General features: G+C 62.6%; 86 protein-coding genes, 1 other RNA gene and 1 pseudogene. 36 read left to right on the top strand and 52 right to left on the bottom strand.

The window, feature by feature from the left end:
- Positions 1–84: 84 nt before the first annotated feature.
- The 6 genes from JQ624_RS38810 to JQ624_RS28795 all read right to left on the bottom strand — a co-directional run bounded on the left by JQ624_RS38810 (position 85) and on the right by JQ624_RS28795 (position 5,448).
- Complete coding sequence (locus JQ624_RS38810; protein ID WP_312014512.1) at positions 85–924, bottom strand: tetratricopeptide repeat protein; 840 nt, start codon at positions 922–924, stop codon at positions 85–87.
- On the bottom strand, positions 896–1,870 hold the full coding sequence (locus JQ624_RS38805) for an adenylate/guanylate cyclase domain-containing protein (RefSeq protein WP_249130147.1): 975 nt from the start codon (positions 1,868–1,870) through the stop codon (positions 896–898). Before JQ624_RS38805 ends, JQ624_RS38810 begins: the two co-directional genes overlap by 29 nt.
- Before the next feature lie 258 nt (positions 1,871–2,128).
- Positions 2,129–2,797: a GDSL-type esterase/lipase family protein gene (locus JQ624_RS28810; protein WP_212422286.1), complete on the bottom strand. Its 669-nt coding sequence runs from the start codon at positions 2,795–2,797 to the stop codon at positions 2,129–2,131.
- Positions 2,798–3,798: 1,001 nt separating this feature from the next.
- Entirely contained in the window at positions 3,799–4,089 is a 291-nt protein-coding gene (locus JQ624_RS28805) for an MOSC N-terminal beta barrel domain-containing protein (protein WP_212422285.1), read from the bottom strand.
- A gap of 368 nt (positions 4,090–4,457) precedes the next feature.
- On the bottom strand, positions 4,458–4,670 hold the full coding sequence (locus JQ624_RS28800) for a hypothetical protein (protein ID WP_212422284.1): 213 nt from the start codon (positions 4,668–4,670) through the stop codon (positions 4,458–4,460).
- A 586-nt stretch (positions 4,671–5,256) separates the two neighbouring features.
- Entirely contained in the window at positions 5,257–5,448 is a 192-nt protein-coding gene (locus JQ624_RS28795; protein ID WP_212422283.1) for a hypothetical protein, read from the bottom strand.
- A 446-nt stretch (positions 5,449–5,894) separates the two neighbouring features.
- On the opposite strand from JQ624_RS28795, the gene JQ624_RS28790 reads away from it, so the two are divergent.
- The gene (locus JQ624_RS28790) at positions 5,895–7,229 is read left to right on the top strand and encodes a DUF3631 domain-containing protein (protein WP_249130150.1); all 1,335 of its coding nucleotides are present in this window, start codon (positions 5,895–5,897) and stop codon (positions 7,227–7,229) included.
- A gap of 23 nt (positions 7,230–7,252) precedes the next feature.
- On the opposite strand, the gene JQ624_RS28785 is transcribed toward JQ624_RS28790, so the two are convergent.
- The 3 genes from JQ624_RS28785 to JQ624_RS28775 are packed head-to-tail and all read right to left on the bottom strand — an operon-like array spanning position 7,253 to position 8,846.
- Positions 7,253–7,897: a hypothetical protein gene (locus JQ624_RS28785; RefSeq protein WP_212422281.1), complete on the bottom strand. Its 645-nt coding sequence runs from the start codon at positions 7,895–7,897 to the stop codon at positions 7,253–7,255.
- 20 nt (positions 7,898–7,917) lie between these two features.
- Positions 7,918–8,265 carry a helix-turn-helix domain-containing protein gene (locus JQ624_RS28780; RefSeq protein WP_212422280.1) on the bottom strand — a complete coding sequence of 116 codons (348 nt, stop codon included), beginning with the start codon at positions 8,263–8,265 and terminating at the stop codon, positions 7,918–7,920.
- A 44-nt stretch (positions 8,266–8,309) separates the two neighbouring features.
- Positions 8,310–8,846 carry a hypothetical protein gene (locus JQ624_RS28775; protein WP_212422279.1) on the bottom strand — a complete coding sequence of 179 codons (537 nt, stop codon included), beginning with the start codon at positions 8,844–8,846 and terminating at the stop codon, positions 8,310–8,312.
- Between the two features lie 504 nt (positions 8,847–9,350).
- Between JQ624_RS28775 and JQ624_RS28770 the strand changes: the two genes are divergently transcribed.
- Entirely contained in the window at positions 9,351–9,704 is a 354-nt protein-coding gene (locus JQ624_RS28770; protein ID WP_212422290.1) for a hypothetical protein, read from the top strand.
- Between the two features lie 224 nt (positions 9,705–9,928).
- Here the strand turns inward: JQ624_RS28770 and JQ624_RS28765 are convergent, their stop codons facing one another.
- From JQ624_RS28765 to JQ624_RS28745, 6 genes are all read right to left on the bottom strand, one after another.
- Entirely contained in the window at positions 9,929–10,108 is a 180-nt protein-coding gene (locus tag JQ624_RS28765; RefSeq protein WP_212422291.1) for a hypothetical protein, read from the bottom strand.
- A gap of 513 nt (positions 10,109–10,621) precedes the next feature.
- Positions 10,622–10,753, bottom strand: coding sequence for a hypothetical protein (locus tag JQ624_RS39390; protein ID WP_283816972.1), 132 nt, complete (start codon positions 10,751–10,753; stop codon positions 10,622–10,624).
- A gap of 541 nt (positions 10,754–11,294) precedes the next feature.
- Entirely contained in the window at positions 11,295–12,593 is a 1,299-nt protein-coding gene (locus JQ624_RS28760; RefSeq protein WP_212422278.1) for a site-specific integrase, read from the bottom strand.
- Between the two features lie 147 nt (positions 12,594–12,740).
- Positions 12,741–13,352 (bottom strand): RadC family protein, encoded by a 612-nt coding sequence (locus JQ624_RS28755; protein ID WP_212422277.1) that lies wholly within the window; start codon positions 13,350–13,352, stop codon positions 12,741–12,743.
- Positions 13,353–13,477: 125 nt separating this feature from the next.
- The gene (gene map / locus JQ624_RS28750; protein ID WP_212422276.1) at positions 13,478–14,302 is read right to left on the bottom strand and encodes a type I methionyl aminopeptidase; all 825 of its coding nucleotides are present in this window, start codon (positions 14,300–14,302) and stop codon (positions 13,478–13,480) included.
- Positions 14,303–14,419: 117 nt separating this feature from the next.
- Positions 14,420–15,736 carry a mechanosensitive ion channel family protein gene (locus tag JQ624_RS28745; protein ID WP_212422275.1) on the bottom strand — a complete coding sequence of 439 codons (1,317 nt, stop codon included), beginning with the start codon at positions 15,734–15,736 and terminating at the stop codon, positions 14,420–14,422.
- Positions 15,737–15,969: 233 nt separating this feature from the next.
- Between JQ624_RS28745 and JQ624_RS28740 the strand changes: the two genes are divergently transcribed.
- Positions 15,970–17,763 (top strand): potassium/proton antiporter, encoded by a 1,794-nt coding sequence (locus tag JQ624_RS28740; protein ID WP_212422274.1) that lies wholly within the window; start codon positions 15,970–15,972, stop codon positions 17,761–17,763.
- Between the two features lie 169 nt (positions 17,764–17,932).
- Here JQ624_RS28740 and JQ624_RS28735 read toward each other — a convergent pair whose 3' ends face one another.
- Entirely contained in the window at positions 17,933–19,486 is a 1,554-nt protein-coding gene (locus JQ624_RS28735; RefSeq protein WP_212422273.1) for a winged helix-turn-helix domain-containing tetratricopeptide repeat protein, read from the bottom strand.
- A 145-nt stretch (positions 19,487–19,631) separates the two neighbouring features.
- Between JQ624_RS28735 and JQ624_RS39385 the strand changes: the two genes are divergently transcribed.
- Positions 19,632–19,871 (top strand): DUF1127 domain-containing protein, encoded by a 240-nt coding sequence (locus JQ624_RS39385; RefSeq protein WP_212422272.1) that lies wholly within the window; start codon positions 19,632–19,634, stop codon positions 19,869–19,871.
- Positions 19,872–20,501: 630 nt separating this feature from the next.
- Here JQ624_RS39385 and JQ624_RS28725 read toward each other — a convergent pair.
- On the bottom strand, positions 20,502–20,756 hold the full coding sequence (locus tag JQ624_RS28725; protein ID WP_212422271.1) for a hypothetical protein: 255 nt from the start codon (positions 20,754–20,756) through the stop codon (positions 20,502–20,504).
- A 1,019-nt stretch (positions 20,757–21,775) separates the two neighbouring features.
- Between JQ624_RS28725 and JQ624_RS28720 the strand changes: the two genes are divergently transcribed.
- From JQ624_RS28720 to ilvD, 3 genes are all read left to right on the top strand, one after another.
- The gene (locus tag JQ624_RS28720; RefSeq protein WP_212422270.1) at positions 21,776–22,705 is read left to right on the top strand and encodes a glycine reductase; all 930 of its coding nucleotides are present in this window, start codon (positions 21,776–21,778) and stop codon (positions 22,703–22,705) included.
- 64 nt (positions 22,706–22,769) lie between these two features.
- Complete coding sequence (locus JQ624_RS28715) at positions 22,770–23,963, top strand: CaiB/BaiF CoA-transferase family protein (protein WP_212422269.1); 1,194 nt, start codon at positions 22,770–22,772, stop codon at positions 23,961–23,963.
- 136 nt (positions 23,964–24,099) lie between these two features.
- Positions 24,100–25,944: a dihydroxy-acid dehydratase gene (gene ilvD, locus JQ624_RS28710; RefSeq protein WP_212422268.1), complete on the top strand. Its 1,845-nt coding sequence runs from the start codon at positions 24,100–24,102 to the stop codon at positions 25,942–25,944.
- A 912-nt stretch (positions 25,945–26,856) separates the two neighbouring features.
- Here the strand turns inward: ilvD and JQ624_RS38800 are convergent.
- Positions 26,857–27,180, bottom strand: a pseudogene (locus JQ624_RS38800) (transcriptional regulator); the annotation flags it as partial.
- A 159-nt stretch (positions 27,181–27,339) separates the two neighbouring features.
- Here JQ624_RS38800 and JQ624_RS28700 point away from each other — a divergent pair.
- Positions 27,340–27,579, top strand: coding sequence for a DUF1127 domain-containing protein (locus JQ624_RS28700; RefSeq protein WP_212422266.1), 240 nt, complete (start codon positions 27,340–27,342; stop codon positions 27,577–27,579).
- A gap of 76 nt (positions 27,580–27,655) precedes the next feature.
- On the opposite strand, the gene modC is transcribed toward JQ624_RS28700, so the two are convergent.
- The 6 genes from modC to JQ624_RS28670 all read right to left on the bottom strand — a co-directional run bounded on the left by modC (position 27,656) and on the right by JQ624_RS28670 (position 32,641).
- Positions 27,656–28,315: a molybdenum ABC transporter ATP-binding protein gene (gene modC / locus JQ624_RS28695; RefSeq protein ID WP_212422265.1), complete on the bottom strand. Its 660-nt coding sequence runs from the start codon at positions 28,313–28,315 to the stop codon at positions 27,656–27,658.
- Positions 28,316–28,317: 2 nt separating this feature from the next.
- On the bottom strand, positions 28,318–29,013 hold the full coding sequence (gene modB / locus JQ624_RS28690; protein WP_212422264.1) for a molybdate ABC transporter permease subunit: 696 nt from the start codon (positions 29,011–29,013) through the stop codon (positions 28,318–28,320).
- Positions 29,013–29,798 (bottom strand): molybdate ABC transporter substrate-binding protein, encoded by a 786-nt coding sequence (gene modA, locus JQ624_RS28685; RefSeq protein WP_212422263.1) that lies wholly within the window; start codon positions 29,796–29,798, stop codon positions 29,013–29,015. The genes modB and modA overlap by 1 nt, the downstream gene beginning before the upstream one ends.
- A 198-nt stretch (positions 29,799–29,996) precedes the next feature.
- Complete coding sequence (locus tag JQ624_RS28680) at positions 29,997–30,440, bottom strand: Spy/CpxP family protein refolding chaperone (RefSeq protein WP_249130146.1); 444 nt, start codon at positions 30,438–30,440, stop codon at positions 29,997–29,999.
- A 109-nt stretch (positions 30,441–30,549) separates the two neighbouring features.
- Entirely contained in the window at positions 30,550–31,497 is a 948-nt protein-coding gene (gene mepA, locus JQ624_RS28675) for a penicillin-insensitive murein endopeptidase (protein WP_212422262.1), read from the bottom strand.
- Between the two features lie 142 nt (positions 31,498–31,639).
- The gene (locus tag JQ624_RS28670; protein WP_212422261.1) at positions 31,640–32,641 is read right to left on the bottom strand and encodes a tripartite tricarboxylate transporter substrate binding protein; all 1,002 of its coding nucleotides are present in this window, start codon (positions 32,639–32,641) and stop codon (positions 31,640–31,642) included.
- 118 nt (positions 32,642–32,759) lie between these two features.
- On the opposite strand from JQ624_RS28670, the gene JQ624_RS28665 reads away from it, so the two are divergent.
- Together JQ624_RS28665 and JQ624_RS28660 are read left to right on the top strand one after the other, a co-directional pair.
- Entirely contained in the window at positions 32,760–33,944 is a 1,185-nt protein-coding gene (locus tag JQ624_RS28665) for an FAD-dependent monooxygenase (RefSeq protein ID WP_212422260.1), read from the top strand.
- A 316-nt stretch (positions 33,945–34,260) separates the two neighbouring features.
- Positions 34,261–36,471, top strand: a complete 2,211-nt coding sequence (locus JQ624_RS28660; RefSeq protein WP_212422259.1) for a bifunctional diguanylate cyclase/phosphodiesterase — start codon at positions 34,261–34,263, stop codon at positions 36,469–36,471.
- A 133-nt stretch (positions 36,472–36,604) separates the two neighbouring features.
- On the opposite strand, the gene JQ624_RS28655 is transcribed toward JQ624_RS28660, so the two are convergent.
- Positions 36,605–37,213 carry a DUF1801 domain-containing protein gene (locus JQ624_RS28655; protein WP_312014511.1) on the bottom strand — a complete coding sequence of 203 codons (609 nt, stop codon included), beginning with the start codon at positions 37,211–37,213 and terminating at the stop codon, positions 36,605–36,607.
- A 29-nt stretch (positions 37,214–37,242) separates the two neighbouring features.
- Here JQ624_RS28655 and JQ624_RS28650 point away from each other — a divergent pair, with 29 nt between their 5' ends.
- Entirely contained in the window at positions 37,243–37,893 is a 651-nt protein-coding gene (locus JQ624_RS28650; protein WP_249130145.1) for an RDD family protein, read from the top strand.
- Between the two features lie 135 nt (positions 37,894–38,028).
- On the opposite strand, the gene JQ624_RS28645 is transcribed toward JQ624_RS28650, so the two are convergent.
- From JQ624_RS28645 to JQ624_RS28635, 3 genes are all read right to left on the bottom strand, one after another.
- Complete coding sequence (locus JQ624_RS28645) at positions 38,029–38,379, bottom strand: plasmid stabilization protein (RefSeq protein ID WP_212422257.1); 351 nt, start codon at positions 38,377–38,379, stop codon at positions 38,029–38,031.
- Positions 38,380–38,480: 101 nt separating this feature from the next.
- Positions 38,481–39,653, bottom strand: a complete 1,173-nt coding sequence (locus JQ624_RS28640; RefSeq protein ID WP_212422256.1) for an acyl-CoA dehydrogenase family protein — start codon at positions 39,651–39,653, stop codon at positions 38,481–38,483.
- Between the two features lie 92 nt (positions 39,654–39,745).
- Complete coding sequence (locus JQ624_RS28635) at positions 39,746–40,981, bottom strand: MFS transporter (protein WP_212422255.1); 1,236 nt, start codon at positions 40,979–40,981, stop codon at positions 39,746–39,748.
- A gap of 168 nt (positions 40,982–41,149) precedes the next feature.
- On the opposite strand from JQ624_RS28635, the gene JQ624_RS28630 reads away from it, so the two are divergent.
- Positions 41,150–42,259 carry a DUF2652 domain-containing protein gene (locus tag JQ624_RS28630; RefSeq protein WP_212422254.1) on the top strand — a complete coding sequence of 370 codons (1,110 nt, stop codon included), beginning with the start codon at positions 41,150–41,152 and terminating at the stop codon, positions 42,257–42,259.
- Between the two features lie 63 nt (positions 42,260–42,322).
- Here JQ624_RS28630 and lepA read toward each other — a convergent pair whose 3' ends face one another.
- A complete protein-coding gene (lepA, locus tag JQ624_RS28625) occupies positions 42,323–44,134 on the bottom strand; it encodes a translation elongation factor 4 (protein ID WP_212422253.1) in 1,812 nt (603 codons plus the stop codon).
- A gap of 116 nt (positions 44,135–44,250) precedes the next feature.
- On the opposite strand from lepA, the gene JQ624_RS28620 reads away from it, so the two are divergent.
- Positions 44,251–45,849 (top strand): glycosyltransferase family 39 protein, encoded by a 1,599-nt coding sequence (locus JQ624_RS28620; protein WP_212422252.1) that lies wholly within the window; start codon positions 44,251–44,253, stop codon positions 45,847–45,849.
- A 34-nt stretch (positions 45,850–45,883) separates the two neighbouring features.
- Positions 45,884–46,681: an SDR family NAD(P)-dependent oxidoreductase gene (locus JQ624_RS28615; RefSeq protein ID WP_212422251.1), complete on the top strand. Its 798-nt coding sequence runs from the start codon at positions 45,884–45,886 to the stop codon at positions 46,679–46,681.
- 235 nt (positions 46,682–46,916) lie between these two features.
- Here the strand turns inward: JQ624_RS28615 and JQ624_RS28610 are convergent, their stop codons facing one another.
- The 5 genes from JQ624_RS28610 to JQ624_RS28590 form a co-directional block, all read right to left on the bottom strand.
- Positions 46,917–47,243, bottom strand: coding sequence for an HPr family phosphocarrier protein (locus JQ624_RS28610; RefSeq protein ID WP_212422250.1), 327 nt, complete (start codon positions 47,241–47,243; stop codon positions 46,917–46,919).
- Complete coding sequence (locus tag JQ624_RS28605; protein ID WP_024339151.1) at positions 47,240–47,641, bottom strand: PTS sugar transporter subunit IIA; 402 nt, start codon at positions 47,639–47,641, stop codon at positions 47,240–47,242. Before JQ624_RS28605 ends, JQ624_RS28610 begins: the two co-directional genes overlap by 4 nt.
- A 132-nt stretch (positions 47,642–47,773) precedes the next feature.
- The gene (locus tag JQ624_RS28600) at positions 47,774–48,298 is read right to left on the bottom strand and encodes an HPr kinase/phosphorylase (RefSeq protein WP_212422249.1); all 525 of its coding nucleotides are present in this window, start codon (positions 48,296–48,298) and stop codon (positions 47,774–47,776) included.
- On the bottom strand, positions 48,295–50,112 hold the full coding sequence (locus JQ624_RS28595; protein ID WP_212422248.1) for a sensor histidine kinase: 1,818 nt from the start codon (positions 50,110–50,112) through the stop codon (positions 48,295–48,297). Before JQ624_RS28595 ends, JQ624_RS28600 begins: the two co-directional genes overlap by 4 nt.
- A gap of 100 nt (positions 50,113–50,212) precedes the next feature.
- A complete protein-coding gene (locus tag JQ624_RS28590; RefSeq protein ID WP_027541437.1) occupies positions 50,213–50,914 on the bottom strand; it encodes a response regulator transcription factor in 702 nt (233 codons plus the stop codon).
- Positions 50,915–51,130: 216 nt separating this feature from the next.
- Between JQ624_RS28590 and JQ624_RS28585 the strand changes: the two genes are divergently transcribed.
- From JQ624_RS28585 to JQ624_RS28575, 3 genes are all read left to right on the top strand, one after another.
- On the top strand, positions 51,131–51,865 hold the full coding sequence (locus JQ624_RS28585) for a HugZ family protein (protein ID WP_212422247.1): 735 nt from the start codon (positions 51,131–51,133) through the stop codon (positions 51,863–51,865).
- 100 nt (positions 51,866–51,965) lie between these two features.
- Positions 51,966–54,563 carry a CHAT domain-containing tetratricopeptide repeat protein gene (locus JQ624_RS28580; protein ID WP_212422246.1) on the top strand — a complete coding sequence of 866 codons (2,598 nt, stop codon included), beginning with the start codon at positions 51,966–51,968 and terminating at the stop codon, positions 54,561–54,563.
- A gap of 289 nt (positions 54,564–54,852) precedes the next feature.
- On the top strand, positions 54,853–56,469 hold the full coding sequence (locus tag JQ624_RS28575) for a phosphoenolpyruvate carboxykinase (protein WP_212422245.1): 1,617 nt from the start codon (positions 54,853–54,855) through the stop codon (positions 56,467–56,469).
- Between the two features lie 66 nt (positions 56,470–56,535).
- Here the strand turns inward: JQ624_RS28575 and JQ624_RS28570 are convergent, their stop codons facing one another.
- Entirely contained in the window at positions 56,536–57,147 is a 612-nt protein-coding gene (locus JQ624_RS28570) for an RNA polymerase sigma factor (protein ID WP_212422244.1), read from the bottom strand.
- Between the two features lie 250 nt (positions 57,148–57,397).
- Here JQ624_RS28570 and JQ624_RS28565 point away from each other — a divergent pair, with 250 nt between their 5' ends.
- The gene (locus JQ624_RS28565) at positions 57,398–57,946 is read left to right on the top strand and encodes a sigma-70 family RNA polymerase sigma factor (RefSeq protein WP_212422243.1); all 549 of its coding nucleotides are present in this window, start codon (positions 57,398–57,400) and stop codon (positions 57,944–57,946) included.
- Positions 57,931–58,485, top strand: coding sequence for a cupin domain-containing protein (locus JQ624_RS28560; protein ID WP_212422242.1), 555 nt, complete (start codon positions 57,931–57,933; stop codon positions 58,483–58,485). The genes JQ624_RS28565 and JQ624_RS28560 overlap by 16 nt, the downstream gene beginning before the upstream one ends.
- Before the next feature lie 128 nt (positions 58,486–58,613).
- Here the strand turns inward: JQ624_RS28560 and JQ624_RS28555 are convergent, their stop codons facing one another.
- Genes JQ624_RS28555 through JQ624_RS28545 form a run of 3 tightly spaced genes read right to left on the bottom strand, consistent with a single transcriptional unit; the run spans position 58,614 to position 60,610 of the window.
- Entirely contained in the window at positions 58,614–58,817 is a 204-nt protein-coding gene (locus tag JQ624_RS28555; RefSeq protein WP_212422241.1) for a DUF2892 domain-containing protein, read from the bottom strand.
- Between the two features lie 47 nt (positions 58,818–58,864).
- A complete protein-coding gene (gene trxC / locus JQ624_RS28550) occupies positions 58,865–59,311 on the bottom strand; it encodes a thioredoxin TrxC (RefSeq protein ID WP_212422240.1) in 447 nt (148 codons plus the stop codon).
- Positions 59,312–59,332: 21 nt separating this feature from the next.
- Positions 59,333–60,610, bottom strand: a complete 1,278-nt coding sequence (locus JQ624_RS28545; RefSeq protein ID WP_212422239.1) for an NAD(P)/FAD-dependent oxidoreductase — start codon at positions 60,608–60,610, stop codon at positions 59,333–59,335.
- Between the two features lie 120 nt (positions 60,611–60,730).
- Here JQ624_RS28545 and JQ624_RS28540 point away from each other — a divergent pair, with 120 nt between their 5' ends.
- The 4 genes from JQ624_RS28540 (at position 60,731) to JQ624_RS28525 (ending at position 66,294) form a co-directional block, all read left to right on the top strand.
- Positions 60,731–61,084 (top strand): helix-turn-helix transcriptional regulator, encoded by a 354-nt coding sequence (locus tag JQ624_RS28540; protein ID WP_212422238.1) that lies wholly within the window; start codon positions 60,731–60,733, stop codon positions 61,082–61,084.
- A gap of 63 nt (positions 61,085–61,147) precedes the next feature.
- The gene (locus tag JQ624_RS28535; RefSeq protein ID WP_212422237.1) at positions 61,148–62,170 is read left to right on the top strand and encodes an efflux RND transporter periplasmic adaptor subunit; all 1,023 of its coding nucleotides are present in this window, start codon (positions 61,148–61,150) and stop codon (positions 62,168–62,170) included.
- Positions 62,167–65,382 (top strand): efflux RND transporter permease subunit, encoded by a 3,216-nt coding sequence (locus JQ624_RS28530; protein ID WP_212422236.1) that lies wholly within the window; start codon positions 62,167–62,169, stop codon positions 65,380–65,382. The genes JQ624_RS28535 and JQ624_RS28530 overlap by 4 nt, the downstream gene beginning before the upstream one ends.
- 9 nt (positions 65,383–65,391) lie before the next feature.
- Entirely contained in the window at positions 65,392–66,294 is a 903-nt protein-coding gene (locus tag JQ624_RS28525; protein WP_212422235.1) for an MBL fold metallo-hydrolase, read from the top strand.
- Between the two features lie 43 nt (positions 66,295–66,337).
- Here the strand turns inward: JQ624_RS28525 and rocF are convergent, their stop codons facing one another.
- From rocF to JQ624_RS28505, 4 genes are all read right to left on the bottom strand, one after another.
- Positions 66,338–67,306, bottom strand: a complete 969-nt coding sequence (gene rocF, locus JQ624_RS28520; RefSeq protein WP_212422234.1) for an arginase — start codon at positions 67,304–67,306, stop codon at positions 66,338–66,340.
- Positions 67,307–67,425: 119 nt separating this feature from the next.
- Positions 67,426–68,244: an acyl-CoA thioesterase II gene (locus JQ624_RS28515; RefSeq protein ID WP_212422233.1), complete on the bottom strand. Its 819-nt coding sequence runs from the start codon at positions 68,242–68,244 to the stop codon at positions 67,426–67,428.
- Positions 68,245–68,253: 9 nt separating this feature from the next.
- Positions 68,254–68,601: a hypothetical protein gene (locus JQ624_RS28510; protein WP_249130148.1), complete on the bottom strand. Its 348-nt coding sequence runs from the start codon at positions 68,599–68,601 to the stop codon at positions 68,254–68,256.
- 89 nt (positions 68,602–68,690) lie between these two features.
- Complete coding sequence (locus JQ624_RS28505; protein ID WP_409334380.1) at positions 68,691–71,231, bottom strand: glycogen/starch/alpha-glucan phosphorylase; 2,541 nt, start codon at positions 71,229–71,231, stop codon at positions 68,691–68,693.
- Positions 71,232–71,468: 237 nt separating this feature from the next.
- Between JQ624_RS28505 and JQ624_RS28500 the strand changes: the two genes are divergently transcribed.
- On the top strand, positions 71,469–71,699 hold the full coding sequence (locus tag JQ624_RS28500) for a hypothetical protein (RefSeq protein WP_212422231.1): 231 nt from the start codon (positions 71,469–71,471) through the stop codon (positions 71,697–71,699).
- A gap of 19 nt (positions 71,700–71,718) precedes the next feature.
- Here the strand turns inward: JQ624_RS28500 and JQ624_RS28495 are convergent, their stop codons facing one another.
- Positions 71,719–71,949: a hypothetical protein gene (locus tag JQ624_RS28495; RefSeq protein WP_212422230.1), complete on the bottom strand. Its 231-nt coding sequence runs from the start codon at positions 71,947–71,949 to the stop codon at positions 71,719–71,721.
- 169 nt (positions 71,950–72,118) lie between these two features.
- On the opposite strand from JQ624_RS28495, the gene JQ624_RS28490 reads away from it, so the two are divergent.
- On the top strand, positions 72,119–72,550 hold the full coding sequence (locus JQ624_RS28490) for a hypothetical protein (protein ID WP_057852547.1): 432 nt from the start codon (positions 72,119–72,121) through the stop codon (positions 72,548–72,550).
- Between the two features lie 158 nt (positions 72,551–72,708).
- Here JQ624_RS28490 and JQ624_RS28485 read toward each other — a convergent pair whose 3' ends face one another.
- Positions 72,709–73,518, bottom strand: coding sequence for a DUF2865 domain-containing protein (locus JQ624_RS28485; protein WP_249130144.1), 810 nt, complete (start codon positions 73,516–73,518; stop codon positions 72,709–72,711).
- A gap of 189 nt (positions 73,519–73,707) precedes the next feature.
- Positions 73,708–74,271, bottom strand: coding sequence for an orotate phosphoribosyltransferase (gene pyrE / locus JQ624_RS28480; RefSeq protein ID WP_212422228.1), 564 nt, complete (start codon positions 74,269–74,271; stop codon positions 73,708–73,710).
- 216 nt (positions 74,272–74,487) lie between these two features.
- Here pyrE and JQ624_RS28475 point away from each other — a divergent pair, with 216 nt between their 5' ends.
- Positions 74,488–75,114 carry a glutathione S-transferase family protein gene (locus JQ624_RS28475; RefSeq protein WP_212422227.1) on the top strand — a complete coding sequence of 209 codons (627 nt, stop codon included), beginning with the start codon at positions 74,488–74,490 and terminating at the stop codon, positions 75,112–75,114.
- A 52-nt stretch (positions 75,115–75,166) separates the two neighbouring features.
- Here JQ624_RS28475 and polA read toward each other — a convergent pair whose 3' ends face one another.
- Complete coding sequence (gene polA, locus JQ624_RS28470; protein ID WP_212422226.1) at positions 75,167–78,238, bottom strand: DNA polymerase I; 3,072 nt, start codon at positions 78,236–78,238, stop codon at positions 75,167–75,169.
- A gap of 149 nt (positions 78,239–78,387) precedes the next feature.
- Here polA and JQ624_RS28465 point away from each other — a divergent pair, with 149 nt between their 5' ends.
- Entirely contained in the window at positions 78,388–78,981 is a 594-nt protein-coding gene (locus tag JQ624_RS28465) for a hypothetical protein (protein ID WP_212422225.1), read from the top strand.
- Positions 78,982–78,988: 7 nt separating this feature from the next.
- Here the strand turns inward: JQ624_RS28465 and JQ624_RS28460 are convergent, their stop codons facing one another.
- Positions 78,989–80,041, bottom strand: coding sequence for an acyltransferase family protein (locus JQ624_RS28460; RefSeq protein WP_212422224.1), 1,053 nt, complete (start codon positions 80,039–80,041; stop codon positions 78,989–78,991).
- Positions 80,042–80,221: 180 nt separating this feature from the next.
- On the opposite strand from JQ624_RS28460, the gene JQ624_RS28455 reads away from it, so the two are divergent.
- The 4 genes from JQ624_RS28455 to JQ624_RS28440 all read left to right on the top strand — a co-directional run bounded on the left by JQ624_RS28455 (position 80,222) and on the right by JQ624_RS28440 (position 86,441).
- Complete coding sequence (locus JQ624_RS28455; RefSeq protein WP_212422223.1) at positions 80,222–81,541, top strand: UDP-glucose/GDP-mannose dehydrogenase family protein; 1,320 nt, start codon at positions 80,222–80,224, stop codon at positions 81,539–81,541.
- A gap of 116 nt (positions 81,542–81,657) precedes the next feature.
- Complete coding sequence (gene hrpB / locus JQ624_RS28450; protein WP_212422222.1) at positions 81,658–84,135, top strand: ATP-dependent helicase HrpB; 2,478 nt, start codon at positions 81,658–81,660, stop codon at positions 84,133–84,135.
- Positions 84,136–84,317: 182 nt separating this feature from the next.
- Positions 84,318–84,821: a TIGR02281 family clan AA aspartic protease gene (locus JQ624_RS28445; RefSeq protein WP_212422287.1), complete on the top strand. Its 504-nt coding sequence runs from the start codon at positions 84,318–84,320 to the stop codon at positions 84,819–84,821.
- 120 nt (positions 84,822–84,941) lie between these two features.
- A complete protein-coding gene (locus JQ624_RS28440; RefSeq protein WP_212422221.1) occupies positions 84,942–86,441 on the top strand; it encodes a phosphomannomutase/phosphoglucomutase in 1,500 nt (499 codons plus the stop codon).
- 119 nt (positions 86,442–86,560) lie between these two features.
- Here JQ624_RS28440 and JQ624_RS28435 read toward each other — a convergent pair whose 3' ends face one another.
- From JQ624_RS28435 to JQ624_RS28420, 4 genes are all read right to left on the bottom strand, one after another.
- Positions 86,561–87,061 carry an Lrp/AsnC family transcriptional regulator gene (locus JQ624_RS28435; RefSeq protein ID WP_108512319.1) on the bottom strand — a complete coding sequence of 167 codons (501 nt, stop codon included), beginning with the start codon at positions 87,059–87,061 and terminating at the stop codon, positions 86,561–86,563.
- 68 nt (positions 87,062–87,129) lie between these two features.
- Positions 87,130–88,092 carry a sugar kinase gene (locus JQ624_RS28430; protein ID WP_212422220.1) on the bottom strand — a complete coding sequence of 321 codons (963 nt, stop codon included), beginning with the start codon at positions 88,090–88,092 and terminating at the stop codon, positions 87,130–87,132.
- A gap of 80 nt (positions 88,093–88,172) precedes the next feature.
- Positions 88,173–89,123 carry an NAD(+) diphosphatase gene (nudC, locus tag JQ624_RS28425; RefSeq protein WP_212422219.1) on the bottom strand — a complete coding sequence of 317 codons (951 nt, stop codon included), beginning with the start codon at positions 89,121–89,123 and terminating at the stop codon, positions 88,173–88,175.
- A gap of 4 nt (positions 89,124–89,127) precedes the next feature.
- On the bottom strand, positions 89,128–89,553 hold the full coding sequence (locus tag JQ624_RS28420) for an HIT domain-containing protein (RefSeq protein WP_212422218.1): 426 nt from the start codon (positions 89,551–89,553) through the stop codon (positions 89,128–89,130).
- A 256-nt stretch (positions 89,554–89,809) separates the two neighbouring features.
- Between JQ624_RS28420 and ffs the strand changes: the two genes are divergently transcribed.
- From ffs to JQ624_RS28395, 5 genes are all read left to right on the top strand, one after another.
- Positions 89,810–89,906: signal recognition particle sRNA small type (ffs, locus tag JQ624_RS28415), an RNA gene on the top strand.
- Positions 89,907–90,016: 110 nt separating this feature from the next.
- Positions 90,017–91,861 (top strand): DNA polymerase III subunit gamma/tau, encoded by a 1,845-nt coding sequence (locus tag JQ624_RS28410; RefSeq protein WP_212422217.1) that lies wholly within the window; start codon positions 90,017–90,019, stop codon positions 91,859–91,861.
- Between the two features lie 24 nt (positions 91,862–91,885).
- On the top strand, positions 91,886–92,209 hold the full coding sequence (locus JQ624_RS28405; protein WP_212422216.1) for a YbaB/EbfC family nucleoid-associated protein: 324 nt from the start codon (positions 91,886–91,888) through the stop codon (positions 92,207–92,209).
- Between the two features lies 1 nt (position 92,210).
- Positions 92,211–92,816: a recombination mediator RecR gene (gene recR / locus JQ624_RS28400; RefSeq protein WP_212422215.1), complete on the top strand. Its 606-nt coding sequence runs from the start codon at positions 92,211–92,213 to the stop codon at positions 92,814–92,816.
- 24 nt (positions 92,817–92,840) lie between these two features.
- Complete coding sequence (locus tag JQ624_RS28395; protein ID WP_212422214.1) at positions 92,841–93,269, top strand: hypothetical protein; 429 nt, start codon at positions 92,841–92,843, stop codon at positions 93,267–93,269.
- A gap of 157 nt (positions 93,270–93,426) precedes the next feature.
- On the opposite strand, the gene JQ624_RS28390 is transcribed toward JQ624_RS28395, so the two are convergent.
- Positions 93,427–94,797 (bottom strand): AmpG family muropeptide MFS transporter, encoded by a 1,371-nt coding sequence (locus tag JQ624_RS28390; RefSeq protein ID WP_212422213.1) that lies wholly within the window; start codon positions 94,795–94,797, stop codon positions 93,427–93,429.
- Positions 94,798–94,935: the final 138 nt, after the last annotated feature.

Here is a 94,935-nt window from a genome sequence, read left to right as displayed (position 1 = left end):
TCCATTGGAGGTTTGCGTACGCCGGCCCCGTGCGCGCGGCACCACCGTCATGGGGCCGGCATCCGCAAACCTTCACAATAACGGTCATTCCGGCATCCCCGCGATCCGGAAAGCCTGCTCCAATCTTTCGATATCTTGCGCCCTGCGAAATTCGGTCCTGTCCCTGATTAGAGAAATTCGAAGGGCCGGGTTCAGTTGCATTAAGCGCGCACATATCTCTCGTGCTGCCTCAACGCGTCCAGACATGGCATGACATGCCATAATGATACGTTGTGCGCCCAAATGATCGGGTTGTTGCCTGGCAGCGGCCGTCGCCCACGTTGAGGCCTGATCATAGCGGCCAGCGAAAAAATGAGCATAGGCCAGCCCGGCCTGGGCCATGACGATCCGTGGATCCAGCGGGCTCAGACGCAAGACGACCTGGAATTGCTCGGCCGCGGCATCTACGTCACCGACATAGAGGTGGGTCCAACCGCTCCAATATCGTGCGGTAACCAGATTTGGGTCTAGAGTTATCGCCCGCGAGACGAGGGCTGCGCCCTCCTCGACCTCACGCACTACGTAAGCGAGCGCAGCTCCGGCCAATGCAAGCACCGATGGGTCGTCTTTATCGAGTTCGATTGCCCGCCTCGCGAGCCGCCGGGCCTCAACTATTTCCTGGGCAGCAGTATCGATTCTCCAGCCGAAAGCCTTCCTTTGTATATAGCAACGAACGCCGAGCGCGTATGCTGCGGCGAATTCGGGATCTATCACGCTGGCAATTTGGGCCAGCTTGAGCGCTTCAATATTCTCTTCGCGGGTAAATCGATAAATGCTGGATAGCCCGCGGAGATAATAGTCGTAGGCCTGAAGGCTTTCGGTCGGCTTGCGCTTCGCGCGCTCGATTTCGGCACGTTCAAGCTGAGGGGCGATTGCGCCGATCACGCTGCTCGTCACCCGATCCTGCAGATCGAAAATCGAGCTGGCAATCGAAACGGTCTGCCCAGAGATGCGTTCCTGCTGCGGCCTCGATGAGCTGCCCACTAATGCGAACGCGATTGCCCGCCTTGCGCACACTGCCTTCGACAACGTAGCGAACGCCAAGTTCACGGCCGACTTGCTTGATATCGACGGCCTTGCCTTTGTAGGTAAAGGTGGAGTGTCGCGCGATGACGAAAAGCGATTTGGATCGCGACAATCCAGTAATGATGTCCTCGACCATGCCGTCGGCGAAATATTCCTGTTCCGGATCGCCGCTCATGTTCTGGAACGGCAGCACCGCGATGGAGGGCTTGTCGGGGAGAGGGAGCGGCTGCGCAGTCTTGCTCGACAGGTTTGTTACCATTGCCGGGGAAGAGATTGGGGCAATGCGCACGCGCCAGACCCGTATCGGTTCCGCGATATTCTTCAAGGACTGCGAACCCGTGTCCTCAAAGGTGATATCGACCTTGCAACGAATTTGTCGGCGAGCATCGTCGGAAATGCTAATGCCGCCCGGTTCTGCGATCTCTTCGAGACGCACCGCAATATTGACCCCGTCACCAAAGATATCGTTCTCTTCGACAATAATATCACCGACATGAATGCCGATGCGTAATTCGATCCGCTTGACTTGCGGCACGTCGATATTTTTTTCGGCCATGCCGCGCTGAATTTCAACGGCGCAGCGTAGGGCATCTACGACGCTCCCGAACTCAACGAGAGCGCCGTCCCCGGTATTCTTGACGATGCGCCCGCGATGATCGCTGATTTTGGGATCAAAAAGCGTCTTTCTCAGAGCTTTCAGTTGTGCCAGCGCGCCTTCTTCGTCGATCCCTATCAAGCGGCAAGAGCCCGCGACATCCGCCGCCAGAATTGCTGCCAGTCGCCGCTCTACGTGCTCTCTGCTCAAGATGCACCCCCGGGGCTCGGGGAAACTTAATGTTCATATAGCACAATTGTGGACCAATGTCTGGCTATGCTCATGTCCGAGTTGGGTCAATCGCGTCATTTTAGTCGGCGGCTGACTACTTCCGGTCTTCCTCTGGAAACGGACATTGTCAGGGTCGGTCGCCACGTCTCAAAGGTGCCAGAACCGGAAGTGGCCCGGCGCTATCCATCGCCTCGTCGGCGACAATGAGTGGCCGTTATCCGCCGCAACTGGAGGGGATCAACGGTCTCTGCGACGTGCGCGGTCGATCAGGGCCTCGACTTTTGGTAATATGCGCGTGACGACTGCTTCGATTCCGGCCGCGTTTGGGCGCAGGCCGTCCAGCGCCTTGAGCTGAGCATCGTCCACAAACGCGTCGTCGAAAGCCGGGTAGAACAGCACGTTGTATTCGCTGGCAAGACCAGAGAACATCGCGGCAAAAGCTTTCTCGTACTCGTCTCCAAAGTTGGTGTGAGGCCGCGCTCCGCAAAGGAGCGCGACAATTCGCCGGGTTTCTAGGTTGCGTAGAATCGCCGCGAGCGCCGTGCGAGTGACATTTGGATCGGTTCCCCTGCGCATGTCATTCGTACCGAGTTCCAAAATCACCGCATCGGTATCGTCGGTGATCACTCGGTCCAATCTAGCAAGGCCCCTTGCCGCCGAGTCTTGACGCACGCTGGCATTGACAACCGTGACCGATCGACCTTTGGCTCTCAATGCAAATTCAAGTTTGTCAGGAAAGGCATAGCCAGCGGGGAGATAGTACTCGGAAGTGAGAACATCTCCGAGCACGACGATCCTGACCGTCCTTTCATCGGCACGAACGTTATGGTTCGTTGGCCACGCCAGCACGATGCAAACCGTGGCCATGAACAGCGCTGTGACGGACGTTCCCAATTTTGGTTTCATCGCGCTCCCTCGTTGCGGTCAAAGTAAGCATTTCGCGTGCCCGTGCGCACGGCGAGTGCTCAGTGAGAGACCGGCACAAAAGGACTGTCGGTTTTATTGAGAGTGCGATGCGCGCCGACGGCAGTTCCCGCTGCTCATTCGCCTCGAACGGAGACGTCGGCACGTCCCGTCTCGAAGAGCAGCTCTAAAGAAGACTATACGATTTCACGCCCATCCGAAAGATCGCATATTGGCCGGGCGTCGCGGCTAAACGATACGGCCAAGACCAGTGACCCCCAATGTCCGAGTCGGGTCATTCGCGTCGGTTGGCCGGACCACGGCGACTTCCGGTCTAGCCCGGTGAACGGACATTCTCCGGATAGGCGGGCATATCTCAATGGTGCCAGAAATAGACATGGGCCTTTCAGGACCCTACTAAGCGGAGTGCAGTAGAACGCGGTCACCAATCCGTACTGTTCCGGAGGCAGCGACCACGGCGTACACCCAGGCGCAAGGGAGTTGGCCAAACTTGCCGACTTGCACTTTATTGTAGCCGACCACTGTCCGCAGAATATCCGTATCCTTGGGCAGACCGTCCTGCGCAATCGTTATCATCACACATCGAGGATCGGGCACCGCCACATTTAGCCGGGCCCCGTATCACCAAGTCCAAGCACCTTACCACACCAACCATTCTCAACGAACCCAGTTTGTTTGGTATCGACGATCAAGTTCATGCGGAACCTACGTTGGTCGAAGCGGCTTTGAGGCCGCAGTTCATCCAGCCGCGCGAACGTCGATGACGTCATCACCGAGATGGGGAATAAATCGAAGAAAGTACCAGCAACTACCGGCGATTCTATTCCAAGATCGGCAAAGAAAGCGGCTCCGAGCTTCTGAACGACAACCGTGTCTCTATCCGGGTGGTAGCTGTCGATGGTGAAGTCATCGGGCGCTGACCGCCGCAAAATGTGACGTTGCGTTTGAAGTACGCTGACAGCACTTGGTCAACGTCACTAGAATCACTCCGCACGTTTTTGCCGCCCGGCAAATTGAATTTGCACAGGCGGTAAATCGCCGCCCGTAAGTGGTTGCTCAACGTACGCCGCCTTGCAATCGAGCAAGTTGGGGAAGAGCTTCACGCTCTTCGCACTCGCAACTCTGCCCGTGTCCTTGTCGACGAGCCCGTAGGCTCGATCACCCACGACACCTCGCTCCGTGATCTCCACGTTATGGAGTTGTTCGCCTCCCATGGACTTCACAGGAAACCTCCACAGCGCAGCTATGGAGCCCAAGTCTTCACTAACCGCCATGCTCTCCTCCCCCAGCAATCGGACCTGTATAAATTGATACCGCGAGGCGTGGATGGTCAAGGCGCTAACCGTGGCGGGTCGAAGCTGCAACGCACTCGCCGCTTCCCCTTTGGGGTCATTTTCGGAAGTAGACGCCCGCATCGGCTAGGCAGTACCTATAGCGGCACGGGCGTCCTAAACGCGGTCCGCCCCGCTTCAGTGATGCGATAAAAATCGCTGACGCCGGGCCTCCGTTCAATCCAGCCCCCCCTGTACAAGGTTGCTAAGCAATTTTTCTCCAACGGGGATCATCTTAAGGATCGGCATCCAATCGCCTTGCATCAGAAGCTGCAGGACTTCTCGCTGACGGTATGTAGGATATGGCTTCATCATTTGCGACTCATCGTATGGTCGATCTCTCGGAGCGCCATTAACGATGCAAACTCGGAAATTGTGTAGTCTTGGATGCCGTCGCTAATAGAGACGTTGGTGAAGCATTCGACGAGATGCCACTCGACCGCTTTTGCGAAAGCTTCTTTGGCTGTTCCGCTGGTAAGCGTTAGAGGATTATTGTTGCAGAAGCCTCTTACCATAAAGGGCATGGGCGTCGTTTCCGTGCAGTGAAATTCAATAAGCGGCAATAAAAAGCTACGCAGAACGCAATGAGGATAGTTGTTAAGCGATGCGCGTCTTACCAATAATACGATGCGCCGTTTGAACACCTCTCTAAAAATCCAGACAACACTATTTCTTGAGAAGCAGACCAAGGGCGCGAGCCATTCGCTTCACCGACCCAGCATGCCTTCCAAGCTCGGCTGCAATCTTTGCTGTGCCCGCTCCTTGTTTGGCCAATTTGCGTAGCTTCTGCAGTTCCGAGCCTGTCCACTCCTTAGGTTTGAGCGATCCCATCATCAACAGCGTCCGCGATTCGGCTGACTACAATAACAAATGTTGGTTGTAAATCCCACCGCCACCTGCCGTTACGAGAAATAAGCCAGGGTTGCGCCGGTTTTGCTTGCGTCTGATGGGGTGGGCTATCCGCAGGGCTACGATCGGGTACGTGCGTGCGCTTAACGCCGATCAACAACGCGGGTTTGGACCACAAATGACATGTGAAAACGGATTGCTGTTCATGAGGTCTGAGGCGACGTGCCACGAGTGGCCTTGCCGCGCCAGGACGCAACTGCCCTATTGCTCTGATCCTGTACCTTGGCTCATAAATTTTAGATCAACGGGCGTCAGCGGGGTGCGAGCGGAGACTCTGTCGTCGTATCTCGACATCAAAGCGAGAAGCCGCCTTTTGATGAAGGGATCATTCGTCTTCTCCACCAATTCACGCAACAAATGGGCACGCTGCTTCTTAAATTCACTGTCCAACATGGCTGACCCCAACAACATTCTGAAAGCTGAATGCTATCCGGGAACAACCCGTCCGCAAGATAGACTTGCTTCGGGGATGTGGATAAGTCGGTGAGATCATCGCGCAGCGCCGCAGGCGGCTGACCCTGCACGCGCTCGTTTCATGTCAGACTAGTTCGCAACTTGGCGCGACGCGCGGCTTACAATTCCAATTCAGATACGTCCGTCGCTCCATCAATGATTTTAGATGCGCCGCATCAATTCGCGAGATCGCCTACGGACGTGGCGGTTTCGCGCTGTTCCGCGCGTGGTTCCGCATTGACTCAGTTTTAGAGTTGTCAAAATATCTGGCACGGTTGTTCGACACTGCGCCGGTTGACCGACGCAGTACGAAGCATCCCGGCTTCTCTGTAATCGCGAAATTGATCGCCGCTCTCGATTGAGAGCGGGAGCGATGTTGGGTGCAAATGGACATCCCAGAGAAAGACCGAGAGCGACTACGTAAGCTTCATGCCATGCTAGGATCGAATAGTCCCGGCGAGGCCGAGAACGCGCGCAAGATGATCGTGGACTTGCTTGCCCGGTTCAATGCGACATGGCCCGACCTGACGACGCTATTGCAAGAAGATGAGCCACAGCAAGCAGATGGCCCGACGGCATTCGATTTCAACCCGCTCGATCTCATTCACCACATGCTGGCAGAATACATCAGCCTCACTGCACATCAGTTGGTGGCCGTGACGCTGTGGATTGCTCACACCTACATCTACAGATACTTCATCCAGACACCGCGCCTGTTTTTAACAAGTCCCGTTCGTGGCTGCGGCAAGACTACGCTGTTGTCGCTCATTGAGAAGCTCACACCGAAAGCAGACAGGATTGATGGCATCAGTGATGCGGCACTCTTCCGGCTGCTCGATCGCGAACCGACGTTGTTGCTTGATGAATTCGATAACGCCGACTTGCCCAATAATCCGATCATGCGCCGCGTCTTGAATGCTGGACATCGCAAGGGCGGTGTCGAAACCCGCGTCATCGGAAAAGAAGTTGTGAAGTACTCGGTGTTTGCGCCCGTTGCGCTCGCCGCCATCAAGCGCCTGCATCGCCCACTGATGGATCGATCCATCGTGATCGCAATGCACCGCAGTAGAACGAAGTTTCCGGAGTTCGATGGAAATGATGCGGCGTTGATTCACATAGAGGAAGCCTTGCGCACGTTCTTTCGTGCGAACGGTGCATTCCTGAACACCAAGCCCGTGCTGCCGTTCAAGAACCGTATCGCGGATAGTTGGCGACCGTTGATCGCCGTCGCTGATCTCTGTGGGGCGTCGGAGGTGAACGACTGCCCCGCGCTAGCCCGTGAGGCTGCCTTGGAATTCAACAAGTCGGTTCGCGATGAAGACCCGGAAATCATTCTAATCGAGCATTGCATCAGCGCGTTCAAATCGGAAAATGTTGATCGTCTTCGAACAGAGCATTTGCTCGCCATTTTGCACACCTACAGCATGTGGTCAGAATGGGAGGGGCTCAAAGGAAGCGCGACCTCGCACCCGCTGACGGTGCACGAACTGGCGACGATGCTGAGGGACTTTGGCATCAGGCCGCGCGCTTTCAACACCCTGCATCGTAAGCCCGGCGACAAGACGGCGCGCGGATATTTTCTCGCACCGTTCGAAGCGGCTTGGCAGTTGTATGGTGGCAACGATCCGGCGGATTGGAAGAAGCCAGCCGCACCGAAAGAGATCGTATCGAAGGCAAAGAAGCAGGCGAGGCCAAAGCGTGATAGGAGGAGGAAACCGTAACAGCGTAACCGGGTGTTACGGTGTTACGCATTCTCCACCCTATGCAATCCGGCAAGTGGACCAGGAGCATTCCGGGTGGACGCGTCGCATTGCCACGAAATAGAAGCGACGACGATGATGGGAGGCGACCGATTGGCAAACGGGTGATGCTGCGCTTTCAGGCGAGCGGTACGATCACTATCGTGGTGGTCACAGTCCGAGCGCCTTCGCAATAGAGTGTTCACGTTGGCGGCGATGCTCTGCTTGTCATCAATTCGAGCTACGCTTACCACCCCAGCACGTAATCGAATGCCGTTGGGATGGATGACACCCGGCTGCTTATCCCAAGCCACCACAGGGTCTCCCGCATTGATCTCTGACAGGTTTCGGAGCTGTGGACCAACCGCCTTGATCTCAACGTTTTGGAGTTTGATCAAGAACCCGGCGTAACGCGCAACCGCGCGTCCATCAGTTTTAACGAAAATAGCATAATCTTCAATTCCGCTTTCAAACTTTACTCGCTCCAAAAACATTTGAAGAGCTGGCCTCTGTCGCCTCCCGAACATGTCTTCAAGGTCAAAGTGCTCCATCTGGTAGAAGCTATCACCGCTGCGCTTGGAATACCGCTGCTCGCCCAGCAGAGCCATATAGGGACCGCCATCAGTATCCGGTACGAATGTCGCGACCACGCCGCCACCGCTCTTTGGATTCACAATTGGTTTGTGTCGAAGGTCATCGATGATGGGAGATGTGGCATCACCACTTGGCGAGTTGAGCCGCGAAACGCGCAGGTCAGTTTTTTGGAATTCAACAATTGCAGCGGCACAGTCGATTCCATCGCATTCTTCCGCGCATCAAAACCCCAAACTATGATGCCTCCACTGGAGTTCGCGAAGCCCGAAATGCTTCGCGCAATATTTCGTCTGCCATCACTACTAGTCAGTTCTGCGTTCTTGAGCGTCTTAAAGTCCAAGTGCAGATGTTCCTGCTGCTGTAGCACCACATATGATTCAATTGTTGCCCAATCGAGTTGATTGAAGTTTTCAGCAAGCGTCATGTGCTCTGCCGCAGTGGAAGGTCCGATTGCCTTGGGGCAGGTGGTTACATTCCTAAGAAGCTAGCCGCACCCCATTTTGCAAAGTCGATGATCGACAGAACCGCGCGCCACTCATGGCGATTCCTGCTGCCGTACAAATAGAGATATGGCCGGAGGAAAACCCCCTCGTTGTCGGGGTTTGCCGCTGCGTTTGGGACTACTTCATCAAATCTGATTTGTTGTGCGTGAATGATCTTGTTGCAGGCTTCCCGCAGGGTGAGTTTTTCAACTTTGCTCTCGTCGGACGGCCAGTCAGGGTAAAGCTTGCCGCAATCAGACCGGTCGATCCATCCCTTTATCGCTGGACGCGCGTCGAACAAAATGCGGAGACCGGCAGCACACGAAATTAGTATCCGGCCAATCTCGGGCCTAAGATGTGTTTCCTGTAAGGATCTAATTGCGTCGGAAGTTAAAGTGCGGTTAGCGACCTGTCTATCCGCAAGAACCATGCAGACCAGTCGATAAAGGTCCAGAGTAAACGCGCCCGGCTCGATCGAGTGCCCTTGGTGCGGAAAGAAACCTGATAGCTTTTCTTCCGCCATGCCTCACCATGCCAAACTGATTTGCGTGAACATGCATCGAACGAAGCAGGATCGATACTGCGAAACGATACTGCGAAAACCGATGCTAAGTGATTTTAAAATCTCAAAAGTGGCGATGCAGTAGGATTCGAACCTGCAACCCACGGAGCAGAAAACGTTTACTCGAGATAGCGCCGCTTCATCAAAAGGATAGTGTGGCCGAGCACGGCAGTTCGGGAGTTTTTCCGGGAATCGGGAAAGACTTGCACACAACCGGGATGCGAGCGGCATCCCGGCCGAGCAGCGGAAAGCAACTTAGAGCTTTCGTATATGGATAACGTCGACCCGCAGGCGACCGAGCCAGTTCCGGAAACTGAACCGAACCTTGTTAGGCGACCGCTGCCGGTTGCCGGCGGCCCAACTTTTGCGGCGACTTCATTCAAAACTGTCGTTGACGGCGGTTCATTCGACGCGCATGTTTTCACTGTAGAATCCTTGGAAGATTTTCGTTGCCGAGATGGCCGCATGAATTTCTTCAGGATCGCCGTTGCGCTGCTGGTCCCGGCCGTCTTTCTCGCCGGACACGCCGTTGCCCGTGATGACGGTCGCTACGCTAACTCTCCGCTCAAGCCATGGTTCGACAGCCTCAAAAGCGGGAAGGGGCCATGCTGCTCCGACGCCGACGGCTCGGTCGTCGCCGATGTCGATTGGGAATCGAAGGACGGCCACTACCGCGTACGGCTCTGGGGCCAATGGATCGAGGTCCCCGACGATGCTGTGATCACTGAACCAAATCGCGCCGGCCGGACCATGGTATGGCCGATGTGGGGCACGGTCGGGATTTCGATCCGCTGCTTCCTGCCCGGCAGCATGACCTGAAAGGACGTTTGATTGCCGCGGCGAATGTTCTCCTTAGCGGGTGGGCGTTTCGATCCGGTCGGCCCCGTCGTTGGTAGCGGCGGGGCCTTCCTCTTTTTGGGGGCTTGCCTGTTGCTGCGAATCGAGGGCGGGGCACCCTTGGCGCGCAGGTGAGCGGGACTGGCGGCGGGGCTGGAGCTCCGCCCTAACCCAGCCCCAACTCTTTGAGTGTGAGCTTGGAAATCTCAGCCGGGTCTTCTTCCCAACCGGCCAATCGCAATGATTTTCTCGGCGACAAGCTGCGTGATGGGGTCATCGCGATCCTTTAGGCGCAGTGCCCGCAGCGTCTGTTCGTAAGCCGCCACCAGACGCTCAATGCCCTTCGGCTCGAAAACAGTGTTTCGCTTCAGCTTGTAGATAGCCATGCCTTATCAACGCGGCGCGACGGGAAGAAGCGCGAACAACTTTTTGGTGCCCGATGAAACATTTTTTTCTAATTTCGGGGAACACTTGCTGCTGAAGCACCTGGTTGAAGCTCTAGATCGGCGCTAGCCGGCATTGCCGCGGCCGCTGGTGGCGGCTGCTGCCTCTTCTCGCGGTTGATCGCGCGGATTCTCCGTAGTCTTAGGCGCAAAATTCGGTTTCTGGTAACAAAGCGAACCGACGGCGTCGATCTGATCTTAGATGTTAGCGTTTCATCACGTTCGGAATGTTTGCGCATCGCCCGGTCACAAGCCGGGCTTTTCTTTTCGGGAATTGATACGGCCCCAGCCGGGGGCCTTGGCTGGGGCACACAGGAGGTACGCGCTGGGGGCGGCCCCAGAGTACAATCCAGGGTAAGCTTTCTGTGGCGATGTTCGAATCACGATTTCTCACAGTTCGATATTTTTGCCGCCTGCCGCTCTACAGGCGCACGTCGATCGGACCTTCGCCCTGATCTATCTTGAGCCCGAGACACCGACCGTGCGGGCGTGCGGCATGAGATCGGCGGTTCTGGTCACGTACAGACCGGTCGCGCCGAGGAGCAGCAGCAGAGCTGAGACGATGATGGCAAGGTAGATCCGATCCATGGGCGTAACCGAGGATGGAGGTAGCGAGCGCTTCGCGCTGACAAGCAGCCAGCCGGGCGGCGGCCGATGACCCCCAAGCCACAGGAGGGGACTGGGGATCGTTCCGGTCCGCGCCGCACTTGATGCCCGCGGCGCCTGAATCAATGCCGGTTCGCCAGCAAACGTTCCTAACACAAACCTAGGAACGATTTTCTCCTACGGAGCCAAACGCACATGTGGTCACGATCGTTGCGACTACAAGCTTTGGTCCAGCGGGATGATCCCGTTCTAGGACGACGCGGCATATGCCGACTTAAGTGCCGTGACCACGATCTGGTCAATCGCCAGCTCTGTATCCGGGAAAAGGCAGAGCATGTGGACGCATCCCCGGCCCAAAGCCATCCGTGCGAACTCGATGCCGAATCCAGCGGTGACCTTCGCACCGGCACTATCGTTGGTATAGAGATTGTTCTGGGCGGTACGCGCGAATGCCCAGACAGCAGACGTCGGTACGCGGACCGCTCACTTCGCACGCGCCTCCTTGGAGGTTCGCGAGACACCATCAGGCAGCTTGCCGCGTGCTATCGTCAACGGCGGGTTGGACGTTGTGCGCGTGCACCTGTCCTCGCGACTTGCTTCGCTTCCTAGTTAGCATCGCCTTTACGAAGCTGTTCCACTTTTTCATCGCGGCCCGCTTCTCTGGCATGTAGTTCCACCGGTCGTAACTTTTCGAACTGACGTCCTGAAGCGTGTGATTCTGTATTCTGTCTCGGATTTCCTTCGATATCCCGGCTTGGCCGGCCAATGTCTTCCATGTTCTGCGCAGATCGCGGTTGGTGACGACCGGAATCACCTCGCGTTCGCGCTGGCGCCACATGAACGAGTAAAGCGTACCGTGGCTCACGGGCTTGGTTGCGTCAGTTGCGGATGGAAAGAACCAGCCGTGAGCATTTGGCTTGATCGACTCGATCAGTTCAGCGGCGACGTCAGGGACCGGGATGGCATGCGGTTTGCCATTTTTTGTCTTTGACCAATCTATGATTCGCTCCTTGGCGTCCCATTGGTCCACATGAAGACGCGCAATTTCCTCGACGCGCTGTCCCGTGAGCATGAGGATACGGACGGCGCGGGTATAGGGCGGATGGACCGGCGCGTCCGGGCACTCGAGCCAACGATAGAGGCGCACGAATTCCTCTTCGTCTAGCCAGCGTGTCCCAACTTTCTTGGGCTCTGTGGGTATCCCGGCCGCCGGATTGTATACGAGACGGAAACGCCGCTGAGACGCGCTTCGGTAATCGTGCTCCGATTTCATGCCCCAGCTATAGGCAGATCGAATGTAGCTGCGGACGTGATCCGCCATTGAACGCTTGCCGCGCTCGTAGATTGGCCGAATGACGTCCGTGATTTCTTCCGGCTCGATATCGCGAGCCAGCCGATTGCGGCCGAGCGTGTCGGCAACCTTGTTGAGGTTCTTCTCAGCGTCCTTCCACGACGACTTTGCAGCCGACTTCAAGTGGGCGACGTACGCTTCGAAGAGATAGGCCACGGTGCCGGGGCGGGTGTCTCCAGCGAGCTTGATGCTGCGACCCTTCTGAATCATGTCAGCGAAGTCGCGGGTGAATACTTCGCGTGCTTTGCTGAGGGACATTGATGGATAAGAGCCTAGTTTTTTCTTGAGGCGCTTCCCGTCTCGCCACTGCTGTGCCATCCAGACTGCCGTAATGCGAGTGGGCATGGGCTTAATCACTAGGACCAATCGCCCCGTTCCGTGCCCTTCTCCATCGGTGAGGCTGAGCTCTTTGCTGGTCCGTTCCACCTGCTTTAGTGCGCGGCGGACTTCTCCATCAGTAAGGCTTGGCACTCGGCTCTCCCGTCGGTTCTCAGGTGGGGTCGTTAGACGGCTAGCAGGGGTCGGCGATTGGGGTCACAAGAGTCGCTGATCCCCTTAAAACCGACCCCAATATGCCATAGCACGCCAAATTACGACAAGAGGAAAAGTTCAGTTAAATCAATAGTATCGGTTGTGATTAAACGTGATCAAAACGGGCCGAGTGGGATGGTTGTGCACCAGGATCAGCGCGGTCGCGGACAGTTCGAGCGCCCGCTTGATCACCTCGCGCGGATAGACCGGCGTGTGGTCGACGGTGCCGGTCTGCTGGATTTCGTCAGCGATCAGCTGGTTGCGCTTGTCGAGGAACAGCAGGCGAAACTGCTCCTTGTCGGCGAACGCCATCCCGGTCCGGCAATACTCGATCACGTCGTTCCAGGACGACAGCGCAATCTTGCGCTTGATCTCGCCCTTCGCCACCCGGCTCGCGGCAGCTGCGAGCAATTTGATCTGGTTGATCGAGGCCTCGCCGATGCCGTCCACCTCGCGCAGGCGCGCGACCGGCGCGTGAATGACCTCGGCGAACGAGCCGAATTGTTTCAACAGCGCTTTGGCGAGCGGCTTGGTGTCGCGCCGGGGCAGGGCCGGGAATAGCGCCATCTCCAGCAATTCATAGTCGCTCAGCGCCTCCGGCCCGGCGCCGTAAAATCGCTCGCGCAGCCGCTCGCGATGGCCGTGATAATGCGGCGTTTCGGCGGGTTGATCGGGGCTGTCGTTGGATTTGGCGGGCATCGCCGCTAACCATGCCGTGGCGGCCAGCTTTTGCAATCACGAATTGTGAAAAATCCAATGCCTGCCCGACCGCCTTTGACCTGCGCGGGAGGGGTAGGCTCCGGCCCAATTATGCCGGAGCCCAACTATGCCCCAACCAGCGGCTTCTCGCCGTTGCGCTGCGATAGCGTGAAGATCTCGACGCCGGTCGCGGTCACGCCGACCGAATGCTCGAACTGCGCCGACAGCGAGCGGTCGCGCGTCACCGCGGTCCAGCCGTCGGCCAGGATTTTTACATGCGGCTTGCCGAGATTGATCATCGGCTCGATGGTGAAGAACATGCCGGGCTTCAGCATCACGCCTTCGCCGGGCCGGCCGATATGGATGATGTTCGGCTCATCGTGGAACATGCGCCCAAGGCCATGGCCGCAGAAATCGCGCACCACGCTCATGCCCTGCGGCTCGACGAAACTCTGGATAGCGTGGCCGATGTCGCCGGTGGTGGCGCCGGGCTTCACCGCGGCGATGCCGCGCATCATCGCCTCATAGGTGACCTCGATCAGCCGCTCGGCCTTGCGGGCGATCGGACCGATCACATACATGCGGCTGGAATCGCCGTACCAGCCATCGACGATGAAGGTGACGTCGATATTGACGATGTCGCCCTCCTTCAGCGCGCGGTCGCCGGGCATGCCGTGGCAGACCACGTGATTGATCGAGGTGCAGGTCGAATAGCGGTAACCGCGATACATCAGCGTCGCCGGATAGGCGCCATGGCCGAAGGCGAAGTCGCGGACGAATTCGTCGATCCGGGAGGTCGGGACGCCCGCCTTGACGATGTCGGTGAGTTCGTCGAGGCATTTTGCGACCAGCGCGCCGGCCTTGCGCATGCCGGCGAACCCGCTCGCGCCATGTAGCTTGATCTGGCCGGTTTTTCGCAAGGAGGTATCTGATGCTTCAATATAGCTCATGGTCGGGTCATGCTTCGGAGGAACGGTAATGGGTTGATTTTGAGAGCCTAATTTAATGATCGGAACGGTCAGTGCAAGCCAAGGTTGGACCGCGGGGCGGCTTTAAAGTACTTGCATCTAGCCGGAAACCTCCACCACCTGCTCGACCGGCAGCGCGCCGCCGCGGACGCGGATTTCGCGCACCGGATAGGGAACACGGATCCCCTCGCGCTTGAAGGCGTCCCACAGCGCCAGCATCACGTCGCTCTTGACGTTGTCCAGGCCGTCCGGATCGGGCAACCAGAAGGTCAGGGAGAATTTCATCCCGGCCTCGGCGAATTCGGTCAGGATGCAGTTCGGGGGCTTGTTCTTGATCGCGCGCGGCACGGCGCCGGCAATGTCGATGGCCAGCTTGCACACCGCCCGCGGATCGGCGTCGTAATTGGTGCTGAACAGCACCTTCACCAGCGTGTTCTTGTCGGTATAGGTCCAGTTGACGACCTTTTGCGTCACCAGATCCTCGTTCGGGATCAGGAACTCGCGGCCGTCGCCGGCGGCAACCGAGATGTAGCGCGTCTTCATCGTGCTGATGCGCCCGGTGTTGTCGCCGATGGTGACGAGGTCGCCCGGTTTCACCGATTTGTCGACCAGCAGGATGATGCCGCTGATGAAGTTGGCGACGATCTTCTGCAGGCCGAGGCCGATACCGACGCCGGCCGCGCCGGTGAATACCGCGAGCGCCGCGAGGTTGATGCCGACCGCGCTCAGGGCGATCGCAATGGCAAATACCATCAGCGTCAGCCGGACGATCTTGACCAGGAGGACCTGGATCGACGGGGTCAGATCGCCGGATCGGGTAATTCGGCCTTCCACGAAATTGCTGGCGATGTTGGTCAGCCACAGCGCCACGATCAGAAGGGCGCCAAGCTTGATCAGCAGCAGCGGCGTCAGGCGCAGGTCGCCGAGCACGATCGAGACCGAGTCGAGCGCTTCGATCACCGGCTCGAGCTGGCCCAGAATGCTCAAGGCCACCACCAGCCATGCCGATATCGACACCAGCCGGACCACAAAGGTATTGCGGATGACCGAGGTAACGAGGTTGATGACCAGCCACGCGAAGGCGAGCTTGGCGGCGACCACGAGCAGATAGCTGCGGCTCGGCCAGGTCGACGCCAGCATGACCCCGCGCGCCAGCGTCATCAGGAGCGCGAACAGCGCGGTCGACGTGCTGCCGACCAGCACGCGGACGAACAGCCGGAGCGGCGCCGGCCATCCCATCGCAACCGACGACACGTCTATCCTGGAGCGGACCGCCGCGCCGCCGGCCCAGGCGAGCCCGGCTGCGGTCAGGATCAGTCCAAGCTGCAGATAGAACCAGGGCGAGGTGACCTCCGCGCCGACCGATCGCGCGGCGTTGTGCAGGACCTCGATGATCTCTTTCAAATCCATCGGCAAAATCTCGTTCGAGGCTACCCGGCCTCATCAGGCAAAGTTGATTCGCGAGCAGCCGGCAGATTCCCACAAGCGGAGTGCGGATGCCATCGATACGACTGCTGCAGGAGCAGGTTAAGCCCGTAAAATCGGGCACATTGCCGCTATCGCAGAAATGGGTTGGCGTTCAACTGTGGCGACGATAAGGATGCAATTGCAAGTATTTGCCAGGATTGTAGAGGTTATTGCGGAGGTTCATGGCTTCTCTCGACTCGGTCAGCATAGCCATCTTTCTGGGCGCCATCCTGGTGATGGCGGGCATCCTGTCGAGCCTGCTCGCGCTGCGCTTCGGGGCGCCGCTGCTCCTGGTGTTCCTCCTGATCGGCATGCTGGCGGGCGATGCCGGGCCGGGCCAGCTCAGCTTCGATGACGTCCGCACCACCTATCTGGTGGGGTCGGTGGCGCTGGCGCTGATCCTGTTCGACGGCGGCCTGCGGACCAGGTTTCAAAGCATCCGTACCGTGCTGGCGCCATCGATGGTGCTGGCGACCATCGGTGTGCTGCTCACCGCCGTGATTGCCGCGCCGGCCGCCAAATATGCGCTCGATCTGAACTGGACCGAGTCGCTGCTGGTCGGCGCCGTGGTGGCGTCGACCGATGCCGCGGCGGTGTTCCTGCTCGTTCACACCCAGGGCCTGCGCCTGCGCCCCCGTGTCGGCGCAACCCTGGAAGCCGAATCCGGTACCAACGACCCGTTCGCGATCTTTCTCACCCTGATGCTGGTCGAGTTCATTTCATCAGGTGAAAGCTCGCCGGCGCATGTCGTCATGGAGCTCGCGCGCGAAGGCGTGCTCGGCACCGTCGTCGGCGTGATCGGCGGCCGTCTGGTGGTGGTGGCGCTCAATCGCATGGCGCTGCCGCAAGGCCTGCATGCGCCCTTTGTCACCACCGCTGCGCTTGTGATCTTTGGCGTGGCGCAGATCTCGCACGCCTCCGGATTTCTCGCGGTCTATCTCGCCGGCATCATCATCGGCAACCGGCCGACGCGCGCGCATAATTCGGTGGTGACGTTTCTCGACGCCGCGACCTGGCTGGCGCAGATCGTGATGTTCGTTCTGCTGGGCCTGCTGGCGTCGCCGCAGCGCCTGCTGGGCAGCGTGGGCCCCTCCGTGATCGTGGCGCTGGTGCTGATGCTTGTGGCGCGGCCGCTCGCGGTGCTGCTGTGCCTCATGCCGTTCCGGTTCAACTGGCGGGAAAAGGTCTTCATCGCCTGGACCGGCCTGCGCGGGGCGGTTGCGATCTTCCTCGCGTCGATCCCGATGCTGGTCGGGCTGTCGAAAGCCTATCTCTATTTCGACGTCGCCTTTGTCGTGGTCGTCATCTCGCTGCTGCTGCAGGGCTGGACGCTGGCGCCGGCGGCGCGGTGGCTGCACGTGGCGCTGCCGCGCGTCGACCGCGGCCCGCGCCGCGTCGAGCTCGATCTGCCGGGGCAGCTCGAACAGCAACTGGTCGGCTATCCGGTGCGGCCGAAGAGTCTCTACTTCCGGCGCGGCCTGCTGCCATCCTGGTCGAAGCCGACGCTGGTGATCCGCGACGAGCGGATCCTCTCGCCCGTCGAGGCCGATCCGGTCGCGGCCGGCGACTACCTCTATCTGCTGGCGCCGCCGGAAAAGGCCGAGGCGCTGGATCGCTTCTTCGTCGACATGGCGCCGAGCTCGGCGCCCGACCCGCATCTGCTCGGCGATTTCATGGTCTCGGGCGAACACACGCTCGGCGAACTGGCTCAGATCTACGGCGTATCAGCCGAGGAAGAGCAGGCGAAGCTGACGCTGGCGGATTATTTCGACATTCATCTCGACCATGCGCCCAAGGAAGGCGCCGAGCTGGTGCTTGATCCGATCGTGCTGGTCGCGCGCAGCATCAGCGGCGGCCGGGTCAGCGTGGTCGGCCTGCGGCTGCCCGAGGATGAGGAACAGGCTGCGCCGCCAACGCGCCGGCAGAAGTTCAGGCGCAAGCTGGCGGAGATATGGTCGTCGGTGGCGGGGGTCTGAGCTCTGACGGGCGAAGTTCGGTCAGCTTCGCCCCCTGAAAGCGGACATTCCGCCGTTGCTTTCTAATGTCGGCTTTGTCGTTGCTTTCTAATGTCGGCTTTGTGCCAACTCCGGACTCATGCGCCGCAGAAGAGTGCCGCTATTCGATCACCTCGTGGACATTGGAGAGCTACTCGGGCAACCCCGCTTTGCGAAAACCCTCAATCATCAGCTTCGCATTTTTTGATACTTGGCTCCGACCGATCCACGCCGATATTGTGAAAGCGGGATCGATCTCAAGCATACGAGCCGCTGCCTCACGGGCCTCAGCGTCGCGTCCGAGATGGGCGAAAGCGGACGCGAAGCAGCGGTATGGTCCTGGATAGCAGGGGTTGTGACGCTGGGCTTTCTTCGCTGCAATGATGGCCTCGTCAAAGCGACGAAGCTCAATAAGGGCAAATCCCATCCCGGTAAGCGCTCCGAATGTTTGCGGGTCTACCGGGCTCATTCGCATGGCGCGTTCAAAGCTCCGGATCGCTTCCTTCGGCTGCCCCGCAATCTTATAGACCCAGCCTCTGCGGTTCCATATGTGAAATGAATTTGGGTTGAGCGCGACCGCCCGATCGGCCATCTCGATCTCAGTCTCACAATCGCCGATCAATAATGCGGAGATCGAAGCAGCACTTGCCAACGTGTCTGGATCACCATCGTCGAGGCTCAATGCCAGGCGCATAAGCCGAACGGCTTCCTTGCGTTCGAATTGTGGGTCGATCGCATAGCTCCTAAGCACGTTTTCCATATGACAGTCACCTGCCAAAGCTGCCGCAGCAGCAAACCCAGGGGCAAGCTCCAAGGCGCGATGGACCAGTCGGAGTGCCTCGGCCAAACTTTCGCGGGTCGATCGGACGGCTTGCTGTAAAGCCCGGAGAAAAAGATCATACGCGGTGAGGTCTTCCGGTCGCCGCCGCGTCGCCAGTGCAATTTCTGCTTGAAACAACTTTGGCTGAATAGCTGAGACAACGGCGAGCGTGACTTCGTCCTGCAACGCGAAAATGTCTGTCATGTCACGTTCGAACTTGTCCGCCCAAATGTGTGCGCCCGTAGCCGCTTCAATCAACTGGCCCGTGATGCGAACTTTCCCCGACGCCTTGCGCACCGCCCCCTGAAGGACATAGCGCACGCCAAGCCTGCGCCCGACTTCCTTGATGTCGACGGCTTTGCCCTTGAAGGTGAAACTCGAATTGCGAGCGATCACGAACAACGATCTGAATCGCGAAAGTGCGGTAGTGATCTCCTCAACCATCCCGTCCGCGAAGTACTCCTGCTCGGGATCGCCAGACATGTTCGCGAACGGCAGCACGGCGATGGAGGGCTCGTCGGGAAGTGCAGGAACGCTCCCGGGCGCATCGCCAGGGTTTGGGCCCGCAACTTCTCGCGCCTCCCGCACCTGTCCGACGAAACGGAAGCCCTTGCGCGGTAGTGTTTTGATGAAGCGTTGTTCCTCGCCGGAATCGCCGATTGCATCCCGGGCGGCATTCAGGCGGGTTGTCAGCGCCGCGTCAGATACGCTGCGCCCATTCCAAATGGCTTTGATGAGGTCGTCCTTGCTGACAACCCGCTCCCTGTTGCGGATCAGGTATTCGAGCAGGTCAAAAACCTGCGGTGTGATCGACACCGCATCGATCCCCCGATGCAGCTCGCGCCGGTCGGTGTCGAATGCGTATTCCTCGAAAAGATAGCGCAAGCTGCCATTCCTTCCCGGGGTCGCCTCTGTACTGGCGCATGAAGAGTAAGCCGCCGGTAAGAGAAATGTAAGCCACCAGTTAAGCGCAGCCGCGCATCTTGCGGCAACTTCTGCCTAGTGAACAGTCCAGACAGGACACACCCTAATGAGCACGATCCGCGGGACCACTGAGCTGGGACCGGTAACCGCAAGGCGGCAGGTCTACAGTCCTCTCGAAACATATTGGAATGCATTTCAGGAGTGGCGCAAACGCCGGAGATTAATGGCCAACTTGTGCGACCTAAGTGACAGGGAGCTAATAGATATCGGCATTACGCGCAGCGAGATCGACTACCTCGCTTCGCATCGAGGTTGCGATCCGCGAGGCGTCCTATCCGGCGAATGAATGTCGATATCTAGCCGCGATGGACGTTCGGAATGGTCACTACCAGAGGCGTCGTGGCGCAGATGCTGACTTCCGATGTGGGTCATTCGCGTCGATTTGGCCGCACCACGGCGACTTCCGGTCTACCCCGGTGAACGGACGTTCTCAGGATAGGCGGGCATGTCTCAAAGGTGCTGCCAAGAGCAGACTTCGACAGACCACCAATGGAAGCGAGCCCAATGCGTCGCCTGATCAGTCGCCCAGTTTGCCAGGAACCCACGTTCGGTTGAAGAACGGCTCGGCTCGGCCCGTACTGACGGAGATACGCGAACCGGGATTTGCCCGGAATCATGAGCACCAAATCGCGCGAGGTTGGCCGCAGCGTCGCGGCAAGCTACAGCTCAACGCTAACTGATCCGCAGGGCTTGAAGGTTTGGAGCGAGCGCCCGTGCAAGCACCCCTCATGTTTCTGGGCGTAGGCAAGCACGCCCATGATAATCAAAGCCACCACGACCAATCCGGCTACTAGGTTCTGCACCATGGCTGCCACTCCAGGGGAACGCATGAACAAGGCGACCGGCGCGAATCGTGGGGATCAATGCCGGGGCAGCGCTCCCTCTCGACCCGACCATGGGGCTGGGGCTGAAATGATCAGCGAGAGGTCGCGCAGCCAAAGAGAGCACAATTGTCGACCTGATGGCAGTGCAAACTTGTTGCCGCGCTGCGCAAATTCGGCGCGATCAGAAGCTGCGTCTTCGAAAATTCGCCTGTTTGGCCGCCATTGCCGCGATGCTGCTTTCGGGGCGAGCGGCCGAAAGGGACCTTGATGATCTGCTGCTCGTAGCTGCGGTGTGACAATGCACCCAACTTTTTTGTCGATGCGATCGTCCGCAATGCGCCCATCATGACGCAACGTGAAAGTTAAATGCACCGGGTAGTTTCCGTACTCGGGGCGACTCTACTGGCCGTATCTCCTCCACCTCCTGTGGTCACGCCGCAGCAGCACTCCCCGCTTCAAATCAGTGCTCTCACTGCAGCCAATTATTAAGTGCAGCCTAATTCCCTTCCACGAACTGAACGCCGATTACCCGACGGGGGCAAATCAGCGAGCGTTTCGGCCCACGGTCGCACGGTCTCGCTTCAAAAAACACCGCCAAACCCGCTGCGCGCAAAATCGAATTTCGTCAGCCGATTCAAAGTGATTTGGGCCGTCCAGATTGTGCGACGAAAATATTCCGCTTCTCATTCTCCCCAAATCAGTCTCTTTTGCGCTCATCCCGCCTCATCGAAGAGGGGCGTACGCGTCGTCACGATACGTGGAGTGCGGGTTGCGGTGGACGCGATGGCGTTGCGCGCGCGAGGCGTTGCAGGGCGGCTCCAAGCTTTGTCTTGGGCTGTGAGCGATTGATCCGCGCAGGACGAGCGGCGCAGTTTGCGTACGGCAAAACCGTGTGGTCCTGGCACCCGTGGCTGGTGTCAAGCTGGCGGAGGTTGATCGAACCCAACCGGGTTCGATGGGCCGTCAATCCGGCAGCGACGGAGGCAAAAGGAATTCGTCTCCGGGGAGAGCGCGCCATAAGCCGTCAAACCATTGCGCAGGGAAGGCCGGATGCTCTCCGCTGGACCTGTATGCTCGTGTGCGCACTTCTTTGTGCCATTGCACACGAGACCGCGGGTGCAGCGCGCACCCGGTCTTCCCTGCGCCCTCGTTATTTCGAGGGACGAGCCGTCGCATCAACTCGGGGCGCCCGTCGCCTGCGAGCGTGGAGGTGCGTCCGGGCTTGTTGGGGTTATTTGAGGTCGACCTTTGGTCGCTGGTCATGCGGGTTTGAGTTGCACTTTCGGCAGTTGAGGAACCGGCCGACTATCTCTAGTCTGGCTGAAAATAGATCTTACGCTCGCGGTGGAAACGCAGGAGAAACACAATGTCCGCCCCCCTCGACGACCAGCTTGGCTTCGCGCCCGACTATGATTCTCCGATCCCTTATATGCAGCGGACCCGCGAGTATTACACCGCGATCGGCTACACCACGCCCTATCGCTGGGCGCACTATGTCGATGCGCCGTTCCAGCCGTTGAAAAAGCCGCTCGCGAAGTCGCGCGTGACCATCGTCACCACGGCTGCCAAGTATGATCCCACCAAGGGCGATCAGGGGCCCGGAGCTGCCTACAACGGCAGCGCCAAGTTCTATCAGGTCTATGACGGCGACACGGCAAAGCAGCATGATTTGCGGATCTCGCATATCGGCTACGACCGCAAGCACACCACGGCCACCGACAGCGGCACCTGGTTTCCGCTGCCGCAGCTTCTGAAGGCGGCCAACGCGGGGCGGATCGGCGAAGTCGCGCCGCGTTTCTTCGGTGCGCCGACCAATCGCAGCCACCGCGTCACCATCGATGTCGACGCTCCGGATATTCTCGCCCGCTGCCAGGCCGACAAGGTCGATATCGCGGTCATCGTCCCGAATTGCCCGGTCTGCCACCAGACGTCTGCGCTGGTAGCGCGTCATCTCGAAGCCAATAGCATTGCCACCGTCGTCATGGGCTGTGCCAAGGACATCGTCGAACACGCCGCCGCGCCGCGCTTCCTGTTTTCGGATTTTCCGCTCGGCAACTCCGCCGGCAAGCCGCATGATGTGGAGTCGCAGGCGCTGACGCTCGAACTGGCGCTGCGTCTGCTGGAGTCCGCACCCGGCGCGCGCACCACGATGCAGTCGCCGCTGCGCTGGAGCGAGGATGCCTCCTGGAAGCTCGACTACAACAACATCGCGCAGATGAGCCCGGAGGAACTGGCGCGGCGCCGCGCCGAATTCGACAAGCAGAAAGAGATCGCGCGCGGCAACCGGGCGGCGTGACGCCCGCCGCGCGGGCCACGAACGAAGACAGAAGAAAAGAAGAGCGATTTCGGAGGAAGTCCCTTTGACCCGACCGTTCGAAGGCGTGAAGATTCTCGACTTCACGCAGGTGCTGGCCGGTCCCTATGCGAGCTACCAGCTCGCGCTGCTCGGCGCCGACGTCATCAAGGTGGAGCGGCGCGAAGGCGAGGACATGCGCCGCACGCCGCTGAGCCGCGAATGGGCCGAGCGCGGCCTCGCGCCGGGCTGGCAGGCCATCAACGGCAACAAGCGCAGCCTCACCCTCGACCTGCAGAAGCCGGAGGCGATCGCCATCGTCAAGCAACTCGCAGCGCAGGCCGACGTGGTGATGGAGAATTTCCGCCCGGGCGTGATGGACAAGCTCGGCATCGGTTATGCCGCGCTCTCCGCGATCAATCCGCGGCTGATCTATTGCGCCATTTCGGGTTTTGGCCAGACCGGGCCGGAACGGCTCGGCGCCGGCTATGACGGCAAGATCCAGGCGCTGTCCGGCATCATGTCGATCACCGGCCATGCCGAGACCGGCCCGACGCGCGCGGGCTTTGCGGTCTGCGACGTGCTGTCGGGCGCCACCGCCGCCTTCGGTGTGTCCAGCGCGCTGTTCCAGCGTACTCATACCGGCAAGGGTCAGTTGGTCGACGTCTCCATGCTGGAGGCGACGCTGGCGTTCCTGTCCGGGCAGGTCGCGGACTACTCGGTGGCCGGCCATCGCCAGCAGCTCTCCGGCAACCAGGCGGTGAGCCGCCGGCCAACTGCCAACCTGTTCAAGGCCGGTGACGGCTATCTGCTGCTCGCGGTGAACAGCGAGAAGCAATACATCGCGCTGATGACCGCGCTGGGGTGCGCCGATGCGCTGGAAGATCCGCGCTTCGCCGACTGGTTCGCCCGCCAGGAGAACGAGCCGGCGCTGCGGGCCATCATCGAGGAGGCGCTGTCGAAGAGGGACCCGCGCGAGTGGGAAAAGGTCCTGGAGGCCGCGGGCGCGCCCTGCGCCAGCATCTGGAAGGTCGAGGAAGTCATCGATCATCCGCAGATATCCGCGCGCGGCGCCATCCAGGAGATCGACACGCCCTATGGCCGCCTGCGCTTTGCCGGCAGCGGGTTCCAGCTCGCCCATGGCGGCGGCCGGCTCGACCGCATGGCGCCCGCGCTCAGTGCCCATACCGAGGAGGTGCTGGCTGAGCTCGGCTATGACGCCAAGGCGATCGCGGAACTGCGCGCGCGCGAGGTGGTCTAGCGGTAGCCGGAGCAGGTGGTCTGCACCCTGTCCCGTTCGGGGTGGGCCAGTGCATGGCGACCCTGCGCCAAGCCGCTTTAATCGATCCGGTTCACCGTCTAAAAGACGCCTTTCCCGCTTCCCAGAAGGACAGACCATGCCCGCCTACCGCTCCCGAACCACGACCCACGGCCGCAACATGGCGGGCGCCCGCGGCCTCTGGCGCGCCACCGGCATGAAGAACGAGGATTTTGGCAAGCCGATCATTGCCGTGGTCAATTCGTTTACCCAGTTCGTGCCCGGCCATGTGCACCTGAAGGATCTCGGCCAGCTCGTCGCGCGCGAAATCGAGAAGGCGGGCGGCGTCGCCAAGGAGTTCAACACCATCGCAGTCGATGACGGCATCGCCATGGGCCATGACGGCATGCTCTACAGCCTGCCGTCGCGCGAGATCATCGCCGACAGCGTCGAGTACATGGTCAATGCGCATTGCGCCGACGCCATGGTCTGCATCTCGAACTGCGACAAGATCACGCCCGGCATGCTGATGGCGGCGCTGCGGATCAACATCCCGACCGTGTTCGTCTCGGGCGGGCCGATGGAATCCGGCAAGGTCAACATCAAGGGCAAGCTCCGCGCGGTCGATCTGATCGACGCCATGGTCGCGGCCGCCGACAGCAACGTCAGCGATGCCGACGTGGAAGTGATCGAGCGCTCGGCCTGTCCGACCTGCGGCTCGTGTTCGGGCATGTTCACGGCCAATTCCATGAACTGTCTCACCGAGGCGCTGGGGCTGGCGCTGCCGGGCAACGGCTCGGTGCTGGCGACGCACGCCGACCGCAAGGGGTTGTTCGTCGAGGCCGGGCATCTGATCGTCGATCTGGCGCGGCGCTATTACGAGCAGGACGACGAAACGGCGTTGCCGCGGTCGATCGCTAACTTCAAGGCGTTCGAGAATGCCATGACGCTCGACATCGCCATGGGCGGCTCGACCAACACGGTGCTGCATCTCTTGGCTGCCGCCTATGAAGGGCAGGTGCCGTTCACGATGCAGGATATCGACCGCCTGTCGCGCCGGGTACCGGTGCTGTGCAAGGTGGCGCCGTCGGTGGCGGACGTGCATATGGAGGACGTTCACCGCGCCGGCGGCATCATGGCTATCCTCGGCGAACTCGACCGCGCGGGCCTGCTCAACCGCGGCTTGCCGATGGTTCACTCCAAGACGCTGGAGGATGCGCTCAGCCGCTGGGACATCAAGCAGACCAGGAGCGAAAGCGTCCGCAAATTCTTCATGGCCGCACCGGGCAATGTGCCGACGCAGGTCGCGTTCAGCCAGGAGCGCCGGTTCGAGGAACTCGATACCGATCGCGCGGCAGGCTGCGTCCGCGACGCCGAGCATGCCTATTCGAAAGACGGCGGCCTCGCGGTGCTGTCCGGCAATCTCGCGCTCGATGGCTGCATCGTGAAGACCGCCGGCGTCGATGAGAGCATTTTGAAGTTCGAGGGGCCGGCACGGGTGTTCGAAAGCCAGGACGCCGCGGTCGAAGGCATCCTGGGCAACAAGATCAAGGCCGGCGACGTCGTCGTGGTCCGCTATGAAGGCCCGCGCGGCGGTCCCGGCATGCAGGAGATGCTCTATCCGACCAGCTACCTCAAATCGAAGGGCCTCGGAAAAGTTTGCGCACTGGTCACCGATGGCCGCTTCTCCGGCGGCTCGTCAGGCCTGTCGATCGGACATCTTTCGCCGGAAGCCGCCGAAGGCGGGTTGATCGGGCTGGTGGAAGAGGGCGACCTTATCAAGATCGACATCCCGGCGCGTTCGATCAGCCTCGTGGTCGATGACGCCACGCTGGCGAAGCGCCGCGAAGCCATGCTGGCCCGCGGCGCGGACGCCTGGAAGCCCGCCAAGAAGCGCAGCCGCAAGGTGACGATGGCGCTGAAGGCCTATGCCGCGCTGACGACGAGCGCCGCCCGCGGCGCCGTCCGCGTCGTTCCGGAGTGAGCGCCGCGGCAGCTTCATAGTGGCTCCGAGCGACCGGTCGGCCCCCTCGCGCTTGGCGAGCCGGCAAGGGGGAGGGTTACGAACGGGCCGGTGACAGGCAGTGTGCCTTTTTCATTTGTCCGTCGACCCGTAAGCCGAGATCATACTGATGTAAGCTTCAACGGTCGTGCCGATCATATTCAACGCGCGGCTACACGGTTCGATGGCTTCTTCATGTTGACGGAGGTGCAGGTGTGCAACGCAGAGAAGCCGCGCTGTGATGTTGTCCTGCAAGACGGCCAGATTTGTACGGTCGCCGTCGAACCGATCTGACCAGATGTCGCGGGCGGTCTGAAGATCTGTAAGCCATACGTTGACGCGCACTTGGTCTCCGTTGCGTCTTACCGCGCCCTGTACGGCCCAGCGGATGCCGAGATCCGTCCCGAACTGCTTCAGATCGATCGACTTGTTCTTGTAGGTAAAGGCGACCTCGCGTCCAATGACGAAAGTGGCGGGCGCTCGCGAGAGATCGGCCGTCAAATTTGTCGTGATGGCGTCGGCAAAGTAGTCGTGCTCTGGATCGTTGTTGAGGTTGGCAAAGGGCAACACGACGAGAGAGAGGCGAGGCGCGATCTCGGGCCTGACAGTCGGTTGTCCCTGGATCTTTTGAGCTTCCCGAACTACATCGGTACGGACCGTCTTCCAGACATTCCAATAACCGGCAACGCCGCCGGCAATTACGCCGATGGCGGCAACCGAGGCCAACGCGCCGCCCACGAGCTTCAAACGGCCTCTGAGGTGACCCAGCCAGCCATCGGATCGCCGTTTGCCAACTACTTTTTCGGAGGGATCTGGGACCGAAACCGCGGCCTTCCCGGCAGCGCGGGCAAGCGTTGACAGTTCGGCGAGGGCGTCTGAGACCACCGCGGTTCCTGGGCGCCGACCCTCATCATCGTGTACAGCGCCCACGAAACGAAAACCCTTTCGTGGAAATGTCTTGATAAGACGTTGTTGCTCGCCGGAGTCGCCGATCGCGCGTCGGACGGCGTTCAGCCGGGTCGTCAGCGCCGCATCAGATACAATCCGACCATTCCAAATCGCGTTAACCAGATCGTCCTTGCTGACGACGCGATCCCTGCTGCGGACTAAATACTCGAGCAGATCGAGTACCTGTGGCGTCGTAGGCACAACATCGGGCCCGCGCCGCAACTCGCGCCGGTCGGTGTCCAACGCAAAGTCCTCGAAGAAATAGCGCATGGCACCATTTCCCAAGCTTGTCCTCTACCCCCGAGAGCGGGGCAGCAATTATCCGCCAAGAATAAGCCTTCGGTAAAGGAAATGTAAGCCTCCAGTTAAGCGCGCTGGTGCGTCTTGCGGCACCTTTGCATGGTGAAACAGTCCAGACAGGACACCGCCATGAGCACGATCCACGGGATTACCGAGCTGGGACCGGCAACGGCAAAGCGGCAGGTTTACAGTCCTTTCGAAAATTATTGGAATGCATTTCTGGAGTGGCGCAAAGGGGATAGGCTGCGTACTCAATTGTGTCACCTGACGGACAGCGAGCTTGCGGACATCGGTATCACGCGCGGTGATATCGATTACGTTGCGTCGCACCGAGATATAGACCCGCGAAGCATCCTGTCCGCCAGCTGAACATCCGTTGCCTGCCGGGGCGCGTACCCGCGACAGCAATCGGCTTGGCGAATTGACGGCGTCAATCGTGGACGCGCTACGTCAGCACCTTGACGCCGCCGAGCGCGGTTACGCGGCCGCGCTTGAGCATCACGATCTGCGTCGCCAGTTGACGCAGTTCGGCGGCGTCGTGGCTGACATAGACCATCGGAATGCCTTCGTCGCGCAGCCGCACCAGATAGGGCAGGATTTCCTCCTTGCGGCTCTCGTCGAGCGAGCCCAGCGGCTCGTCGAGCAGCAGCAGGCGCGGCTTTGACAGCAGCGCACGGCCAAGCGCGACGCGCTGGCGCTCGCCGCCGGAGAGTTTTCCGGGCCGGCGGTCGAGCAGATGGCCGATGTCGAGCAAGTCGGTGACGCGCGCGTGCTGCGCTGGATCCACGGCAAGGCGGTTCATGCGCCGGCCGTAGTCGAGATTTTGCCGCACGTCGAGATGCGGAAACAGCCGTGCGTCCTGGAACACATATCCGATGCGCCGCCGGTGCGGCGGCACATGAATGCCTTTCGACGTGTCATCCAGCGTTTCGCCATCGAGCGCGATGACGCCGCGGTCCGGCCGCAGCAGGCCGGCGATCATGTTGATCAGCGAGGTCTTGCCGGCGCCGGACGCGCCGAACAGGCCGGTGACGCGGCCCTGGCTTTCGAACGCGGCTTCGAGCGAGAATTCGCCGAGCTGTTTGGTGACGTCGACGCGCAGCATGGTCAGTTCCCGTGCAGGCGTCTGGTGGCGCGTCGCGCGAACCATTCGGACGCGATCAGGGCGCCCATCGCGATCACGATGGAGATCAGCACCAGCCGCCCGGCCGCGGCGTCGCCGTCGGGGGTCTGGATCAGCGAATAGATCGCCGTCGAGATGGTCTGGGTCTCGCCGGGGATATTGGAGACGAAGGTAATGGTGGCGCCGAACTCGCCGATCGCCTTGGCGAAGCCGAGCACCATGCCGGCCAGCACGCCCGGCAGTGCCAGCGGCAGGGTTACCGTCGCAAACACCTGCCACGGTGCGGCGCCGAGCGTGCTCGACGCCTGTTCCAGGCGGCGGTCGATCGCCTCGATCGACAGCCGGATCGGCCGCACCAGAAGTGGGAACGACATGATGCCGCAGGCCAGTGCCGCCCCGGTCCAGCGAAACGCGAACACGATGCCGAGGTTATCGGCGAGCCATGCGCCGACCAGGCCGCGGCGGCCGAAGGTCAGCAGCAGCAAATAGCCGGTGACCACGGGGGGCAGCACCAGCGGCAAATGAACTAATGCATCGAGCACCGACTTGCCCCAGAACTCACGCCGCGCCAGCAGCCACGCCAGCGCGATGCCGAACGGCGTCGCCACCAGCGTTGCGATGACGGCGACCCGCAGCGAGAGCAGGATGGCCGTCCATTCAGCGGGCGATATCTCGAACATCAGGTGGAAGGGCTGACGAGGAACTTGAAGCCGTATTTCTCGAGGATGGCTTTCGCCGCCGTCGAGCGCAGGAAGGCGAGATAGTCCGCCGTCTCCGGCTTCGCCGTCGCGGTCGCCGCGACGGGATAGACGATCGCAGGATGGGAATCGGCCGGGAAGGTGCCGACGATCTTGACGCCGGGCTCGATCTTGGCGTCGGTGGAATAGACAATGCCGAGAACGGCCTCGCCACGCGCGACCAGCGTCAGCGCGGCGCGCACGCTTTCGGCCATCGCGAATTTCGGCTCGGCGGCCTGCCACGAACCGAGTTTCTCCAGCGCCGCCTTGGCGTATTTGCCGGCCGGCACGGATTTCACGTCGCCGGTGGCGATCCGGCCGTCGCCGGCGAGCTTGGCGAGATCGAAGCCAGGGCCGATGTTCACATTGTCGACCTTGGAATCCTTCGGTGCGATCAGCACGATGTTGTTGCCGAGCAGATTGACCCGGCTCGATTCAATGATCGTCTTTTTTGACGTCGCGTAATCCATCCAGTCGGTGTCGGCGGAGATGAACACGTCGGCCGGCGCGCCCTGTTCGATCTGTTTTGCCAATGCCGAGCTTGCGGCATAGCTCACCGTGATCTTGATCCCGGTTTTCGCGGTGTAGGCGGCGTCGATCTCATCGAGCGCGTTCTTCATCGAGGCTGCGGCGAAGATCGTCAGGGACTTGTCCTGCGCGGCGGCCGGCGTGGGGACGGCTGCTAGCGAAATGGCGAAGGCCACGAAAAGGCCGGCAAGACGATTCATCGGGCGCTCCATGCATGATTGCGAGCCGCGGTTGCCGCGCGCAAGACAGGCGTTGGTTGGGTCAAGGCGACCGTCGGAAGCGCCGTTCCGGTATTCCCTGGAGGACTTGCGGTCGATCAGGATATCGCCAGCCCTGACAATAGTCAGGATGGAGCAGGAGGTAAAGGCGGCTGCACCGCCTAAGGTGCAGCCGGGGTGTCAATGGTGGTGTCGCTTGTGCCCGCCGGCGCCGTAACCGCGCAATTCCGCATACTTTGTCATCTGCGACGGGGTCAGGATGTTTCCGGTCGACAAGTGATATTTCAGATGGGTTTCGCGCAGCATTCCCTGCGTCGTGGCAACGCCCGCGGTGGACGCCTGCAGGCTTTCCGGCGTGACCGTGCGGGCTGCAAACTGCTTGTCCAGTTCGGCTTCCTGCTCGATCAGCTTCGCGCCAAGCGGCATCGCTTCGGCCTTCATGGAATCGAACAGGCTTTGCATCTTGGCGCGTTGCTCGGCGGAGAGGTCGAGCTTGTCGGCGAGTTCGAGAACGTGCGAGGGTCCCGGGTAGCCGTTTAGTTCGGCCGCGAGCGCCAGCCCCATGCCGCGGCCGGTGCCGAGGTCGGCAATGTGCTGCTCGGAAAGCGCCTTGATCGGGCGCATCTCATCCCGGCATAAGGGGTTTGTGCATGCACGCTCGTGACGAAAGCGACGGATGCAATCACGGGCCAAATCTTCATCGTCATTCTCCTGCGGATTTGAACCTGTGCAGTCAAGGCTTTGCGTCCGGCGCATGTAACACGGTCTTGCAGGCCGGCGGCAGTGCGGCCATGGTCATCGGCGGCTTCGGCTTCGGCGGCACTTTCGGTGGTTTCGGATGCAGTACCGCATCGCTGAACCAGTAGGCGAGATCGCCGGTGCTGCAGCCTTCGCCTTCGTTCGGATCGGGTTGGCTGTCGCATTCGCCGGCGCCGGGCGGGCATTTGATGCGGATGTGGAAGTGATAGTCGTGGCCGTACATCGGCCGCACCTTGTGGAGCCAGTGGCGGTCGCCTTTCGCCTCACGACAGAGCGCCTTCTTGATCGCGGCATTGACAAAGATGCGCTGCACGCTGGGCTCCTGCGCGGCAGCGCGGATCACCGCAAGGTGGCCCGGTGTGAATACCCGGGGATCGATATCGAGCCGGTCGTCGCGCACCATCATGACGGCCGACATTTCCTCGCGCTCGTTGCGCGATAGTTGCCGGTTCGGCATCGGCGTCAGCCAGATGTCGGCGTCGAGCCCCACCTGATGGCTGGCGTGTCCGGTGAACATCGGCCCGCCGCGCGGCTGCGACATGTCGCCGACCAGGATGCCCGGCCAGCCGGCATCCCTGCGTGCTTTGGAAGCAAGCCGCTTGACCAGCGCGACCAGGTCGGGATGTCCCCAGTATCGATTGCGCGACAGCCGCATCACCTGCCAATTGTCGCCGTTGATCGGCAGCCCTTCCGCGCCCGCGATGCAGCCATGGGCATAGAATCCGTGCACGCGCGTCGGCATCGCCGCCGGCAACACCTTGCGGCCGAACAACTCCTTGGCGCCGATCTTGGGATCGTTGGGGTTGGCGAGCGGCGGCAGCGGTTTTGGGTTGACCGTGCCCTTGTCCTGCGCCCATGCGCCCGCGGCGTTAACGGCGGCCATTACGGTGATGAGCGGGATCAGAATCAGGCGAGGGGTCATCGGATCACTCTATTCCAACAAGCATAGCATGAAACCGGGGAGACGGGGACAGGGCAAGCCCTCGCAATTGCTTGATCTCGCCGCAGCCGCTGCTCTGGCCTGCAACGGACCACGCCACACGCGGATCGACATCAATTGAGGCTTACTGCAACTCGATATTGGCCGACTTGATCACCGCAGCCCACCGGTCGACTTCGTCGCGCATGTAGGCGGATGTCCTGTCGGCCGGGCCGCCAAAAATCCCGGCGGATAGTTTCTTGAGCTGGTCCCGCACCTCGGGCTGACGCAATGCCTCGTTCACATCGGCATTGATCTTGTCGATGATGTTTTTCGGAGTTTTGGGCGGCGCCACGATGCCGTACCAGGCGACCGCTTCAAAACCCGGAAGCGTTTCGGCCATCGTCGGTACATTCGGCAGCGCCGGCAGACGATCGGATGAGGCGACCGCGAGCAGCTTCAGCTTGCCGGCCTGCACCAGGGCCAGCGATACGCCGAGATTGTCGAACATGACGTCGACGTCGCCGGCGACCAGACCCTGCAGCGCAGGCGCCGAGCCGCGATACGGAATGTGCCGCAGCTTCACCTTCGCCATCAGTTGAAACAGCTCCGAGGTCAGGTGCGAGGTGGTGCCGTTGCCTTGCGTGGCGCAGATGGTTCTGTCGGAATTGCCCTTTAGGTATTCGATCAGCTCGGGCACGCTCGATGCCTTGATGTTGGTCGGATTGACGATCAGCGCATTCGGCACATGGGCCATGACGATGACAGGCTCGAACTTCGTCGGATCGAAGCCGAGCCTGGGGTACAGATTGTGATTGATCACAAGCGGCGGCGGCGGTGACGAGAGCAGGGTGTAGCCGTCGGGCGCCGAATGGTAGACCTGTTCGGCGCCGATGTTTCCGGCGGCGCCGGTGCGGTTCTCGATGACAACGGGCTGGCTCCATTTGCGCGACAGCCAGTCGGCGACAATCCTTGGAATCGCGTCGGCCGTTCCTCCGGCCGGAAATGGAACGACGATTTTTACGGGACGGTCCGGGTAATCGCCGGCCAGCGCCTGCGTGTGACCAGGCACGAAGAAGGCCAGAAGTAGCGTCAGTATCGCCAATTTACGGCGGACGGGAAGCAGAGCTGCCGTAGAGCCGTGCATTCAAACTCCTCCCGCTGCCATTTTGCTCCGTCCAGTCTGAGCTGTCGGCGCTTGGTGTTCGCAGCAAGGAAGGATAGCTTGAACGGGCAAGCTTCCGAAGCATTTTTTGCGTGGGACGATGACAGAGCCGCAGCTCACTGTTGTGATCATTGGAGGCGGAATTGGCGGGCTCTTCGCCGCGAACGCGCTGATCGCCCGCGGCTTCGATGTTTCCGTCTACGAGCAGGCACCTGCGCTCGGCGAGGTCGGGGCAGGGGTATTCCTGACGCCGAACAGCGTGCGACAATTGCAGCGGGTAGGCCTTGGACATCAGGTGGAGCGATGGGGCGCCAGGGTCGGCCACGCATCTCAGTATTTTCGCCACGATGGCGCGCCGATCGCTCCGGTCCAGGTGACGGACTCCGCGGGCTGGAACGCCACCTTCGGCATGCATCGCGCGGACCTCGTCGAGATGCTGTCGCGCGCATTGCCATCAGGCGTGGTGCGGACGGGCCATCGCGGCACAGGCTTTGAGCAGACCGGCGAGGTCGCGCGTGTGTCGTTCGCCAACGGCGCGATGGCCGAAGGCGACGTCGTCATCGCGGCGGATGGCATCCACTCGGAGCTCCGGCCCTATGCGGCGCCGCCGTCGCGGCCGGTCTTCCACGGGTCCGTCGCCTATCGCGGCGTGCTGCCGCATCGGCGCATTCCGCACTGGCCGACCGATTGCTGGCAAATGTGGCTGGGCAAGGGAAAACACTTCCTCAGCTTTCCGGTGCGATCGGGCAAGCTCATCAACTATGTCGGCTTCGTGCCGGCCGATGCGGAAATGAAGGAATCATGGTCGGCGCCCGGAGATCCCGATGTGCTGCGCCGCGAGTTCGAGGGCTGGGACCCGCGCATCGGGACACTGTTGAGCCAGGTCGAAAAGACGTTCCGATGGGCGCTGTACGACCGCGAGCCGTTGCCGACCTGGACGCGCGGCCGCTTGACGCTGCTCGGAGATGCCGCGCACCCGATGCTGCCGCATCTCGGCCAGGGCGCCAACCAGTCGATCGAGGACGGCATGGCGCTGGCGACAATTCTGGCGCGTACCGAGCGCGCCAGCGTGCCGGCGGCACTGCTTGCGTATGAGCGGCTTCGACGCGAGCGGGTGGCGGCGGTTCAGCGCGGTGCGCGCGAGAATGGCATGCGCTACGACTCTTCCTATGCCGATCTCGGTGTTCGCGATGCCGAGATCGCAGCGCATGCGGCGTTCCGCAGACGGCTCTACGATCACGACGTCGTGCCGGAAGCACAAGCCGCGGCGGCTGCCTTGAGTTGAACGGGCGTGATGTCGCCTTTCTTAACCGCGCGATAACCCTGTTGGTCGTTGACCGATTATCGTGCGCACGCGCGGCGTTTCGCGCATTCCTTGTGCATCCAGGGACACGCGTTGCATGCGCGCCGTGCGAGCGCGACGATTTTGCCCTGTGAATTTGCGATTTACGTCAAAAAGCGACACACGCAGGGCGTGCGCCCGCCTTTCCGACAGGCAATGAATGTGGCGCGCGGGAGAGCTTTCAGCGGCAAGAGATACCATTTTTTCAGATACTTATCTGACAACATCGCCCGCACAAAGGTGCGGGGTAGGCGTAGCGATGTCGACGAAGAAGCGAAGAACAGCAGGGAAGCTCAAGCAGGCGGCGATTGTCCGCTTTCGCGGTCGGCCGGCAAAACCTGCGCCCAAACCTCCCGCCAAACGCGAGCGTCGCCCGCCCGCTGCGGCCAGCGAGATCGCGCGCAAGCACGCCGAGGTTGACGCCGCTCTGGCCGAGGCGCGCAAATCGCACGAGCGCTTGCGGGAGGCAATCGACATCCTGCCGCAGGGCGTCGTGTTTCTCGATGCCGAAGGCCGCTATATTCTCTGGAACAAGAAATATGCAGAGATGTACCGCCGCAGTTCGGACCTGTTCAAGCCGGGCGCACGGCTGGAAGATACGATCCGCGTCGGCGTCACGCGCGGCGATTATCCGGAGGCCATCGGGCGCGAGGAAGAATGGATCGCCGAGCGGCTCAAGAAGCTGTACCAGCCCGGCGAACGGCATGAACAGACGCTTGCCGACGGCCGCGTCATCCTGATCGACGAACGCCTCACCGAGGATGGCGGCATCATCGGCCTGCGCGTCGATATCACCGAGTTGAAGCAGCGGGAGGCTTCGTTCCGGCTGCTGTTCGACAGCAATCCGGTTCCGATGATCGTCTGCGCGTTGGGTGACGAGCATATTCTCGCCGTCAACGACGCCGCGATCCAGCACTATGGTTACAGCCGCCGCGAATTCGAGAAGCTGACGATCCGCAGCCTGCAGGCCTTCGACGCCGAACTGCCATGGATCGGCGACGAGCGCGCGGCACGCACCTGGAAGCACGTCCGGGCCGACGGTACGCTGATCGATCTGGCGATCTATTCACGCCAGCTGGTTTACGGCGATCGGCCTGCGATCTTGCTGGCGCTGATGGACACCACCGAGCGCAAACGCGCCGAGGCGCGGCTGACTTTCATGGCCCAGCATGACGGCCTGACCGGGCTGCCGAACCGCAATTTACTGCGTCAACAGATGGACGACACCCTGCTGCGCACGCGCCGCAACGCCGAGCAGGTGGCGGTGCTCGTGCTCGGCCTCGACCATTTCAAGGCGGTCAACGATACGCTCGGCCATGGCACCGGCGACAAGCTGCTGCGCGGCGTCGGCAAGCGATTGCGATCGATGCTGCGCGACGACGATGCGCTGGCCCGGCTCAATTCCGACGAATTCGCGATCGTCCAGAGCGGGGTGACGCGGCCTGAGGATGCGGCGTTCCTGGCGAGGCGCCTCTTGGACGCCATCGGCGATCCCTATCTTCTGGATGGGCATTCCGTCGTGATCGGCGCCAGCATCGGCATTGCGATGTCACCCGGCGACGGCGATGAATCCGAAAAGCTGTTGAAGAACGCCGACCTTGCATTGTCGCGCGCCAAGAACGATTCGCGCGGCACATTCTCGTTCTTCGAGGCCGGAATGGATGCGCGCGCGCAGACCCGCCGCAAGATCGAAACCGAGCTGCGCGAGGCCGTCCAGGGCGATGCGCTGCGGCCCTATTACCAGCCGCTGGTCGATCTTTCGAATGGGCGCATCACCGGCTTCGAAGCGCTGGTTCGTTGGCCGCATCCCGAGCGCGGCATGATCTCGCCGGCCGAATTCATCCCCGTTGCGGAGGAAACCGGACTGATCAACGCCGTCGGCGGTTTGATGCTGCGCCGCGCCTGCACCGATGCAGCGCAATGGCCCGACGACGTCCACGTCGCGGTCAATCTGTCACCGCTGCAGTTCCGCCTCGGCAATCTGCTGTCGCTGGTCACCGATACGCTGAAGCAGTCCGGCCTGCCGGCTAGGCGCCTGGAACTAGAGATCACCGAGACGCTGCTTCTGGAAAAGAGCAGCGAGGTGCTGGCGACCCTGCATGCGCTGCGCGCGCTCGGCGTGCGCATCTCGATGGACGATTTCGGCACCGGCTATTCCAGCCTGAGCTACCTGCGCAGCTTTCCGTTCGACAAGATCAAGATCGACCAGTCCTTCGTGCGCGACCTCGCCGCCAATCCCGACGCGCAGGCGATCGTGCGTTCGATCATCAGCCTCGGCAAGGGCCTGGGCGTCACCATCACGGCGGAAGGCGTCGAGACCGAAGCCGAAGTGAACTGTCTGCGCAACGAGGGATGCCACGAGGGGCAGGGTTTCCTGTTCAGCCGCGCGCGGCCCAATGCGGAGATCGTGAGCATGTTGAAGACGCAGGGCAACTGGAGCTCGCCGGCAGGTGCGGCGCTGGTGGCGTGAGCGGCCGTATCCTTCGCAGCCGTCATTGCCTGCGACAAACGCAAAGCGTTTGCGCAAGGGAGCGTAGCGACGAAGCAATCCATCTTTCCGCTTGCGTGGAGAGATGGATTGCTTCGCTCGCAATGACGGATGGCTATTTTACGCGCGTACGCTTCCTCGCATGATACGTCAGCGCCAGCGCCACGCAGTGGCGCAACGCTTTCTCGGGCAGCTTCTCGCCGGCGTCGAGCAGAATGCTGCGGTTGCCGCCATAGCGCAGCTCCGGATAGAGCTCGCGAAAAGTCTCGACCAGATCGGTCTGGCAGTGGAAATAGACCGCGTACCGGCCGGCTTCCGCCTTCACCTGGTCGATCCGGATCGTGCTGCCGCTCTTGCTTTCGGTCGTGAGATAGCTCGGCTGCCCCCATTTCAGCGTCTCTTCCAGGGGGCCGACGCCCTCGGTGGTGTCAGCGGTATCGAAGATCAGCCGGCGCAGCGCCAGCAGTCTGGTTTTGACCGGGCTGGGGTAGGCGTCGAAGATCGCGTCGACTGTGGGCTCAGAGACACCCGCGCGCTTTCTATGCGGAGAATTTGTCCTTGGTGTTTTCGTCATCGCAACCGGTCCGTGCAATTCGTCGGACACACTAGCCCATTTATTCGCGAAGGTGCATAATTGATGACCATGATCGAAGTCCGGTATCTCAAATGAGCCTTTATTCAGATCCGCCGGCCCCTCCTGCGCCGAAATATGCGCGGTTTTCACGGCGCTTTCGCGGAATTGTGCTCGACTGGATGATCGTCATGGCCATCCTTTTCGGCGCGCTGATGCTGGCGAGCACGGTACGAAACGACAATCTTACCCGCGTGCTCGGAGTCATGGTGATAGCAACGCTCTTTCTCTACGAGCCAGTTCTGGTGTCGTTCACTGGAAGCACGCTCGGGCACTATTTCACCAATCTACGCGTCGTTGATGAACGCACCGGTGGCAATGTGAGCTTCCTCAAAGCCTGCGCCCGCGTCGCAATCAAGGGTGTGCTCGGCCTGTACTCGTTCGTCATTCTGGCGGCGACCCGCCGCAACCAGGCGGTTCACGATATTCTGACGAAATCCACCGTGCAGATCCGCGATCCCGCGAAGGCATGGCCGGGCCAATACATTGAGGAACGGAACGATCCGTCGGATGCCAGCCTGCCGTCACGATGGCGACGCGTTGCGGTGATTTGCGTGTACCTCGTGTCGATGCTCGGTTTCTATCTGACTCTGATCGTGAGCCTCAACTCAGCCGGCATGATGTCCAGTGCCTGTATCGGCGACGTCGGCCGCTGCTCGGCGGGCGAGCGGGTCCTTGATACTGGAGCGGCCGTCCTGGTTCTGTTGATGGCGGCGCTAATCGTTGCGCGTGGCTGGAAGGGCAAGCTATTCGGCGCGCGCAGAGCGCGCTAGCCGATTCGATCGTGTTTGCTGCGGCCCGCGCGCCGCTCCCGGCTGTGTTCTTCATCGCACTGTCAGCACATCCTGCCTCGGGCTAATCGCGGGTCGCCTAAAGCAGGATGCTGGCGCGCGGAAGCGGAATTGGTCCTACTTCCTCCGCGCCGTTTTGCGCGCACTTGATCTGGCGGCTGCCTTGCGTTTGCGCGTGGCTGCAGCCTTCTTGGCAGAGCGCGATCGTGCTGCAGCCGGACGGCTGGCAGCGGCCTTGCCGCCGCGCGGTCCGCCGATTCGGCCGCCGCGCCGGGCGGAAACATTGGTGTCCTTCACGCCGCGGCCGGAGCCGCTCTTGTTGCCGCCACCGGTTTCCTTGTTGACGGTCGCCCATGCCCGCCGTTCGGCTTCCTTCTTGCCGACGCCGCGTTTCTCGTAACCCTCCTCGATATACTCGGCCTTGCGTTTCTGCTTGTCCGTATAGCTGGATTTGTCACCGCGGGGCATGCCGTATCTCCCTCGTTGTTGCGGTTGCTGGAAAAGCAACGCGCACCGTGCAACGGGGTTCCGATTTGAAGCGCTTTGCCGCGCGAGCCGGGACGGCCGCTTCATCGCATCGTCGGCGGCGTATCGAGATTGCCTGACAGGATCGCCTTGCCGGCATCCTCATAATGGGCGTCGCGGCCCTGGATCTGCTGCGCGATCGCATGCATGTCGCGAAATCGGCGCTCGAACCTGTTGGCGTTGAACACCGCCGTGGCGCCGGCCATGTGATAGGCGGTGTCGACCACGGCGGCCGATTGATGGATGGTCCAGGTGGTGGCGATGCGAAGCGCCACGCGATGCGCCTCCGTGGTGGCCTCGCCGCGCGAAAGGTCCCGCCAGACTTCGGCCGCGGTCGCGTAGAGATAGGCGCGCGCGGCACGCAGGCTCGCCTCGGTGCGGCCGATCAATCCCTGCACGGCATTGTTGTCGCGCATCGCTTTCAGCGCCTGCGGGGTCTTGGCGCGGGCAAGGTCGATCGCCGCATCGAGCGTCGCGCGGGCGACGCCGAGTGAGGTTGCCGCAAAGCCCATGCCGAACACCATGTTGGTGGAGAGCTTGTACAGCGGTCCGTTTTCGCGCCGCGCCTCCGGTTCGTCGCGAAGTGCGGCGAATTTCTCTGATATGAAGAGATCTTCGACCGAATAGGAATCGGTGCCGGTGCCCCGCAGGCCAATCACGTCCCAGACGTCGTATAGCGTGGCGCTGGTCACCGGAAACAGGATGGTGCGAATCTCCGGCGACCCATCCGGCTTGCGCCGCGGCGTGCCATCAGCCTCGACGACACGGACATGGGCGCCCAGCCAGCTCGCCTGCCGCGAACCGGAGGCAAAATCCCAGCGCGCGCTGGCTTTGTAGCCGCCCGGAACCGCCTGCACTTCATGGTTGATCGCGCCCCAGGCCAGAATGCCGGGCGCGACATTGAAGATTTCGTTGGCGGCGTCGGGATCGAGATAGGCCGCGGTCATCGCGCAGACGCTGCACTGGCCAAGGCACCACGCGGTCGAGGCATCGGCTTTTGCCACCTCCTCCTGCATCTGCATGAAGGTTTCGAGCGGCACCTCGGCGCCGCCAAAGCTTTGCGGCAGCAGCGCGCGGTAAAGCCCGTTCTCGATCAGCGCCTGTGTCACGGCAGGCGTCAGCCGCCGCGTCCGCTCGATCTCGTCGGCTTCGCGCATGATCAAGGGAGCCAGCGCTTTCGCGCGCTCCACCAGGTCGATGCCGGTATGCCTGTTCATGCGCTTCCTCGCATTCTCTTGTTTTTTGCGCGAGCGGGATGGTGGCCTATCCACGGCCGTCGATCAAGGCGGCGAGGGGGCGCCTTGCTGCTTCACGCCGTCGCCCGCCCCAGATCGAGCGACGGTTGCGACGGCCGCCTGGCCGATGGGAAGCTCAGCGCCACGGCGACGGCGGCCAAGCCGATGGCGAAGGAGCCGACATAGAGCCAGTTGTAGGCGTGGAAGGTGTCGAACACCCATCCGCCGGCGAGCGGGCCGAGCGCCATGCCGAGGCTGGCGAAGGCGGAGACGGCGCCGAACATGCTGCCCATGATGCGTACGCCGAAAAATTCGCGCACCAGCACGGCGTAGAGCGGCATCACGCCGCCATAGGCGAGGCCGAAGAGCACCGACAGCGCATAGAACTCGCCGAGCTGGCCGACCGCGAGAAAGGTCGCAATCGACAAGGCCTGAACGAACAGGCCGCCGACCAGAACGTGCTTGGCGCCGAGGCGATCGGCCAATACACCGAGCAGCAGCCGGCCGCCGAGCCCGGAGAATCCGGCGAGGCTGTAGACGGTGACGGCGGTCAAAGGCGCAATGCCGCAGATCATGGCATAGCTCACCATGTGAAAGATCGGCCCGGAATGCGCCGCGCAGCAGGCGAAATGCGCTCCTGCCAGGATGATGAATTGTGGTGTTCGCAACGCCTGCGCGACGGTCCACTCTCCGTCAGGTGCGCCGGTTCCATTTGCGGCAGCAGGTGTCGAAGGCTCTGGCGGCTGTCGCACGAGCAGAGAGGCCGGAATCAAAAGCGACAATGCGACAATGCCGATCGCCAGCATCGCCGTGCGCCAGTCATAGGTCGTGATCAGCCAGCTTGCGAATGGGGCAACCGTCAGTGGCGAAACGCCCATGCCGGCCGATACCAGCGCGACGGCGAGGCTGCGGCGGTGTTCGATCCAGGCGCTCGCCGCCGCCACCATCGGCGCATAGAAACTGCCGGCCGCGACGCCAATCAGGACGCCGAACGCCAGCTGGAACTGCCACAGGCTGGTGGCTTGGCTCGCCCCGATCAGCCCGGCGCCGAGCAGCAGTGTGCCCGACAGCACCACGATGCGGGTGCCGAACCGGTCGGACAGCGCGCCCCAGAAAAATGCCGCCAGTCCCATCGCAAGAAAGTCGATCGTGGCCGCCGCCGACACGCCGCTGCGGGACCAGCCCATGTCTTGCGAAATCGGCTGCAGGAACACCGCCAGCGACAGCATCGACCCGAACGCCACGCAGGTCATCAGCGCGCCCACGGCGACCACGACCCAGCCGTAGGAAGATCCGGAGGATTTGCTCATGCGTTTCCTGCTCTTTTTGTAGTTATGATCTGAGCAAGAGGATGGTGGCTTATCCACCTTCGCGGAGCAAGGTGGGGACGGGAATACCTCTCATTCTCCGGCGCGCGGACCGCAACTTTCTGCTAAACTGATTGCATTTCGCGTCGTAATCCTCCGCGAGTACACGCTATGGCGCAACAGGGCTTTCTGCTCGTCGCCGATATTACCGGTTACACCATGTTCCTCACGCGCTCGGAGCTCGAGCACGCGCAGGGAATTCTCGATGCGCTGTTCAAGAGCATTTTTGCCGAGATCAAGGCGCCAATCATCCTGTCCAACCTGCAGGGCGACGCGGCACTGACCTATCTGCCCGACGCGAATCTGCCGCAGCGCCAGTTTCCGCTCGATGCGATCGAGCGCATCTATTGCAGTTTTGCCAATACGCTCGGGGCCATGCGCCTGAATACGACGTGCACCTGCAACGCGTGCCGCAACATGAACCAGCTCGACCTGAAGTTCTTCCTGCATCACGGCACTTATGCCACGCAGGAGATGGCGGGACGCACCGAATTGCAGGGAGCGGAGGTGATCCGCCTGCACCGGCTGATGAAGAACTCTGTGACGGCGGCGACCGGCATCAAGGCCTACGCGCTGGTGACGGAGCAGGCGGCAGACGCAATCGGCCTGCCGGATTTCTTCGCTAGTACGATCCGTCACGTCGAGAACCTTGGCGAGTTCGGCGAGACGGTTTGTTACGTTTACGATCTGGCCCCGATCTTTGCGCAATGGCGCACGACGCGCCGCGTTGTGGTGCAGCACGACGAGCCCTTGGCTTTCGAATCGATGGAATGTGACCTGCCGGTGCCGCCGGCGATGGCCTGGGCCTATGTCACCGACATCGAGAAGAAGATCCGCTGGCAGCACGGCATCGACGGCATGACGATGACCGGACTTGCCCGGGGGCGGATCGGGCTGGGAGCGACGCAGCATTGCGCCCATGGTAAGGATTCGACGGTGCACGATATCGTCGACTGGCGGCCGTTCGACTACGTCACCTGGCATATCCGGCTCCCGATGGGCGCCATCGTGAGGCAGACGGCGGAACTCACGCCGCTCGAAAACGGTGGCACGCACCTGTCGTTGCGCTGCGCGAAGCCCGAAGGCCCCAACCCGGTGGCGACGGCGGTGGTGCGGGCGATCACCCGACTCGCCATGGCCAAGAAGCTTGTCAGCGATCAACGCGCCTCGAAGGTCGCGCTGGAGCGGTTGGTAGCTGAGGAGACCGCGGCGTTCACTTAGCGCCGTCATTCCGGGTCTGGTCCTGCGGACCATCACGGAATGAGGAGGGCGGTTCAATCCGCCTCAGCTATCCACCTTCAGCGCGGCAATGAACGCTTCCTGCGGGATGTCGACCTTGCCGAACTGCCGCATCTTCTTCTTGCCTTCCTTCTGCTTTTCCAGAAGCTTGCGTTTGCGCGTGATGTCGCCGCCGTAACACTTGGCGGTGACGTCCTTGCGCAGCGCGCGGACGGTTTCGCGGGCGATCACCTTGCCGCCGATCGCGGCCTGGATCGGGATCTGGAACATGTGCGGCGGGATCAGTTCCTTCATCTTCTCGACCATGGCGCGGCCGCGGCCTTCAGCCCGGGTCCGGTGCACCAGCATCGACAGCGCATCCACCGGCTCGTTGTTGACGAGGATCTGCATCTTGACCAGATCCGCCACCTTGTAATCGGTCAGGTGATAGTCGAACGAGGCGTAGCCCTTGGAGACCGATTTCAGCCGGTCGTAGAAATCGAACACGACTTCGTTGAGCGGCAAATCGTATTTCACCATTGCGCGGGAGCCGACATAGGTCAGCTCCTTCTGTGCGCCGCGGCGGTCCTGGCACAGCTTTAATACGCTGCCGAGATATTCGTCGGGCGTAAGGATCGTGGCCTCGATCCACGGCTCCTCGATGTCGGCGATCTTGACGACATCAGGCATGTCGACGGGATTGTGGATCTCGATCTCCTGGCCGTCGGTCAGGTGCATCTTGTAGATCACGCTCGGCGCCGTCGCGATCAGGTTGAGGTCGAACTCGCGCGACAGCCGTTCCTGGATGATTTCCAGATGCAACAGGCCGAGGAAGCCGCAGCGGAAGCCGAAGCCGAGGGCGGCGGAAGTTTCCATCTCGTAGGAGAAGCTGGCGTCGTTGAGACGCAATTTGCCCATCGCCGCGCGCAGCGTCTCGAAATCGTTGGCGTCGACCGGGAACAGGCCGCAGAACACCACCGGGATCGCCGGCTTGAAGCCCGGCAGCATCTCGGTGACCGGCTTCCTGTCGTCGGTGATGGTGTCGCCGACGCGGGTGTCGGCGACTTCCTTGATCGCCGCGGTGATGAATCCGATCTCGCCGGGGCCGAGTTCGTCGACCTGCTCCATCTTGGGCGTGAAGTAGCCGACGCGCTCGACATCATAGGCCGCGTTGGTGCCCATCATGCGGATGCGGCTACCCTTCTTCATCGTGCCATCGACCACGCGAATGAGCACGACGACGCCGAGATAGACGTCATACCAGCTATCGACCAATAGCGCCTTCAGCGTCGCATCCCGGTCGCCCTTCGGCGGCGGCAGGCGGGTGACGATGGCTTCCAGCACGTCGGGAACGCCCAGGCCCGTCTTGGCCGAAATCATCACCGCGTCGGAGGCATCGATGCCGATCACGTCCTCGATTTGCTGCCGTATCTTCTCGGGTTCAGCGGCGGGCAGGTCGACCTTGTTGAGGACCGGCACGATCTCGTGATTGTTGTCGAGCGCCTGATAGACGTTGGCGAGCGTCTGCGCTTCGACGCCCTGGCTGGCGTCGACCACCAGCAGCGACCCTTCGCAGGCGGCTAGCGATCGCGAGACCTCGTAGGCGAAGTCGACATGGCCGGGCGTGTCCATCAGGTTAAAGATGTAATCCTTGCCGTCCTTGGCGCGGTAGTTCAGCCGCACCGTCTGCGCCTTGATGGTGATGCCGCGCTCGCGCTCGATATCCATGGAATCGAGCACCTGTTCCTTGCCCGCCATTTCGCGGTCCGTCAGCCCGCCCGTCATCTGGATCAGGCGGTCGGCCAGCGTCGATTTGCCATGGTCGATATGGGCGACGATGGCGAAGTTGCGGATGTTGGAAATGGGGACGGTTGTCATGGGGCGCGGGATAGCATTCACACCCCCGGGCGGCAACCATCTTGCTGTATTTTAAGGGGGTTTCTTCACGGCAAGCTGATTCCACTTCGCCCGAAAACGCGCTACGCACTGAGACCATGTCGACTGCATCCATTTTGCCCACGGCCGTGCGCGGCAAGCGTTTTCCGTCGATCCGGCGGCTCGGCGCATGGCTGGCCTCGCGCGCCTGCGATCCCAAAGCCGGCCTGTGGCTGGTGATCGGCTTTGCGGCGGTTCACGCGGTCCTGTGGACGCTGATTCTGGTCAATCTGAAGACCGGGCAGGACGTCCATATGGACGTCGCGGAAGCCTACGCCTGGGGCCAGAAGTTCCTGCTCGGCTATGGCAAGCACCCGCCATTGTCGGGATGGGTCGCCGGCGTCTGGTTCATGCTCTTTCCGGTCACCGACTGGGCGACCTATGCGCTGGCGATGGCGACGCTGGCTTGCGGGCTGGTGATCTGCTGGCTGCTGGCGCTGCGCGTGGTCGATCGCCGCCGCGCGTTCTTCGTCGTGGTGATGCTGGCGCTCTATCCGATCTTCAACTTCAAGGGCTTCAAATACAATCCGGACCTGTTGCAGCTCGTCACGCTGCCGCTTGTCGTGCTGGCCTATCTCGACGCGTTCGAGAAGCGCAGCATCAAGTCGGGCCTGTGGCTCGGGCTTGCCGGTGCGCTGGCGCTGATGACGAAGTATTGGGTGCTGACCATGATCGGTGCCGTCGGCCTTGCCGCGCTGATCCATCCGCAGCGTTTGCAATTCCTGCGCTCGCCGGCGCCGTGGGTCGCGATTGCCACGCTTGCGGTCGCGATGCTGCCGCACTTCATGTGGCTGAAGCAGGTGGACTTCGTCCCGCTCACCTATGCCGGCGACACTTACTCCCTCACCGACCGCGCGCAGATCGACGATCTCGCGCTGGGCTATGTCGGGCATAATCTTGCGCTGCTGGCCTTGCCGGTGGTGCTTGGCGCGATCGCGCTTCTCTGGCGGCCGTTCCGCTTGATGCCGTTTCCAGCCCTAGCGCGCGGCGCCAATGCGAGCGTGAACCTGTCCCAGGCGCTCAATGTCTGGATCATCCAGGCGGTGGTGGCGATCGGGCCGCCGCTCGGCGCCTTGCTATTCCACGTCTACATCAAGACCGACTGGGGCATCCCGCTGTTCTTCCTGATCCCGCTCGCGATGATCGCGATCCCCGCGGTGCGGGTCCGGAAAATCGCGCTGTTGAACCTGACGGCGACCTGGCTGGTGATTTCGCTCGTCGTGCTGGCCGCCTCGCCAAAGATCGTCGCCTATGAACTGGGTGAAAAGCGCACGGCAGGCGCGACCTACCGGGCGCGTTCCGAACTCGCCCGCGAACTGACGGAAGCCTGGCACACGCGGTTTTATTCGCGCTGGCCGGTGGTCGCGGCCTATACCGATACCGGCCAGCCCGTCACCTTCTACAGCCCCGATCATCCGGCGCCGCTGACCCCTGACGAGCCGTGGTCGTCGGGCCTGACCTCGCTGGACGAAGCGAAGCGATCGGGCTTCATCGGCATCTGCGAGGTCGGCGACTGGAAGCTGGAAAAATGCGAGGCGTGGATGAAGGCCCATGCCGCCAATGGCGAGCGCATGGTGATGACCACGCGGCGCTTCTTCTTGGGCTATCCCGGCCCCGCGACGGCCTGGAACATCTTCATCGTGCCGCCGGCCAAATAGAAGCGGCCGCAAAAAAAATCGAAGGGGGTAACGCATGGATCTCGATCTGACGGACAAGACGGCGCTCGTCACCGGTTCGACGCGCGGCATCGGGCTCGCGACCGCCATCGGGCTTGCGCAAATGGGTGCGGAGGTGATCGTCAACGGGCGCAACAAGGCGGCGGTCGGCGAAGCCGTGGCGAAAGTTCAGCAGGCTGCGCCGTCGGCCAAGGTCCATGCTGCAGCGTTCGACCTCGGCAATGCGGCGGGCTGTGCCGCGCTGGTGAAGAAATTCCCTGACGTCGACATCCTCGTCAACAATCTCGGGATCTATGATGCGAAGGACTTCTTCGACATCGAGGATGCCGACTGGACCAAAATGTTCGAAGTCAACGTCATGAGCGGGGTCCGGCTGACGCGGCATTATTTGAAGCGGATGCTTGATAACAAGGACTGGGGCCGCGTCGTGTTCGTCTCCAGCGAGTCCGGCGTCTACATTCCGAAGGAGATGGTGCATTACGGCTTCTCGAAGTCGGCGCAGCTCGTCATCGCGCGCGGCGCGGCGGAAACGACCAAAGGCACCAACGTCACCGTCAATTCGGTGATGCCCGGCCCCACCTGGGTCGAGATGGCGCCGGTTCGCCTCGCCGCGCGCGCGAAATCGATGGGAACGACCATCGAGGACCTGGTCTCGCGCACCTTCAGTGAACGCCGCCCGGCGTCGCTGCTGCAGCGCTACGCCAGGCCGGAAGAGATCGCCAACCTGATCTGCTATGTCTGTTCAAAAGCCTCCAGCGCCACCAACGGGGCCGCGCTCCGTGTCGACGGCGGGATTGTGACCAATCCGTTTTAAGTCTCAGACCTCATCCTGAGGAGCGGCGCTTGCGCCGCGTCTCGAAGGATGAATGGCACCAGCGGGGCCACATGGTTCGAGACGGCGCCAAAGCGCCTCCTCACCATGAGGGTCTGAGACTGCAGAGTGGGCAAAGCGAAGCGTGCCCACCATTTGAGACGTGCGCGTGGATAGTTGGTGGGCACGGCGCAGGTGCGCCTTTGCCCACCCTTGTATAAACGCCGCTTGATATCGTTCACACGCCCTCTTCGTTGAACTTGTCGGCGACCAGGGCGGCGATGGCATCGATCGCGGCCTGGGCCTCGGGGCCGATCGCGGACACCACGACCGAGGTTCCCGGTCCCGCCGCCAGCATCATCAGACCCATGATCGAGGTACCGCCGACGGTCTCGCTGCCGCGCGTCACCCAGACCTCGGCGTTGAACTTTTCGACCATCTGGACGAACTTGGCAGAGGCCCGTGCGTGCAGGCCGCGCTTGTTGATGATTTGAAGTTCCCGCGAAATGGCGCCCGCAGGCACGCTCGGCCCGAGTTCCTTTTCGGGCGCGGCCTCGTCGCTCATTTGCCGGCGAGCACGCGGCTGGCGATGGTGACGTATTTGCGGCCGGCTTCCTGGGCCATGGCGATGGCGTCGGGAAGCGAGCGCTCTTCGCGCACCTTGGCAAGCTTGACCAGCATGGGAAGATTGATGCCTGCGAGCACTTCCACTTTGGGACGGCTCATGCAGGAAATCGCCAGGTTGGAGGGTGTGCCGCCGAACATGTCGGTGAGGATGGCGACACCATCGCCGCTGTCAACGCGATTCACCGCTTCGATGATATCGCTTCGACACAGATCGGAGTCGTCCTCGGCTCCAATCGTGATGGCTTCAATTTGTTTTTGCGGACCCATGACATGTTCGAGCGCCGCCTTGAACTCGTCGGCAAGGCGTCCATGGGTCACAAGCACTAGACCAATCATCGGAAACTCCTCGCGGGTGCTTTTTGGTGCACCGCACGAACGCGCCACTTTGACCATCCAGAAGCCCCGCGCAAGAGGGCATCTTGGCTATTGTTCCAGTACTTGGCGGTAAACAGTGAGGCCTGTGCCGGTTTATTCGGTGGCGATATTGGGGCTTATATGGTTACCAATCCCCTTCGAACAATCATCCAAAGGTTGGACGGAACCTGAACTTGCGGTTGTCGTCAGGGCAGCTGCAATCAACGGGAGGGGGTCATAGCCGATTCCAACAGGGATTCGCGGTAGCAGGACACCGTTTAGGCGGATCGAGAGCGCTTCTGGCGGCGGCAGCCGCTCCGCATCGCTGGCCGCAAGATCGGCGATCAGGCCGACCACCGCCCGGCTAGCGAAGTCGCAATGGCGAATGCCGAGGCCCCGGATCTCGATCAGGCCGGCCAGTTCCCGCGCCGGGCGGACCCACAATTGTCCGGCGACTGTGTCGAGATGGACACGGTCATCGCCGACCAGAACGGCCGGCGGAAGCTGTCCGGCGCGTCCGGCGAGGATCAGATCGAAGGCCAGCCGCGACTTGCCGGCGCCCGACGGCCCGCGGATCAGCACGGCGCGGTCACCCACCAGCACGGCGGAGGCGTGCACGCTCGCACCCTGCGTCATCATGGCGCTGGCAGCCGAACCACGAAGCGCGCGCCGACCACCGTCGGCCTGCCGTCGGCATCGGCCGGGCCGTGGCGATTTTCCGCCCAGATCCGCCCGTTATGCGCTTCGATGATCTGCTTGGAGATCGACAGGCCCAGGCCCGAGTTCTGGCCAAAGCCCTGATGCGGCCGGTCGGTATAGAAGCGCTCGAAGATGCGCTCCAGCGCATCTTCGCCGATGCCCGGCCCGTCGTCATCGACGACGATTTCAATTTCCGAGCGCACGCGGCGGCAGGTGACGCGCACCTTCCCGCCGGGGGCGGAGAACGATTGCGCGTTGGATAGCAGGTTGGAGATCACCTGCCCGAGCCGGGAATCATGGCCCGGTACCGAGAACGTGTCGGTTGCTCCGCGGCCCTCGAACCGCGCCTCGACCGCGACGTCGTGACCGAGCCGGGTTTCGTTGGCGACAGAGGTCAGCGTCGTCAGCAGCCGGCGCAGATCGACCGGCGCCATGTCCTGGCGCTGCAATTCGGCATCGAGGCGGCTGGCGTCGGAAATATCCGAGATCAGCCGGTCGAGCCGCTTGACGTCGTGCTCGATCACCTCGAGCAGGCGCGCGCGGCTGGTGTCGTTGCGCGCCAGCGGCAGCGTTTCCACCGCCGACCGCAGCGAGGTCAGCGGGTTCTTCAATTCATGGGCGACGTCGGCGGCGAACATCTCGATCGCCTCGATCCGGCTATAGAGCGCATTCGTCATGTCGCGCAGCGCGCCGGACAGATGGCCGATCTCGTCGCGGCGGCGGGTGAAATCGGGAATCTCAACGCGGGTCTGAATGCGCCGGCGGACGCGCTCGGCGCCGTCGGCCAGCCGCCGCACCGGACCCGCGATCGTGCTCGCCAGCAAGAGCGACAGCACGATCATGACCGCGGAGGCGACGCCGCCGACCTTCAGGATGGCCAGCCGCTCGGCGGTCACCATCTGGTCGATGTCGTCGCCCTGCGTCGAGAGCATCAGCGCGCCATGCACGGCGCGGAACCGCTGCACGGGCACCGCGACCGAGACGATCACCTCGCCGCGGTCGTTGACCCGCACCATGCTGCTCTTGACGCCGTCGAGCGCCTGCACGATTTCCTGGTAGCCCTTGCCGTTTTCCGGACCCAGCTCGCGATAGAGCGGCAGGTCGCCGCGATTGAGCCAGGTGCGGACCGAGATCGTGGCGCGCTCGACGAAGCCCGGCTTCTCCGTCGAGGGCGGCGGCAGTTCGAAACGCAACACGTCGCCGCGGCCATAGAGGCTGCGGCTGTCGAGGATCATGCCGCCGTCGCCGCCATAGATGCGCGCGCGGGTCTTGGTCGGCGAGATCAGCCGCCGCAGCACCGGCGCCACCCGCTCCGGATTGATCGGGAAATCGAGGCCTGAGGATTCGTCCGGCGCGCCGTAGCTTTCGCCGGGCTTCAGATCGAGCAGGCGGTCCGGATCGATGGTGATGGTGTTGGTTTCGACGGTGGCGGAGGCGGCAATCGCGCCGGCGATGATTTCGGCCTGCACCAGCAGGCTCTGCGCGCGCGCGTCGATCAGGCCGGCGCGGAACTGCGAGAGATAGAGAATGCTCGCCACCAGGGCTACGAGGCCCGCCAGATTGAGCGAGACGATGCGGCGCGTGAGGCTGGAGAAGGAGAGCGCGAAGAAGAATTGCCCGGCCCGGCGCAACCAGCCGAGCGGCCGTTGCCAGCCCTTCTCGCCCGCATTATCGTCGGCAACGCGATCCCGATCGGGGAGCTCCGAAGCATCCTCGTGGTTCAGGCTGGGATCGGGCTGCGTTCGATCTAGCAATGGCCGAGCTGCCGGTTGTGATGCGCCGTTTTTTAATTCTTACGCTTCTGCGCCGAACGGGCGGATGTGTCAGTCGGCACTTCCGCCCGGAGAGCGCAGATCAGGCTTCCTTGAAGCGATAGCCGACGCCGTACAGCGTCTCGATCATCTCGAAATCGTCGTCGACCACCTTGAACTTCTTGCGTAGCCGCTTGATGTGACTGTCGATGGTGCGGTCGTCGACATAGACCTGGTCGTCATAGGCCGCGTCCATCAGCGCATTGCGGCTTTTCACCACGCCCGGCCGCGTCGCCAGCGCCTGCAGGATCAGGAATTCGGTCACGGTGAGCGTCACCGGCTCGTTCTTCCAGGTACAGGTGTGACGTTCCGGATCCATCCGTAAGAGGCCGCGGTCCAGGGCGCGGGCATCCGGCTCCTTCGGAACGGCGGTCGGATCCTTGGGTTGGCCGCGGCGGAGCACGGCCTTGACGCGCTCGACCAGAAGGCGCTGCGAGAACGGCTTGCGGATGAAATCGTCGGCGCCCATCTTGAGGCCGAACAATTCGTCGATCTCTTCATCCTTGGAGGTCAGGAAGATCACCGGCAAATCGGACTTCTGCCGCAGCCGGCGTAGCGTTTCCATGCCGTCCATGCGCGGCATCTTGATGTCGAGGATCGCGAGGTCCGGCGGCGAAGTGCGGAAGCCGTCGAGCGCCGAAGCACCGTCCGTGTAGGTCATGATGCGATAGCCTTCGGCTTCGAGCGCGATCGACACGGAAGTGAGAATGTTGCGGTCATCATCGACCAGGGCGATTGTGGGCATGAGCCTGCTTTCGAATAAGAGAGTGGCTTAAACGGCGGGCAATCCAGCCAGACGCCGCATAAATGGGCTTCGTACACGGTCAACGAGCAATGCAAGCTGGGCTGAAGTGTGACCGAGTTCCGCAAAACGCTCCTGCGGTGATACGCTGTCCCCCATATAGCACCCTGTCAGGCCCAGAAAAGGCCCTTTTTGCAATAAGATGGCCGGAAAGGAACCATGCAGCCGACCGCTATTTTTGATGCTTCCAAACTTGCCCGTTCGCTGCTGCGGCGCAGCCGGCAGGGCGCGCTCGCCACCCTTATGCCCGAAAGCGGCGATCCCTATTGCTCGTTGGTTAACGTCGCCAGCCACGCCGACGGGTCTCCGATCCTGCTGATTTCCCGGCTCGCGCTGCATACGAAGAATATTCTCGGCGACAGCCGCGTATCCCTGATGCTGGACGAGCGCGCCGCCGGCGATCCCCTGGAGGGCGTGCGAATCATGCTGGCGGGCCGGGCCGAGGAGGCCACAGCGGAGGCGACAAAAATCCTGCGCCGGCGCTACCTCAATGCCCATCCATCCGCGGAAGCCTTTGCGGATTTCAAGGACTTTTCGTTCTTTCGGATCGCGCCGTCAGGCCTGCATCTGGTCGCCGGTTTCGGCCGCATCATCGACCTCAAGCCTGAGCGGTTTCTGACCCGAATCGGCGATGCCGCCGATTTGCTGGAAGCCGAGCAGGGCGCGGTCGAGCATATGAATGAGGATCATCGCGAGGCGATGAACCTCTATGCGACCAAGCTGCTGGATGCCGAATCCGCCGATTGGCGCTGCACCGGCTGCGACCCCGACGGCATGGACATGCAGGCCGGGAGCACGACGCTGCGGCTGGATTTCCCGGAACGGGTCACCAGCGCCATGGCGCTGCGCAAGATGCTGGTGCGGCTGGCGGGCGAGGCGCGGGCCAAGGGCTAACAGGGGTTAACGCTGCTGTTATCGAGCGCGGATTTGAACGGGTGCGGAAGTTTGCGCGACCTAATCCAAGCCCGTGCAAAGGTGACCAGCGAAAGCCCGCATGAAATTCCGCAATCGATTGATATTTTCAGTGTGTCTCGCGCTGATGTCGGGCACGTGCCTCTCCGCGCCGTCGCTGGCGCAAAAAGGCGAGGTCGCAGCCCTCAGCGTCAGGATCAATGAACTCGGCCGCGCCGGCAAATACGCCGAAGCCGTTGCGCTGGCGCAGGGACAGGCGGAAAGCCTCGAAAAGAGATTCGGTCCCGCGCATCGCGACGTCGGCGCAGCGCTGAACAATCTGGCGCAGGCCTACGGCAACCAGGGCAGGGATGCCGAGGCCGAGCCGCTGTTCAAGCGATCCATGGCGATCCTGGAGAGGACAGTGGGTCCCGACTCGCCCGAGCTCGCGGCTGTGTTGAACAATCTGGCCGCGTTGTATCAACGGCAGCAGCGCTATGCCGACGCCGAGCCCCTGTTCAGGCGTGCGCTTTCCGTGCGCGAAAAATCACTGGGGCGCGGTCATCCGGACCTCGGGCAATCCCTGAACAATTTGGCGACGCATTACGAGAAGCTCGGCCGCCATGGCGATTCCGAGCCGTTGTTCAAACGGGCGCTGGCGATCTACGAGAAAGCGGCCGGCCCGGAACATCCCGCGGTGGCGACGCTTCTGAACAATCTTGGCCAGGTCGGGAAGGTCCAGGGCCGTTACGCCGAGGCCGAGCCGCTGATCAGGCGGTCGCTGGCGATCCGCGAAAAGGTGCTGGGGCGCGAACACCCTGATGTGGCGCGCTCGCTGAACAATCTCGCCGACCTCTATGAACGGCAGGGCCGTTATGCCGAGGCCCAGCCGCTGTTCGAGCGGGCGCTGGCGATCCGGGAGCGCGCCGTCGGTCCCGACCATCCGGATACTGCGACGTCGACCAACAATCTGGCGGCATTCTATCAGGCGTCGGGCCGTCCCGGCGACGCGCTGCCGCTGGTGCAGCGGCTGATCGGAAACGGACGCGCGCAACCCCGCGCCGTCCTTCCGGTGCTGGCGGACGCCGAGCGCCAGCAATTGATGCCGCGCGAAAAAGCGGTGAACGATATGCTCAACGTGATCCAGCGCGGCACCCAGTCCTCGGTTGCCTCCGCCGTGAACAAGCTGGCGGTGCGGCTGGCCGCGGGGAGTGATCGCCTCGCAGAACTGGTGCGCCGCGATCAGGATCTCGCCACCGAGGCGGAAGCGCTGGACAAGTCGATCGTGGCGGCCGTGTCGAAGGAGCGCTCGAAGCGCGACGCGGCCGCCGAGCAGCGCGCCCGTGCCCGGCTTGCCGCTATCGCGACCGAGCGGGCGTCATTGCAAAAGATCTTGTCCGCGGAATTTCCCGACTACGCCGCCCTGTCGAATCCGTTGCCGTTAACGGTGAAGGAGATTCAGCCGCTGTTGTCGGGGGACGAGGCGATGGTGCTGATTGCGGTCACCGAGGTGGAAAGCTACGTCATTGCGATCACCCGCGAGAGCTTTGACTGGAAGCCGATCCCGCGTGGCGCGGAAATATTGTCGCAGAAGATCACTGCGTTCCGCCGTGGACTGGATCTCGGCAAGGCGAGCGATGCTTCTGGAAAATCCGCCCTGTTCGATCTGGCGCTCGCCCACGAACTGCATGAGATGCTGCTTGCGCCGGTAGATGCGTTGATCAAGGACAAGCCGTCACTTCTGGTCGTGGCATCGGGCGCCCTGACGGCGCTGCCGTTCCATCTGCTGGTGACCGAGAAGCCGGCGGCGGCTATCCCGGAAAAGTTCGAGGGCTACCGCGATGCGGCCTGGCTGTTGAAGCGTCAGGCGGTGTCGATCCTGCCGTCGGCCGCGAGCCTGAAAGCGCTGCGGGTGTTTGCCCGCAAGGAGCAAAGCACAAAGCCGATGACGGGCTTTGGCGATCCCATTTTCAATCCCGCCGTGAAGCCCGCCTATGGCAACCGTTCCACCAGGACCGCCGCCCGCAACCTTGCGACCGGCGCCTACACGGATTTCTGGCAGGGCGCCGGCGTCGATCGCACGCGGCTGGCGGACGCGCTCCCGCAATTGCCCGACACCGCCGACGAACTCAACGCGATTGCCAAGAACCTCGGCGTCGCGGCTGCCGATATTCACCTCGGCGAGGACGCCAGCGAAACCACGCTCAAGCGCACGCCGCTCGCCGATTACGGCATTGTCTATTTCGCGACCCACGGTCTCGTCGCCGGTGACGTGAAAGGGCTTGCCGAACCGTCGCTGGTGCTGAGCATTCCAAAACAGCCGTCGGAGTTCGATGACGGGCTGCTCACCGCGAGCGAAGTCGCGCAGCTCAAGCTCAACGCCGATTGGGTGGTGCTGTCGGCCTGCAACACGATTGCCGGCGACAAGCCCGGCGCCGAAGCGCTCTCGGGGCTTGCGCGATCGTTCTTCTATGCCGGTGCGCGGGCGCTGCTGGTCTCGCATTGGGCGGTCAATTCGGAGGCCGCCACGCGGCTGTCGATTTCGACCTTCGATCGCCTGAAGGCCGATCCCAGGCTCGGCCGCGCCGAGGCGCTGCGTCAGGCGATGCTGGCCTATCTCAACGATGCCTCCTCGCCCCGCAACGCCTATCCGGCGTTCTGGGGGCCGTTTGCGCTGATCGGAGAGGGCGCCGCGCGTTGAAAATTTTTGATTGTGCGACGCAGCAATTTTCGATCGAGCGCGAGGCAGCGACGGATGGTCGCGCAACCACGACGGCAAAATAACGAAAAGCGCCGCAGCAAGCGATTGATCCAGATCCCCGCCCTCGATCGAATAAACCAAATCGTGTGGATCGGCTTGGCAAGCGCGGCGTTCATCAGTATTAGGTCGCCGGACCGAGGCCGGAAGGCTATATTCAGAGGTCACCGCGACAGAGCGCGTCAAGCGACATGCGCGCGATCGAGTAACGCGGGTTCGAGGAGGATTCTTCGTGCAAGAGACGGGTCTACGCAACGGTGCCTTCGGCGCCGACAAATTCGGCTTAAAAAATCTCAAGACGGTACACTGGAATCTCGGTGCGCCGCAGCTCTATCAATATTCACTCGCGGCGGGGGAGGCCGTGTTGTCGGCCGACGGCGCGCTGTGTGCGGACACCGGCGAGTTCACCGGCCGCAGTCCGAAGGACAAGTTCACGGTTCGGGACGCGACCACCGACAAGAACATGTGGTGGGCCGGCAACCAGTCGATCACCTCGGACCAGTTCGCTGCGCTCTACGCCGACTTCCTCAAGCATGCCGAAGGCATGACACTCTACGCGCAGGACCTCTACGGCGGCGCCGATCCGACCTTCCAGATCAAGACCCGTGTCTTCACCGAACTCGCCTGGCACTCGCTGTTCATCCGCACGCTGCTGATCCGCCCAGAGACTTCGGCGCTCCGCGACTTCGTGCCCGAGCTGACCATCATCTCCCTGCCGAGCTTTCGCGCCGATCCCAAACGTCACGGCGTGCGCTCGGAGAACGTCGTCGCGATCGATTTCGCCCGCAAGATCGTCCTGATCGGCGGGTCTTATTATGCCGGCGAGATGAAGAAATCGGTCTTCACCACGCTGAACTACTACCTGCCTGCCAAGGGCGTGATGCCGATGCATTGCTCGGCCAATGTCGGACCCAAGGGCGACACCGCAGTCTTCTTCGGCCTGTCCGGCACCGGCAAAACCACGCTCTCGGCGGATCCCAACCGTACGCTGATCGGCGATGACGAGCATGGCTGGGGTAACGACGGCGTCTTCAATTTCGAAGGCGGCTGCTATGCCAAGTGCATCAAGCTGTCGAAGGAGGCAGAGCCCCAGATCTATGCCGCGAGCAAGCGCTTCGGCGCGGTGCTCGAGAACTGCGTGCTCGACGAAGACACCCGCGAGGTCGATTTCGACGATGGTTCCAAGACCGAGAACACGCGTTCGGCCTATCCCCTCGATTTCATTCCCAACGCATCGCGGACCGGCCGCGCACCGCAGCCGAAGAACGTGGTGATGCTGGCCGCCGACGCCTTCGGCGTCCTGCCGCCAATTGCAAAATTGACGCCGGCGCAGGCGATGTATCACTTCCTGTCCGGCTACACCGCCAAGGTCGCCGGCACCGAGCGCGGTCTCGGCAAGGAGCCGCAGCCGGAATTCTCCACCTGCTTCGGTTCGCCGTTCCTGCCGCTCGATCCTTCCGTCTACGGCAACATGCTGCGCGAGCTGATCGCCAAGCACAATGTCGATTGCTGGCTGGTCAACACCGGCTGGACCGGCGGCAAGTACGGCACTGGCAGCCGGATGCCGATCAAGGTCACCCGCGCACTGCTCACCGCTGCGCTCGACGGCAGCCTGCGCAATGTCGAGTTCCGCACCGACAAGTATTTCGGCTTCGCGGTTCCGACCGCGCTGCCGGGCGTGCCGAGCGAGATCCTCGATCCCGTCAACACCTGGAAGGACAAGGCCGAGTTCGACAAGACCGCCCGTAGCCTGGTCGGCATGTTCCAGAAGAACTTTGCCAAGTTCGAAGCCCAGGTCGACGCCGAAGTCCGCGCCGCTGCGCCGGACCTCAAGCTCGCGGCGGAGTAATCGCCCCGGTCAAGCTACGCACCATTCGAGAACGACGAGGGCGGCCGAGAGGCCGCTCTTTTCGTTTTACGCTGCGCTGTGCGTCCTCGCCTCGATGGAGGCAAACATCGTGGCGCGCAGTTCCAGCAGCGCCCGCCGCAGATGCGTCTTGACGGTGTTGGCGGGAACGCCCAGCCGTATCGACAGGTCCTGGCGGCTGCGGTCCCTGAGATAGGCCAGCATGATCAGGCGGCGCTTGTCTTCGGGCAGCCGCGCAAACGCCGCCAGCGCCTTCGGGCGCAGGCGCGCGAGATGCATCTCGTCGACCGGATCGGGATCGTTCGAGGGCAACGCTGACATCTCGTCGTCGCTGGCGTACGCCTCGATCTGCCGCTTGCGCACGGCATCGATGGCGCCGTGCCTGACGATGGTGGCCATCCAGGTCATCGGCGAGGCGATCGCCGGATCGTAGCTGGCGGCGTGGCGCCAGATCTTCAGATAGGTCTCCTGCAAGACATCCTCGGCCAGCGCCCGGTCCCTCAGGATGCGCAGGGCGACGCCCAGCAGCTTGGCGTGGGTGAGGCCGTAGAGCCTTGCGAAGGCGGATTTGTTGCCGCGGGCGACTTCCGCGAGCAGTTGCAGAAGGACGGTTCTGCCGTCCAGTTGTCCGGTCGTGCCCTGCGGCGCCGCATTCACCATGGTATCCCCAGTTCGATTGTCGTCGGAACCCCGGCCCGCCCCCGGACATCGAGCGTCGGATGGGCCGTATGCCGCCAATACGGATGGCCGGCGTAAAAAGTTTCGGCGGCGGCGCATCGGCGATGATTTTTTGACCCCCGGCGGACCGACCTCGTTTGAAACCCCGGCCCGTTGAACCGTAACTTCCTGAGCCCTATAGTCCGCGAGGAACCGCCACCCTTGATTGTATATCCGGCACATCCCGCTCAGAATGCGACAGTTTCCCGAGGACGATTTGGGGCAGGTGCTCAGCTCTGTCGCCAAAGGCGACCGGACGGCATTCCGCCTTCTGAACGAGCAGGCGGGACCAACCCTGTTCGGGATCTGCAGCCGGATCTTGCGGGATCGCAATGCCGCCGAGGACGCCTTTCAGGAGGCGATGCTGCGGATCTGGCAAAAGTCCTATCTGTACGACCCCGCCAAAGGCGGTGCGATGAACTGGATGGTGACGGTCGTGCGCCGTGTCGCGCTGGACCGGTTGCCGGCGCGCCGGACCGGGCCGGTGTCGCTGACCGACGCGAGCGTCGCGGCCCTGGTCGAGGCGCTGTCAAATCAGGCGCCGCGCGATCCCGGCCTGGCGCCGGACCTGCGAAGGTGCCTCGGTCTCCTGGAACAAAACTACCGGCAATCCGTCCTTTTGGCCTATTATTACGGCCTGAGCTATGAGGAGCTGGCCGAACATTCGGCCGTTCCGGTTGGAACGATCAAGACCTGGATTCACCGTGCTGTTGAGAAGTTGCAGCTATGTCTAAGCCAGTGAAGCCCGGGGCCGACGAGGCGGCGGAGTATGTCCTCGGGCTGCTCGGCAAGGAGGACAGCGGCGCCTTTGCCCAGCGATTGAAATCGGACGAGGCGCTGCGGGCCCAGGTCGAATATTGGGAGAGCATGTTCTCCAGCCTGCCGGGGGAAGAGGCCGAACCGCTGCCGACGGGCATGCTCGAAAAAATTCTCGACCGGATCGAGGGCGAGGGCGCCGACCTGCCGGGCACCGTGACCAGACGTGCAGGGACCGCGAACTGGTTCGAGATCAGTCCTGGCATCAAGGGACGCCTGCTGCATGTCGACCGCGCGCAGAACCGGCAATATCTGTTGATCCGGATGGCGCCCGGCGCGTCCTACCACCCGCATTCGCACGATACGGACGAACAGTCGCTGGTGCTCGAGGGCGACCTGTCGTTCGGCGATCTCAACCTGAAGGCCGGCGACTTCCACGTCGCGACGCCGTCATCCTTGCATCCGCCGGGGCGCACCGTGAACGGCTGTCTCGTGCACGTCATCATGAGCCTCGACCAGCATTAGCGCGTGGCGGGTCTGCCGGCCTGGAGAGGTTGATGGCGGTCGAAAGGGCGGCTCATTGAGCCGCCCTTTTTTTGCTTGCCCGGCTGGTTTGGACGCCCCGTCGAGACCGGGCGTCAGACACCGCGCGATCAGGAAAACGCGCAGCCGGACTTCAATCCGAGCTTGCTGAAGATCATCGCTGCCGGGCAAAATCCGGTGATCGATGCCTGTAGCATGTTCAGGCCGACAAAGGCTGTCAGCGCCAGCCAATAGGGGCTGACGTAGAGGGCAAGCAGGACGCTGGCCAGTATCATGACTCCTGCGAAAGCCAGTACAGCACGATCGACATTCATTTCACTTCTCCATTGTTGAGGTTGTGCTTGATAGTTCCTTGATAACCTCAGCCCGCCCCGGCGAGCTGACCGCGAGTCCATGCGACGATCTTTCCGGTGTCCATCGCGCCGGCCGTCCTCGCCACCAGCTTGCCGCCACGAAACAGCAGCAGCGCCGGAATGCCGGACACACCCAGCTCTGCGCTGGTGCGCTGCTCCTCATCGGCATTGAGCTTGAGCAGCCGGACCTCGGGTTCGAGTTCTGAAGCAGCCCGCTCGAACATCGGCGCCATGGCGCGGCATGGGCCGCACCACGCGGCCCAGACATCGACCAGAACCGCGATGTCATTGGCGCGGCGATGCTTGTCGAAGCGGGCCCCGTCGACGGCGACTGGATGGCCTTCGAACAGCTCCTTGTGACAGGCGCCGCAGCGGGCTTCAGTCGCCGGCTTGCTCACCGGAACGCGATTGACCGCACTACAATGCGGACAGACGATGTTGCGCGTTGAACTCATGACGCCTCACTCTTGCCGGCTCTAGCCGGCCTTGATCTTCCGGATCCCGAGTTGTTCGAGCACGAACCGCTCGTAGAATGGTTCGCTGTCACCGAGCCTGATCTTGCGCAGGAAGAACTTTTCGAACGCAACTTTCGCGTAATGGACCCAGCGTCCCTTCGCGGACCAGTTGACGTTCCGCGGCGGAATCTCCGGTTGGGCAATAAAGGCGACGCCGCTGTCGCCGAAATCGGCGAGGCATACGGCGTTCCAGGTTGCCTCGGCTTTTGGCTCGGTGCCCTGCAGCAGGTCGGCGATGTTGATCGCGGTCGCCGTCACCATCGACTCGATCATGAAGCCGGTCTTTGGCACGCCGGTCGGGACCGGTGTGGCCGCAACCGGCGCAATCGCGACGCCGACACCGACGCCAAAGATGTTTGGGAATGCCGGATTGCGCTGCTTCTTGTCGATGACGATGAAGCCACGTGGATTGGTCAGGCCTTCGATGCCGCGGACAGCGGCCACGCCGCGGAACGCCGGCAGCATCATCGAATAGCCGAAGGGAAGTTCATGGGTTTTGGCCACGCCGCCGCCCTCCGATACTTCCTCGACCGACATCTTGCCGGGTTCGACCGAGGTTACGCGCGCGTTGGTAATCCACTTGATGTGGCGATCACGCATTTCGCTTTCGAGCAGACCCTTGGTATCGCCGACGCCATCGAGGCCGAGATGACCGATATAGGGCTCGGACGTGACGAAGGTCATCGGTACGCGGTCGCGCAGGCCGCGCTTTCGCAACTCGGTATCCAGGATAAAGGCGAATTCGTAGGCCGGGCCGAAGCATGATGCGCCCTGGACCGCGCCGACCACGATTGGTCCCGGCGACTGTGCAAATTGCTCGAATGCCTCCTTTGCCTTGGTCGCGTGATCGACATGGCAAATCGATTGGGTTTGTCCGTTCGGGCCAAGTCCGGGGATTTCATCGAAGGCGAGGTCCGGCCCGGTAGCGACGACGAGATAATCGTAAGCGACCGAGTTGCCGTCTTCGAGTTCGATCCGGTTCTCGTTCGGGAAGACGCGGCGCGCGCCCTGAGGGAAGTACCGGATGCCCTTGCGCCGCATCACGTCTTCAAGATCGACTTCGATGTCCTGCTTTTCGCGCCAGCCGATCGCAACCCACGGGTTGGAAGGCACGAAGTGGTATCGCGATCCCTGGCCGATCACGGTGATCCGGTCCTGGCCCTTTCTCAGCTTCGGCACGAGTTCATAAGCCATCAATGTTCCGCTGAGGCCTGCACCGAGTACGACGAGTTCCGCCATGACACTTCCTCCGTTTGGTTGATTGCTTGACTGCGATCAGCGCCCTGTTGTTGTGGAATAGGCGGCCAGCGGGCCGCTTCGTGGTTGACTATATATTCGATATTGCGTATATACGCAAGTATGAAAATAGATACCGAGCAAATGCAGTCTGCCGCCGATGCCGCCAGCGAGCTGCTCAAGGCCTTGGCGAACCGCCACCGGCTGTTGATCCTGTGCCAATTGATCGACGGCGAGCGCTCCGTCGGCGAACTCGCCGCGTTCCTCGGCATCAGGGACTCTACCGTGTCGCAGCATCTCGCAATCCTTCGCCGCGATGATCTGGTCGGTTCACGCAGGGATGGTCAGACCATCTGGTATTCGATCAGCAGTGCGCCGGCGCGCGATCTGGTCGAAGTGCTCTATCGCTCGTTCTGCGCGCCGAGCGTGGTCTGTTGGCCGAAAAAGTCTGCCGCAGTCCGCAGCCGCAAGGATTGATCGACAACGGCGGCGGGCATTCGCGATCCTAATGATTGAAATACAGTTCGGAGCAGCAGTTTCATGTTCTTCCAGCGTAGAAAGACATCGTTGCCGGCGATGGGCGCGCTCCTGTGCGTGGCTTTCGTTTTCGGCGGGACGCTATCGGGCGCCGCAGAAGAGGCCTTCGTCGTGGCCTCGTCCGCGGTACCCGACCAGAAAGCGGTGTTTGCGACGGTCGAAAGCCGGCGCGTTGTCCCGGGCCGCAGCCGGATTGGCGGCACCGTTGCCGCTATCACGGTCAAGGAGGGTGACCATGTCGACCTCGGCCAGGTCATTGCCACCGTCGGTGATGACAAGCTCGCGCTGCAGATGAAGTCGCTCGACGCGCAGATCGCCGGACTTGAAGCTCAGGTCGCTCAGACGCAAACCGATCTGGCACGGGCTGAAGATTTGTTCCAGAAGGGAATCGCTCCAAAGACACGGCTGGACGAGGCGCGCACCGCGTCCAATGTCGCCACCAATGCGATGCGGGCGCGCACCGCGGAGCGCTCGGTGATCCAGCAACAGCTCACCGAGGGCAACGTGCTGGCGCCGGCCGCCGGCCGCGTGCTGAAGGTTCCGCTGACCGCCGGCACAGTTGTGTTGCCCGGTGATCCCGTCGCCCTGATTGCCGAGCAGAATTTCGTCATGCGCCTCAGGGTGCCGGAACGGCATGCCCGTCTGTTGAAGGCAGGCGATCCAGTCCGCATCGACGGGGACGATCTGGGAACGGCCGCGCCGCGTTTCGGCAAGATCAGCCTGGTCTATCCGCAGATCGAGGACGGGCGGGTTGTTGCCGACGCCACCGTCGAGGGGCTCGGCGACTACTTCGTCAATGAGCGCATCAGGGTCTGGATCGCAGCCGGCGACCGCGCCGCCTTCGTCATACCGGCGCGTTTCATCACAACCCGCTTCGGTATCGACTATGTCAGGATCCGCAACGGCGCCAACGTCGAAACCGACGTTCCGGTACAGCGCGGCCGGCCCGCGCCGAACCAGGACATGCCAGACGGGGTCGAGATACTGTCCGGATTGCGCGCATCTGATCGGTTGGTGCGGCCGTGAGCCTCGGACTCTCCGGTCGGCTGACCAAGGCGACGATCCGCTCGCCACTGACGCCGCTGTTTCTGCTGGCAGCGCTCGCGGCGGGGCTCGTCGCGCTGATAACCATTCCGCGCGAGGAAGAGCCGCAGATCAGCGTGCCGATGGTCGACATCACCGTGCGCGCCGACGGTCTGAAGGCGCCGGACGCGGTCGAACTGGTGACCAAGCCGCTGGAGACGGTCGTCAAGGCGATCGACGGCGTCGAGCATACCTACAGCCAGACCCAGGACGACCGCGTCATGGTGACGGCGCGCTTTCTCGTCGGTACCAAGGCCGATGAAGCCATCCTGCGCGTCCACGAGAAGATCCGCGCCAATATCGATCGAATCCCCGTCGGTATCCCGGAGCCGCTGATCGTCGGGCGCGGCATCAACGATGTCGCGATCATGGTGGTGACGCTGTCGCCGAAACCGGTGGCTGCCGAGCGCTACTCGGAGAAGGATCTCTACGAACTCGCTGAGAAACTGCGCTCCGAGCTGAACAAGGTCGACAATGTCGGCTTGACCTACATCGCGGGTGGCGACGCCCAGCAGATCCGCGTCGAGCCCGATCCCGAAAAGCTTTCGCTCTACGGCGTCACGCTGCAGCAGTTGCTGGCCAAGGTGCGCGATGCCAACCGTTCGTTCCAGGCCGGCCGGGTCCGCGACGCCGGACAGACGCGCAATGTCGCCGCGGGGCAGACGCTGTCTGGCGTACCTGACATCGGATTGCTGCTGGTGACAACCCGCGACAATCGACCGGTATACGTGCGCGATGTCGCCAAGGTCGTCCTTGGACCGTCGCCGGCCGAGCACCGGGTCTGGAACGTGTCGGAGCACGAGAAGGGCACATGGACAACGGCGCCTGCCATCAGCGTCGCGATTGCCAAACGCGCCGGCGCAAACGCGGTCGTCGTGGCGCATGAATTGCGCACGCGGATCGCGGCGCTCGAGGGTCGGCTGATCCCGGCGGATGTCGCCGCAATCGTCACGCGCGACTATGGCGAGACCGCCAACGAGAAGGCCAACGAGCTCCTGTTCCATCTCGGCCTCGCCACCGTCTCCATCGTGGTTCTGATCGCGTTCGCGATCGGCTGGCGCGAAGCCGTGGTGACACTGGTGGTGATTCCGACCACGATCCTGCTGACGCTGTTTGCCGCCAACCTCATGGGCTACACCATCAACCGCGTCAGCCTGTTCGCGTTGATCTTCTCGATCGGCATTCTGGTCGACGATGCGATCGTGGTGGTGGAGAACATCGCGCGGCACTGGGCGATGCGGGATGGCCGCCCGCGGCTGCAGGCCGCGATCGAGGCTGTCGCCGAGGTCGGCAATCCGACGATTCTGGCGACACTGACCGTCGTCGCTGCATTGCTGCCGATGCTGTTCGTATCCGGCCTGATGGGGCCCTACATGGCGCCGATTCCGGCGAACGCGTCCGCGGCCATGCTGTTCTCGTTCTTCGTCGCGATGGTGATCGCTCCATGGCTGATGCTGAAGTTGCATCGCGAGGGCGATGCGCCGCAACACGAGGCGGCGCATGGCGAAGGCTGGCTCGGCCGGCTCTATCGGAAGGTTGCCGCGCCGGTCATTCGTACGCGCCGCTCGTCCTGGACGTTCCTGATTTCCGTCGGCGTCGCGACGCTGCTGGTGATGGGGCTGTTCTATACCAGGAGCGTGACGGTGAAGCTGCTGCCGTTCGACAACAAGTCGGAGATCGCGGTCGTCGCCGATCTGCCGGAAGGTGCGAGCCTCGAGGACACCGAGCGGGTGCTGCTGGCCGCAAGCGACATTGCGCGGCAATTGCCGGAGGTGACGTCGGTGCAGGTCTATGCCGGCACCGCCGCACCGTTCAACTTCAACGGCCTGGTGCGGCACTATTATCTGCGCGCTGCGCCTGAGCTTGGCGAGCTGCAGGTCAATCTCACCGCCCGCGGCGATCGCTCCCGCGCCAGCCACGTCATCGCGCTTGAATTGCGCGAGAAATTGAAATCCCTTGTCGCGCCGGAGGGAACGTCCATCAAGGTGGTGGAGGTGCCGCCCGGTCCTCCCGTCATGGCAACGCTGCTTGCCGAAATCTACGGCCCGGATTCAGCGACCCGCCGCGCGGTGATGAACGAAACAAAGAAGATATTTGCCTCTGTGCCCTTCATCGTCGATGTCGACGATTCGGTCGGCCAGCCGCGGCCGCGGCTGCGGCTGTCGATCGACCAGGATCGCCTGGAATTCTTCGGGGTCGAACAGAAGGACGTCTACGACACGATCGAGATGCTGTTCGGTGGGTTGACCGTCGGCTATTCGCACCGGGGCGAGGAGCGCAATCCGATCGCCATCACGGTACGGCTGCCGAAGAGCGATCTCTCCTGGACGCAGGCGCTCGCATCAACGCCGGTTCCTGCCAACGTCCTGCCGGGCTCCAAGACCGTGGTCGAACTCGGCGAGGTGGTGCGCGCATCGACGGAAGCCGGCTCCCCGGTGATCTTTCGCCGTGACGGCCGCTTTGCCGATATGGTGATGGCCGAGCTTGCCGGGAGCTATGAGGCACCGATCTACGGCATGCTGGAAGTCGCTCGCCGGATCGACGCGCACCAGTGGGGCAACCTGCCGAAGCCGGCCGTGGGCCTTCATGGCCAGCCAGCGGACGAAACGAAGCCGACCCTGCTGTGGGACGGCGAGTGGGAAATCACCTATGTCACGTTCCGTGACATGGGTGCGGCATTCGCTATCGCGATCGTCGGCATCTACATTCTGGTCGTTGCGCAGTTCGGCAGTTTCAAGCTGCCGCTGGTCATCCTGACGCCAATCCCGCTGACCTTGATCGGCATCCTGGTCGGGCACTGGTTGTTTGCCGCGCCGTTTACCGCGACTTCCATGATCGGTTTCATCGCGCTCGCCGGCATCATTGTGCGCAATTCGATCCTGCTGGTGGACTTCATCCGCCATGGCGCCGGCGGCAGCAGCCTGCGCGAACGACTGCTCGAAGCAGGCGCGGTGCGCTTCAAGCCGATCATTCTGACGGCGCTCGCCGCGATGATCGGCGCCGCCACGATCTTGCCCGACCCGATCTTTCAGGGTCTTGCGATCTCTCTGCTGTTTGGGCTCGCCTCGTCGACCTTGCTTACCGTGCTGGTGATCCCCGCGATCTACATCGCCCTTCGCGATGATCAGGTGCCGTCTCAGCAAACCAATGGATAGGGATACGACATGACGACCTCCCGCCCAGCTCCGCAGATCAGGGCCTTCTTCGATCAGCCCACCAACACCATCAGCTATCTGGTCGCCGATCCGGTGACCCGCCGCGCGGCGGTGATCGATCCCGTGCTCGATTTCGATCCGCGCGACGGCACCGTCGACGTCCGTTCGGTCGAAGCCATTCTGGCCGCGGCCAACGAAGAAAAGCTGACCATCGAGTGGGTGCTGGAAACCCATGCCCACGCCGATCATTTGTCGGGGGCGCCCTATATCAAGTCGAAAACCGGCGCGCGCATCGGTATCGGCGAGCACATCAAGGATGTGCAGCGGATCTTCCGGCCCGTGTTCAATGCACAAGACCTGCGGACGGATGGGAGCGATTTTGACCGCCTGTTCACCGACGGCGAGACATTTGGCATCGGCGAACTCGTCGTCGAGATCCTGCACACGCCAGGCCACACGCCGGCGGACCTGTCATACAAGATCGGCGATGCCGTGTTCGTCGGCGACACGCTGTTCATGCCCGATTACGGCACCGCGCGCGCCGATTTCCCGGGCGGCGACGCGCACCAGCTCTATCGTTCGATCCAGCGGCTGTTGCGGCTGCCCGACGAAACGAGGCTGTTCATGTGCCACGACTACAAGGCGCCCGGCCGCGACGACTATGCCTGGGAGACCACGGTGCGCGAGGAGCGTGAGAAAAACGTCCATCTTCGCGGCGGCGTCACCGAAGCGGCGTTCGTTGCCATGCGGCAGGCGCGCGACGCGACGTTGTCTGCGCCGACGCTGCTGCTCCCCTCCATCCAGGTGAATATCCGCGCCGGCCGGTTTCCCAAGGCGGAGAGCAACGGCGTGCATTATCTGCTGTTGCCGGTTCGCGCCCGAGCCGGCGCCGAGACTGCGATCGTCTCGTAAGGCCAGGTCTCACGTCACCTCGCGGATCTCCGCGCGTCCCGATCTAGCTCTTGCCCGGCAACATCGCGTTGCTGGGCGTCCGCCGATCGGTGATCTGCAGGCCGAACAGGCTGCTGACCAGTTCGACGGCAACGCGCGCCGTGCGGCCGCGTTCGTCGAGAAACGGGTTGAGCTCGACGATATCGACCGACCGCACCAGATCCGAGTCGTGCAGCAGTTCCATGATGAGATGCGCCTCGCGATAGGTCGCGCCGCCCGGCACCGTGGTGCCGACGCCGGGCGCGACGGTGGGATCGAGAAAATCGACATCGAAACTGACATGCAGCACGCCATTCCGCGCCCGCACACGCTCGATGATCTTTCGTATCAATACGCCGACGCCGAATTCGTCGATGGCGCGCATGTCGGCGATCGCGACGCGGCGTTCGAACACCAGCTTTTTCTCCAGCGGATCGATCGAGCGGATGCCGAACAGATCGAGCTGGTCAGGGCCGATCGAGGCGCGGAGATGGTTGCCGAGTAGCCCGTCGAGGCCGCCTTCGCCGCACAGAAAGGCCGCCGACATGCCGTGCATGTTGCCGGTTTCCGTCGTCAGCGGCGTGTTGTAGTCGGCATGGGCGTCGAGCCACAGCACGAACAGCGGCCGGCCCTGCTCCTGCCAGTAGCGCGCAACGCCGTTCACCGATCCCATCGACAGCGAATGATCGCCGCCCATGAAGATCGGAACCGCTCCGGAACTCGCGAGCGAATAGGAACGCTCGCTGAGCTCGCGGATCCAGCCCTTGATCGTGTCGTAATATTTGGCGTTCGCCGGCGGCGGGCCCTCGGCGGAAGTAACGCTCGGCCTGGCCATGTTGCCGTGGTCCTCGACGGCAAAGCCGAGCTGATCGAGGATGCGGCCGATGCCCGCGGTGCGCAGCGCGTCCGGTCCCATCAAGGTTCCGAGTTGCGAGGCCCCGATCTCGATGGGGATCCCGAGCAGGGCGATACGGGCAGCGTTGCCGTCGGACATGAGGCGGGGCCTTCCGAAGAATCGAAGGGTGGGCAAAGCGTAGCGTGCCCACGGATCAAGATCACCAGCCGGATAGATGGTGGGCACGGCGCAAACGCGCCTTTGTCCACCCTACACCACTACGCCTTGAAATAGGCGATTTGCGTCGTCGTTGCGAGCAGGCGTCCCGAAGGCGACCACAATTCGCCGTGCTGATCGCCGTAACTCCTGTGGAAAATTCTGGCATCTGCCACCGCCAGCAGATGGGTGATGTCCTCGGCCGCGAGTTCGTCCGACGCCGTATGAAAATACGTCGTGATCGAGACCGTGCCGAATGGGATCAGTTCCCGGCGCGCCAGGAACACCCGGCCGAAGAACGCATCCGACATCGACATCAGCGACAGCATGTCGATCCTGCGCGGCACGTGGTCGCCGATCCACTGCTTGGAGTATGCGTCGAGCGGCGAGGCCGCCGGCGAGCCGTAGAAGCTCGGCTCACCCTCGACAAAGCGGAAATCATACTGGTGTGTCCATGTCATCGCCGTGTTCGGAAATCGGCGCGCCTGTTCGAACGGCGCAGCACGGGGAAAGGCCACCTGCTGGTGCGACCAGGACGAGCGGCGCTCGGCGAACACGGCGGTCGCCAGCGTGGCGACGTCGCCGCCGCCCTGCGTCATCTCCACGCACCAATGCTGGCTCGATCGGTTGGCCTTGACCAGGCGGACGTCGAGATCGAAGGCGCCTTCGGCGACCGGCGCGCAGAAATTCACGGTCAGCGACAGCGGATCGCCCGCCCGCTGCGGATGGTCGATCAGCGCGCGCAGGATGGTCGCTGCCGTGCAGCCGCCGAACGGCCCGACAAAGGCCCAGTAATCCGGGCTGGTCTTGCCCTGCCAGCAACTATCGCCGGCGGTGATCCGTGTGGCGTCGTCGAAAAGATGCGGGGCTTTTGTCAGCATAATGATCCATCAAATCTTTATTGGCGTCCCGTCCCAAAGCCGAAATTCAATTGTCTCTTCGGCCTGGCCGTATTTTCCGCAATCCCGGAGGGCGCCCTCAGGATCGTCCGTGACCCAGACGCTTGTCAGTTCGCCTGAAATCCGCGTCAAAGCAATCACACTAACGTTGCCGATCAAATCAGCCAGGAAGCGTTCGACGGCAGGAACCTCATCCTGCCCCGACAAATCAGCGAGAATGCTTCCATGCGTATGCCAGGGGAATCCGTCGAAGCCGATCGTCCAATCACCATCGGGGCAGGTGACCAGGAATTTCAGTTGCCCATCTGGGCTGACATATTCGCCGATCGGCACGTCCATCTCCGGCCATTGCGCTGTGTACATGGAGTAACATTGCCGATGCCGCGAATTCAATGACGCAAGAGGTAATACATTCCCGCGTCCCGGGATTAACGCGTCGCCCCGCGCTGGGCGCCCGCTGCCGCCACCGGCGCGGCGGCGCGCACCGGCACGTGCCAGATATCCTCGGCATACTCCCGGATGGTGCGGTCGGAGGAGAACCACGGCATCCGCGCGACGTTGAGGATGGACGCGCGGGTCCAGGCCGGCACCACCTGCCAGCGGGCATCGATGCCGCGCTGCGCCGCGTAGTAGGAATCGAAATCGGCCGAGACCATGTAGTGGTCGAGATAGCGCAGCGCGTGGCCGATGGAAGCAAAGCGGGCGGGATCGTCGGGCGAGAACGCGCCGCTCTCGATCGCGGTAATCGCGCGCCCCAGCCGCGGCGAGCGGCTGATGACATCGGTCGCATCCAGGCCCTGCTTGCGGCGGACCATGACGTCGCCGGCCTCCATGCCGAAGATCGCGATGTTCTCCGCGCCGACATGGTCGCGGATTTCGATATTGGCGCCGTCGAGCGTGCCGATGGTGAGCGCGCCGTTGAGCGCCAGCTTCATGTTGCCGGTACCGGAGGCCTCCATGCCCGCAGTCGAAATCTGCTCGGACAGATCGGCGGCCGGAATGATCACCTCGGCGAGGCTGACATTGTAGTCGGCGAGGAAGACGACCTTGAGCCTTCCTGCGATATCAGGGTCGTTGTTGACGGCTTCGGCGACATCGTTGATCAGCTTGATGATCAGCTTGGCGTAGCGATAGCTCGCCGCCGCCTTGCCGGCGAAGATTTTCACCCGCGGCACCCAGTCGCGCTGCGGCTCGTCCTTGATTGCCTGATACAGCGCGACGGTCTCGACGACGTTGAGCAATTGCCGCTTGTATTCGTGAATGCGCTTGATCTGGATATCGAACAGCGCCGACGGATCGACCTTGATGCTGAGGCGTTCGCCGATCAGCCGCGCCAGTGCCAGCTTGTTGTGATGCTTGACCTCGCGAAAACGCTGCTGGAACGCGTTGTCGCCGGCGCGGGCCTCGAGGCGTTCGAACAGGGAGAAATCGTCGAGTACGGCCTCGCCGCAGACCTCGCGCATCAGGCCGGTCAGCTTCGGGTTGGCAAGCATCAGCCAGCGGCGGAAGGTGATGCCGTTGGTCTTGTTGGTGATGCGGCCGGGATAGAGATGGTTGAGATCGTGGAACACGGTCTCCTTCATCAGGTCGGAATGCATCGCCGAGACGCCATTGATGCGGTGCGAGCCGACGAAAGCGAGCTGCCCCATCCGCACCCGCCGGCCGGACTTCTCGTCGATCAGCGACACCGAGGCGCGGAAATCGATATCGCCCGGGCAGCGCTGATCCGCCAGCGCGAGATGCGCGGTATTGATCCGGTAGATGATTTCGAGATGCCGCGGCAACAGCCGCTCGAACAATTCGACCGGCCAGGTCTCCAGCGCTTCCGGCAGCAGCGTGTGGTTGGTGTAGGACAGCGTCGCCACCGTGATCTTCCACGCTTCGTCCCAGCGGAAATTGTGCAGGTCGACCAGGATCCGCATCAGCTCGGTGACGGCAAGACTCGGATGGGTGTCGTTGAGCTGCACCGCGACCTTGGAGGGGAGGTTGCGCAACTGCCCGTCGGAAGCGAGGTGCCGCTTGATCAGGTCCTGCAGCGAAGCCGAGACGAAGAAATATTCCTGCCGCAGCCGCAGTTCGCGCCCCGCGGGGCTTTCGTCGTTCGGGTAGAGGAATTTGCAGATCGATTCCGCGCGCGCCTCCTCGGCGACCGCGCCGAGGTAATCGCCGGTGTTGAACACGTCGAGTCGCAGCGGATCGGGCGAGCGCGCCGACCACAGCCGCAGCGCATTGACGTGCTGGCCGCGCCAGCCGACGATCGGCGTGTCGTAGGCGACGGCCTGCACGGTTTCCGCCGGCCGCCACGTCGCGCGGTCGCGGCCGCGGTCGTCGACATGGTCGACAAAGCCGCCGAAATGAATGTGGTAGACCACCTCCGCGCGCTGGAATTCCCAGGGGTTGCCGAAGCTCAGCCATTCGTCCGGATATTCCTGCTGCCAGCCCTGCGAAATGATCTGGCGGAACAGGCCGAAATCGTAGCGGATACCATAGCCGATGGCGGGAATGGCCAGCGTCGCCATGCTCTCCATGAAGCACGCCGCGAGCCGTCCGAGGCCGCCATTGCCGAGCGCCGCATCCGGCTCGCATTTGCGCAAATCGGAGAGGCCGACGCCGAGATCGCCGAGCGCCGCCTCGAACACCGGCAGCAGGCCCATATTGTTCAGCGCGTCGGTGAACAGGCGGCCGATCAGGAATTCGAGCGAGAGGTAATAGACCCGCTTGCTGCCGGCATCGTAGCTTTCTTTTTCGGCGGTCAGCCAGCGGTGCACGATGCGGTCGCGCAGCGCCAGCGCCGCGGCCTTGTACCAGTCCCGCCTTGTCGCCATGCCGGCGTCCTTGCCGATCGCAAGCCGGAGCTTGGCGAGGATCGCACCCTTGATCTCGACCAGCGCCAGCTCGTCAATCGGCTGGCCCGGCGCCGGATAGTTGTCCGGATAGTTTCCTGGGATTTGTTCCTGCAACACGTCGATCCCTGCGATTGAGACTCATAACAAAGATACGCGCCTTGCCCGGCAATCGAAACGCCTGACTATCTTGTGCACTGCGCTGGCGTGATTTTATGCAAGGACCGGGCCGATTTCGCGGCGCCGGCGGCCGGCTTTTGGTGATATAATTGCACTGCGAAAGCCTGTGGGATCGCCGGGGTTTAGTAACCGGGCGCCAGTGCGCGCCGGGGAAACGCGTGCCGCCAGAACGGGAGGCTTGCCATGAGATTGACGATCGAGATCGCCGCCGCTGCGTTGCTGGTTGTCTGCATCAGTGCGACCAGCGCCGCCTTTGCCGCCGGCAAGGCGGGCAAGAGCGCCGACGGCCTGAGTTGTTCCTTCAGCGTCGCGCAAGGCGCTTCACCGGCCGCGCGCTGTGCGGCGATCAAGCGGCAGTGCGGCGGAAAGTTCTACGCCAATTATTGCGGCGACAAGCTGTTGTCGGCGATGTGAGGATTGAGCTCCTGACGGTTCACACCATGGTGCCGTTCCAGCCTTCGCCCTCCTCGGCAAGCCCGGGGTAGCGGAGATAGAGCTTCTGCAGCAGCTCGAAGTGCAAGGCGGACGATATCTCGTCGAGAGGCAAGGCAAGCAGGACCCGGTCGCCGCTGTCGAGGGTGGATACGATCGCATTGGCGCGATCGATCGCATCGGCCGCCTCCAGCAACAGCGACCGGATCTGGGTGGCTTGCGTCCCGCCCATTGATTTCGATTCTTGGCGGCCAATCGCCGAAAAACAACCTTTGATAGCTGACATTTTGAGATACGACCAGAACAAATTAAGAACACTTTAGCAAGTGTTTGATATATCATTGTGATTCGGCGCTGCGCCGACACAACATCTATGGCCCATCAGAGTTTGTGAGGACTATATGTCCACCATCGCCTTCGATCAGTTCGCGCTCACGCGCATTGCCGATTTCGCGCGCTCGCTGTCGCGCCTGCACCAGGCCTCGCGCCGCCAGCTCGTCGACGACGACGCCATCGACCGCGAGTTCAACGCGGTCTGCATGTCGGTGTGGGGCTACACCACGGACGATTTCAGCGACGAATTGTTTTCGGTCGAGGACCACGCCTTTCTCGATGCGCTGGACGAAGCGCAGGCGCGAATCTTTGCCGCCGAACAGGGCTACGACCTCGTCGACGATCAGGGCATGCTGACCGACTGGTGGGGCTATTGCTGGATGATTCTGGCCGAGAAGCGCGGCCTGCTGACGCCGGAAAACCGCGCCGCGGCGCGTGCGGCGATCGAGGAAAAATACCTGTCGGCGCCGAACGTGATCGGCGTCATCGTCGGGCGGTAAGCGCTGGGGTCAGCGGCTTGAATGCTGCGAGCCCGGGCCCATTGTACTTTGCATGGGGTTGTTTTCGCAATTTTGTGTTTGGGGCCTACGGTGTGTCGGGGAAAAGTACCGCGTCCGGGACACGAGATCGTCAGTGCTTCGGCTAACGGCGAATCCCTCTAATTCACTTCCGCCCGTTTCGCCGGCTTCGGCGCACCCGCCTTCGGTATCGAGGCGGTCGGCAACTCGACGTCGCGGCTTGCCTCGGGAAGCGGCGCGCTGGTCGCGACCATCTCTGCGCTGACCGGCGCAACCTTCATTTCGCCGAGCCGGGCGCGGACATCTGCGGTGAGGCCGGGATAGGAGGCGACGGGGGTGAATTCCGCGGTCTGGTCGGTCCCTAAGCGAACGCCGGTATAGGCCACCAGGCCGTCGGTGGTGGCGACGACGTCGCCGGAGCGCAGCGAGGTGTCGAGCGTGAGATCGACCGGCGCCAGCCCGGAGGGGCTTCGGCCGTTGCAGGTGCAATCGGCGCGTAGCGCCTTGCGATAGGCATAGGCGTTTTCGCTGTCGGCATAGCGCTCGCCATTGCCCGCGGTCGCGCCGTCGATGTTGCTGCCGTAAAACACCTTGGTGACGCTCGCCGGGCAGAACGCCTGGCAGGTCTGAACCGGCGAGGCGTTGCCGCGCATGGTCAGCGGAAAATACTTGCCGTCGCAGCTTCGCACGCAGAAGGCAGGTCCGGAGCCCGCGACGCGCGGCGCCGGCGCAGGATGGGCCGGTTGATTGGTGCCGAACGGATCAGCGAAGAAGTTCGCCTGCGCGGGAGCTTGCCGCGTCTGCTGTTTCTGAATGCCGCCGAACAGGAAATCGAACAGGCCTTCGGCGGAGACGCTGCCGGGCACAAGCACAAGCGAGCCCGCAAGGGTCGCGGCGGCCACAAACGTCGTGCGGCGCCGCACGCGCGAAAAAGCCAACTCTGTACGCAACGCCAACTCCACCCAACGCAACCAACGCGCTGAAGCGCGATAGGCTTCAGTTCGGGTAACCTTAACGGGGGATGGTAAATGAGTGGTGTTCGGAGGTCGGAGGGGTGGAAAGAAATGTGGAGCGAAACAGCCGCGCTCTCGCCACATCAAGCCTGTGCATGACGGCGGTGTGTGCGGAGAGCGCGGGCCTCACCCCTTCAAAAACTCTCCCGCCTTGTAGAGCGAACGAAACTCCAGCCCGGCCTCGGCAAAGGTTTCGGTCGCGCCTTCCTCGCGGTCGACCATGGTGAGCACGAGCACGATCTCGCCGCCGGCGTCGCGCACGGCCTCGACCGCTTTCAGCGCCGAGCCGCCGGTCGTGGTGACGTCCTCGACGATGACGATGCGCTTGCCCTGCAGGGTCTCGCCCTTGGCCAAGCCCTCCACCGCGAGGCGGGCGCCGTGCTCCTTCGGCTTCTTGCGCACGAAGAACGCGGCGATCGGATGCCCCTTGATCCAGGAGAGTTGCGCAATCGCGCCCGCCAGCGGAACGGCGCCCATCTCCAGTCCGCCGACGAAGTCGAGGTTGTCGTCCTTCAGCGCCTCATAGGTCAGTTCGGCCAGCAGCGCGGCGCCCTCGGGGTCGAGCATGGTCGGCTTGAGGTTGAAGTAGAAGTCGCTCTTGCGGCCCGAGGCCAGCGTGATCTCGCCGCGGCCGAACGAACGCTTGCGGATGATCTCGGCGAGGCGGGCGCGGGAGGCGGATTTGGACAAGGCGGTTTTCCTAAGGGGTTTCAGGCGGGGCGCAATCTATCGGCGCTGCCGGGCACATTCCAGCGCTGATCTCGTGCCGTCAACAGGGCACGGTGTCCCGCGGCCTCGGCGAACGCAGGGACGACATTCGTAAAAGGGCGGTTGTAAGGCTCGTCGGTTCCGCGCTACGGGAAGGCCAAAGCTTCGGCCAGAGCTGCTCTTGGGGGAAAACCGTAAATGACGATCGAACTACACACCTGGAACACGCCGAACGGCCGCAAGATCTCGGTTGCGCTGGAGGAAATGGGGCTGCCCTACAAGGTGATCCCGGTGAACATCAGCAAGGGCGAGCAGATGGCGCCCGGTTTCCTCAAGCTCAGCCCGAACAACAAGATCCCCGCGATCGTCGATCCCGACGGCCCCGGCGGCAAGCCGGTCAGCATCTTCGAATCCGGCGCGATCCTGCTCTATCTTGGCGAGAAGACCGGCAAGTTCCTGCCCAAGCCGCTGGCCGAGCGTATCCCGGTCTATGAATGGCTGATGTGGCAGATGGGCGGTTTTGGGCCGATGCCGGGCCAGGTGCATCATTTTATCGCGCTGGAGAACGAAACCGACCGCGCCTACGGCCTGAAGCGCTACATGGCCGAGACGCGCCGGCTCTATGGCGTGCTGGACCGTCGGCTGGAGGGGCGCGAATTCGTCGCCGACGCCTTGTCGGTCGCCGATTTCGCCATCCTCGGCTGGGCTTGGCGCCACCCGCGCCACAAGGTGGAACTGAAGGATTTTCCGAACGTCGAGCGCTGGTACAACGCGCTGACGGCCCGCCCGGCGACCAAGCGCGGCATGGAAGCCAAGCTGGATTGAAATTCTCGGTCCCCACCCACAGCTGTCATCGCCCAGGCGATGACAGTGCGCGTTAATGCGCCTCGTCCCAATTATTCGCGGCCCGTGCATCGACCTGTAACGGCACCGACAGCACCACCGCCGGGAACGGCGCGTCCTGCATCACGTGCTGCACCACCGGCAACGTCGCCGCCACTTCGTCGTCAGGCACTTCGAAGATCAGTTCGTCGTGAACCTGCAGAAGCATCTGCGCCGAGAGCTTCTTCTCGGCCAGCGCGTCCTCCATCCGGACCATGGCGCGGCGGATGATGTCGGCGGCGGTGCCCTGCAGGCGCGCGTTGATCGCCGCGCGCTCGTTGAAGGAGCGGACCGAGGCGTTGGAGGCCTTAATGTCGGGATAATGGCACTTCCGCCCGAACAGCGTCGTGACATAGCCGTTGGTGCGGCAGAAATCCCGCGTCTCGTCCATGTAGGCGCGGATGCCCGGAAAGCGCTCGAAATATTTCTTGATGTAGGCGGAGGCTTCCTCGCGGGCGATGCCGAGCTGGTTGGCAAGACCGAATGCCGAGATGCCGTAGATGATGCCGAAATTGATCGCTTTCGCCCGGCGGCGCACTTCGCCCGGCATGTCCTTGATCGGCACGCCGAACATTTCGGACGCCGTCATGGCGTGAATGTCGAGCCCGTCGCGGAATGCCCGCTTCAGCACGGGAATGTCGGCGATCTCGGCCAAGAGCCGCAATTCGATCTGTGAGTAATCCGCCGACACCAGCTTGTGCCCGGGCGTCGCGACAAAGGCGCGGCGGATCTTGCGGCCGTCCTCGGTACGCACCGGAATGTTCTGCAGGTTCGGCTCGTTCGACGACAGCCGTCCGGTGGTGGTCGCGGCCAGCGCGTAAGTCGTGTGCACGCGGTGGGTCTGCGGATGGACATATTCCGGCAGTGCGTCGGTATAGGTCGATTTCAGCTTGGAGACCTGCCGCCATTCCAAAATCTTCTTCGGAAACTCATGGCCCTGTTCGGCGAGTTCGTCGAGGATCTGCGCCGAGGTCGACCACGCGCCGGTCTTGGTCTTGGTGCCGCCGGTTATTCCCATCTTGCCGAAGATGATGTCGCCGATCTGCTTGGGGCTGCCGACATTGATCGGCTCGCCCGCGATCTCCTGCAGCTCGGCCTCGACACGGGCCGCGGTCTGGGCGAACTCGCCCGACAGCCGCGACAGCACCTGCCGGTCGATCGAGATGCCGCGCCGCTCCATCCGCGCCAGCACGCTGACCAGCGGCCGTTCCAGGGTCTCGTAGACCGTCGTCATGTGCTCGGCGGCGAGCCGCGGCTTCAGCACGCGATGCAGCCGCAGGATCACGTCGGCGCTTTCGGCCGAATGAGCGGTCGCCTTGTCGATCGCGACCTGATCGAAGGTCAGCTTGTTCTTGCCGCTGCCGATCAGCTCGCTTTCGCTAATCACGGCATGACCGAACCAAAGTTCGGCCAGCGAACCCAACGCATGCGAGTTGCGCCCGGCGTCAAGCGCGTACGACATCAGCTGTGCGTCGTCGGTATTACGCAAGGTGACGCCGTGCTGCGCCAGCATCACGGCGTTGAACTTGATGTTGAAGCCGATCTTGAGAACGCCTGCGGATTCCAGCAGCGGCTTCAGCGTGGCCAGCGCGTCGCCGGCTCTGATCTGGTCGGGCGCGAGCCCGGCGTCGAACAGGCCCGCGCCGTCGCCGGATTGCCGGTGGGTGAACGGCACATAACAGGCATCGTTCGGCGCCAGCGCCAGCGCAATGCCGCAGATGTCGGCCTGCATCGGATCGTCGGAATTCGATTTGGCGTCGATCGCGAAGCGGCCGGCGTCGTAGGCGCGCTCGATCCAGGCGTTGAGTTCGGCGAGGTTGCGGATGGTCTGGTACTTGCTGCGTCCGACCGGCAGCTTTCGCGCGGCTTCGGCGCGGGCGGCGGCGAGCGAAATCGGCGTTCCCTTGTGGCTCGCAGCCTTGTCCTGCTTGTCGGCGCCTTTGCCCTGTGCCGCTCCGCCCTTGCTCGAGGGCGCGGCGGAAGAAGAGCCGGGGGCGTCGAATAGTGTCGCGCCCTCGGCATAGCCTTCCGGCTTCTTGCCCGAGGGCGGTACCGCGAAAACACTGGCGCCGCTCTTGTTGCCCGCATCAGCCTCCACATCGGACGGATCGATTTGCGAATATTCGGCGACGCGGCGGGTGAGTGTGGAGAACTCCATCGCCTTGAGGAAGGCGATCAGCTTGCGTGCATCCGGCTCGTGCACCGCGAGGTCGTCGAGCGGCACTTCGAGATCGACGTTGTCGTCGAGCAGCACGAGCTTCCTGGAAATCCGGGCCTTCTCGGCGTTCTCGATCAGGGCCTCGCGCCGTTTCGGCTGCTTGATCTCGCCGGCGCGGAACAGCAACTGTTCCAGATCGCCATATTCCACGATCAGTTGCGCCGCGGTCTTGACGCCGATGCCGGGCACGCCCGGCACATTATCGGTGGAATCGCCGGCCAGCGCCTGCACCTCGACCACCTTCTCCGGCGGCACGCCGAATTTCTCGATCACTTCGGGAATGCCGATGCGGCGATCCTTCATGGTGTCGTACATCGTGACCTTGTCGGTCACGAGCTGCATCAAATCCTTGTCGGAGGAAACGATGGTGGTGGTGGCACCGCGCTCGCCCGCGAGCCGCGCATAGGTCGCGATCAGATCGTCGGCCTCGAAACCCACCTGCTCCAGGCAGGGCAGGTCGAACGCGCGCACCGCCTCGCGGATCAGCGCGAATTGCGGGATCAAATCATCCGGCGCCGGCGGCCGGTGCGCCTTGTAATCGGGGTAGAGCTTGTTGCGGAACGTGATCTCCGATTTGTCGAACACGATCGCCAGATGCGTCGGCCGGTTGTCCTCGGGCATCTCGCGGAGCAGCTTCCACAGCATGTTGCAGAAGCCGAGCACGGCATTGACCTGCAGCCCGTCGGACTTGCGGTTCAGCGGCGGCAGCGCGTGATAGGCGCGGAAAATGTAGGAGGAACCGTCGACTAGGAACACATGGTCGCCCTTGCCGGGTTGCTTGGCTGGCGCCTTGGCAGGGGTTTTGGCAGGAACGGGCTTCGCGGCGGTTTTGGGGGCTGATTTCGGCATGGCCGAAATTTAGGGATTTTTGCGCGGATTGACAGCCTTCCGGATCGGGTTGGGCCTGGATTTTTCTGTTTTCCCCTCATCATGGAAGGAGTTGCATCCCCGCCCGTTCCGTGTCCCCTTGCGGTCCGGCCGGACCGAAAGGAAGAGCAATGACCACGCAACTCGACACGCTCATGGAGAAGCTGCGGGGCGTCGAGGCCGAGATCGAGGTCGAACTGGCGAAGCGGAGAGAAGAACTGCGCTTTCATTTCGAAAAACGAAGGATCGTATTCGAAAAGGAGGTGGCGCGGCTTCACCGGGAGTTGAAGACGCGGGTGTCGCGCTACATCATCGAGGCCAATCCGCTGACGGTCCTGACCGCGCCGGTGATCTATTCGATGATCGTCCCGATCGCGCTGCTTGATCTAAGCGTCATGGTGTATCAGGCGATCTGCTTCCCGGTATACCGGATTCCGAAAGTGCGCCGACGCGACTATCTGGTGTTCGACCGTCATCATCTGGCCTATCTCAACGTCATCGAGAAGTTCAATTGCGCCTATTGCTCCTATGCCAACGGCGCGATCGCTTTCATGCGCGAGGTGGCGTCACGCACGGAAGTCTACTGGTGCCCGATCAAGCATGCCCGCCGGGTGTTGGGTCCGCACCCGCATTATCAGGGATTTGCCGATTTCGGCGACGCCGAGGGCTTTCGTGCCAGGATCCGGCAGTTGGAGGACGGTGTAAAGATCGAAGGCGTGGGCTGATTCCAGATTACTCCGCCGCTTGCAGCGCCGGAGCGGCCTTCTTCGGCGCGATCCAGAAGGCGGCGGGGCGCTCGAACAGGAAGTCGGCCCGTAGCGCCAGGGCCAGCCTCCAGATCAGAACCGCGCCGGCGACGCCGGCGACGGTCACGATCAGCGAGATCACGCCGATATCGGCGATCAGGCCGGTCTTCAGCAAGAGCGTTCGGGTCACCGCCATCGGCAGGAAGAAGGCGAGATAGATGACGATGGAATGCTCGCCGCAATAGCGGAGGAAATTGAGCCACTGCATGCGCGCCAGCAGCGTGCCCATCACGATGATGGCTCCGGCGCCGGCGAAGCCGAGCGCCAGCGAGATCAGCGGCCAATGGCTGAAGCCCGACACCACGAGGCCGCCGTTGACGAGCGTCCACAGCGCCAATCCAATCAGCGCCAGCGCCGGCTTCTCCCGAGAACGATCCGACAGCGCGAACACGTAGGAAGCAAACAGATAACCGGAGTAGAAATAGACGAAGCGCGCGCAGAATTCGTCGATTACCGTCCAGCCGGTTGCGATATGCGCCGTCTCCAGCGCCGCGGCGACGAGCCAGACTGCCATGGCGGGGATGTCGCGTGACAGTTTTGTGACGACGAAGAAAATCGGCAATAGATAAATGAACCACAAGGTGCCGAACGGCTCGATGAAGGATTCCAGATACAGCAAGCCGACATGGCGCCAGCCGTTTTCAGCGGCGAAGCCGGGCGCCTTGAAGCCGAACTGGATCGTCATCCACAGCACGTAAAAGTAAGCGAAGTGCACGACCTTGCGGTCGAGATAGGTGCGCCAGTCGCGGTCGATTACGACAGCGAGAAAAAGGCCTGAAATCAGGAAGAAATCCGGCATCCGGAACGGCTGCGCGAACATGACGAACGCATGCATGAAACCGGTCTCGCCGGCCGCTTTTTCCACGCCGAGCACCGAATGCATCATCACCACCATGACGATGCAGATGCCCTTGGCGTAGTCCACCCAGTCGATGCGGGTGGAACGCTCAGGTCCGGCGGATGTGCCGTTTAAGGTCATCGGTGTCCCTCTTCGGTGCGACGCGACCGCATCTTCGGCCCGATCCGTTGCTTTCTCCTTTATCCATACAAAGGACATGCCGGTATCGAGCGCTTTTTCCGGTTTCCCCTTTGCTGAAAAATGCTCTAAGACGCCCGCTAAATCGGGATTGGCGTTAACCATCAAATACGGGTTGTTTTCATGCGAATCGCCATGATTGGCACGGGCTATGTGGGGCTGGTATCCGGCGCCTGCTTTGCCGATTTCGGCCACCAGGTCACCTGCGTGGACAAGGATGCCGGCAAGATCGACGCCCTGCGCCGGGGCGAAATCCCGATTTTCGAACCCGGGCTCGACGCCCTGGTGGCGTCCAACGTCAAGGCCAAGCGGCTGGATTTCACCACCGACCTGACCGCGCCGGTCGCGGAAGCCGACGCCGTGTTCATCGCGGTCGGCACGCCGTCGCGGCGCGGCGATGGCCATGCCGACCTGACTTACGTCTACAGCGCCGCACGCGAGATTGCGGCTGCGCTGTCAGGCTTCACGGTGGTGGTGACAAAATCGACTGTGCCGGTCGGCACCGGCGATGAGGTCGAGCGGCTGATCCGCGAAGCCAATCCGGCGGCCGATGTGGTGGTCGCTTCCAATCCGGAATTCCTGCGCGAGGGCGCCGCGATCCGCGACTTCAAATTCCCCGATCGCGTCGTGGTCGGCACCTCGGACGAGCGCGGGCGCAAGGTGCTCGGCGACGTCTATCGGCCGCTGTCGCTCAACCAGGCGCCCTTGATGTTCACGGCGCGGCGTACCGCCGAGCTGATCAAATACGCCGCGAACGCGTTTCTCGCCACCAAGATCACCTTCATCAACGAGATGGCGGATCTTTCCGAAAAAGTCGGCGCCGACGTGCAGGAGGTGGCGCGCGGCATCGGGCTCGATAACCGCATCGGCACGAAATTCCTGCATGCTGGCCCGGGTTTTGGCGGCTCCTGTTTTCCCAAGGACATCCGCGCGCTGGTCAAGGTCGCGCTCGATCACGATGTGCAGTTGCGGATCGTCGAGGCGGTGCTCGGCGTCAACGACAACCGCAAGCGCGCGATGGCGCGAAAGGTTTCCAACGCGGTGGGCGGCAGCCTGCGCGGCAAGACCGTTGCGGTGCTCGGCCTCACCTTCAAGCCGGATACCGACGACATGCGCGAGGCGCCGTCGATCCCGCTGGTGACAGGCCTGCTCGACATGGGCGCCAAGGTACGCGCGCACGATCCGGTCGGCATGGAGCAGGCGCGCAAGGAATTGCCTGACATCGAGTATTGCGACGAACCCTATGAGTGCGTGAAGGGGGCGGACGCCATGGTGATCGTCACCGAGTGGGTGCAATACCGCGCGCTCGATTGGGAGCGAATCAAGAGCGAGATGGCGCAGCCCGTCGTGGTGGATTTGCGCAACATCTATCGCTCCGAAGACATGGCGGCGCACGGCTTCACCTATGAGAGCGTGGGGCGGGCGGCTGGCCCGCGGGGGTGAGCATTGTTGTCATACCCCGCGAAGGCGGGGTATCCAGTACTCTCGGTCTTTGCGATCAATAACGTCTGCGTTTACTGGATCACCCGCTTTTCGCGGGTGATGACGGATGAAAGACCTTGCCCCGAAGCTTCGACACGCCCCTCCCGATCGATGTGGTGCTCGACGAACTTGCGGCCACGCTGACGGATCATAATGCCGCAGTGCTGGTGGCGCCTCCCGGCGCCGGCAAGACCACACGGGTGCCGCTGGCACTGCTCGATGCGCCCTGGCTGAAAGACAAAAAGATCATCATGCTGGAGCCGCGGCGGATCGCGGCGCGGGCCAGCGCCGAGCGGATGGCGCGGACGCTCGGCGAGCGGGCAGGGGAGACCGTCGGCTATCGCGTCCGCTTCGGTTCAAAAATATCGCGCGCGACCCGGATCGAAGTCGTCACCGAGGGAATCTTCTCGCGGCAGATTCTCGACGATCCCGAACTATCAGGCGTCGCCGCCGTGCTGTTCGACGAGTTTCACGAGCGTTCGCTCGATGCCGATCTGGGCTTAGCGCTGGCGCGCGACGCGCAAACGGGCTTGCGCGAAGATCTGCGTATCCTGGTGATGTCGGCGACGCTCGACGGCGCGCGGGTCGGCAAACTGCTCGGCGACGCGCCGGTGGTCGCCAGCGAAGGCCGCGCCTTTCCGGTGGAGACACGGTATCTCGGCCGCAAGGCGGATGCGCCGATCGAGCGGCAGATGGCGGATGCGATCGCTGTCGCGCTGCGCGCCGATCCCGGCTCGGTGCTGGCGTTTCTGCCGGGCGCCGCCGAAATCCGCCGCACGCAGAATTTTCTCGGTGAACGGGTTCATGATGCCCGCGTCGAGATCGTGCCGCTGTTCGGCGCGCTCGATGCCGCCGTGCAGGACCGCGCCATCGCGCCGGCGCCGAAGGGCCAACGCAAGGTGGTGCTGGCAACCTCGATCGCCGAGACCTCGCTGACCATCGAGGGCGTCCGCATCGTGGTCGATTCCGGCCTGGCGCGGGTGCCGCGCTACGAGCCCGATATCGGCCTGACGCGGCTGGAGACCGTGCGCGCCTCGCGCGCCGCGGTCGACCAGCGCCGCGGCCGTGCCGGCCGTACCGAGCCCGGCATATGCTACCGGCTGTGGGACGAGCCGCAGACCGCTTCGCTCGCCGCCTATACCCAACCCGAAATTCTCTCCGCCGACCTTTCCTCGCTGGTGCTCGATCTCGCACAATGGGGCGTCCGCGATCCCACCACGCTGGCGTTTCTCGATCCCCCGCCCGCGCCCGCGTTGAAGGAAGCCAACAGCCTGCTTAGCGAACTCGGCGCGCTCGATTCCGACGGCCGAATCACCGCGGAGGGCCAAAGCCTGCGTGCGCTGGCGCTGCCGCCACGCCTGGCGCGCATGATCGTGGATTCGCATCGGCTGGGCGCTGGCGAGGAGGCGGCCGACATCGCCGCCGTCCTGACCGAGCGCGGCCTCGGCGGCGACAGCGTCGATCTCGATGTCAGGCTCGACCAGTTCCGCCGCGACCGCTCGCCGCGCGCTTCCAGTGCCCGCAGTCTCGCGCAGCGCTGGGCACAGCAGGTGGCTTCGACCGAGGGGCCGGCCGGCGAGGATATCTCGCCCTCCACCGGCATCATGCTGGCGCTGGCCTTCCCCGATCGCGTCGCGCGCAACCGCGGCAATGGCAGCTTTGTGCTCGCCAACGGCCGTGGCGCGGCTGTCGAGCAAACCTCGTCGCTGGCGCGCGCGCCCTATATTGCGGTCGCCGAGCTGACCGGCACGGCGGCCCAGGGACGCATTCTGCTGGCGGCGCCGATCGCGCAGGAAGATATCGAAACGCGCTTCGCCAATCAGATCGAGGACAGGGAAGAGATTTCATTCGATCGCGGCGCGATGGCGCTACGCGCGCGCCGCAAGCGGACACTGCACGCGATTACGCTGTCGGAAGCACCGGTCGCGCTGTCGCCCTCGGCGGAGACCGCGCGCATTTTCGCCGCGGGCTTGGTCGCCGCCGGGCTCGACAAGCTGCCATGGTCGAAATCCCTGAAGCAATGGCGCGACCGCGTGATGTTCCTGCGCAGGGCGGAAGGCGATAGCTGGCCCGATCTGTCCGACGCCGCGCTCGCTGCCGCCGGCGAGAACTGGCTCGTGCCCGCGCTCTACGACAAGACCTCGCTGAAGGATCTTTCCCCCGGCGATTTCTCCGACGCGCTGATGACGCTACTGCCGTGGGAGTTGCGCGCGCGGCTGGAGCGCGAAGCGCCGACGCATTTCGAAGCGCCGACCGGCACCATGCTGGCCATCGACTACGAGGCCGAGCAGGGCCCGACCATCGCGGTCCGCTTGCAGGAACTGTTCGGCCTCAACACCCATCCCTCGATCGCCAAGGGCGCGGTGCCGCTGGTGCTGGAATTGTTGTCCCCGGCGCAACGCCCGGTGCAGGTGACACGCGACCTTCCGGGCTTCTGGCGCGGCAGCTATGCAGCCGTGCGCTCCGACCTGCGCGGCCGCTATCCCCGCCACCCCTGGCCGGAAGACCCGGCCAACGCGTTGCCGACCCGCCGCGTCAAGCCGCGCGGGACGTGACGGCTTTTCTGCCTCGCCCCGCTCTTTGTTCAGAACGGGGAGAGGTGAAACACGGGCGTTAACGCTTCACTCATCCTTTTCGCGAAAATGACAACCTTGGCCGCCGCTGTTAGTCGCGGCTTGGCGGCCGGCGTGGTGATATCGGCGGTCTGGTAAGCGAGTGTGGCGTAATGCGTAACCTGATGATCCTTGCTGCCGTGCTGGCCGGTCTCGGCACCTATATGGCGCAGATGGCGGACAAGATGTCGCCGGTGCCGGCCACCGCCAGCGCATCGCCGCAAAAAGCGCCCGCGCAAACGGTCGCGCAAGCCTCCGGCCGCAGCCTCGACATCCCCCGCGACGCCCGCGGTCATTTCCAGACCGATGGCCGCATCGAAGGTCAGCGCGTCAATTTCATGATTGACACCGGCGCTTCGCTGGTGGCGCTGAACGAAAAGTCCGCGGCGCGATTCGGCTTCCGTCCCTCGCGCAGCGACTACAATTCGACCGTCACCACCGCCAACGGCACCATCAAGGCCGCGCGCACGCGGCTCGCCATGATCGAGCTCGGCGGTCTTGTGGTGCGCGACGTCGACGCCGTGGTGCTGCCCGACGAGGCGTTGTCGGAAAACCTGCTCGGCCTGTCGTTCCTGTCGAAGCTGAAGCGCTTCGAATACGCCAACGGCAAGATGGTGCTGGAACAGTAAGGTTTCCCGGTTACCAAACCGCCGCAATTAACCGCCACAAGCCGCCGGTCCGCCTATCGCCCGGCCCGCGTATTCGCTATGGCTGCGGTGTTCCCTCGCAATTTATTGACAAGGTACCTCATGTTCCCCAAGCCCAAATCCGTGCTGGTTCCGAATACCTATGAGTTCGAATCCGGGCCGATGGTGAAGGCAACCGGTTTTCGCGAATACGACGCGCGCTGGTTGTTTGAGAAGGAAATCAACCTGATGGGCGTTCAGGCGCTGGGCATGGGGCTCGGCGCGCTGATTGGGGAACTCGGCGTCAAGCAGGAAATCGTCACCGGCCACGATTTTCGCAGCTATTCGGCCTCGATCAAATACGCGCTGATTACCGGCCTGATGGCGGCGGGCTGCAAGGTACACGACATCGGGCTGGCGATGACGCCGATGGCCTATTTCGCGCAGTTCGATCTCGACGTGCCCTGCGTCGCGATGGTGACCGCCTCGCATAACGACAATGGCTGGACCGGCGTCAAGATGGGCGCCAACCGTCCGCTCACTTTCGGTCCCGACGAGATGACGCGGCTGAAGGAAATCGTGCTCAACGCCGAGTTCAACAACAAGGCTGGCGGCTCCTATCAGTTCCACGAGAACTTTCCGGCGCGTTATATCGCCGATCTCACCAAGCGGCCGAAGCTCAAGCGCAAGCTGAAGGTCGTGGTCGCCTGCGGCAACGGCACGGCTGGCGCATTCGCGCCGCAGGTGATGGAGGCGATCGGCTGCGAAGTCGTTCCGCTCGACACCGAACTCGATCACACCTTCCCGAAATACAATCCGAATCCCGAAGATATGGAGATGCTGCACGCGATCCGCGACGCGGTGCTCAAGCACAGGGCCGACGTGGGGCTAGGCTTCGACGGCGATGGCGACCGCTGCGGCGTGGTCGACAATACCGGTGAGGAAATCTTCGCCGACAAGGTCGGCGTCATGCTGGCGCGCGACATGTCGGCGATCCACAAGGACGCGCAGTTCGTGGTCGACGTGAAATCCACCGGCCTGTTCGTCACCGATCCGGTGCTGCAGAAGCAGGGCGCGAAGGTAGTCTACTGGAAGACCGGCCATTCCTACATGAAGCGCCGCACCAACGAACTCGGCGCGCTAGCAGGTTTCGAAAAATCCGGGCATTTCTTTTTCAACAAGCCGACCGGCCGTGGCTATGACGACGGCCTGGTCTCGGCGATCGCGATCTGCGAGATGCTCGACCGCGCATCTGACAAGTCGATGGCGGACCTGAAAGACGCGCTGCCGAAGACCTGGTCGTCGCCGACCATGTCGCCGCATTGCGCCGACGAGACCAAATACGGCGTCGCTGACGCCGTGGTGAAGCATTTCGAAGCGCTGCAGAAGAAAGGCGACAAGGTCGCCGGCCAGAAGATCCGCGATCTCGTCACCGTCAACGGCGTGCGCGTCACGGTCGAGGACGGCAGCTGGGGCCTGGTGCGGGCCTCATCGAACAAGCCGGAGCTGGTGGTGGTGGTCGAGAGCCCGGTTTCCGAACAGCGCATGCGCGATATGTTCGAGGCGATGGATTCCGTGCTGCGCACGCATCCCGAAGTCGGCGCGTACAATCAGAAGATTTGAATTCAGGCTGTCATTGCCGGGCTTGACCCGGCAATCCATCACTTGGGAAAAAGCGCTTCATGAAGATTGATGGATACGCGGGTCAAGCCCGCGTATGACAATTCGTGCTGTGCCCGCCCTTACGCCGCCGGCACCGGCAGCGCCGTCACCGACTTGATCTTCTCCATCGCAAAACGCGAGGTGACGTTCTTCAGCGGCACGGCGCTGATCAGTTTTTTGTAGAACACGTCATAGCTCGCCATGTCGGCGACCACGACGCGCAGCATGTAATCGACGTCGCCGGCCATCCGGTAGAACTCCATCACCTCCGGCATGGCGCTGACCGCGCTGGCGAAGGTCTTCAGCCAGGCTTCCGAATGATCGGAGCTCTCGACCGAGACGAACACGGAAATGCCGAGGCCGATCTTGTTCTGGTCGACCAGCGCCACCCGGCGCAGGATCACGCCGTCGGCCTCCAGCCGCTGGATCCGTTTCCAGCACGGTGTCGACGATAGCCCGACCCGGTCCCCGATCTCGGCGACCGACAGGGAGGCGTCCTCCTGCAGCACGGTCAGGATCTTGCGGTCGATGGCATCCAGGCGGCGGTTGGCCTCAGGGAGTTGAACAGCTAGGTCGGTCATGAGAAGAATGTTCCATACGGGAGGTTCTATCTCCTCATATATAGAAAAATCTTCTATAGCAAGCCCCGCTATTGGCCGGTCGGCGCCCGGTCTGCAGCCTGGCCGTGGCTCAAAAGCTCTTCAACTTCAGCACGTTGCGGGGCGGCGAAGGCTCCCCCGAAGCGGGTGCATTTCAGCGCTGCGGCGGCGGAGGCGAATCGCAGCGCCTGCCGCAATTCCTGTTTCTCGGTAATGGCCAGCGCAAACGCGCCGTGGAACACGTCGCCGGCGCCCAGGGTATCCACCGTGTGCACCGGGAAGGCCGGGGTCTCCTGGATCTCCCCGTTCTCGTCGAGCCAGATCGTGCCCCTCGGACCCCGGGTCCCCGCCAGGAACGACGGGGTCAGTTTTGCAATCTTCTTCAGCGCCTGGGCGTCGTCGGTGACATCAGCGGTCTCCTGCAGCGGCTCGCTGGAGAACACCAGGTGTGTCGAGGCGTTCAACAGGCCTTCGCGCAGCGACATCGCCCGATCGACGTCGACGATCACGGGAATGCCGCGCCGGACGGCCTCGGCGCAAAGCTCGGTGCAGAATTCGGCGCAGCGGCTCTCGGTGAGGATGGCGGCGCAGTCGTCCAGCAGCGTGTCGAAGTCGGGCAACTTCACGTGCCACAGTTCCGGATCGCGGAAGGTCACGATGGTGCGTTCGCCGGAAGGATCGATCATCACCGCCGAGATCGGAGTCACCAGCCCCGGCATGTGGATGAGATGTTTCGTCTCGATGCCCTCATGCGCCATCTGATCGAAGATGAAGCGGCTCGATGTTTCCTTGGCATCGCCCATCGGCCCGCAGATCGAGGCGCGGCCGCCGAGCCGAACAATGCCGATCGCGCCATTGAGCGCGTTGCCGCCGCAGATTTCGTCGAATGCGGTGGCGTTCTCCTTGGAGCCGCGCCCGGGAACACCCGGCGTATGAAAGGTGAGATCGCGCACCGGCATACCGATGCAGAGAATCCGTGGCTGGATTTTGGGTGCTTTGTCTTGAAAGTTCATCCGGGAATCCGTCATGTCGGTTCCGCCCTCAGCCGGAACCAATGTCCGGAGTTAATCGACTGGTCCATGGACGGTTCCCGCTATGCGCTCGTTTCGTTTCCCCCATGCACCCAGCGGCCGATCAGATGATGCGCAATTGCGAACGGATGCGCCGCAAATAAGCCGTCAGGATGTTCGCGCCGGTGCATCAGGGCGACCTCGGCGCGATCGAACCAGCGCGCGTCCTCGAGCTCTGCGCGGTCCACCACAATATCCTCGTTGAGCGCGCGCGCGGCGCATCCGATCATCAGCGATGACGGATAGGGCCAAGGCTGCGTCATGTAATAGCTGACGTCAGTGCAGCGGATGCCGGATTCCTCGAAAATCTCGCGGCGGACCGCGTCTTCGATGGTCTCCGCCGCTTCGACAAAGCCGGCCAGACACGACCACATCCCCGGCAAAAACTGCTTCTGCCGGCCGAGCAGGCATTTCTCGCCCGATGTGACCAGCATGATCACGACCGGATCGGTGCGTGGAAAATGCTCGGCCTTGCAGCTCGGGCAGTCGCGCTTCCAGCCGCCTTCCTTCATCGAGGTGCGGGTGCCGCAATTGGCGCAGAAGCCGTGACGCTGGTGCCAGGTCACCATCGATTTCGCCATGGCGATAGCGGAGAGCTGTTCCGGCGGCACCGTGCCCTGCATCGCCATGCCGCGCAGTTCGGTCACGGCGACGTCGTCGCGCGTCATCAGCTTCTCGACCGCCGTGGCCGAAATGCCCATGCCGAAAACAGGCGCGCCGTCACGTAGCCCCAAAAAGATCGTGCCGGGATTGGCGCCGAGCTTCACGGCTTCTTCGACGCCGAGCAGCACGCGCGGCCCATCGGCTTCCTGCTTCACCAGAAGCGAGTCGCGGTAGATCACATAGGCGCCGGCGTTGCGCTGGCTCTCCAGCGCTAACAGTTTTTCGTCATTGGTGCGCAGATGCGCGGCGCGATCCAGGATATGGGTGACGAAAGCGGGCTTTCCCAGCGGATACTTGTCGAATGCGGACATCGGTTCAACCCAACCAGATCTTGCGGCGAAGCGCGTTGATGAAATTCTGTACTTCCTCGGCGTCATGCGCCAGCGGCGGCATCACGCCCCAGACCGGGCGCGGCCAGGCCGCGTCGCTGGTGCGCCGCGCGATGACGTGGACATGCAACTGCGGCACCAGATTGCCCAGCGCCGCGACATTGAGTTTGTCGCATTTGGTGATCTCTTTTAGCGCGCGCGAAACCCGGGAGATTTCGGTCATCAACTGCGCCTGCGCGACCTCGTCGAGGTCGATGATTTCCACCGCACCCTCCCGGCGCGGCACCAGGAGCAACCACGGGTAATGCGCATCCTTGATGACCAGCACCTTGCACAGCGGCAGGTCGCCGATGTCGATCGTGTCCTTTTTGAGCTGGGAATGCAGCGACCAGGCGGAGGCGTCAGAGGGCATCAGGGTTCTATAATCCTCAAAGTTGGATTGCAGAGGGCGGCCCTGCAAACAACACCCGTCATGGCCGGGCAGAAGCGCGAAGCGCGTTTTCGCCCGGGACGTCCCGGGCATCCACGTTTTTTTTGCGCTGAGTTGGAAGAAGCAAGACGCGGATGGCCGGGTCAAGCCCGGCCATGACGAAACGGGGGTAGTTCCGGCGCATGGCACCCACCAACCCCGCTTGCTTTCCGGCCCCTTTGGCCCCAAATAAGGACCGGGAGATTGGCGGTGGACGAGCCACTCGCCAACCGGGTCAGGTCCGGAAGGAAGCAGCCCTAACGAGGTCCGGATCGGGTCGCTCGTCAGTCTCCTACCGTTTTTTTCGAGCGAATCGCGCTGGGTGGCGGCAAAGTTCGCGCCTTGCGCCCGATTTCGCTCCTTTCCGCAAGCCGGCCCCGAGAGACAATCAATTGCGGATCGACCGATGAGTGACGCTGGCGCTCCCCCCGACAAGTCAGACGGCGCCGGCCGGAGCGGCTTCGACCTTGGCAACCAGGGCGAGGCGGCCAAGCCGTACCGGGTGCTGGCACGCAAATACCGCCCGTCCAGTTTTGACGACCTGATCGGCCAGGAGGCCATGGTCCGCACCGTTTCGAATGCATTCGAAACCGGCCGGATTCCGCAGGCCTGGATCCTGACCGGCGTCCGCGGGGTCGGCAAAACCACCACGGCGCGGATTCTCGCCCGGGCGCTCAATTACGAAAAGCCTGACGGGTCGGTGAAGGGCCCGACCATCCACATGCCTGACCTCGGCGTGCACTGTCAGGCGATCATGGAAAGCCGGCACATGGACGTGCTGGAAATGGACGCCGCCTCCCATACCGGCGTCGACGACGTCCGCCAGATCAATGACAGCGTGCGCTACGCGCCGGCCAGCGCCCGCTACAAGGTCTACATCATCGACGAAGTCCACATGCTGTCGACGGCGGCCTTCAACGCCTTCCTGAAGACGCTGGAAGAGCCGCCCGAGCACGCCAAATTCGTGTTCGCCACCACGGAAATCCGCAAAGTCCCGGTCACGGTGCTGTCGCGCTGCCAGCGTTTCGACCTGCGCCGCGTCGAGGCCGACGTGCTGATGGGCCATCTTTCCAACATCGCGAAAAAGGAAGGCGTCGAGGTCGAGCCCGAGGCGCTCGGTATCATCGCGCGCGCCGCGGAAGGCTCGGTGCGTGATTCGCTATCGTTGTTCGATCAGGCGATCGCGCATGCGGCTGGCCTTGTCCGGGCTGACGCGGTGCGGCAGATGCTGGGCCTTGCCGACCGCACCCGGGTGATCGATCTGTTCGAGCATCTGGCGCGCGGCGACCTCGCCAGCGCCTTTGGCGAATTCCGCAGCCAATATGATGTCGGCGCCGATCCGGTCGTGGTGTTGTCCGACCTTGCCGAATTCGTCAATTTCGTCACCCGGGTGAAGATCGTTCCCGCCACCGCCGATAATGTCGCGTTCGGCGAGACCGAGCGTGTCCGCGCCCGCGAATTTGCCGCAAAATTGTCGGTGCGGGTGTTGTCCCGGATGTGGCAGATGCTGCTCAAGGGCATCACCGAGGTGCAGACCGCAACCCGTCCGGCGGCGGCCGCGGAAATGGTGCTGGTCCGTATCGCCTATGTCGCCGATTTGCCGACCCCGGACGAAGCGATAAAAATGCTCGACCAGAACGGCGGCGGAGCGCAAATTACCTCCGGCGGCGCGGCACCGTCACGGGCTGCGCCCACCGCGCCGGTATCTTCAATGTCTGCCGCTTCGCCGATGCGGACGCCGGCTTCGCCACGCTCCGGCGCGGAAGCGTCCGCGCGGCCGCAAATGGTGGCGCCGTCGGCCCAAACCGAGTCCACACCGGTCCTGCGGCTCACCACTTTTCCGCAGCTGGTCGCGCTGGCTGGCGAGAAGCGTGATATCCTGACCAAGACGGCGCTGGAATCCGATATGCGCCTGGTCCGCTTCGAGGACGGGCGGCTGGAAGTGGCGCTGGAGCGCAACGCGGCGCGGGGGCTGGTCAACGATCTCTCCCGCAAGCTGGAACAATGGACCGGGCGGCGCTGGACCGTGATCGTCTCCAACGAGGCCGGCCAGCCGACGCTGCGCTCGCAGAATGAGCAGGCGAGGAACGAGCACGCGCGCGCCGCGGAAGCCGATCCGCGCGTCCAGGAGGTGCTGGCGCGATTTCCCGGCGCCAAGGTGGTCGAAGTGCGCCGGCTTGCCGCCGAGCCGCCGGAATCCAATATTAACGCTGAAGACCTGAACGAGAGTTCCGACGGCGACGACGACTGATCGAACTCTCAAGAGGACGAGCGAATGGCTGATTTTCTCGGCATGATGAAGCAGGCAGCGCAGCTGCAATCCAAGATGCAGGCGATGCAGGAAGAACTCGGCAATCTGGAGGTCGAGGGCATCTCCGGCGGCGGGCTGGTCGCCGTGCGCATGACCGCGAAGATGGAAGTGAAGGGCGTCAAGATCGATCCTTCGCTGATGAAGGCCGAGGAGCGCGAAGTGCTCGAGGATCTGCTGGTGACCGCGCATAACGACGCGCGGCGCAAGGCGGAAACTGCGGCGATGGAAAAAATGCAGGCGCTGACCGGCGGGCTCGGCCTGCCGCCCGGACTACTTGGTCTCGGCTGAAATGGCAGCAAGCGTTGCCGGACCTGAAATCGAACGCCTGATCCAGCTCTTGGCGCGCCTGCCAGGGCTCGGGCCGCGCTCGGCGCGGCGCGCGGCGCTGCACCTGATCAAGAAGCGCGAGGCGCTGATGACGCCGCTCGCAAGCGCCCTGCAGGTCGCGATCGACAAGATCCAGGTCTGCAAGACCTGCGGCAATATCGACACGCAAAATCCCTGCACGGTCTGCACCGATCCGCGCCGCGATCCCTCGACCATCGTCGTGGTCGCCGATGTCGCCGATCTCTGGGCGCTGGAACGGGCCAATGCGACCAACGGCCGCTATCACGTGCTCGGCGCCACATTGTCGCCACTCGACGGCGTCGGTCCGCAGGATCTGACCATCGACGCGCTGGTGGCTCGCGCGCACGAATCACAAGTCAGCGAAATCGTTCTGGCCTTGAATGCCACGGTTGATGGCCAGACCACCGCCCATTACATCACCGATCTCCTGCAGGACGCCAACGTCAAGGTGACCCGGCTTGCCCACGGCGTACCGGTCGGCGGCGAACTTGATTACCTCGACGAAGGTACGCTATCGGCTGCCATGCGGCAGCGAACGCTGTTCTAACCCACACATACGGAACTGATCGACATGACGAAACGACGATTCGGCAAACGCTCCCGCTTTGCGGTCATCATCATGGCCGCGGCTCTGGCTGCACCTTCCGCATGGGCGCAGCAGGCCGAGCCGGCGCCGAAGCCCGGCAAGCCGATCAATGCCGGCGATGTCCTGTCCGGTGAACTCAACGCCATGAAAGGCGGGAAGAAGGGCAAGCGCGCCGCGACCTACCAGATCACCAGCGAACCGCGCCGGCTGCCGCCGCCGAACGGGCTGTGCAATCTCGAAACCGGCCCCGAAACGTTTCAGCTGGTCACCTCAAGCGACGCCCAGGCCGCGCAGCTGAAGAATTTCATCGGCAAGGAAATTTCCGTCAAGGTCGACGAGGTCGCCTGTGCGCAGGACGCCGGGCAAATGAGCGAAGCCGTCATCACCAAATGGAGCGTGGTGACCAAGCACTGAGTTTTCGCCGCCGTTGTCACAAACACCGCCGTCATCGCCCGGCCTTGTGCGCAATTGCGCACTGGGACCGGGCGACCCAGTACGCCGCGGCCTGTCGGCTCTATCGCAACTGCTCTGGAATACTGGATCCCCGCCTTCGCGGGGATGACGACGGAACCTAAACCTTCACCGGTCCCAGCGCCTCGAAATGCCCGCGGCGGTGCAGCCAGGCGAGCAGGATCAGGCTCGGGATTGCGACCAGGACGCAGATCGCAAAAAACACCGGCCAACCCACGGCCTTCGCCACATAGCCTGCCCCCGACGACAGGTAAGTCCGCCCCACCGCGGCCAGCGCCGTCAGCAACGCGTATTGCGTGGCGGTATGCAGCGGATTTCGGCACAGCGCCGAGAGATAGGCGACGAAGATCACCGTGCCGATGGCGCTGGTGAAATTTTCCGCCGTGATCGCGAACGCCAGCGCCCATTGATTGACGCCGACCAGCGCCAGCCAGGAGAACGAGAGGTTGGCGACGGCCTGCAGCACGCCGCCGATCCACAGGCTCGTCGTCAGCGAATAGCGCCGCGCCACGAACCCGCCGGCGAAGCCGCCGATCAGGGTCGCGGCGAGGCCGACGCCCTTGACGATCGCGGCATAGTCGTTGCGGGTGAAGCCGAGGTCGATCACGAACGGCGCCGTCATGGTGCCGGAAAACGCGTCGGTGAACTTGAACAGCACCACGAAGGCGAGCGCTGCGAGAGCGTCCTTGCGGACGAGAAATTCCGAGAATGCCCCGACCGCGGCATGAAGCACCCGCGTAAACGCACTCTCCGCATGTGTTGCTGCTTCGGCGCGTGCGGATTGTTCGGGCTCGGTCGCGACGAGGGCTGTGATCGTGCCGACCAGCACCAGCGCGGCCATCACCACATAACCCCACATCCAGGCCGCGCCGCGCGTGATGCCGGTGCTCTCGAAGCCCGTGACAACGAACAGCGCGCCTGCAGTCGAGACCAGCATGCCGATACGATAGGCGGCGACATAGGACGCCATGCCGGCGGCCTGTTCGCTCTCCGGCAGGCTCTCGACGCGAAACGCGTCGACCACGATGTCCTGGGTCGACGACATGGTCGCCACCAGCAGCGCGCCGAGTGCGACAAACAGCGGCGAACGCGCAGGATCCGTCAGCGCCAGCAGCAGGATCGATCCGATCAGGAGCAGCTGCGAAAATACCAGCCAGCCGCGTCGGCGGCCGAACGCACGGGTGAAGAACGGCACATGCAGCGCATCGACCAGCGGCGCCCACAGGAATTTTAGCGTGTAGGGCGTGCCGACCATTGCGAACAGCCCGATGGTGACAAGATCGACGCCGGATTCGCGCATCCACACCAGCAGGGTCGATCCCGAAAGCGCGAGCGGCAGCCCGGAGGAAAACCCGAGCAGCAGCACGATCAGCACACGCGGCTGGAGATAGACGGCCCAGCCCTCGCGCCAGGAGGGAGCGGGGGCGGCGGCCTTTTCGGGCGAGGCGGAGGCGGTTTCCGGTGCTGTCATGGAGGGGTGTTAGCAGAGATTCGGCCACAAAAAGACTGTCATCGCCCGGCTTGACCGGGCGACCCAGGGCGGATTCAACCGGTCGTCGCAACACTTCAGCCAAGGAGGTTGCGATGAATGGATACGGACAAGATTCGG

It is taken from the genome of Bradyrhizobium sp. AUGA SZCCT0283 (assembly GCF_018130385.1).
Lineage (GTDB): Bacteria > Pseudomonadota > Alphaproteobacteria > Rhizobiales > Xanthobacteraceae > Bradyrhizobium.
The sequence above is the reverse complement of the archived record's forward strand: the minus strand, read 5'-3'. Positions and strand labels throughout refer to the sequence as shown.

Coding starts and splice junctions, on each gene's coding strand:
- trxC (WP_212422240.1), bottom strand. CDS start 59,311: ATGAGTTCAACGCGCAACATCGTCTGTCCGCATTGTAGTGCGGTCAAT.
- JQ624_RS28455 (WP_212422223.1), top strand. CDS start 80,222: ATGCGAATCGCCATGATTGGCACGGGCTATGTGGGGCTGGTATCCGGC.
- JQ624_RS39385 (WP_212422272.1), top strand. CDS start 19,632: ATGAGCACGATCCGCGGGACCACTGAGCTGGGACCGGTAACCGCAAGG.
- JQ624_RS28500 (WP_212422231.1), top strand. CDS start 71,469: ATGAGATTGACGATCGAGATCGCCGCCGCTGCGTTGCTGGTTGTCTGC.
- JQ624_RS28790 (WP_249130150.1), top strand. CDS start 5,895: ATGGACATCCCAGAGAAAGACCGAGAGCGACTACGTAAGCTTCATGCC.
- JQ624_RS28660 (WP_212422259.1), top strand. CDS start 34,261: ATGTCGACGAAGAAGCGAAGAACAGCAGGGAAGCTCAAGCAGGCGGCG.
- JQ624_RS28420 (WP_212422218.1), bottom strand. CDS start 89,553: ATGCCCTCTGACGCCTCCGCCTGGTCGCTGCATTCCCAGCTCAAAAAG.
- JQ624_RS28680 (WP_249130146.1), bottom strand. CDS start 30,440: ATGCGCCCGATCAAGGCGCTTTCCGAGCAGCACATTGCCGACCTCGGC.
- JQ624_RS28540 (WP_212422238.1), top strand. CDS start 60,731: ATGAAAATAGATACCGAGCAAATGCAGTCTGCCGCCGATGCCGCCAGC.
- modA (WP_212422263.1), bottom strand. CDS start 29,798: ATGAATCGTCTTGCCGGCCTTTTCGTGGCCTTCGCCATTTCGCTAGCA.
- JQ624_RS39390 (WP_283816972.1), bottom strand. CDS start 10,753: ATGGATCGGATCTACCTTGCCATCATCGTCTCAGCTCTGCTGCTGCTC.
- JQ624_RS28405 (WP_212422216.1), top strand. CDS start 91,886: ATGGCTGATTTTCTCGGCATGATGAAGCAGGCAGCGCAGCTGCAATCC.
- JQ624_RS28525 (WP_212422235.1), top strand. CDS start 65,392: ATGACGACCTCCCGCCCAGCTCCGCAGATCAGGGCCTTCTTCGATCAG.
- modB (WP_212422264.1), bottom strand. CDS start 29,013: ATGTTCGAGATATCGCCCGCTGAATGGACGGCCATCCTGCTCTCGCTG.
- JQ624_RS28510 (WP_249130148.1), bottom strand. CDS start 68,601: ATGGACGTGCCGATCGGCGAATATGTCAGCCCAGATGGGCAACTGAAA.
- nudC (WP_212422219.1), bottom strand. CDS start 89,123: ATGTCCGCATTCGACAAGTATCCGCTGGGAAAGCCCGCTTTCGTCACC.
- JQ624_RS28580 (WP_212422246.1), top strand. CDS start 51,966: ATGAAATTCCGCAATCGATTGATATTTTCAGTGTGTCTCGCGCTGATG.
- polA (WP_212422226.1), bottom strand. CDS start 78,238: ATGCCGAAATCAGCCCCCAAAACCGCCGCGAAGCCCGTTCCTGCCAAA.
- JQ624_RS28765 (WP_212422291.1), bottom strand. CDS start 10,108: ATGGCTATCTACAAGCTGAAGCGAAACACTGTTTTCGAGCCGAAGGGC.
- JQ624_RS28565 (WP_212422243.1), top strand. CDS start 57,398: ATGCGACAGTTTCCCGAGGACGATTTGGGGCAGGTGCTCAGCTCTGTC.
- JQ624_RS28720 (WP_212422270.1), top strand. CDS start 21,776: ATGTCCGCCCCCCTCGACGACCAGCTTGGCTTCGCGCCCGACTATGAT.
- JQ624_RS28770 (WP_212422290.1), top strand. CDS start 9,351: ATGAATTTCTTCAGGATCGCCGTTGCGCTGCTGGTCCCGGCCGTCTTT.
- JQ624_RS28640 (WP_212422256.1), bottom strand. CDS start 39,653: ATGAACAGGCATACCGGCATCGACCTGGTGGAGCGCGCGAAAGCGCTG.
- JQ624_RS28600 (WP_212422249.1), bottom strand. CDS start 48,298: ATGATGACGCAGGGTGCGAGCGTGCACGCCTCCGCCGTGCTGGTGGGT.
- JQ624_RS28740 (WP_212422274.1), top strand. CDS start 15,970: ATGGCTTCTCTCGACTCGGTCAGCATAGCCATCTTTCTGGGCGCCATC.
- JQ624_RS28665 (WP_212422260.1), top strand. CDS start 32,760: ATGACAGAGCCGCAGCTCACTGTTGTGATCATTGGAGGCGGAATTGGC.
- JQ624_RS28645 (WP_212422257.1), bottom strand. CDS start 38,379: ATGCCCCGCGGTGACAAATCCAGCTATACGGACAAGCAGAAACGCAAG.
- JQ624_RS28440 (WP_212422221.1), top strand. CDS start 84,942: ATGTTCCCCAAGCCCAAATCCGTGCTGGTTCCGAATACCTATGAGTTC.
- JQ624_RS28535 (WP_212422237.1), top strand. CDS start 61,148: ATGTTCTTCCAGCGTAGAAAGACATCGTTGCCGGCGATGGGCGCGCTC.
- JQ624_RS28410 (WP_212422217.1), top strand. CDS start 90,017: ATGAGTGACGCTGGCGCTCCCCCCGACAAGTCAGACGGCGCCGGCCGG.
- JQ624_RS28605 (WP_024339151.1), bottom strand. CDS start 47,641: ATGATTGGTCTAGTGCTTGTGACCCATGGACGCCTTGCCGACGAGTTC.
- mepA (WP_212422262.1), bottom strand. CDS start 31,497: ATGACCCCTCGCCTGATTCTGATCCCGCTCATCACCGTAATGGCCGCC.
- JQ624_RS28650 (WP_249130145.1), top strand. CDS start 37,243: ATGATCGTCATGGCCATCCTTTTCGGCGCGCTGATGCTGGCGAGCACG.
- JQ624_RS28810 (WP_212422286.1), bottom strand. CDS start 2,797: ATGAAACCAAAATTGGGAACGTCCGTCACAGCGCTGTTCATGGCCACG.
- JQ624_RS28780 (WP_212422280.1), bottom strand. CDS start 8,265: ATGACGCTTGCTGAAAACTTCAATCAACTCGATTGGGCAACAATTGAA.
- JQ624_RS28635 (WP_212422255.1), bottom strand. CDS start 40,981: ATGAGCAAATCCTCCGGATCTTCCTACGGCTGGGTCGTGGTCGCCGTG.
- JQ624_RS28700 (WP_212422266.1), top strand. CDS start 27,340: ATGAGCACGATCCACGGGATTACCGAGCTGGGACCGGCAACGGCAAAG.
- rocF (WP_212422234.1), bottom strand. CDS start 67,306: ATGTCCGACGGCAACGCTGCCCGTATCGCCCTGCTCGGGATCCCCATC.
- lepA (WP_212422253.1), bottom strand. CDS start 44,134: ATGACAACCGTCCCCATTTCCAACATCCGCAACTTCGCCATCGTCGCC.
- JQ624_RS28465 (WP_212422225.1), top strand. CDS start 78,388: ATGACCACGCAACTCGACACGCTCATGGAGAAGCTGCGGGGCGTCGAG.
- JQ624_RS28390 (WP_212422213.1), bottom strand. CDS start 94,797: ATGACAGCACCGGAAACCGCCTCCGCCTCGCCCGAAAAGGCCGCCGCC.
- JQ624_RS28490 (WP_057852547.1), top strand. CDS start 72,119: ATGTCCACCATCGCCTTCGATCAGTTCGCGCTCACGCGCATTGCCGAT.
- JQ624_RS28555 (WP_212422241.1), bottom strand. CDS start 58,817: ATGAATGTCGATCGTGCTGTACTGGCTTTCGCAGGAGTCATGATACTG.
- JQ624_RS28775 (WP_212422279.1), bottom strand. CDS start 8,846: ATGGCGGAAGAAAAGCTATCAGGTTTCTTTCCGCACCAAGGGCACTCG.
- JQ624_RS28460 (WP_212422224.1), bottom strand. CDS start 80,041: ATGACCTTAAACGGCACATCCGCCGGACCTGAGCGTTCCACCCGCATC.
- JQ624_RS28620 (WP_212422252.1), top strand. CDS start 44,251: ATGTCGACTGCATCCATTTTGCCCACGGCCGTGCGCGGCAAGCGTTTT.
- map (WP_212422276.1), bottom strand. CDS start 14,302: ATGAGCTATATTGAAGCATCAGATACCTCCTTGCGAAAAACCGGCCAG.
- JQ624_RS28795 (WP_212422283.1), bottom strand. CDS start 5,448: ATGTTGGACAGTGAATTTAAGAAGCAGCGTGCCCATTTGTTGCGTGAA.
- JQ624_RS28570 (WP_212422244.1), bottom strand. CDS start 57,147: ATGGTGAATGCGGCGCCGCAGGGCACGACCGGACAACTGGACGGCAGA.
- JQ624_RS28755 (WP_212422277.1), bottom strand. CDS start 13,352: ATGCCCGCCAAATCCAACGACAGCCCCGATCAACCCGCCGAAACGCCG.
- JQ624_RS28560 (WP_212422242.1), top strand. CDS start 57,931: ATGTCTAAGCCAGTGAAGCCCGGGGCCGACGAGGCGGCGGAGTATGTC.
- JQ624_RS28725 (WP_212422271.1), bottom strand. CDS start 20,756: ATGATGGGCGCATTGCGGACGATCGCATCGACAAAAAAGTTGGGTGCA.
- JQ624_RS28630 (WP_212422254.1), top strand. CDS start 41,150: ATGGCGCAACAGGGCTTTCTGCTCGTCGCCGATATTACCGGTTACACC.
- JQ624_RS28445 (WP_212422287.1), top strand. CDS start 84,318: ATGATCCTTGCTGCCGTGCTGGCCGGTCTCGGCACCTATATGGCGCAG.
- JQ624_RS28590 (WP_027541437.1), bottom strand. CDS start 50,914: ATGCCCACAATCGCCCTGGTCGATGATGACCGCAACATTCTCACTTCC.
- JQ624_RS28545 (WP_212422239.1), bottom strand. CDS start 60,610: ATGGCGGAACTCGTCGTACTCGGTGCAGGCCTCAGCGGAACATTGATG.
- JQ624_RS28805 (WP_212422285.1), bottom strand. CDS start 4,089: ATGGCGGTTAGTGAAGACTTGGGCTCCATAGCTGCGCTGTGGAGGTTT.
- JQ624_RS28475 (WP_212422227.1), top strand. CDS start 74,488: ATGACGATCGAACTACACACCTGGAACACGCCGAACGGCCGCAAGATC.
- JQ624_RS28800 (WP_212422284.1), bottom strand. CDS start 4,670: ATGCCCTTTATGGTAAGAGGCTTCTGCAACAATAATCCTCTAACGCTT.
- JQ624_RS28395 (WP_212422214.1), top strand. CDS start 92,841: ATGACGAAACGACGATTCGGCAAACGCTCCCGCTTTGCGGTCATCATC.
- ilvD (WP_212422268.1), top strand. CDS start 24,100: ATGCCCGCCTACCGCTCCCGAACCACGACCCACGGCCGCAACATGGCG.
- JQ624_RS28610 (WP_212422250.1), bottom strand. CDS start 47,243: ATGAGCGACGAGGCCGCGCCCGAAAAGGAACTCGGGCCGAGCGTGCCT.
- recR (WP_212422215.1), top strand. CDS start 92,211: ATGGCAGCAAGCGTTGCCGGACCTGAAATCGAACGCCTGATCCAGCTC.
- JQ624_RS28585 (WP_212422247.1), top strand. CDS start 51,131: ATGCAGCCGACCGCTATTTTTGATGCTTCCAAACTTGCCCGTTCGCTG.
- JQ624_RS28430 (WP_212422220.1), bottom strand. CDS start 88,092: ATGAACTTTCAAGACAAAGCACCCAAAATCCAGCCACGGATTCTCTGC.
- JQ624_RS28615 (WP_212422251.1), top strand. CDS start 45,884: ATGGATCTCGATCTGACGGACAAGACGGCGCTCGTCACCGGTTCGACG.
- JQ624_RS28670 (WP_212422261.1), bottom strand. CDS start 32,641: ATGCACGGCTCTACGGCAGCTCTGCTTCCCGTCCGCCGTAAATTGGCG.
- JQ624_RS28435 (WP_108512319.1), bottom strand. CDS start 87,061: ATGACCGACCTAGCTGTTCAACTCCCTGAGGCCAACCGCCGCCTGGAT.
- JQ624_RS28495 (WP_212422230.1), bottom strand. CDS start 71,949: ATGGGCGGGACGCAAGCCACCCAGATCCGGTCGCTGTTGCTGGAGGCG.
- modC (WP_212422265.1), bottom strand. CDS start 28,315: ATGCTGCGCGTCGACGTCACCAAACAGCTCGGCGAATTCTCGCTCGAA.
- JQ624_RS28515 (WP_212422233.1), bottom strand. CDS start 68,244: ATGCTGACAAAAGCCCCGCATCTTTTCGACGACGCCACACGGATCACC.